The sequence below is a fragment of the Modestobacter sp. SYSU DS0904 genome (assembly GCF_054051115.1).
The window spans coordinates 1-111,583 of record NZ_JBJHAQ010000003.1 but is presented as its reverse complement, the minus strand read 5'-3'; the positions used below and the strand labels follow the sequence as shown (position 1 = coordinate 111,583).

Sequence of the window (111,583 nt, the reverse complement as noted above, 5' to 3'; positions counted from 1 at the left end):
AGCACCCGTCGGGGCGTGAGCGCGACGTGCGGCCGGACCGGTGGATCGACGTGGGCGCCCAGCAGGGCGGCGGCGGTGCGATGGCTGAACGCTGCGTCGGCCGGCAGCACCGAAGCCAGCAGCCGCAACCGCTCGAACTCGTCGATCGCGTCGTCGAGGCGGACGACCACCCCGTGGAGCAGACGGACGTACTGCGGGCCGCGCAGCTGCGCCCGGGTCAGCCCCACGGCTCGGGCAGCGGCCACGGTGGTCGGCTCGGGGGAGGGCATGCAGCCACCGTCGACCGGGCCGACCGGTCGCGACGATGGTCGTGCGGCATCTGTGGAAGCCGCGGTCCCCTGTGGACCGGCGGCCCACCTCGGCGTCGATCATCGGCGAGTGGTCGGCCGACACGCCGACGGGGCACGCCGATCGCCGATGATCAACCGGGAGGAGCCCGGCTCGGGTCAGGCGGCGTCGAGGCGGGCGAGCTGCTCGGGGGTCAGCCGCAGGTCGGCGGCCGCCGCGGAGTCGGTGATCGACGCCGCCCGGGAGGCGCCCGGGATGGGGACGACGACGTCGGCCTGGGCCAGGTGCCAGGCGAGGGTGACCTGGTACACGGAGACCCCGAGCTCGTCGGCCACCGTGGCGAAGGCGCCGGCGGTCGAGCCCAGCGACTTCGCCGAGGACACCCCGCCGAACGGGCTCCACGGGAGGAACGCCAGCCCGAGCTCCGCGCAGTGGGCGAGCTCGCCGGCCGAGGAGCGCCAGCCGGGGGAGAACTGGTTCTGCACGCTCACGAACGCCGGGCCGATGACCTGGCGGGCGGTGTCGATCTGCGCGACGTCGGCGTTGGACACCCCGACCAGGTGCACCAGCCCGTCGTCGACGAGCGAGCGCAGCGCGCCCATCGAGTCCTCCCACGGCGTCGCCGGGTCGGGCCGGTGGAACTGGTACAGCCCGATGGCCTCGACACCGAGCCGGCGCAGCGAGGCCTCGCAGGCGCGGCGCAGGTACTCGGGGCGGCCGTCGAGGTCCCAGTCGCTGCCGCGGCGGGTGTGGCCGCCCTTGGTCGCCACCAGGACGTCGCCGGTGGATCCGCGGTGGGAGCGCAGCGCCCGGGCCACCAGTTCCTCGTTGTGCCCGAACTCCGCCTCGTCGTGGGCGTAGGCGTCGGCGGTGTCGATCAACGTCACGCCGGCGTCGAGCGCCGCGTGCACCACCGCCTCGGCGTCGGCGGGGGAGGGGCGGTCGTCCTTGCTCGACAGGGGCATCGCCCCCAGGCCGACGGCGCTGACGGTGCGGTCGCCGATGCGTCGCTGATGCATGGGAGCTGTCGTGCCCCCCGGGTAGCGTCGCAACCGTGAGTTCCCTGTTCGACCCCGCGCCCGACGAGGACGGCGGCGCACCCGTCGACCCGGGTGCGCCGCTGGCGGTCCGCATGCGGCCCCGCTCGCTGGACGAGGTCGTCGGGCAGGCCCACCTGCTGGCCCCCCGGGCTCCGCTGCGCCGGTTGGTGGAGGCCGACGAGCCGATGTCCCTGGTGCTCTACGGCCCGCCCGGCACCGGCAAGACCACGCTGGCGCACGTGATCAGCCTGGCCACCAAGCGCCAGTTCGTGCAGCTGTCCGCGCTGGACTCCGGGGTGAAGGAGGTCCGCGCGGTCATCAGCTCGGCCAAGCGCGAGCTGACGATGGCCGGCCGGCGCACGGTGCTGTTCATCGACGAGGTGCACCGGTTCTCCAAGACCCAGCAGGACTCCCTGCTCTCGGCGGTGGAGGACCGGATCGTCAGCCTCATCGCGGCCACCACCGAGAACCCGTTCTTCTCCGTGGTCAGCCCGTTGCTCTCGCGCAGCCTGGTGCTGGCGCTGCAGCCGCTGGGCGACGACGACGTCCGCACGCTGCTGCGCCGCGCGCTGACCAGCGACCGGGGCCTGGACGGCGCGGTCACGTTGAGCGCGGAGGCCGAGGAGCACCTGCTCCGCATCGCCGGCGGTGACGGCCGCAAGGCGCTGACCGCGCTGGAGTCGGGCGCCGGGGCGGCGCTCGCCACCGGCGTCACCGAGATCGACCTGCCGACCCTGGAGACCGCGGTGGCCCAGGCCGCGGTGCGCTACGACCGCGCCGGCGACCAGCACTACGACGTCGCCAGCGCGCTGATCAAGTCGATCCGCGGATCGGACGTCGACGCGGCGATGCACTACCTGGCCCGGATGGTGGAGGCGGGGGAGGACCCCCGCTTCATCGCCCGCCGCCTGGTGATCTCCGCCAGCGAGGACATCGGCATGGCCGACCCCACCGCGCTGCTGACCGCGGTCGCCGCGGCCGACGCCGTGGCCTTCATCGGCATGCCCGAGGGCCACTTCCCGCTGGCCCAGGCCGTCGCCCACCTGGCCACCGCGCCGAAGTCGAACGCGCTGACCACGGCGATCGGCGAGTCCGTGGCCGACGTGCGCGCCGGGCTGGCCGGTCCGGTGCCCCCGGGCCTGCGCGACGCGCACTACGCCGGGGCGAAGAAGCTCGGGCACGGGAAGACCTACTCCTACCCGCACGACCACGCCGACGGCGTGGTGCCGCAGCAGTACCCGCCCGACGCCCTGGTGGGCCGCGACTACTACCGGCCGACCGGTCGCGGGGTGGAGGCGCAGATCGGCGCGCGGCTGGCCAAGCTGCGGGCGATCGTCCGGCGCCGGGGCTGAGGGACGCCGGGCACAGCTAGGGTTGCCCGACCGGTGGTCGGACCACCGCGCACGCAGATGACGACGAAGGGGACCCACCACGTGTCCGCAGGAGAGATCGCCGGGCTGATCGCAGCCATCGCGGTGGCGTTGCTGGTGCTCATCGTGGCGGTGCCACTGATGAAGCTCGGGCGCACGCTCGACGAGACCACGCTGACCATCCGGCAGGTCCGGGAGCAGAGCCAGCCGATCCTCAGCCAGGCGTCGACGACGGTCACCCACGTCAACGCCAACCTCGAGCGGGTCGACGACATCACCGGCAACGCCGCCAACGTCTCGAGCAACGTGGCCGCGCTGACCAGCGTCTTCGCCGCCACCCTGGGCAGCCCGCTGATCAAGGTGGCCGCGTTCAGCTACGGCGTCCGCAGCGCCGCGAGGAAGAAGCGTGAGGGCCAGGCGCTCGCCGACGCCCAGCGCACGACCAGGGACGAGCGGCGGGCCCGCCGCGCCGCCCGGAAGGCCATCTGATGCGCCGGCTGTTCTGGCTCGCCATGGGCGTGACCATCGGCGTCCTCGTCGTCCGCAAGCTGTCCCAGACCGCGGAGAAGCTCACCCCGCAGTCGATGGCCGGCAACCTCGCCGACGGGCTGCGCGAGCTGGCCGACGCGATCGGTGACTTCGGCGCCGACGTCCGGGCCGCGATGGTCGAGCGCGAGGAGGAGCTGCGCGCCGGCACCGGCCTGGACGCCCCGCTGCCCGACAGTTCCCAGATCGAGCTGCCCTCCCGCCGCGGCGCGCACGCCGCGGACAGCTGAGCCCCACCCTCCCCGCTGCCTCCCGCAGGCAGCACCCGCTGGCTGGAGAACCGAGACCCACCGCATGCAGACCGCCGAGATCCGCCGCCGCTTCCTGGAGCACTTCGAGCAGCGTGGGCACACCGTCGTCCCCAGCGCCTCGCTGGTGTCACCCGACCCCTCGCTGCTGTTCACCGTGGCCGGGATGGTGCCGTTCATCCCGTACCTGACCGGCCGCGAGCCCGCTCCCTACCCGCGGGCGACCAGCGTGCAGAAGTGCGTCCGCACCCTCGACATCGAGGAGGTGGGCAAGACCACCCGGCACGGCACGTTCTTCCAGATGAACGGCAACTTCTCCTTCGGTGACTACTTCAAGGAGGGGGCGATCCAGTACGCCTGGGAGCTGATCACCGGGGACGTCGCCGCCGGCGGGCTGGGCTTCGACCCGGAGAAGATCTGGGTGACGGTCTACCTGGACGACGACGAGGCCGCCGAGGCCTGGCACCGCATCGCCGGCGTGCCGAAGGAGCGCATCCAGCGGCTGGGCATGGACGACAACTACTGGTCCACGGGTGCGCCCGGCCCGGCCGGTCCCTGCTCGGAGATCTACGTCGACCGCGGCAAGGAGTTCGGCCCGGACGGCGGCCCGGCCGTCGACCGCGCCGGTGACCGGTTCCTGGAGATCTGGAACCTGGTCTTCATGCAGTACGAGCGGGGCCCGGGGGAGGGCAAGGACTTCCCCATCCTGGGCGATCTGCCCAAGCAGAACATCGACACCGGCATGGGCCTGGAGCGGGTGGCCTACCTGCTGCAGGGCGTCGACAACATGTACGAGATCGACGAGGTCGCGCCGGTGCTGCGGCGGGCCGCCGACCTGGCGGGCGTGCGCTACGGGGCCGACCACGAGGCCGACGTCCGGCTGCGTGTGGTCGCCGACCACGTGCGCAGCGGTCTGATGCTGATCGGCGACGGCGTCACCCCCGGCAACGAGGGCCGCGGCTACATCCTGCGCCGGCTGCTGCGCCGCGCGGTCCGGTCGATGAAGCTGCTCGGCGTCGACGAGGCCACGCTGCCGGAGCTGCTGCCGGTCTCCCGGGACGCGATGAGCGCCAGCTACCCCGAGCTCGCCGGGGACTTCGCCCGCATCTCCGGCGTCGCCTACGCCGAGGAGGAGGCGTTCCGGCGCACCCTCACCGCCGGCACCGCGCTGTTCGACACCGCGGTCGCCCAGGCCAAGCAGGCCGGCACCCCCGCGCTGTCCGGCACCCAGGCGTTCTCGCTGCACGACACCTACGGCTTCCCGATCGACGTGACCCTGGAGATGGCCGCCGAGCAGGGCGTCAGCGTCGACGAGGCGGGTTTCCGGGCCCTGATGAAGGAGCAGCGCGACCGCGCCCGCGCCGACGCACGGGCCAAGCGCACCGGCTCGGTCGACGTGCTGGCCTACCGGCGGCTGCTCAGCGAGTTCGGCCCGACCGACTGGCGGGCCTACGACGCCCTGCACACCGACTCGCGGGTGCTCGGGGTCGTCGACGAGGGCGATGACGGCACCTCCGGCGACGCCGAGCCCGTGGTGGGCCCCGGCGGGATCACCCGGGTCGTGCTGGACCGGACGCCGTTCTACGCCGAGTCCGGCGGCCAGGTCGCCGACGCCGGCGAGCTGACCTGGGACGGCGGCCGTGCCGAGGTCATCGACGTGCAGCGCCCGGTCAAGGGCCTGGTCGCCCACCAGGTGCGGGTGCTCGAGGGTGAGCTGCGCGCCGGTACCGAGCTCACCGCGCAGGTCGACCGCGAGTGGCGGCTCTCGGCCTGCCAGGCGCACTCGGGCACGCACGTGCTGCACGCCGCGCTGCGCCAGGTGCTCGGCCCGCAGGCCCTGCAGTCCGGGTCGTACAACCGCCCGGGGTACCTGCGGCTGGACTTCGCCTGGCAGGGCGCGCTGACCACGCGGCAGCGGCTGGACATCGAGGACGTCGCCAACGCCGCCGTCCGCGCCGACCACGGGGTGCGCGCGCTGTACATGACGCTGCCCGAGGCCCGGGAGTTCGGTGCGCTGGCGCTGTTCGGCGAGACCTACGGCGAGCAGGTCCGGGTGGTCGAGATCGGCGGGGAGTGGTCCCGCGAGCTCTGCGGTGGCACCCACGTGCGCGGCAGCGCGCAGATCGGCACGCTGGCGCTGACCGGCGAGAGCTCGGTCGGGTCCGGTGCCCGCCGGGTCGAGGCGGCGGTCGGCCTGGAGGGCTTCCGCTACCTGGCCCGGGAGCGTGACCTGGTCCGCCAGCTCGCCGACCTGCTCAAGACGCCGCAGGACGGGATCGTCGACCGGGTCAGCGGCATGCTGTCCCGGCTCCGCGACGCCGACAAGGAGCTCGCCGACCTGCGCGCCCGCCAGACGCTGGCCGCCGCCGGCGACCTGGCCGCCGCGGCGACCGACGTCGGGGGTGTCGCGGTGGTCACCGGTGCGCCGGCCGGCCTGTCCGGTGGCGACCTGCGCAGCCTCGCCCTCGACGTCCGGGGTCGGCTCGGTGAGCAGCCCGCCGTGGTGGTGCTGGCCTCCGCGGCCGACGGCAAGGTCGCCCTCATCGCCGCGGTGAACCCCGCCGCGCAGCAGCGGGGCCTGTCGGCCAACGACCTGCTCAAGGCCGCGGCCGGGCCGGTCGGCGGGCGCGGTGGTGGCAAGCCGGACGTCGCCCAGGGTGGCGGCACCGACCCGGCGGGCATCCCGGCGGCGCTGGCCGCGGTCGGGCAGGCGATCGGGGCGGCCGGCTCGTGAGCGCGACGTCCGACGGGCCCGGCGCCGGGCCGGTGGAGGAGCCGGTCGAGCAGACCGGCCGTCCGCCGGTGCCCGGCCGGGCACCAGCGGACGACGTCAGCCCGGCGGGCGAGCCGGACGGCACCCCGGCCGGCGGGGACCGGCACCACACGGAGCGGGTGCCCTTCCCCCTGCCGGCACCGAAGCAGGCGCCGCAGACCGGCCGGCTCCAGCTGGGCGGCTACCCGCCCCGGGTGCCGGGTGCCGGCCGTCGCGCCGAGCCGGCGCCGGCTGATGAGAACGCCGGCGGGCAGGCCGAGGACGACGGCCCGCGGAGGCCGCGGTGACCGGGCCGGACCGGTCCGGCCCGTCGTGGACACCGGGGCGGCGGCTGGGCATCGACGTCGGGACCGTCCGGGTCGGCGTGGCCCTCTCCGACGCCACCGGCACCCTCGCCAGCCCGCTGGAGACGGTGCGTCGTGCCAAGGACCAACGGGATCTTGACCACCTGGCCGGGCTAGTTGTGACACACGAGGTGGTCGAGGTGGTTGTGGGCTTGCCCAAACACCTGTCCGGTGCGTCGGGCGCGTCGGCAAGAGATGCCAGCACCTACGCTCGAGATCTGGCCAGCCGCATCGGGGACGTCCCCGTGCACCTCGTCGACGAAAGGCTCTCCACCGTGACCGCCGCCACTCACCTGCGCGCCGGGGGCATCGACAGCCGCCGGCAGCGGTCGGTCATCGACCAGGCCGCCGCGGTCGTGATCCTGCAGAGCCACCTCGACGGGCGACCACGTACTGGTCCCGACTCCGGGGGGCGCACCTCGTGACCGACCCGACCCCGCCGCCTCCCCGCGGCCGACACTCCGAGTTCGACGCCGCCGAGGGCGCCGGGCGCCCCGCGGCCGAGCTGCTCGCCGCATGGGGCGGGTCCTCGACCCAGCTGACCGAGGACCAGGGCGAGCTGCCCGGTGCCGGTCGGCCCGCCCGTCGCCGCCACGTGGCCGAGTCCGACACCGGCGCGCTGCCCGGCTCCCGCGTGCTGCGCGGCGGCGCCGCGGCGGCCGCGACGCCGGTCGGCTGGGCCCGTCCCGGCCTCTCCGTGCCCGGTGCGCGGACCGCCGCGGACGCCGCCCCGCGCACCACCGAACTCGCCGTCCCTCCGCGTGTCCCGGGCGCAGCCCCCACCGGCCGGGGCGTCCCGGCCGGGCCGGCCGTCCCGACCGGACGCACGCCCGTCGACGACCTCCGGCCGCCGCTGTCGCCGGGCGGCCCGACCGCGCCGTCCGCCGACGACGAGGACGACCGGTTCACCGTGGGCGACACCGACCCGAGCTGGCGGGCCGGCCGCCGGCTGGTGCCGGACGTGCCGCCCCCGGCGGGCGGTCTGGGCGTGCTGGTGGGCAGCCGGACCGCCGGTGCCACCGCGGCGCCGGCCCTGAGCACCGCTGAGCTCGCCACCGAGGTCCACCCGGTGGTCCGGGCCGACGACCGCGGCGCGGACGAGTTCGGCGCCGACGACGGCACCGCCTGGACCCGGGACGACGCCGCCTGGGCGGAGCACGCCTGGGCCGAGGCCCGGCAGCACCCCGGCGAGCCGGACGGCGAGGACGGCCACCCCGCCGGCGAGTTCGCCGGGGCCGACCAGCAGGACGTCGACCGCCACGGCCGCGCCTCCGAGGACCCCGACCCCCACCACCACGAGCCCGACCACCACGAGCCCGACCACCCCGACCCCGACCACCACGACCGGACCGGTGGCCTGGAGGTCCTGGGCGCCGACGACGGCCACGGCACCGGCGGCTCGGGTGGCGGCGGTCGCGGTCGTGGTCGGCGTGGGGGAGCCGGCAACGGGGGCGGGGCGTCCCCGAGCCGCCGCCGGCCGGTCACGATCGTGCTCTCCCTGCTGGTGCTGGGCGGCCTGGTCGCCGGCATCGTGTTCGGCGGGCAGGCGCTGTGGCGCACCCTCAACCCCGCGTCGGAGGACTACGCCGGTCAGGGCACCGGCGCGGTCGAGGTCCGGGTGAGCGAGGGCGACACGCTGCGCACCATCGCCCAGTCGCTGGTGTCCGCGGACGTCATCGCCTCCACGGGGCCCTTCCTGGACGCCGCCGAGGCCAACGACTCGGCCACCGGCATCCAGCCCGGGGTCTACTCGATGCGGCAGCAGATGTCCGGCGCCGCCGCGCTGGACCTGATGCTGCACCCCGAGACCCGGATGGTCACCCGGGTGACCCTGCCGGAGGGGCTGACCGTCGCCCAGACCCTCGACCGGCTGGCGGAGGGCACCGGCATCCCGCTCGCGGAGTGGCAGGCCGCGGCGGCCGACTTCGCGGCGATCGGACTGCCGGCCTACGCCGGCGGCACGCTGGAGGGCTTCCTGTTCCCGGCCACCTACGACGTCACCCCCGACGACACCCCCATCTCGGTGCTGTCGGCGATGGTCGCCCGCGCCGACCAGGTGCTCAACCAGCTCGGCGTCCCGGCCGAGCGGCGGCTGGAGGTCGTCACCAAGGCCAGCATCGTGCAGGCCGAGGCCATGTCGGTCACCGACATGGGCATGGTGGCGCAGGTGGTGGAGAACCGGCTGCGTGACGGCATGCCGCTGCAGATGGACTCCACGGTCAACTACGCCAACGGCAAGAGCGGCATCACCACGACGCCGCAGGACCGGGCCAACCCCTCGCTCTACAACACCTACATGCACCCCGGGCTGCCGCCGGGGGCGATCAGCAACCCGGGGGAGGACGCCATCCAGGCCGTGCTCAACCCGATCCCGGGTGAGTGGCGGTACTTCGTGGTGGTCAACCCCGACACCGGCGAGACCCGCTTCGCCGTGACCGGCCAGGAGCACCAGCAGAACGTCCTGCTGTTCCAGCAGTGGCTGCAGGACAACCCGGGCAACTGAGCGGCGGGCCGGGGACGGGCGGGCGTGCCGCCGTCCTCGGCCGGCCGGTCAGCCACTCCCTCTCCCCGCTGCTGCACCGGGCGGCCTACGCCGCGCTGGGGCTGGACGGCTGGACCTACGACGCCCTGGACGTGGGCGCGGAGGACCTCCCGGTGCTGCTGGCCGGGCTGGGCCCCGAGTGGCGCGGGTTCTCGGTGACCATGCCGTGCAAGCAGGCGGCGGTCGAGGTTGCGGACGAGGTCGACCAGCTGCCCCGGCTGCTCCACGCGGCCAACACCCTGGTCCGCACCGAACGCGGCTGGCGGGCGGAGAACACCGACGTCCAGGGCGTCGGGATGGCGCTGCAGCTGGGCGGTGTGGAGCGGGTCGACCACGCGGCGGTGCTGGGCGCCGGTGGGACGGCGGCGGCCGCGGTCACCGCGCTGGCCTCCCTGGGCGCCCGGCGGATCGACGTCGTCGTCCGCGAACCCGCCCGCGCCGGGGACCTGCTGCGGGTGATCGACGAGCTCGGGGTCACCGCCGACGTCCAGCGGCTGGACCGCACCGGCACCCTCGCCGCGCCCGTCGTGGTGAGCACCGTGCCCGTCGGCGGGCAGCCGGCCGTGGCCGACCTGGCCTGGTGGCGCGGGCAGACCGTGCTCGACGTGCTGTACGCCGGCTGGCCCACGCCGCTGGCCCAGCGGGTGCAGGAGGCGGGGGGCACCACCATCAGCGGCCTGGAGGTGCTGTTCTGGCAGGCCACCGCCCAGGTCGAGTTGATGACCGGACTGCCGGCGCCGATCGCGGCGATGCGCGCCGCGCTGGACGCCTGACCCGGCGCCGGTGACCGCCGCGGTGCCTCTCGCCGGGGCCGCGCTCGGCGCGTTGCTGGGGCCGTGGCTGGCGGCGGTGACGGTGCGGCTGGCCCGGCGCGACCCCACCGCCCGGCCGACCCCCCGCCGGGTGGCGCTCACCTGCCTGCTCGCCGCGGCCGCGCTGGCGGCGGCGCCCGCGCTCGCCGGACTCCGGCCCGCCGCCGTCGCCCTGGGGTGGTTCGGTGGCGCCGCCGTCGTCCTGGCCGGGGTCGACCTGGCCAGCCACCGGCTGCCCGACCGGGTCACCTACCCGGCGGCACTGGTCGGCGCCGTCGCCCTGGCGGTGGACGGCGCGGTCACCGGTACCTGGCCGGCCGTGGGCCGGGCCCTGCTCGCCGCCGGGGTGGCCTGGGCGGTGCTCACCGGCGTCCGGCTGGTCGACCCGCGCTCGTTCGGCGGCGGGGACGTCAAGCTGCTCGCCCTGCTCGGCCTGCTGCTGGGGTGGGCCGGCTGGGGCGTGCTGCTCACCGGGGTGTTCGCCGGGCTGCTGATCGGGGCGCTCGGGTCGCTGCTGCTGATCGCCACCGGCCGGGCGCGCTGGCGCACGGCGGTCGCGTTCGGCCCGCCGCTGCTGCTCGGCGGGTACGTCGCGCTGGCCCTGGCCGGGCCGTTGCCCGGTGCCTGAGCGGGTCCGTCGGGGCGTGCTGGCAGAATCCCCCGCATGTTGCGCTGGCTGACCGCCGGTGAGTCGCACGGCCAGCAGCTCACCGCCATCCTCGAAGGTCTCCCCGCCGGTGTGCGGGTGCAGACCACCGACCTCGACACCCAGCTCGCCCGCCGCCGCCTGGGCCACGGCCGCAGCGCGCGGATGAGCTTCGAGGAGGACGTCGTCACCCTCACCGGTGGCGTCCGGCACGGCATCACCCAGGGCGGCCCGATCGCCGTCCAGATCGGCAACACCGAGTGGCCCAAGTGGTCCACGGTGATGTCCGCCGACCCGGTCGACCCGGAGGTGCTCGAGGGGCAGGCGCGCAACGCCCCGCTCACCCGGCCCCGCCCCGGCCACGCCGACCTCGCCGGTCTGCAGAAGTACGGCTTCGACGACGTGCGCCCGGTGCTGGAGCGCGCGAGCGCCCGGGAGACCGCGGCCCGGGTCGCGCTCGGCACCGTGGCCCGGCAGTTCCTGCACCAGGTGCTCGGGGTCCAGGTGGTCAGCCACGTGGTCGGCATCGGCCCGGTCACCGTGCCCGAGGGCGTGCTCCCCGGCCCGGAGGACAACCCCCGCATCGACGAGGACCCGGTGCGCTGCGCCGACCCGGACACCAGCGGCCTGATGATCGCCGAGGTCGACGACGCGCGGAAGTCCGGCGACACCCTCGGCGGCGTCATCGAGGTGGTCGTGCACGGCCTGCCGCCGGGTCTGGGCAGCCACGTGCACTGGGACCGCCGGCTGGACTCCCGGCTCGCCGGTGCCCTGATGGGCGTGCAGTCGGTCAAGGCCGTGGAGGTCGGCGACGGCCTGGAGACCTCCCGGCGCCGCGGCTCGGTCGCCCACGACGAGATCGAGCTGGTGAGCGGTCAGCTGCAGCGGCGCACCGACCGCGCCGGCGGCATCGAGGGCGGCATGACCAACGGCGAGGTGCTGCGCGTGCGCGCGGCCATGAAGCCGATCAGCACCGTGCCCCGCGCCCTCGACACCGTCGACGTCGCCACCCGGGAGGCGGCGGTCGCGATCAACCAGCGCTCCGACGCCTGCGCCGTCCCGCGCGGCAGCGTGGTGATGGAGGCGATGGTCGCCCTGGTGCTGGCCGACGCCGTGCTGGAGAAGTTCGGCGGCGACTCGGTGCCCGAGACCAGCCGCAACGTGCAGGGCTACCTCGACGCGCTGTCCATCCGGTGAGCCCCTCGACCGGCCCGCGGCTGGTGCTCGTCGGCCCACCGGCGTCGGGCAAGACCACGGTCGGCACCGCGGCCGCCGGCGCGCTCGGGCTGGCCTTCCGGGACACCGACGCCGACGTCGCGGCCGAGACCGGCAGCACCATCGCCGACCTGTTCGTCCAAGAGGGCGAGGCGCACTTCCGCGCGCTGGAGGAGCAGGCGGTCGCCCGGGCGCTCGCCGAGCACCCCGGCGTGCTGGCGCTCGGCGGCGGCGCGGTGACGAGCGCGGCCAGTCGCGCCCTGCTGGTCGCCCACGGCCGGGCCGGCGGGGCGGTCGTCTGGCTCGACGTCGACGTCCCCACCGCGGCCCGCCGGGTCGGGCTCTCCCGGGACCGGCCACTGCTGGCGGTCAACCCGCGCGCCATGCTGCGCACCATGCTCGAGGCCCGCGCTCCGCTCTACGCCGAGGTCGCCACCGCGACCGTGTCCACCAGCGGCCGGGACGTCGACGCCGTCGTCGCCGACGTGCTCGCCGCCACCCGGGAGGTCCGCTCGTGACCGCGCACCGCATCACCGTGGCCGGTGACCGGCCCTACGACGTCGTGATCGGCCCCGGCGTGCAGGCCGAGCTCGGCCTGCTGCTGGCCGGCACCCCCCGGGCGGTCGTGGTGCACAGCCGCGCGCTGGCCGCCGCGGCCGGCGCCGCCGTCGAGACGCTGCAGGAGGCCGGGGTCGCCGCCGAGGCGGTGGCCGTCCCCGACGGCGAGGCGGCGAAGACCGCCGAGGTCGCCGCCGGTGCGTGGGAGGAGTTCGGTCAGCTCGGGCTCACCCGCTCCGACGCCGTCGTCGGCGTGGGCGGGGGCGCGGTCACCGACCTCGCCGGGTTCCTCGGCGCCACCTGGCTGCGCGGGGTCCGGGTGGTCCAGGTGCCGACCAGCCTGCTGGGCATGGTCGACGCCGCCGTCGGCGGCAAGACCGGCATCAACACCCGGGCCGGCAAGAACCTGGTCGGCGCCTTCCACCCGCCCGCGGGCGTGCTCGCCGACACCGACGCGCTCGCCGGCCTGCCCGAGGCGGAGTTCTGCGCCGGGCTGGCCGAGGTGGTCAAGTGCGGCTTCATCGCCGACGGGCGGGTGCTGGAGCTGCTGGCGGCCGACCCCACCGGCCGGGCCGACACCGCCGAGCTGATCGCCCGCGCGGTGCAGGTCAAGGCCGACGCGGTGGGGGAGGACCTCTACGACACCGGCCGCCGCGAGTTCCTCAACTACGGGCACACCCTGGCCCACGCGATCGAGCGGGTGGAGGACTTCGGCTGGCGGCACGGCGAGGCGGTCGCCGTCGGCCTGGTGTTCGCCGCCGAGCTGGCCGGTCAGGCGGGGTTGCTGCCCGCCGCCGACGTCGCCCGGCACCGCGACCTGATCGTCGCCATGGGGCTGCCCACCACCTACCGCGGCGACTGGCAGCAGCTGCAGGCGGTGATGCGGGTGGACAAGAAGGCCCGCGGCGCCTCGCTGCGGTTCGTCGTCCTCGACGGCCTCGGCAACCCGCGCATCCTGACCGACCCCGACCAGGCCTGGCTGGACGCCGCCTGGGCAGCCGTCAGCGAGGAGACAGCATGACCATCCAGGTGCTCAACGGGGCCAACCTCGGCCGGCTCGGCACGCGTGAGCCGGAGGTCTACGGGACGACGACGTACGCCGAGCTGGTGGCGCTGATCGAGGCCGCGGCCGGCGAGCTGGGCCTGCAGGTCGTCGTCCGGCAGACCGACTCCGAGGCCGAGCTGATCCGCTGGGTGCACGAGGCCACCGACGCCGGCGACCCGATCGTGGTCAACCCCGGCGGCTGGTCGCACACCTCCGTGGTGCTGCACGACGCGCTGGCCGCGGTCACCGCCCCGGTCGTCGAGGTGCACATCAGCAACATCCACCGGCGCGAGGAGTTCCGGCACCACTCCTACGTCTCCCGGGTGGCCGACGGCGTGATCGCCGGCCTCGGCGTGCAGGGCTACGAGCTGGCGCTGCGGTACCTCGCCGCCAGGGATGCCGCCCGGGGCGCCTCCTGATGGCCCGGGACACCACCCGCGAGGCCGGGCGGCGGGAGCGGCTGTGCGCCGTCGCCGCCGAGCAGGGCCTGGACGCCGTCCTGGTCACCAACCTGCTCAACGTGCGCTACCTGACCGGGTTCACCGGCTCCAACGGGGCGTTGCTGCTGCGCGCCGACGGGCGGCACGTCTTCGGCACCGACGGCCGCTACACCACCCAGGCGCAGGCCCAGGTGCCAGACGTCGAGCTGCTGGTCGACCGGGGCACCGTGGGGGCGCTCGCCGCCCGCGCGGCCGCCGACGCCGGTCGGATCGGCTACGAGTCGCACGAGGTGACCGTCGACGGGCTGCGCGCGCTGGAGCGGGTGGCGTCCGGGGTCGAGCTGGTCAGCATCCGGCGGGCCGTCGAGGCGCTGCGCGCGGTCAAGGACGACGACGAGGTCCAGGCGCTGCGCCGGGCGTGCGCGGTCGCGGACCGGGCGCTGGCCGAGCTGGCCGCCGAGGGAGCGCTGCGGCCCGGGCGCACCGAGCTGGAGGTGGGCCGGGAGCTCGACGCCCGGATGCTGGCGCTGGGCGCGCAGGCGCCGAGCTTCGAGACGATCGTGGCCACCGGCGCCAACTCCGCCATCCCGCACCACCGGCCCGACGCCACCGTGCTGCGCGACGGGGACTTCCTCAAGCTCGACTTCGGCGCGACCGTCGACGGGTACCACTCCGACATGACCCGCACCGTGGTCCTCGGGCACGCCGCCGACTGGCAGCGCGAGGTGTACGAGCTCGTCGCCGCCGCCCAGGCCGCCGGCCGGGCGGCGCTGGCCGTCGGCGCGGAGGTCGTCGCGGTCGACGCCGCGGCCCGCGACGTCATCGTCGCGGCCGGGCACGGTGAGCACTTCACCCACGGCCTGGGCCACGGGGTGGGGCTGGAGATCCACGAGGCACCGGGGATCTCGGCGCTCGGCGCAGGTACCCTGGCCGCTGGCATGGCCGTCACCGTGGAGCCGGGTGTCTACCTGCCCGGACACGGCGGTGTCCGGATCGAGGACACCCTCATCGTCACGGACGACGAGCCCGACTTGTTGACCCTCACGAGCAAGGAACTGCTGGTTCTCTAGATGGCTACCACCAACGACCTCAAGAACGGCATCGTCCTCAACCTGGACGGCCAGCTCTGGACCGTCACCGACTTCCAGCACGTCAAGCCGGGCAAGGGCGGCGCCTTCGTGCGCACCACCCTGAAGAACGTGCTGTCGGGCAAGGTCGTCGACAAGACCTTCAACGCCGGCACCAAGGTCGAGACGGCGAACGTCGACAAGCGCTCGATGACCTTCCTCTACAAGGAGGGCACCGACTTCGTCTTCATGGACGGCGACACCTTCGAGCAGATCTACGTCCCCGAGGCGACCGTCGGCGGCGGCGCGGACTACCTGCTGGACAACACCGAGGTCACCGTGGCGGTGCACGACGACACCCCGCTGTACGTCGAGCTCCCGGTGACCATGGAGCTCGTGGTGCAGCACACCGACCCGGGCCTGCAGGGCGACCGCTCGACCGGTGGCACCAAGCCGGCGACGCTGGAGACCGGTGCGGAGATCCAGGTGCCGCTGTTCATCACCACCGGCGAGAAGCTGAAGGTCGACACCCGCGACGGCCGGTACCTCGGCCGGGTCAGCTGACCTCGTGGCCGCCCGGTCCAAGGCCCGCAAGCGCGCGGTCGACGTCCTCTACGAGGCCGACCTGCGCAGCAGCGACCCGCTCCAGGTGCTCCGCGACCGGGTCGGCGACGACTCGCCACCGGTGCCCGACCACGCCGTCCGGCTGGTCGAGGGCGTGGTCGAGCAGCAGTCCCGGATCGACGAGCTGATCGAGCGGCACGCCCAGGGCTGGTCGCTGGACCGGCTGCCCGACGTCGACCGCGCGATCCTGCGGATGGCCACCTACGAGCTGCTGTGGGTCGACGACGTCCCCGACGCGGTGGTGATCGACGAGGCGGTGACGCTGGCCAAGGCGCTGTCCACCGACGACTCGCCGGCCTACGTCAACGGCGTCCTCGGCGGCATCGTGAAGGCCGAGATCCCCACCTGACGTCCAGCAACACCGAAGGGCCCCCTCCATCTCGGAGCGGCCCCTTCGGTGTCGTGCAGGAACACCGGACCACGGCTGACCCCCACCGGTCGGTGACCCCGGTGCGCGCGTCAGCGCGCTGAGATCTGCGGCGGCGGGCCCGGAGGGTCCCCGGCGCAGATCTCGAAACGGCTCACCGTAGCCGGGAACGGCTCCAGGCCGCGGTGCGGTCCGTCAGGATCGCGATGTCACCGCGCGATGTCAGCGCGGGATGCGCCGCCGGTCGCCGCCCCAGGAGGGCTCGTCGTCGTCCTCGGTGGCGTAGCCGACGCCGTCCGGGCCGGGGGAGAGCACACCCCACTCGATGAGCCGGGTGGTCAGCTCGTCGGGGCTCATGTCGTAGATGATCGCCAGCGACTTGAGGTCCTCGGCGCGGATGGACAGCACCTTGCCGTTGTAGTCGTGGCGCTGCGCCTGGATGGTCGAGGCGTAGCGGGCCAGCGGCCCGGCCTCGTCGGCGGGCAGCGAGCCGAGCGACTCCAGGTTCAGCACGATCTTGGTGCTCTTGGTGACCGCGCTGCTCGGCCGCGGGTCGGGCAGCAGCTCGGACACCGGGACGCCGTAGAACACGGCGAGCTCGGAGAGCCGCTGGACGGTCACCGCCCGGTCGCCGCGCTCGTAGGAGCCCACGACGACGGCCTTCCACCGGCCGTGCGACTTGTCCTCCACGCCCTGCAGCGACAGGCCCTGCTGGTTGCGGATCGCTCGCAGGCGGGCGCCGAGTGCCCGGGAGTAGTCGGTGCTCATCGTTTCTGCTCACTGACTGTCGTCGGATGGGAGCCGTACTGGTGACGCAGAGTACCGAGACTCCGTCCGGAGCGACAGTCGGCCGACGCTCGTAGGGGTCAGATCGGCTGATCCGAGCACCGTCGGAGGTCACCTCGGCCGGTGCAGTACCGTCGTCGCCGGTCCCACTTCCTTTAACGACCCGTCCAGTGAGGCGGGGAAGGAGGCCTGATGGCCATGCCGTCCGACCTGCCCGCACCACCCCTGCTCGGCGCCGACGACCTCGGCCGCGTGATCGACCGGATCGCCCACCAGCTGATCGAGAAGGCGGGCAACTCCCTCGCCGACCTCGTGCTCGTCGGCATCCCCACCCGCGGCGCCCCGCTGGCCCGCCGGCTCGCCGCCCGGGTCGAGGCCTTCTCCGGCACCGCCGTCGACGTCGGCACCGTCGACATCACCCTCTACCGGGACGACCTGCGGCGGCGCGGCGTGCGCGCCCTGGAGGACACCCGGCTCCCCGGGACCGGCATCGACGACCGCCTGGTGGTCCTCGTCGACGACGTGCTCTTCTCCGGCCGCTCGGTGCGGGCCGCCCTGGACGCGCTCCGCGACCTCGGCCGGCCCCGCGCCGTCCAGCTGGCCGTGCTGGTCGACCGCGGGCACCGGGAGCTGCCGATCCGCGCCGACTACGTGGGCAAGAACGTGCCCACCTCCCGCAGCCAGTCGGTGCGGGTGCACCTGGCCGAGATCGACGGGATCGACGAGGTCGTCGTCACCGGGGGCGAGCAGTGAAGCGCCACCTGCTGGAGGCCGGCGACCTCGACCGGGACGACGCCACCCTGGTGCTGGACACCGCCGCGCAGATCGAGGCGGCGCTGGCGGGCCGGGAGGTCAAGAAGCTCCCCACCCTGCGCGGGCGCACCGTGGTGAACCTGTTCTACGAGGACTCCACCCGCACCCGGATCTCCTTCGAGCTGGCCGCCAAGCGGCTCTCCGCGGACGTCATCAACTTCTCCGCCAAGGGCAGCAGCGTCTCCAAGGGCGAGAGCCTCAAGGACACCGCGCTGACCCTGGAGGCGATGGGCGCCGACGGCATCGTGGTCCGGCACTGGGCCTCCGGGGCGCCGCACCGGCTCGCGCACTGGGTCCGCGGCAGCGTGGTGAACGCCGGCGACGGCACCCACGAGCACCCCACCCAGGCCCTGCTGGACGCCTACACGATCCGCCAGCGGCTGGGCCGGCTCGACGGCGTTCGGGTGGTGCTGGTCGGCGACGTGCTGCACAGCCGGGTGGCCCGCTCCAACGTCTGGCTGCTGTCCACCCTCGGCGCCGACGTCACCCTGGTCGCCCCGCCGACGCTGCTGCCGGTGGGCGTGGGCAGCTGGCCGGTGCGGGTCAGCTACGACCTGGACGCCGTGCTGCCCAAGGCCGACGTCGTGATGATGTTGCGGGTGCAGGCGGAGCGGATGAACGCCTCGTTCTTCCCCAGTGCCCGCGAGTACAGCCGCCGGTACGGCCTGGACGCCCGCCGGATGGCCACGCTGCCCGACGACGCGATCGTCATGCACCCCGGCCCGATGAACCGGGGCATGGAGATCGCCGCCGAGGTCGCCGACTCGGCCCGCTCCACGATCGTCGACCAGGTCGGCAACGGCGTCAGCGTCCGCATGGCCGTCCTGTACCTGCTGCTGGGAGGAGCTCCCGAATGATGCTCATCAAGGGCGCCCGCCCGTACGGCGAGGACGCCGTCGACCTGCTGCTCGCCGACGGCGTGATCGCCGAGATCGGCAGCGACCTGGCCGCCGACGGCGCCCAGGTGGTCGACGCGGCCGGGCTGGTCGCGCTGCCCGGGCTGGTCGACCTGCACACCCACCTGCGCGAGCCGGGCCGGGAGGACGCCGAGACCGTCGAGACCGGCAGCCGGGCCGCGGCCCTGGGCGGGTTCACCGCGGTGCACGCGATGGCGAACACCGACCCGGTCGCCGACACCGCCGGCGTGGTCGAGCAGGTGTGGCGGCTGGGCCAGCAGGCCGGGCTGGTCGACGTCGTCCCGGTCGGGGCGGTGACCGTCGGGCTGCGCGGCGAGCGGCTGGCCGAGCTCGGCGCGATGGCCGACTCCGCCGCCCGGGTGCGGGTGTTCTCCGACGACGGCTCCTGCGTGAGCGACCCGGCGCTGATGCGCCGGGCGCTGGAGTACGTGAAGGCCTTCGACGGCGTCGTCGCCCAGCACGCCGAGGAGCCCCGGCTCACCGTCGGCGCGCAGATGAACGAGGGCGACCGCTCCGCCCGGCTGGGCCTGGCCGGCTGGCCGGCCGCCGCCGAGGAGGCGGTGATCGCCCGGGACGTGCTGCTGGCCGGTCACGTCGGCGCGCGGCTGCACGTCTGCCACGTGTCGACGGCGGGCTCGGTGGAGATCCTGCGCTGGGCGAAGTCGCGCGGGGTGCAGGTGACCGCGGAGGTCACCCCGCACCACCTGCTGCTCACCGACGAGTGCGCGGAGGGCTACGACCCGGTGTTCAAGGTCAACCCGCCGCTGCGCACGGCCGAGGACGTCGAGGCGCTGCGGGCGGGGCTCGCCGACGGGACGATCGACGCCGTCGGCACCGACCACGCCCCGCACGCGGTCGAGGACAAGGAGAGCGAGTGGGCCGCCGCCCGCCCCGGGATGCTCGGGCTCGAGCAGGCGCTCTCCGTCATCGTGCAGACCATGGTCGAGCCGGGCCGGCTCGACTGGCGCGGCGTCGCCGACCGGATGTCGGTGCGCCCGGCGGCGATCGGCCGCCTCGCCGATCGTGGCGCGGCCTCGCACGGGCGGCCGCTGGCCGTCGGCGAGCCGGCGAACCTGCTGCTGCTGGACCCCACGCACCGGGCCGTCGTCGACCCGGCCGCGCTGGCCAGCCGCAGCCGCAACAGCCCCTATGCCGGCCGGGAGCTCCCCGGCCGGGTGGTCGCCACGTTCCTGCGGGGGACGGCGACCGTGATGGACGGAAAGGCACAGAAGTGACCCAGGCGATCCTCGTGCTCGAGGACGGCAGGACGTTCTCCGGTGAGTCGTACGGCGCGACCGGTACGACGGTCGGCGAGGCGGTGTTCTCCACCGGGATGACCGGCTACCAGGAGACGCTCACCGACCCCAGCTACGCAGGTCAGATCATCACGATGACCGCCCCGCACGTCGGCAACACCGGCGTCAACGGCGAGGACGACGAGAGCCGCCGGATGTGGGTGGCCGGCTTCGTGGTGCGCGACCCCGCGCGCCGCCCGGCCAACTGGCGGGCCACCGGCAGCCTGGACGACGAGCTCGTCGCCCAGGGCGTGGTCGGCATCAGCGGCATCGACACCCGCGCACTCACCCGGCACCTGCGCGACCGGGGCGCCATGCGCGCCGGGATCAGCACCGAGCTCGGCGCCGACGAGCTGCTGGCCCGGGTGACCGAGAGCCCGAGCATGACCGGCGCGGACCTCGCACCGGGCGTCAGCGCGACCGAGCCCTACGTGGTGCCGGCGGTGGGGGAGAAGCGGTTCACCATCGCCGCCCTCGACCTGGGCATCAAGACCGCCACCCCGCGGTACCTGGCCGAGCTCGGCGTGGAGACCCACGTGCTCCCCGCGACCGCGACCGCCGAGCAGCTCCTCGAGCACGGCGTGGACGGCGTCTTCGTCTCCAACGGCCCCGGCGACCCGGCGGCCGCCGACTACGCGGTCGCCGCGGTGCGCGGGGTGCTGGAGGCCCGCCGTCCGCTGTTCGGCATCTGCTTCGGCAACCAGATCCTCGGCCGGGCGCTGGGGCTGGGCACCTACAAGCTGCGCTTCGGCCACCGCGGGCTCAACCAGCCGGTGCTGGACCGGGTCAGCGGCACGGTGCGGGTCACCAGCCACAACCACGGCTTCGCCGTCGACGCCCCGCTGGACCGGCCGGTCGACACGCCGTTCGGTCCGGTGGAGGTCAGCCACGTCGGGCTCAACGACGACGTGGTGGAGGGCCTGCGGCTGATCGACGCCCCGGCCTTCAGCGTCCAGTTCCACCCGGAGGCCGCGGCCGGCCCGCACGACGCCAACCCGCTGTTCGGCCGGTTCGTCGACCTGATGGCCGCCTCGAAGGAAGGCAGTGCAGTGACACCCCCAACCGTCGTCGAGTCGAGCACGGGGGAGAACGCCTGATGCCCAAGCGGACAGATCTGCAGCATGTGCTGGTGATCGGCTCGGGGCCGATCGTCATCGGCCAGGCCAGCGAGTTCGACTACTCCGGCACCCAGGCCTGCCGGGTGCTCAAGGCCGAGGGGCTGCGGGTCAGCCTGGTCAACAGCAACCCGGCCACGATCATGACCGACCCCGAGGTCGCCGACGCCACCTACGTGGAGCCGCTGACGCCGGAGTTCGTCGAGCGGGTGATCGCCAAGGAGCGCCCCGACGCGCTGCTGGCCACCCTGGGCGGCCAGACCGCGCTGAACCTCGCCATCGGGCTGTACGAGAACGGCGTGCTGGAGAAGTACGGCGTCCAGCTCATCGGTGCCGACGTCGACGCGATCAACCGCGGCGAGGACCGGCAGAAGTTCAAGGACATCGTGCGCTCCATCGGCGCCGACGCCCCGCGATCGACGGTCTGCGGGACCGTCGAGGAGGCGCTGGCCACCGCCGCCGAGGTCGGCTACCCGGTGGTCATCCGGCCCAGCTTCACCATGGGCGGGCTGGGCTCGGGCATCGCCACCGACGAGCCGATGCTGCGCCGGATGGCCGGCCACGGGCTGGCCGACTCACCCGTGCACACCGTGCTGATCGAGGAGTCGGTGCTCGGCTGGAAGGAGTACGAGCTCGAGCTGATGCGCGACCGCAGCGACAACGTGGTGGTCATCTGCTCGATCGAGAACATCGACGCGATGGGCGTGCACACCGGCGACTCGGTGACCGTCGCCCCGGCGATGACGCTCACCGACCGCGAGTACCAGCAGATGCGCGACGTCGGCATCGCCGTGCTGCGCGAGGTCGGCGTCGACACCGGTGGCTGCAACATCCAGTTCGCCGTCCACCCGGAGACCGGCCGGCTGGTCGTGATCGAGATGAACCCCCGGGTGTCCCGCTCCAGCGCCCTGGCGTCGAAGGCCACCGGCTTCCCGATCGCCAAGATCGCCGCCAAGCTGGCGATCGGCTACACCCTCGACGAGATCACCAACGACATCACCGGGGTCACCCCGGCGTCGTTCGAGCCGTCGCTGGACTACGTCGTGGTGAAGATCCCGCGCTTCGCCTTCGAGAAGTTCCCCGGCGCCGACCCGCGGCTGACCACGACGATGAAGAGCGTCGGCGAGGTCATGGCGATGGGCCGCAACTTCACCGAGGCGCTGGGCAAGGCCATGCGGTCGACGGAGACGTCGGCGGCCGGGTTCTGGACCGACGCCGCCCAGCCCGCGGACGCCGCGGCGCTGGTGGAGCAGCTGCGCACCCCGGTCGACGGCCGGCTGTACACCGCCCAGCGGGCCCTGGCCGCCGGCGCCACCGTCGAGCAGGTGGCGCAGGCCAGTGGCTTCGACACCTGGTTCGTCGACCAGATCGCCCTGGTCAACGAGATCGGCGAGGAGATCCGGGAGGCGCCGTCGCTGACCCCGGAGCTGCTGCGCCGGGCCAAGCGGCACGGCCTGTCCGACCGCCAGGTGGCCGCCCTGCGGCCGGAGCTGGCGGGGGAGGACGGGGTCCGCACGCTGCGCTGGCGGCTGGGCATCCGGCCGGTCTACAAGACCGTGGACACCTGCGCCGCCGAGTTCGCCGCCCGGACGCCGTACCACTACTCCTCCTACGACTCCGAGACCGAGGTGGAGCCGCGCGACAAGCCGGCGGTGCTGATCCTCGGGTCGGGGCCGAACCGGATCGGGCAGGGCGTCGAGTTCGACTACTCATGCGTGCACGCCGTGATGGCCCTGCAGGACGCCGGCTACGAGGCGGTGATGGTCAACTGCAACCCGGAGACCGTCTCCACCGACTACGACACCGCCGACCGGCTGTACTTCGAGCCGCTCACCTTCGAGGACGTCCTGGAGGTCGTCGAGGCCGAGCGCGCCGCCGGCCCGGTCGCCGGGGTCATCTGCACCCTCGGTGGGCAGACCCCGCTGGGGCTGGCGCAGCGGCTGAAGGACGCCGGCGTCCCGGTGCTGGGGACGTCCCCGGAGGCGATCGACGCCGCCGAGGACCGCGGCGAGTTCTCCCGCGTGCTGTCCGACACCGGGCTGCTCTCGCCCAAGCACGGCATGGCGACGACGTCGGCCGAGGCGGTGGCGATCGCGGCGTCCATCGGTTACCCGGTGCTGGTGCGGCCCTCCTACGTGCTCGGTGGGCGCGGCATGGAGATCGTCTACGAGGACGCCATGCTGGAGGCCTACATCACCAAGGCCACCGACGTGAGCGTCGACCACCCGGTGCTGGTCGACCGGTTCCTCGAGGACGCCGTGGAGATCGACGTCGACGCCCTCTACGACGGCACCGACCTGTACCTGGGCGGGGTCATGGAGCACATCGAGGAGGCCGGGATCCACTCCGGTGACTCGGCGTGCGCGCTGCCGCCGATCACCCTGGGTGGCGAGGACCTGCAGACCATCCGGCGGGCCACCGAGGCGCTGGCGGCCCGGATCGGGGTGCGCGGGCTGATGAACGTCCAGTACGCGCTCAAGGACGACGTCCTCTACGTGCTGGAGGCCAACCCGCGCGCCAGCCGCACGGTGCCGTTCGTGTCGAAGGTGACCGCGGTGCAGCTGGCCAAGGCCGCGGCCCGGATCGCGGTCGGCCAGACGATCGCCCAGCTGCGCACCGCGGGCGTGCTGCCGGCCACCGGTGACGGCACCGACCTGCCGGTCGACGGCCCGATCGCGGTGAAGGAGGCGGTGCTGCCCTTCCACCGCTTCCGCACCATCGAGGGCCACGGGGTGGACACCGTGCTCGGACCGGAGATGAAGTCGACCGGTGAGGTGATGGGCATCGACGCGGAGTTCGGCACCGCGTTCGCCAAGTCCCAGGCCGCGGCCTACGGCGACCTGCCGACCGGGGGCACGGTGTTCGTGTCGCTGGCCAACCGGGACAAGCGCTCGGCGGTCTTCCCGGTCAAGCGGCTGGCCGACCTCGGCTTCCGGGTGCTGGCCACCGTGGGCACCGCCCAGGTGCTGCGCCGCAACGGGGTCACCTGCGAGGTGGTCGGGAAGTTCTCCCAGGGCCCGGGCAACGTGGTCGAGCGGATCCTGGCCGGCGAGATCGACCTGGTGGTCAACACCCCGTTCGGCACGCCGGGCAACAGCGGACCGCGGCTGGACGGGTACGAGATCCGGGCCGCCGCGGTGAGCGCCGGCATCCCGTGCATCACCACCGTGCAGGGCATGGCGGCCACCGTGCAGGGCGTCGAGTCGCTGCGCCGGGGTGACATCGGGGTGCGCAGCCTGCAGGACCTGCACCGGTCGCTGGCCGCTGCCCAGGCAGCCGCCGGGACGACCGCGTGACCACCGCCGCCGACCACCGGGGTGGCCACGTCGGTGGCCACCTGACCGAACCGGCCCCGGCGGCGCCGCGGCCACCCGTGCAGCGGGTGGTCGTGGTGGCCGGCCGGCGGCCGGTCGGCGCGTACGTGGAGCTGAGCCTGGCCGCTCCCGAGGTGGCCGAGCGGGCCGTCCCGGGCCAGTTCATCGCCTTCGCGGTCGGCGGCCCCACCTCCGCGCACCTGCTCCGGCGCTCCATCGCGATCGCCGGGGTGGGCGGCGGCCAGGTGCAGGTGGTCGTCTCCCCGCACGGACCCGGCTCCAGCTGGCTGGCCGGGCTGCAGCCCGGTGACGTGGTCGACGTCGTCGGCCCGCTGGGCCGTCCGTTCCCGATGCCACCGCCGGGCACCCCGGCGCTGCTGGTCGGCGGCGGCTACGGCGCCGCGGCGCTGGTCGGGCTGGCCGGGCGGCTGCGCGCCACCGGCTCGGAGGTCGCCGCCGTCACCGGCGCGGCGGCGGCCGGGCGGCTGTGCTCGGTCGAGGAGCTCGGCGCACTCGCCGCGCCGTTCGTGGTGATGACCGACGACGGCAGCGCGGGGCGCCGCGGCTGGGTCACCGAGGCGGTCGCCGAGCTGGTGCGCGGCGCCGGGGTCGTCTACGCGTGCGGCCCGATGGGCATGCTGCGCGCGGTCGCCGACGTCGCCACCGCCGCCGGGGTGCCCAGCTACGTCGCCGTCGAGGAGTCGATGGCCTGCGGCATCGGGGTCTGCATGACCTGCGTGCTGCCGGTGGTCGGCGCCGACGGGCGCACCCGGTTCGCCCGCTCCTGCGTCGAGGGCCCGGTCTTCGGCGGTGACCGGGTCCGCTTCGCCGACGTCGGCACCCTGCCGGCGGACGTCGTCGGCGCGGACGCCATGGGCCTCACCCCGCCGGCGGTGCCCACCCCGGCGGGCGCACCCCCCACCCCGGTCGCCCCGCCCGAGGCCGACCACGGCACCCCCGGAGCCCCGTCGTGACCGTCGAGCACGCCCCGCCGGCCGCGTCCGCGGTCGACATGCGCAGCACCCTCGGCCGGGTGCCGGTGCCCAGCCCGGTGCTCACCGCCTCCGGCTGCTCCGGCTTCGGCCGCGAGCTGGAGCCCTTCCTCGACCTCACCGCCATCGGCGCGGTGGTCACCAAGTCCGTGCAGCTGCGGCCCCGCTCGGGGCGGCCGACGCCGCGGATGGCCGAGACGCCCAGCGGGATGCTCAACTCCATCGGTCTGCAGGGGCCGGGCATCGACGGGCTGCTGGCCGAGGACCTGCCGTGGCTCGCCCAGCGCGGTGCGCGGGCCTTCGTCTCCATCGCCGGCACCCGGGTGGAGGACTTCGCCGAGCTGGCCACCCGGTTGCGCGGCGTGCCCGGCGTGCTGGGCATCGAGGTCAACATCTCCTGCCCGAACGTGGAGAGCCGCGGTGAGGTGTTCGCCTGCGACCCGGGAGCGGCCCGCGACGTCGTCGCCGCGGTGCGCGCCGCCGCCGACCCGGCCCAGCCGGTGTACGCCAAGCTGAGCCCCGACGTCACCGACATCGTGACCATCGCCCGCTCGGTCGCCGACGCTGGCGCGGACGGGCTGTCGATGATCAACACCCTGCTCGGGCTGGTCATCAACCCGGACACCATGCGCCCGGTGCTCGGCGGGGTCACCGGGGGGCTCTCCGGCCCGGCGATCCGTCCGGTGGCGCTGCGCTGCGTCTGGCAGGTGCACCAGGCGCTGCCGCAGGTGCCGATCCTGGGCATGGGTGGCATCCGCAGCGGCCTGGACGCGCTGCAGTTCGTGCTCGCCGGGGCCAGCGCGGTCAGTGTCGGGACGGCGGTCTTCAACGACCCCTCGGCCCCGGCGCGCATCCACGCCGAGCTGACCGCGGCGCTCGCCGCCCGCGGCTTCGGCTCGCTGGCCGACGCCGTCGGGTTCGCCCACCGGTGACCGCGACCTTCGGCCAGCGGCTCGCCGACGCCGTCGCCGCCCGTGGCCCGCTGTGCGTCGGCATCGACCCGCACCCACCGCTGCTGGAGCGCTGGGGCCTGCCGGACAGCCCGGCGGGCCTGGCCCGGTTCACCGACGCCGTGGTCGACGCCCTGGCCGGCCACGTCGCCGTGCTCAAGCCGCAGCTGGCCTTCTACGAGCGGCACGGTTCCCGCGGGATCGCCGTGCTGGAGGAGGCGGTGGCCCGGGCCCGGGACGCCGGCGCCCTGGTGCTGCTGGACGCCAAGCGCGGCGACATCGGCTCGACGATGGACGCCTACGCCGACTACCTCCGACCGGACCACCCGCTGGCGGTCGACGCGCTGACCGTGAGCCCCTACCTCGGGCCCGGGTCCCTGCAGCCGGCCGTGGACACCGCCCGGCAGCACGGCGGCGGGCTGTTCGTGCTGTCCCGCACCTCCAACCCGGACGCCGGCACGCTGCAGCACGCGGTGGTCGACCAGCCCTCCGGGCGCCGCCCCAGCGTGGCGCAGGTCGTCGTCGACGCCGTGCGGGGCTGGAACACCCCGGAGTGGGTGGTCGGCGACCCGCTGCCGGACCTCGGTGCGGTGCAGGACCTGGCGAGCCGGTTCGGGCCGGCCACCGGGTCCTTCGGTGTCGTCGTCGGCGCCACGCTGCGGGACCTCGACGTCGACCTGACGGGGCTCGGCGGGCCGGTGCTCGCGCCGGGGCTGGGTGCCCAGGGCGCCACGGTGGCGGACCTGCGGCGGCTGTTCGGCGCCGGCCGGGCCGTCGTCCCGACGGTGTCCCGGGACGTGCTGTCCGCCGGGCCGGGGACGGCGGCGCTCCGGGCCGCGGCCGACCGGTGGACGGCGGAGCTGACGGCGTGAGGCGGGCGGCGCCCTGGCTGGTGCTGCTGCTGGGCGCCGTCCTGGCGATCGCCGGCGTGATCACCTTCTGGCCGGCGAACACCCGGCCGCCCACCTGGACGGCCTACTCGGGCTCCTACGAGCCGCTGGTGCCCGGGACCTCCGAGGCGTACGGGAGCCGGCTGACCCTCTCCTTCGACCGCGTCCCGGCCGTCCTCTGGACCGGGCAGCACGTCGTCGGCGCCGGGCTGCTGGTGGCCGGGCTGCTCGTGCTGGTCGCGCTCGGCGGCTGGGTGCTCGGCCGGCGGTCGGCGTCGGCGTCCGCGTCGGCCTGATCGGCGACACGCGAACTGACCAGCAGTGACGGAATCGACGCGCGGCGTGTCCGCCGGGTCGGTCCACCGGTAGGCACACCGGCCCGGCGGTCCTGACACCGGGGCTGGCGTGACCAGCCGGTCTCGGATGACTAGGTTGGCGGCCGAGGCTCACACCGCGGGCCGTCGCGAACGAGCTGGATCACCGAAGAACTGCGCCGGCACGCGCCGGACCGAAAACGATTGGGTTGCTCCGTGCCCCTTCCCGAGTTGTCCCCCGAACAGCGCGCCGCTGCCCTGGAGAAGGCGGCCGCGGCCCGCAAGGCCCGCGCCGAGCTGCGCGAGCGGCTGAAGAGCAAGGGCACCACGGTCGGCGACGTCCTCAAGCAGGGCGAGACCGACGAGGTCATCGGCAAGATGCGGGTCTCCGCCGTGCTCGAGTCGCTGCCCGGCGTCGGCAAGGCGCGGGCGGCGAAGATCATGGAGCGCCTGGAGATCTCCCCGACCCGCCGGGTGCGCGGGCTGGGCGCCAACCAGCGCCGCGCGCTGGAGGCGGAGTTCGGCGGCGAGCACGTCGAGGCCGACGAGGTCCCCACCGAGGGTGCCCTCTGACCGACTCCGCGGTGGTCCCCGACCACCCCGGTGCGAAGATCAACGAGTGGGACGACAGAACCGCGCGCGACTGACCGTGCTCTCCGGCCCCTCGGGCGTCGGCAAGGGCACGGTCGTCGCCGAGGTCCGGCGCCGGCACCCCGAGGTCTGGGTGTCGGTGTCGGTCACCACCCGCAAGCCCCGGCCCGGCGAGGTCGACGGCGAGCACTACTGGTTCATCGACGACGAGACCTTCGACTGGCTGGCCGCCAACGACGGGCTGCTGGAGTGGGCGTCGTACGCGGGCAACCGCTACGGCACCCCGAAGGCGCCGGTCGACGAGCAGCTCACCGCCGGGTCACCGGCCCTGCTGGAGATCGAGCTGCAGGGCGCCCGGCAGGTGCGCGAGCGCGCCCCGGAGGCCCAGCTGGTCTTCCTGGCCCCGCCGTCCTGGGCCGAACTCGTCAGCCGGCTGGCCGGCCGCGGCACCGAGGCGCCGGAGGTGCAGTCCCGCCGGCTGGCGCTCGCGCAGGCCGAACTGGACGCTGCGGGGGAGTTCGACGTGGTGGTCGTCAACGACGACGTGGCCAGAGCCGCCGACGAGTTGGTAGGCTTGCTGACTGCGCCTCCGCGCGAATGACCGGTCCCGACCGTGCTGCCCGTGGAGACGCTCCCGAGTGAGCGTCCCGGCAGCACCCGGAACCCACTCCCACGAACCGAGAAGGAGCACGCTCACCCGTGTCCGGAGTCGCACCCGCCCCTGAGGGCATCACCAACCCGCCGATCGACGAACTGCTGGAGCGCACCACCAGCAAGTACGGGCTGGTCATCTACGCCGCCAAGCGCGCGCGGCAGATCAACGCCTACTACAGCCAGCTCTCCGAGGGCCTGCTGGAGTACGTCGGCCCGCTGGTCGACACCGCGCCGCAGGAGAAGCCGCTGTCGATCGCGCTGCGCGAGATCAACGAGGGCCTGCTGACCCACACCGCCGGCGAGAACTGAGGAAGGACCACCCTTCCCCCCACGCCTCGCAGGCTCGGCGCGGGCCCCTGAAGGGTGGCCGGCCGACGGCCCCGTTGTGATGAGACCCCCGGTACTCGGTACCGGGGGTCTTCTCGTGTGTGGAGGATGGACGGCATGAGCCGGATCGTGCTGGGGGTGGGGGGCGGTGTCGCCGCCTACAAGTCCGCGTTGCTGCTGCGCGCGCTCACCGAGGCGGGGCACGACGTCCGCGTGGTGCCGACCGCCGCGGCGCTGCGGTTCGTCGGCGCGGCGACCTTCGAGGCGCTGTCGGGCAACCCGGTGAGCACCGACGTCTGGGACGACGTCCCGGAGGTGGCGCACGTCCGGATCGGGCAGACCGCCGACCTGGTGCTGGTCAACCCGGCCACCGCCGACCTGCTCGCCCGCGCGGTGGCCGGCCGCGCCGACGACCTGCTCACCGCCACCCTGCTGACGGCGTCCTGCCCGGTCGTGTTCGTGCCGGCCATGCACACCGAGATGTGGTTGCACCCGGCCACCCAGGACAACGTGGCCACCCTGCGCCGCCGCGGTGCGGTCGTGCTGCCGCCCGCCGTGGGCCGGCTCACCGGGCCGGACTCCGGGCCCGGCCGGCTCCCCGAACCGGCCGACGTCGCGGCCCTGGCCGCCGTCGTCCTGGCGCACGGCGCCGGCGCGCTCCGCCCGAACCTCACCGGCCGCCGGGTGGTGATCAGCGCCGGCGGCACCCGTGAGCCGCTGGACCCGGTGCGCTACCTGGGCAACCGCTCGTCCGGGCGGCAGGGCTGGGCGCTGGCCCGGGTCGCCGCCGCACGGGGTGCCGAGGTGGTGCTGGTCGCGGCCAACGTCGCCGAGCCCGCCCCGTTCGGCGTCCGCACGGTCGCCGTGGAGTCCGCCGAGGAGCTGCGCGTGGCCATGGCGGCCGAGGCAGCCGGCGCCGACGTCGTGGTCATGGCCGCGGCCGTGGCCGACTTCCGGCCGGTCGCGGTGGCCGGCACCAAGCTCAAGAAGGGCGGCCCCGCCGAGCCGGACACCGTCGCGCTGACCCGTACCGCCGACGTGCTCGCCGAGCTGGTGGCCGCGCGGGCCCCCGGCCAGGTCGTCGTCGGCTTCGCCGCGGAGACCGGGGACGCCGAGGGCGACGTGCTCACCCACGCCCGGGCGAAGCTGGCCCGCAAGGGCGTCGACCTGCTGGTGGTCAACGACGTCTCCGCCGGCCGGGTCTTCGGCCGGGACGAGAACGAGGTGACCGTGCTGGCCGACGACGGGACGGCCACGCCCCTGCCGGCCGCCCGCAAGGACGCCGTGGCCGCCGGGATCTGGGACGCCGTCGTACGCCGGCTCACCGGGGCCTGATCCCGCCCGACCCGGGGGTCCCGGGCGCCGCCCGACGGGGACCTGGCGTCGCCGGTAGGCTCGGCCGTCGAGTTCATCACCGGACGCGGGTACCGCGCTCGGCCGCCGATCGCAGGGAGAACCGAGTGGCACGCCGTCTCTTCACGTCCGAGTCGGTCACCGAGGGGCACCCCGACAAGATCGCCGACCAGATCAGCGACTCGATCCTGGACGCGATGCTCGCCCAGGATCCCCGCAGCCGGGTCGCGGTGGAGACGATGATCACCACCGGCCAGGTGCACATCGCCGGCGAGGTGACCACGTCGGGCTACGTCGACATCGCCGACATCGTCCGGCGGACCATCCTCGCGATCGGCTACGACTCCTCCCGCAAGGGCTTCGACGGGGCCTCCTGCGGGGTCAGCGTCTCCATCGGCGCGCAGTCCCCGGACATCGCCCAGGGGGTGGACACCGGCTACGAGGCGCGCACCGCGGGCTTCGGCGACGCCGAGCACCGCGCGGCCATCGCCGACGACCTCATCGAGCGGCAGGGCGCCGGCGACCAGGGCCTGATGTTCGGCTACGCCACCGACGAGACCCCCGAGCTCATGCCGCTGCCGATCGCGCTGGCGCACCGGCTGTCCCGCCGGCTCTCCGCGGTGCGCAAGGACGGCTCGGTGCCCTACCTGCGGCCCGACGGCAAGACCCAGGTCACCGTGGTCTACGAGGACGACCGGCCGGTCGCCGTCGACACCGTGGTGGTCTCCAGCCAGCACGCCGAGGACATCTCCATCGAGACGCTGCTCGCCCCCGACGTGCAGGAGCTCGTGGTCGAGCCGGAGCTGGCCGCGTTGGGCCTGCCCACCACCGGCTACCGGCTGCTGGTCAACCCCACCGGCAAGTTCGTGATCGGCGGCCCGATGGGCGACGCCGGGCTCACCGGCCGCAAGATCATCGTCGACACCTACGGCGGCATGGCCCGCCACGGGGGCGGCGCCTTCTCCGGCAAGGACCCGTCGAAGGTCGACCGCTCGGGGGCCTACGCGATGCGCTGGGTGGCCAAGAACGTCGTCGCCGCCGGCCTGGCCCGCCGCTGCGAGGTGCAGGTCGCCTACGCGATCGGCGCCGCCCACCCGGTCGGGTTGTTCGTGGAGACCTTCGGCACCAACACCGTGCCGGAGGAGGCCCTGGAGAAGGCGATCACCGCGGTGTTCGACCTGCGCCCCGGCGCCATCGTCCGCGACCTGGACCTGCTGCGCCCCATCTACGCCCCGACCGCCGCCTACGGGCACTTCGGCCGCACCGACGTGGAGCTGCCGTGGGAGCGCCTGGACCGGGTCGACGCGCTCCGCGCCGCCGTGGGGGCCTGACGCGCTGAGCACGCCCCTCGACGACCCGGGCACCCGCGCAGAGCCGCGGGTGGCCCGGGTCGTCGTCGACGTGCCGCTGGCGCACCTGGACCGGCCCTTCGACTACGCCGTCCCCGACGAGCTGGCAGAGCAGGTGGTGGCCGGCTGCCGGGTCCGGGTGCGCTTCGCCGGCAAGCTCGTCGACGGCGTGGTGCTGGAGGTCGTCGGCTCCACCGACCACACCGGCAAGCTCGCCCCGCTGGCCAAGGTCGTCTCCGCCGAGCCGGTGCTCACCCCGCAGGTCGCCGAGCTCGCCCGCTCGGTGGCCGACCGCTACGCCGGCACGCTGACCGACGTGCTGCGGCTGGCGCTGCCGCCGCGGCGGGCCGCGCCGGAGAAGCGCCCGGTCGCCGACCCGCCGCCCCCGCCGCCGGCTCCGGACCCGGCCGGGTTCGCCCGGTACCCGACCGGTCCGCAGCTGCTCTCCGCCGTCGCCGAGGGGGCGCCGGCCCGGGCCGTGTGGACCGCGCTGCCCGGCGAGGACTGGCCCACCCGGCTGGTCGAGCTGGCGCAGGCGGCGCTGTCCGGGGGCCGGGGCGCGCTGGTCGTCGTCCCCGACGGCAAGGACCTCGACCGGCTGGCCGCGGCCGCGGAGGAGCTGCTGCCGGCCGGCTCGGTGGCGGTGCTGCGCGCCGACGCCTCACCCGACGTGCGCTACGGCCGGTTCCTCACCGCGGCCCGGGGCAGCGCGCAGGTCGTCCTCGGCACCCGCGGCGCCGTGCTCGCCCCGGTCCGCGACCTCGGGCTCGTCGTCGTCTGGGACGACGGCGACGACCTGCACGCCGAGCCGCGCGCGCCCTACCCGCACGCCCGCGACGTGCTGGTGCACCGCGCCCACCTGGCCGGCTGCGCCGCGGTGGTGGCCGGCACCGCCCGCACCGCCGAGGGGCAGCTGCTGGTGGAGTCCGGCTGGGCGCACGAGCTGGTCGCCGACCGGGCCACCCTGCGCGCCGCCGCCCCCCGCGTGGAGGCCGTGGGCAGCGACTTCGAGCTGGCCCGGGACGCCGCCGCCCGCACCGCCCGGCTGCCCACCCTCGCCTTCGACGTCGCCCGGAAGGCGCTGCAGGCGGGCACCCCGGTGCTGGTCCAGGTGCCCCGCTCGGGCTACGTGCCCTCCCTGGTCTGCGACCGCTGCCGGGCGCCGGCCCGCTGCGGGCACTGCGGCGGGCCGCTCGGCGTCGCCCCGCGCCCCGGCCCGAGCGGCACCCGGATCGCCGCCTGCCGGTGGTGCGCCCGCCCGGCGGCGACCTTCGACTGCCCGCACTGCCACGGCACCAAGCTGCGCGCCGCGGTCATCGGGGAGGCCCGCACCGCCGAGGAGCTGGGGCGGGCCTTCCCCGGCGCCGCCGTGCGGGTCTCCGGCCGCGGCTCGGGTGTGCTGGCCACCGTCCCGGGCGGGGCCGGGCTGGTGGTCGCCACCCCGGGCGCCGAGCCGGTGGCCGAGGGCGGCTACGGCGCGGCGTTGCTGCTGGACGCGTGGGCGCTGCTCGGCCGGGCCGACCTGCGGGCGGGGGAGGAGACGCTGCGCCGCTGGATGAACGCCGCGGCGCTGGTGCGGTCCGGGCAGCCGGTGGTGGTGGCCGCCGACCCCAGCCACCCCGTGGTGCAGGCGCTGGTCCGCTGGGACCCCGCCGGCCTGGCCGCCCGGGAGCTCGCCGACCGCCGGGAGCTGGGCTTCCCGCCGGTCACCCGGATGGCGTCGCTCTCGGGGTCCCCGGCGGCGCTGGCGGAGTTCCTCGAGGCGCTGCGGCTGCCCGAGCACGCCGACGTGCTGGGCCCGGTGCCCGAGCCCCCCCGCCCGGGTCACGAGGGTGAGCGAGAGCGCTTCCTGGTGCGGGTGCCGCGCACCGAGGGCACCGGGCTGGCCCGGGCGCTGCGCGAGGTGCAGGGCGTGCGCAGCGCCAGGAAGGCGCCCGAGCACGTGCGCGTGCAGCTGGACCCGCTCGAGCTGGCCTGACGGCCGGGGTCAGTCCGCCGACTGGGCCAGCAGCTCGGCGAGCTCGGCGTCCATCCGGGCGGCGGCGACGTCCTCGGCGGCCCGCTCGGTGGCCCGCCGCCAGCGCACCGGCAGCGTGGTCGCCGCGGTGCCCACCCCGGCCAGGATGCCCAGCAGCAGGTGCGGACGGCGGGAGCCGCGGCGGCGCAGCGCCCGGGCGAGCGGGCGGTGGACGGCGCTGATGCCCAGGCCCCAGCCGACGCTGGCCAGCCCCTGGTGGCGTAGCACCGCCTGGTCGGCCGGGTCCGGGGGCTCGATCGGCATGCCCCGGAAGGTCCGCCGCAGCGCAGGCAGCTCGTGGGCGACCGTCTCCGCGGCCACCACCGCCATGCCGGCGAGGTACACCCGGCGGCGGGCGGCCGACCGGGCGGGGTGGTCGAGGGCTGCCTCGGCGCCGCCGACGGCCACCCCGTCGACGACGCTGCTGAGGACGGCGTGCACGCGATGGGCGGAGAGGGAGGCCATGCCTGCACCGTAGAGCCCGCCGCGTGACCCGTCATCGCGCCCAAGTGGCCACTTCGGCGAAACAGCGGCCGTCACCCGGCAACCAGGTGACCCGGCAACCAGGTCACCCTGCAGGCGGCACCGCCCCCGCCGCCTACCATCGTCCGGTGAGCGTCACCCCGATCCGGATCATGGGCGACCCGGTGCTGCGCGCCCCGGCCGCCCCCGTCGTCGACTTCGACGCCGAGCTCCAGCAGCTCGTCGCCGACCTGACGGACACGATGCACGCCGCCGGCGGGGCCGGCATCGCCGCGCCGCAGATCGGCGTGGGCCTGCGGGTCTTCACCTGGTACGTCGACGGCGAGGTGGGCCACCTGGTCAACCCCGACGTGACGCCGGTCGGTGAGGAGACCGAGTCCGACGCCGAGGGCTGCCTGTCCATCCCCGGGTTCCGCTTCGACTGCCGCCGGCACCTCTACGTCGCCGCCACCGGCTGGAACATGTACGGCGACCCGATCCGGGTCGAGGGCTCGCACAAGCTGGCCCGGGCCATCCAGCACGAGACCGACCACCTCGACGGCGTGCTGTTCGTCGACCGGCTCGACGCCGAGGCCCGGGAGGCGGCGCTGTCGGTGCTCGCCGACGCGGCCTGGCAGGGCGAGCGGGCCTACCTGCCCACCGGGGAGCCGGTTCCCGCCCCCGTCGTCAAGGTGAGCCCCCACTGAGGCTCCTGTTCGCCGGTACCCCGGCGCCGGCGGTCGTCGCGCTCGACGCCCTGCTGGACTCGCAGCACGAGGTGGTCGCCGTCCTGACCCGACCCGACGCACCGTCGGGCCGGGGACGCCGGACCAGCCGGTCGCCGGTCGCCGAGCGAGCCGACGCCGCCGGCCTGCCGGTGCTGCAGCCCCGCTCGCCGCGCGAGCCGGAGTTCCTCGACCAGCTCCGCGACCTGGCCGTCGACTGCGCCCCGGTGGTCGCCTACGGTGCGCTGGTGCCGCCGGCCGCGCTCGAGATCCCCCGGCACGGCTGGGTCAACCTGCACTTCTCCCTGCTGCCGGCCTGGCGCGGTGCCGCGCCGGTGCAGCACGCGGTCATGGCCGGCGACGAGGTCACCGGCGCGGCGACCTTCCAGCTGGAGGCCGGCCTGGACACCGGCCCGGTGTTCGGCGTCGTCACCGAGCCGATCGGCCCCGCCGACACCGCCGGGGACCTGCTGGACCGGCTCGCGGTCAGCGGCGCCGGCCTGCTGGTCGCGACGCTGGACGGCATCGCCGACGGGTCGCTGCGCCCGGAACCGCAGCCGGCCGAGGGCGTCAGCCTCGCCCCGCGGATCGACACCGCCGACGCCCGGGTCGACTGGACCCTGCCGGCGCACGTCGTCGACCGCCGGGTGCGCGGCGTCACCCCGGCGCCGGGCGCGTGGACCACCTGGCGCGGCAACCGGCTCCGCCTGGCCCCGGTCGAGCCGCTGCCCTCCTCGCTGGGCCTGGAGCCCGGCGAGGTCTCGGTCGGCCCGACCGGTGTGCTGGTGGGCACCGGCCGGGGTGCCGTGCGGCTGCGCGAGGTGCAGCCCGCGGGCAAGAAGATGACCGCGGCCACCGACTGGGCGCGCGGCGCCCGCCCGGCGCCCGGCGAGCGGCTCGGCGAGCAGGTGGGCGCATGACCGGCCCGGAGCGGCGGGTCGGTTCCAAGCGGCGCAACGACCCCGGCACCGGCAACCAGCGCCCGCAGTCCCGGCGGCACCGGCCCACGCTGGACGGCGCCCGGCTGACCGCCTACGACGTGCTCGAGGGCGTCTCCAGCCGGGACGCCTACGCCAACCTGCTGCTGCCCCAGCTGCTGCGCGAGCGGCAGCTCGAGCCCCGCGACGCCGCCTTCGCCACCCAGCTCGCCTACGGCACCCTGCGCGCCACCGGCACCCTGGACGCGGTCCTGGCCACGCTGGTGTCCCGCCCGCTGGGCGAGCTCGACCCGAAGGTGCTGGACCTGCTCCGGCTGGGCGCCCACCAGCTGATCGACCTGCGGGTGCCGGCGCACGCCGCCGTCGACACCACCGTCGCGCTCACCCGCGCCATCGTCGGCACCGGCGCCTCCGGGCTGGTCAACGCCGTGCTGCGGAAGGTCGCCGCCGGTGGTGACCGCGCCGCCTGGGTGCAGGCGCTGCAGCCCGCCGACGACGACGCCCGGCTGTCGCTGACCACCGACCACCCGCGCTGGATCGTCGAGGCCTGGCGCGAGGCGCTCGCCGACGACGCCGAGGTCGAGCCGGCGCTGCTGGCCGACGACACCGCGCCCGAGGTGCACCTGGTGGCCCGGCGGATCGACCGCGACGAGCTGGCCACCGAGGCCGGCGGCGAACCCGGGCCGTGGTCGCCCCACGCCGTCCGGCTGCCCTCCGGCGACCCGGGGCGGATCGCCGCGGTGCGCTCCGGCGCCGCCGCGGTGCAGGACGAGGGCAGCCAGCTGGCCGCGCTCGCGCTGGTCCGCGCCCCGCTGGAGGGCCCCGACGCCCGCTGGCTGGACATGTGCGCCGGCCCGGGCGGCAAGGCGGGGCTGCTGGCCGCCGTCCGGCCCGCCGGGGTGCACCTGACCGCCGCGGACCGGGCGCCGCACCGCGCCGAGCTGGTGCGGGGCGCGCTGACCGGGGCCGACGACGTCGACGTCCAGGTCGCCGACGGCACCGCCCCGCCGTGGCCGGCCGGCTCGTTCGACCGGGTGCTGCTGGACGCGCCGTGCACCGGCCTGGGGGCGCTGCGCCGGCGGCCGGAGGTGCGCTGGCGGCGGACCGCCGAGGACGTCGCGCCGCTGGCCGAGCTGCAGCGGCAGCTGCTGGACGGTGCCCTCGCCTCGGTGCGGCCCGGGGGAGTGGTGGCCTACGTGACCTGCTCGCCGCACCGGGCGGAGACCGTCGACGTCGTCGACGCCGCCGCGGCCCGGGACGACGTCGAGGTGCTGCCGGTGGCGCCGCTGTTCAGCGAGGTGCCCGGCATCGAGCGGGGCCGGTACGCGCAGCTGTGGCCGCACCGGCACGGCACCGACGCGATGTTCCTGGCGCTGCTCCGCCGCACCCGCTGAGCGTCAGGCCGGCGGGTCGGCGAGCCAGCGCCGCGCCTCCCGGACCTCCCGCTCCTGCGCGACCAGGGAGCCGGCCACCTGCGCCGCGGACAGGCCGGCCAGCACGGGCAGGGCGACCGGCAGCCGGTCGGACGCCACGCTGACCCCCATGACCGCCACGCGCCGACCAGGGCGGCGCCCAGGCCCAGCCGGCGCCAACCGAGCCGCCCCTGCCGTTCCCGGGCCCGGCGGGTCACCTCGCCGGCCTGGGCCCAGCCGAGCGGCCGGCCGCGCCGCAGCCAGAGGTCCGCCCGCGCCCGCTCGTGACGGGCACTGCGGTCGCCCCAGCGGCGGTTCCCGAGTCGGATCAGCACGCCCAGGGCCACCACGGCGCAGGCAAGCACCGGACTCAGCTCGAGCTGGACCAGGACGGTGGCGTAGCCGACCCCGAAGGCCAGTGCCCCGGCGTCCTCCACGGCCAGCCGCCGGCGGGCGAAGCCACGGACCTCGGCCTCGTCCCGGTCGATGGCCGCGACGTCCCGGGGTCCCGGCGGACCGCTCACACCGGCGGGTCGGCGAGCCAGCGCCGCGCCTCGGCCAGGTTCCGCTCGTGCAGCCACAGCTGGACGCCGGCGGCCACCAGCAGGGCGCCGGTGAGCGGGGTGAGCCGCGGGCTGGGCGGGTCGGCCACCAGCGTCAGGACGGTGAGGGCGGCGGCGACCACGGCCAGGACGCCCCAGCCGGCGCGGCGCACGCCGGCCCGGCGCAGCCGTTGCTGGGCCCGCGCGCGGACCAGGTCGGCCCGGGCCCAGCCGGCCAGCCGGTGGTGCCGCAGCGCGAAGTCGACCCGCGCGCCGTTGATCCTGGCTCCCCGGTCGCCCCAGCGCCAGGCGGCGGCGCGGATCAGCACCGCCAGCGCGAGGAAGCCCCAGGAGACCGCCCCGGGGGTCTCGCCGCGGCCCAGCACCAGGAACGCGTACCCGGCGGCGAAGCCCAGCACGACGGCCTCGGTGCCGAGCCGCCGCCGGCGGTCCCAGCTGCGCAGCTCGGCCTCGCCCGCCCGGATGGCGGCGTCGTCCTCTGCGGTGCGGTACCTGGCCACCGGCGCACGGTAGCGGGTGGCCGGGGAGCGACCCCGCGGGAACGCCGGGCGGCGTTCCCGCGGGAACGGCTCAGAAGGGGAACTGGCGCTTGGTGTGCTGCACGCTCACCCAGTGGTCGGTGGTGAACTCCTCGATCGCCCATTCCCCGCCGAAGCGGCCCAGGCCGGACTCCTTCTCCCCGCCGAAGGCGGTGTTGTTCTCGTCGTTGAGCGGGGAGTCGTTCACGTGGGTCATCCCGGCCTCGACCTGCAGGGCGAAGTTCACCCCGCGCAGCACGTCCTCGGTGAAGACCGCGCTGGACAGGCCGTACTCGGTGTCGTTGGCGATCGCCAGCGCGTCCGCCTCGTCCCGGGCCCGGATGATCGTGGCGACCGGGCCGAACACCTCCTGGCGGGCGGTGGCGACGTCGTTGTCACCGAGCAGGACGTGCGGGGGCAGCACCGAGCCGATCGGGCCGGTCGGGTCGCCGCCCAGCACCTGCTGCGCGCCGTCGGCGATCGACTGGGCCACCTTCTCCTGGATGCCCTCGAGCTGCTTGCCGTTGATGATCGGGCCGATCACGGTGTCGTCGTCCCGGGGGTCGCCGGCCTTGATGCCGCGCACCTTGGCGACGTACCGCTCGACGAACTCGTCGTGCACGGAGTCGTCCACCACGATCCGGTTGGTGATCATGCAGACCTGGCCCTGGTGGAAGAACTTGCCCCACACGGCGGCGTTCACCGCGTACTCCAGGTCGGCGTCGTCGAGCACGACCAGCGGGCCGTTGCCGCCGAGCTCCAGGGAGAGCTTCTTCAGCCCGGCCTTCTGCGCGATGCCCTTGCCCACCGGGGTCGACCCGGTGAAGGAGACCACCCGCGGCACCGGGTGCTCCACGATCGCGTCGCCGATGTCCCGGCCGCGGCCGATCAGCACCGACAGCAGCCCCTCGGGCAGCCCGGCCTCCTCGTAGACCTTGGCCAGCAGGAGCCCGCCGGTGACGGGGGTGTCACCCGCCGGCTTGAGGACGACGGCGTTGCCGGTGGCCAGCGCGGGGGCGACCGAGCGGTTGGACAGGTGCATCGGCACGTTCCACGGGCTGATCACCGCGACCACGCCCACCGGACGGCGGTAGACCCGGCTCTCCTTGCCCTCGATGTCGGCCGGCAGGATCCGGCCCTCGACCCGGTACGGGTAGGACGAGGCCTCGTGGAAGTCGCGCAGGGTGATCGCGAACTCGAACTCCGCGGCCGGGGCGGCCGCGCCGCTCTCCCGGATGTGCCAGTCGATGATCTCGTCCTTGCGGGCCTCCATGACCCGCGCCGCGCGGCGCATCACGTCGGCGCGCTCGCTGGGCAGCCGGGCGGCCCAGTCGCGCTGCGCCTCCTTGGCCTTCGTGTAGGCCTCGTCGAGGTCCTCGGCGTCGGCCAGCGGGATCTCGGTGAGCGTCTCGCCGGTGTAGGGGTCGGTGTCCGCCGCCGTCGTGCCGGCCCGGCCGGCGCGCCAGGTGCCGGCGATCGGCATGCGGTCGAAGCCGTCGTAGCGGGTGGGTGCAGAGGTGGCCGTCGTCATGGGACGGGGGCGTACCCGGTCGTGCGCAACGAAATCGCGGCGGCGGTGACTCAGTAGTACGGGGTGCTGCCGCCGTCCGCTGCGCCGGCGGCCCGCAGGTTCCGTCGGTGCACGAGCTCCAGGTGGTCGGTCACGGTCGTGCAGATCCAGGCGAGTGACCCGGTCGGCGCCAGCTCCGGCTCGAGTACCGGCTCGGGCCACCGACCGCGGGCGCCGCAGGCGGTGGCCAGCACCTCGACCGCCGCCGCGACGACGTCCCCCGACGGCGGCTGCTCGGGTGCTGGCTCCCCGGGTGCCGGCTTCCCGGGTGCCGGCCTCCCGGGTGCCGGCGGGGTGCCGTAGCGGGTGCCCAGCAGGCCCCGGTGGACGCTATAGACGCCGGTCGCCACGCACGCCTCGGCGACCTCGGACATCACCGCGTCACCGTGGTCCAGCCACCAGGTCAGCGGCTGGCCGGCATCGGCGTCCATGGCGGTGAGCAGGCGGTCCAGCGGCGGGAAGCCGGTGGGGGAGGGATCCAGGGAGATGCTGTCGGCCGCCTCGACCAGGCGGCCGCAGTAGGCGGCGTCGACCAGCAGTGCCCCGCGCGCGGCGGCGTCCCAGATGTCGAACCGGCGCAGGCGCCCCCGCGCGTCGACGCACACCGCCGCGAGCCGGGCCGCGACCCCATCGGTCAGGTCCACGGCAGCAGCCTGCCGGAGGCCGGGCCGGCTGCGGTGGCCGGGGGTGTGGTCTCCGCGCTCACCGGGTCAGCTCGCGGCCAGGGCGCCGACCACGCCGTTCGCCACCGACAGTGCGATCGCCGCGTACCCGCAGACCAGGCCGGTCAGCGCGAACCCGTCGCCACCGCCGCCGCGCTGCGCGGCCCGCGACCGGCCCTGGTGGCCGAGCACCACGGCGACGACGCCGAGCAGCAGGCTGGAGAGCAGGTACAGGAAGGGCACCCAGAACGTGGCGACGGCGATGATCCCGCAGACCAGCGCGGCGGTGGCCAGGCCGTTCCGCTGCTGGCTGCCCGGGGTCGCGCGGTGCCGGCCGATCTCGGACATGCGGGCTCCAGTTCGTCGGCGGTCCTCCGGCGGGACCCCCGTGATCGTGACGGTCGGCCACCGGAACGGCCGGGTCGAGGAGGTGTTGTCGCCCGATCGGGTGACCGGATCCGCTGCCCTACGATCACCGGGTGTCCCGGGAACCGATGATCGCGCCCAGCCTGCTGTCCGCGGACTTCGCCCGGCTGGCCGACGAGGTCCAGCGGGTCGCCGACGCCGACTGGCTGCACGTCGACGTGATGGACGCGCACTTCGTGCCCAACCTGACCCTCGGGCTGCCGGTCGTGCAGGCCATCCAGGCGGTCAGCCCGGTCCCGTTGGACTGCCACCTGATGATCGAGGCCCCCGAGCGCTGGGCGCCCGGCTACGCCGAGGCCGGTGCCCGCAACGTGACGGTGCACGCCGAGGCCTGCACCGACCCCCGCGCCGTCGCCCGCGACCTGAAGGCCGCCGGCGCGCTGGCCGGGCTGGCGATCAAGCCGGGCACACCGCTGGAGGCCTACCTCGACGTGCTGCCGGACTTCGACACCCTGCTGGTCATGACGGTCGAGCCCGGCTTCGGCGGGCAGTCGTTCATGCCCGAGGTGCTGCCCAAGGTCCGGGAGGCCCGGCGGCTGGTCGAGGCCGGCCACCTGCAGCTGTTCGTCGAGGTCGACGGCGGGATCAACGCCGACACGATCGAGGCCGCTGCCGAGGCCGGCGCCGACGTCTTCGTGGCCGGCTCCGCCGTCTACGGCGCCGACGACCCGGCCCGCGCCATCGCCGCCCTGCGCGCCCGGGCGGCCGGCGCCCGGTGAACGCCGCCGAGGCCGTGGCGATGGCCCGCGCCCGGGAGCTGGGGATGCGGGCGCTGGGCACCACCAGCCCCAACCCGCCGGTCGGTGCCGTCGTCCTCGACGTCGCCGGGCAGCTGGCGGGGGAGGGGGCGACCTCCCCGCCCGGGGGCCCGCACGCCGAGGTGCACGCGCTGGCCCAGGCCGGTGAGCGCGCCCGGGGCGGCACCGCCGTCGTCACCCTCGAGCCGTGCGCGCACACCGGCCGCACCGGCCCCTGCGCCGACGCGCTGATCGCCGCCGGCGTCGCCCGGGTCGTCGTCGCCGTCCCCGAGCCCACCCGGCTGGCCGGGGGCGGGGCCGAGCGGCTGCGCGCCGCCGGCATCGACGTCGAGCTGGGCGCCGAGCAGGCCGCGGCGGCCGAGGGTGCGCTGGCCGGCTGGCTCACCGGCGTGCGCGCGCACCGGCCGTACGTGATCTGGAAGGTGGCGACGACGCTGGACGGGCGGGTCGCCGCCGCCGACGGCACCAGCCGCTGGATCACCGGCCCGGACGCCCGCGCCGAGGTGCACCGGCTGCGCGCCGGCTGCGACGCGGTCGTGGTCGGCTCGGGCACCGCGCTCGCCGACGACCCGCAGCTCACCGTCCGCGACACCGGCGGCACGGACGCCCCCCGCCAGCCGCTGCGCGTCGTCCTGGACCGCCGCGGCCGGCTGCCGGCCACCGCCCGGGTGCACGACGGCGCGGCCCCGACGCTGGTCAGCGCCGCGGCCACCCCCGCTGCGCTGCTCACCGAGCTGTTCGACCGCGACGTCCGCCGGGTGCTGCTCGAGGGCGGGCCGACCCTCGCCGCCGCCTTCCTCACCGCCGGCCTGGTCGACGAGGCGGTGGTCCACCTGGCCCCGCAGCTGCTCGGCGCCGGGGCGGGCATGGTCGGCGACCTGGGAATCCCCACGATGAGCGCAGCGCTGCACCTGCAGGTCGTCGACGTCACCCTCCTGGGCGGGGACGTGCAGATCCGGCTGCGGCCCACCCGGCACACTGGGAGGCCGACGACGGACGGCCCGGACGCAGGAGGGAGCTGAGGTGTTCACCGGCATCGTGGAGGAGCTCGGCACCCTGGTCGCGCGCGAGGAGGGCCCGGACAGCGCCGTGCTGCACATCCGGGCGGCGCGCGCGCTGGACGACGTCGCGCTGGGTGACTCGATCTCGGTCAACGGCGTCTGCCTGACCGTCACCGGCGTCGCCCGCGACGAGGCCGACGGCACCGGCGTGTGGACCACCGACGTGATGGCCGAGACGCTGCGCCGCAGCAGCCTGGGCGCCACCGGCGTCGGCGACGCGGTGAACCTGGAGCGCGCGGTCACCGCGGCCACCCGGCTGGGCGGCCACATCGTGCAGGGCCACGTCGACGGCGTGGGCACCGTGGTGTCCCGCACCCCCGGCGACCACTGGGAGGTCGTGCGGGTCTCCGTCCCGGCCGACCTGGCCCGCTACGTGGTGGAGAAGGGCTCGATCACCGTCGACGGCGTCTCGCTCACCGTCAGCGCGCTCGCCGACTCACCCGAGCCGTGGTTCGAGGTCAGCCTCATCCCGACGACGCTGCGCGAGACCACCCTGGGCGCCCGCACTCCCGGTGACCCGGTCAACCTGGAGGTGGACGTCATCGCCAAGTACGTGGAACGACTGTTGGGGGCCCGCGCATGAGCTGGCAGCTGGACTCCGTCGAGGACGCCATCACGGCGGTCAAGAGCGGCCGGCCGGTCGTCGTCGTCGACGACGAGGACCGGGAGAACGAAGGCGACCTGATCTTCGCCGCGGAGCTCGCCACCCCCGAGCTGGTGGCGTTCATGGTCCGGTACACGTCGGGCTACATCTGCGTCGCGGTCACCGAGGGCGACGCCGACCGGCTGGACCTGCCGCCGATGTTCCGGGTGAACCAGGACCGCCGGGGCACCGCCTACACCGTCACCGTCGACGCCCGCGAGGGCGTCACCACCGGCATCTCCGCCGCCGACCGCGCGCACACCATCCGGCTGCTGGCCGACGCGGAGACCAACGCCGCCGACCTCGCCCGCCCCGGGCACATCGTGCCGCTGCGCGCCAAGGACGGCGGCGTGCTGCGCCGGCCGGGGCACACCGAGGCCGCGGTCGACCTGGCCGTGCTCGCCGGGCTGCGCCCCGCGGGTGCGCTCTGCGAGGTGGTCAGCGAGAAGGACCCGACCGGCATGGCCCTCGGCGAGGAGCTGCGGGTCTTCGCCGACGAGCACGACCTGGTGATGATCTCCATCGCCGACCTCATCGCCTACCGCAAGCGCTTCGACAAGCTCGTCGAGCGGGTCGCCGAGGCCCGGGTGCCGCTGGCGCCGGGGGAGTTCACCGCGGTGGGCTACCGCAGCTCCTACGACGAGCGCGAGCACGTCGCCTTCGTCTACGGCGAGATCGGCGACGGCGGGGACGTGCTGGTCCGGGTGCACTCCGAGTGCCTCACCGGCGACGTGTTCGGCTCGCTGCGCTGCGACTGCGGGCCCCAGTTGCAGGCGGCGCTGGCCGCCATCGCGCAGGAGGGCCGCGGCGTGGTGCTCTACATCCGCGGCCACGAGGGCCGGGGCATCGGCCTGCTGCACAAGCTGCAGGCCTACCAGCTGCAGGACGCCGGAGTGGACACCGTCGACGCCAACCTCGACCTCGGCCTGCCCGCCGACGCCCGCGACTACGGCACCGGCGCGCAGATCCTCGTCGACCTGGGCATCCGGACCATGCGCCTGCTGACCAACAACCCGGCCAAGCGCGCCGGGCTGGAGGGCTACGGGCTGAAGATCACCGGCCGAGTGGGGCTGCCCAGCCACGTCACCGCCGACAACCTCGGCTACCTGCGCACCAAGCGTGACCGGATGGGGCACCTGCTGGACATCATCGAGCCGGAGCCGGAGGGCGACGTGCCGGCCGAGCCGGTCCGGCGCGCCGACGAGCAGCCGATGTGACCGGTCGCGCGCCGGCCGACCGGCACACTGCACCGTCGTCACAGCGCAGCACGAACCCGTGCACCAGCACGTTCGAGGAGAGGTCATGAGCGGGTCCGGAACCCCCCAGCAGCAGCCCATCGACGCCAGTGGCCTGACCGTGGGCATCGTCGCCGCCACCTGGCACCGCGACATCGCCGACTCCCTGCTGCAGCGCGCGGTCGCCTGCGCGGTGGCCTCGGGCGTCCCCTCGCCCACGGTGGTCCGGGTCCCCGGCGCCCTCGAGCTGCCGGTGGTGGCCCAGGCGCTGGCCGCCACCCACGACGCCGTGGTCGCCCTCGGCGTCGTCGTCCGGGGTGGCACGCCGCACTTCGACTACGTCTGCGACTCCTTCACCGCCGGGCTGACCCGGGTGGCGCTGGACGCCGGCAAGCCCGTCGGCAACGGCGTGCTGACCACCGAGGGCGAGCAGCAGGCCCGCGACCGGGCCGGCATGGACGACTCCGGTGAGGACAAGGGCTGGGAGGCCACCGCCGCTGCGCTGCAGACGGCGCTGGTGCTCCAGGGCCTGCGCACCCCGAAGCAGAGCACCGGCTTCACCGTCGACCCGGCGGGGGCGACCGGCGCGTGAAGTCCTTCGACGAGCTGTTCGCCGAGCTCAGCGCCAAGGTCGCCGCCGGCGACGAGGCCTCCGGCACCGTCACCGCCGTCCGCGACGGCGTGCACGCCGCCGGCAAGAAGGTGGTCGAGGAGGCCGCCGAGTCCTGGATGGCGGCCGAGCACGAGGGCGCCGACCGGACGGCGGAGGAGATCAGCCAGCTGCTGTACCGGGTGCAGGTGCTGATGCTGGCGCGTGGGCTGTCGCTGCAGGACGTCTACGCTCACCTCTGAAAGAGGACCCCCTTCTCCTCACCCCTCGCAGGCTCGGGGCGAGCCTCTGAAGGGGGCCTTACCGTTCCATCGACTCACGTAGGAGTTCCTCCAGTGCTGCGCGTCGCCGTGCCCAACAAGGGCGTCCTCAGCGAACCTGCGGCCGAGATGCTGGTCGAGAGCGGCTACCGGCAGCGGCGCAGCACCAAGGACCTCGCGGTCTACGACCCGGAGAACGACGCGGAGTTCTTCTACCTCCGTCCCCGGGACATCGCCGTCTACGTCGCCGCCGGCACCCTCGACGTCGGGATCACCGGCCGGGACATGCTCCTGGAGACCGCCCCGGCCGAGGGCGAGGGGCTGGCCGCGGTCGAGGTGATGCCGCTGGGTTTCGGCCGCTCCTCCTTCCGCTTCGCCAGCCCGGCGGACTCCGACATCGAGCAGGTCGCGCAGCTGGAGGGGCGGCGGATCGCCACCGCCTACCCCGGTCTGCTGCAGCGGTTCCTGGACGAGAACGGGCTCAAGGCGGGCGTGGTCAAGCTCGACGGGGCGGTGGAGACCGCCTGCCGGCTGGGTGTCGCCGACGCCGTCTGCGACGTGGTCGAGACCGGCACGACGCTGCGCGCCGCCGGGCTGCGGATCATCGGTGAGCCGGTGCTGGCCAGCGAGGCGGTGCTGGTCCGCCGGGCCGGCGCGGAGGAGATCCCCGCGGTGTCCCAGCTGCGGCGCCGGCTGCGCGGTGTCCTCGTCGCCCGGCAGTACGTGATGCTCGACTACGACTGCCCCAACGACCTGCTCGCGCGGGCCACCGAGATGACCCCCGGCCTCGAGGGGCCGACGGTCAGCCCGCTGCAGACCGAGGGGTGGTCGGCGGTGCGCGCCATGGTGCGCCGCGAGGAGACCAACCGGGTGATGGACGAGCTCTGGGAGCTCGGCGCCCGGGCGATCCTGGTCACCAGCATCGCCGCCTCCCGCGTCTAGCCCGGTGGTGCCGGGCGGCGCCGCCCCTGCTGGTGCGGCCGCTGCTGCTTCTCCCGCCTGCGCGCCACCGTTGAGCGGAGACCTCCGACAGCCGCCGAAGTGGCCACTTCGGCGAATCGGTGGCGCACGACGGGGGCGCCGAAGTGGCCACTTCGGCGCGGGGCGGGACAGCTGACCACCGCAGTCGGACCGGGTCGTCCCGGTCCGACCGGCGGTCAGCGGCGGGTGGTGCGGTCGACGAGGTCGATCGCGGTGCAGAGCCCGAGGGACATCGCCCGGCCACTGGTCGAACCGGTGGCCAGCAGCGCCGCGATCGCCGGGGCGAGGGCACCGTCGCCGACGAGTCCCCGCAGCACCGCCGCGTACTCCCCGCTGACCTGACCGGCCGCGGCGTGCCGCAGCAGGGCCCGGGACAGCTCGGTGGTCCGGCCCGCGGCCAGCGAGGTGACCCCGGCGCCGAACCGCTCGGCCGCCGGGTGCCCGAGCAGCACCAGCCCGGCGGTCAGCCCGGCCAGCACGTCGTCGCCGGCCGGGGTGAGCCCGGGGCCGAGGCCGATCAGCCGGGTGGCCGTGCGCAGCGCGGCGTCCAGGTCGGCCCGGCGGACCGCACCGCGGAGCGCCGCGAGCGGACCGCTGGGGCCGGTCGGCAGGCCGGGGAGGGAGAACGCGCTGTGCGGCACACCCTCCCCGTAGAGCGCGGTGCGCAGCTGGCGGACGCCCTCGGGCAGCAGCGCCGGGCGTGCGCTGGGCAGCTTGGGGCGGGGGTCCCACCAGGCGGCCGCACTGATGGTGAGGTCGCCCACCACCAGCCGGCCACCGCCGACCCGCGCCGGCGCGCCGGCCGGCACCGAGACGAGCGGCCGGCCGTTGGCCGGGCGGAAGAGCACGCACCCCAGCGGCAGCCGGGCGGCGTCGGAGGTCAGCACGCCGACGACGTCGGCCCCCTGCGGGGTGGGCACGGTCAGGTAGACGGCGGCGGGCACCGACAGCAGCACCCGGGCGGACCGGACCGGGCCGCGCAGCAGGTCGGCCACCCCGGTGCTCGCCTGGGCCGGCACCGCGGTGCCGCCGGAGCGGGGGAGGGGCAGCGCCGTCGGCCGGGAGCCGGACGGCAGGTGGATCGTGGGCACCCCGGCGCGGGCGGCCCGCCCGGACCGGTTGGACGGTGCGGTGGCGGTCGCGCTGTGCGCGGTCCGGGTGCGCGGTCTGCCGGTGTCCGGGGTGCCCGTGTCCGCTGTCCTGGTGCCCGGCGTCCCGGCGTCGCCCTGCCCGCCGGTGCTCTCGTCGATGGTGCGCATGTGGCCCTCCACCCGTGCGGTCGCCGGGAGGTGGCGGCATCGCCGGCCCCGTCCCGGTGTGCTCATCGAGGGCCGGAGGAGCAGCTGGCCCCGCAGGGATGCGGGGACGGCCTACCATCCGACCCGGGACACAGGACCGGGCCACGAACCCAGGTGGCGCGCCGTCCGGCTCTGTATGGCGATTCTCGCCAAGCTCGGCTTCTGCCGTCCAGGGACGTCTGACAGGATTCTCGTCGGATCGGTGAAGACGGGGCGCATTGGGGGTACGCAGAGTGACTGAACGTGAGGCGTCCGTGACTTACGCTGCACAGAGCGAGCGGGCGGCTACTTTCAGTGCTGCCCCGGCCTCGATCGAGCCGGTGCTCTCGCAGCTGCCGCCGTCGGACCGCACCGCCCTGCAGGACAGCATGGGCCTGACCGTCGACCAGCTGCTGCAGCTGCCGGGGCTGGCCGGGTCGACGGTCGTCGGTGGCGCCACCGGCACCCGGCGGATCGTGCGGCACGTGGAGGTCCGCGACCCCGCCGACCTGGAGACCGCGGCCGGTCCGGACGTGCTCGTCGTCCTCTCCGCGCGGCTGCCCCCGGTCGACGCCGCGCAGTGCCGTGCCCTGATCGAGGGGCTGCACCGCGGGGGCAGCGGTGCCCTCGCCTTCCGTTCCGAGGGCGGCCCCGGTGGCCCCCAGGGGGAGCTGCCGGCCGAGCTGCTGGCCGAGGCCGACCGGCGCGGCTTCCCGGTGCTGGCGCTGCCCGAGCCCACCCGGCGCGACGAGGTCGTCGCCGAGGTGCTCGGCGCGATCATCGACAAGCAGACCCAGGCGCTGAGCCTGGCCAACCGGATGCACAACCAGTTCATCGACGTGGCGCTGTCCGGCGGTGGGCTGGCGGAGGTGACCGTCCAGGTCTCCACCTTCCTCGCCGGCGCGGCCGTCCTCGGCCTCGGCCCCGACCGCGAGGTGGCCACCAGCGCCGGCCCGCCGGAGGAGGTCGCCGAGATCCGCGACTGGCTCTGGCTGCTCGACGCCGCCGCCGACGACGCCTTCGCCGACCTCACGCCGTCCCGGCGGCTGTCGGGCAACCGGGCCGACCAGGGGGCGGTCACCCCGGCCGACGTGTTCGCCGACGCCGACATGTCCCCGGCCGACGGCATCCTGCTCGTGCCCGGCCACCACGAGCTCCCCGGCGGGGTCGGGGAGTACGCCGTCGCCCCGATCATGGCCGGCGAGCAGCGGCACGGCTGGCTCGTGGCGGTCAACCGGCACGGGCCGATGCTGCTGGGTGCGGGCGCGGTCCTCGAGCAGGCGGCGGTCATCGCCGCGCTGTCGGAGATCCGGTCCCAGGCCGTGCACTCGGTGGAGCTGCGCTTCCAGGGTGACCTGGTGCGCCGGCTGGTCGGTGGTTCGTTCGGGCACACCGAGCGGGCGCTGGCCTACACCCGGTCCTTCGGCTGGCGGCTCGACGGCCCGGTCATCGTGCTGGTGACCGCCACCGAGACCGTCGCCGACGCCGGGGCCGACCCCACCCGGGCGCTGGACGTGCTCGACCGGCTCGCCGACGGCTGGCGGGCCGCGATCGACAGCGAGGTCGCCGGGGCCGCCGTCGCCGGGCTGGCCACCGAGATCGTCACCGTGCTGCCGCTGGACGGCCGCACGCCGGAGGAGCTCTCCGCGCTCGTCACCGCCGTCACCGCCCGGGTCAACGCCCGGCTGCGCCGGGTCGGCCGGCTGCTGGGCACCGGGATCGGCCGGCCGGCGGAGTCGCTGTCGGCGCTGGGGGACGCCTACCAGCAGTCGCAGCGGGCGCTCGTCGTCGGCCAGGAGATCCACGGCGGGCACGCCGTCACCCACTTCGACCAGCTCGGGGTGTTCCGGCTGCTGTCGCTGATCCCGGACAGCAACGAGCTGCGCTCCTACGTCGACGAGGTGCTCGGCCCGCTGGCCGACTCCGCCGACGTCGACTCCAGCGACCTGCGCGAGACCCTGCGGGTGCTGCTGGAGACCAACCTCAACGTCGCCGAGTCCGCCCGGCGGCTGCACTTCCACTACAACACGATGCGGTACCGGATCGGCAAGCTGGAGCGGCTGCTGGGGCCGTTCACCACCGACCCGACGCTGCGGCTGAACCTGCTGCTGGCGCTGCACGCCGCGCGCATCCGCGGCCTCGACCAGCCGCACCGCCCGCCGATGGAGGGCCTCGCGGCCGCGGTGCTCGACGACGGGCGCGACCTCCTCGCCTGAGGGCGGCACCGCTGCCGGCGTTGCGGCCCCGGGTCGCCCGCGTTACGTCCCGTCGCGGCGTGTCCCATCTGCCACGCCGCAACGGGAACGTGACCACGGGGGGCTGGTGCAAGGCCCGGGTGTCTGCCACTGTGCGATCCCTCAGCGCTGAGCTACTTCGCTCGGCGGGTGGATCGAGGAGGACCGATGGCGTTGGGCTGGAAGCTGCACGGGGACGGCAAGGCCCCGGCACTGGGTGAGGCGGTGGCGCCCGACGAGCGGCTGTCCTGGCCGCTCACCGTCGGGATCGGCGCACAGCACGTGGTGGCGATGTTCGGGGCCACCTTCGTCTTCCCGCTGATCATGGGGCTGGACGCCAACCTCGCGATCATGATGAGCGGGATCGCGACGATCATCTTCCTGCTCATCGTGCAGGGGAAGGTGCCCTCCTACCTGGGCACCAGCGCCGCGTTCGTCGGCGGCGTGGCCGCGGTGCGGGCCCAGGGTGGCGACAGCTCCGACGTCGTCGGCGCGATCCTGGTCTCCGGCATCGTGCTCGCGCTGGTCGGCCTGCTCATCCAGCGGGCCGGCGTGGTCGCGGTCAACAAGGTGCTGCCGCCGGCGGTGACCGGCGCGGTCGTGCTGCTGATCGGCTTCAACCTCGCACCGGTCGCCGCGGGCCTGTACTGGCCGCAGGACCAGTGGGTGGCGCTGGCCACCATGGCGTTCGTCATCGTGGTCTCGCTGGCGCTGCGCGGGTTCTGGGCCCGGATCTCGATCCTGCTCGGCCTGGTGTTCGGCTACCTGCTCTCGCTGCTGCTGGACACCTTCTCCCAGGCGGTCACCTACGACGAGGCGGGCGTCGGGACGGCGCACGACCGGGTCGACCTCAGCGGGATCGGCGACGCATCCTGGTTCGGCCTCCCCGAGCTCACCGCGCCGTCGTTCTCGGTGAACTTCGCGCTGCTGGTGCTCCCCGCGGTGATCGCGCTGGTCGCGGAGAACGCCGGCCACGTCAAGGCGGTCGGCGAGATGACCAAGCGCGACCTGGACCCGGTACTCGGCCGGGCGGTCTTCGCCGACGGCGCCGCCACCGTGGTCGCCACCTCGGTCGGTGGCTCGCCGACCACCACGTACGCGGAGAACATCGGCGTCATGGCCGCCACCCGGGTCTACTCGACCGCGGCCTACTACGTCGCCGCCCTGGTGGCGATCCTGCTCGGCCTGGTGCCGAAGTTCGGTGCCCTGGTCAACGCCACCCCGGCCGCGGTGCTCGGCGGGATCACCGTCGTGCTCTACGGGATGATCGGCCTGCTCGGCGCCAAGATCTGGAAGGAGAACCGGGTCGACTTCGCCAACCCGATCAACCTGGTGCCGCTGGCCGCCGGGATCATCATCGGCATCGGCGACGTCCAGCTGCGCTTCAGCGAGTCGTACTCCATCGGTGGCATCGCGCTGGGCACGATCGTCGCGGTGCTCGGCTGGCATGTCGCCCGGGCGCTCGCCCCGGCGGAGATGAAGGCCGCGCTGTACCAGGAGGGCGGCTTCTCCGACGGCACCGGTCCGGCGCTGGGCGCCTCCGGCAGTCACGCGAACGACCCGGGCGGCGCCGACCCGTCCGACGTCGACCGGATCAACCGCACCCGCTGACCCGGTGCGCACCGGCCCGACCCCGGCGACGGGGCCGGGCCGGTGGCACGTCCGCCAGCTGAGCAGAGGAGCGCCATGACCGCGGGCATCGACACCCCCGACCGGCGCGGCCGCACCGGCCTGGACCGGGTGGGCCGCGACCTGACCGGCAACGACGCGATCCGCGTGCGCGAGGTCCAGCTGCTGTCCAGCGACTGGTACGTGCTGCGCAAGACCACCTTCGACCAGCGGCACCGGAACGGGCACTGGACCACCGAGACCCGGGAGACCTACGACCGCGGCAACGGGGCCACCGTGCTGCTCCACGACGTCGAGCGCCGCACCGTGCTGCTCACCCGGCAGTTCCGCTTCCCCGCCTACGTCAACGGCCACCCGGACGGGCTGCTGCTGGAGACCGCGGCCGGGCTGCTGGACGACGACGACCCGGTCACCGCCGTCCGGCGCGAGGCCGAGGAGGAGACCGGCCACCGGGTCGGTGAGCTCACCCACGTGTTCGACGTCTTCATGAGCCCCGGCTCGGTCACCGAGCGGCTGCACTTCTTCGCCGGCCCCTACGGCTCCGGCACCCGCACCGACGCCGGTGGCGGGCTGGCCGAGGAGGGCGAGGACATCGAGGTCGTCGAGCTCGGGTTCGACGAGGCGCTGGCGCAGATCGGCACCGGCATCGTCGACGCCAAGACCATCCTGCTGCTGCAGTGGGCGGCGCTGTCCGGGCCGTTCGCGCGCTGAGCGGTGCGGGGCGCAACGACCACGCGTGCCGGAGGCCGCAGCGGGGCACAGGGCTCGGCGAGGCCGCGCCCGGCGGCCACGAGGAGGCACGCATGACCGAGTCCGCCCGCCCGCTGGAGGGGAAGGTCGCCCTGGTCACCGGGGCGTCGTCGGGGATCGGCGAGGCGACGGCGGTCGCGCTGGCCGACGCCGGGGCCGCCGTGGCGATCGGCGCCCGGCGCCGCGATCGGCTCGATGACCTGGCGGAGCGGATCCGGGCCGGCGGTGGCGGGGTGCTCACCCTCGACCTGGACGTCACCGACGAGCAGCAGTGCCGGACGGCGGTCGAGCGCACCCGGGCGGAGCTGGGCGGGCTCGACGTCCTGGTGAACAACGCCGGGGTGATGCTGCTTGGCACGATCGTCGGCGCGGACCCCGAGGACTGGCGGCGCATGCTGCACACCAACGTCCTCGGGCTGATGTACATGACGCACGCCGCCATCGAGGGCATGGTCGAGCAGGGGTCCGGTGACGTGGTGAACGTGTCCAGCGTCGCCGGCCGCACGGCCCGGCTGGGGGCCGGGGTCTACAACGCCAGCAAGTGGGCGGTGAACGCCTTCAGCGAGTCGCTGCGCCAGGAGGTGACCCAGCGCGGGGTGCGGATCGGCCTGGTCGAGCCCGGCGCCGTCGCCACCGAGCTGTCCAGCCACATCACCCAGGAGGCCGCGCGACGGCAGTCGCAGGAGATGGCGCAGGGCATGCGCACGCTGGACCCGGAGGACATCGCCCGCGCGGTGCTCTACCTGGTCACCCAGCCCGCCCACGTGGCGGTCAACGAGGTGCTCGTGCGCCCCACCGACCAGCAGCGCTGACCCTCACCCGCGTTCCAGCACCCGCTTGAGCGTGGCGAGGTCGGCGGTGACCGCCGCGGCGTCGGCCTCGAACGCGGCGTCGTCCATCGCCGGCCGGCGGCGCAAGGTGAAGACCACCTCGCAGCCGTCGGCGTCGGGCAGCACCCGCAGCGGGTTGGTCACCGTCGTGCCGTCGGGCAGGACCACGTCGTGGTCGAGCACGCCGTACGGGTTCTCCGGCGCGAACCGGACGACGACGCGGCCCATGGGTGACTCGGCCACCCACTCGCCGGCGTCGCACCGGATGCCCGCCGCCAGCCCGGCCGCCCACTGCGGCAGGTGCGCCGGTTCGCGGGCCCACCGGTAGACCTCCGCGGCCGGCCGGTCGATGTGCACGCCGAGGTGCCGGGACTCGCTCATGCCCGGATCCTGCCGCAGTCCGCCGACTGGTAGCCCATGATCATCTGCGGCACGCTGCCCGCCGTGGACTCCACCCCGCCGCGCACCGGACCCGCGGACACCGACGACGAACTCCGCTGGGCGGAGGCGATGTCGGTGCTGCAGCGGACGCCGAGCACCGCGGCGCGGCAACGGCTTCGGCGCTCCCGGCTGCTCACCTGGTCGTGGGTGCTGGCCTCCACGGTGCTGCTGCTGGCCGGGGCAGTGCTCCTGGCGCTGCTGTTCCCCGAGGCGCTGCTGCCCGACCCCGGCCCGTCCGGTGGCTGGGAGGCGGCCGGCCTCGTCGTCCAGGGCGCCGGCCTGGCGGTGATGATCGGTTACGGGTTCATCGCGTGGCGGGCCGGGCTGTTCCGAGCTGCGTGGTGGCAGCCGCAGCCGACCGCCGTGCTGAGCCGGGCGCAGCGGCGCGCGCTGCGGGCGCAGGTGCGGGGACGGGCGGACGTGGAGCCGGCCCGGCTGCCGCTGGCCCGGGAGGTGGCGCGGCAGTTCGTGCTGCAGCGGCACCAGCTGCTGCTCCTCGTCGGGGTCGTCGTGCAGCAGCTGGGGCGCGCGATCGGCGCCCCGACCCCGTCCACCGTGGCCTTCACCGCAGTCGCGACGGTGGTGCTCCTGGTCGTGGCGGGGTTGATGCACCGGGAGGCGCGTCGCGCGGAGCGGTTCCTGGCCGACCACCCGGAGCCCGGGACCGGCGTCCGACCGCACTGATCCGGCCATCGTCCGGGGCGGGACGGCCAACGCGGGTGCCACGGCCGGAAACCGCCGGTGATCGTCGGTGCGGCGCCCTAGCGTCGGGTCCGTGTCCGCTCCTCAACGCCCGCTGGTACTGCTCGCCGTCGCCGTCACCGTGCTCGCCTGGGCCTCGGCCTTCATCGGGATCCGCGCGGTCGGGGAGGACCTCTCACCCGGTGCGCTGGCGCTGGGCCGGCTGCTGGTCGGCGCCGCCGTCCTCGGCCTGCTGCTGGTGCGCCGCGGCTGGGTGGCGCCGACGCCGGGGGAGTGGCGGCTGCTGCTGGTCTGCGGCATCGGCTGGTTCGGCATCTACAACGTGGCGCTCAACGCGGCCGAGCAGCACCTGGACGCCGGGACGACGGCGATGCTGGTCAACATCGGCCCGCTGCTGATCGCGCTGCTCGCGGGGGTGCTGCTGGGCGAGGGGTTCCCGCGCTGGCTGATGATCGGGCTCGCCGTCGCCTTCGTCGGGGTGCTGCTCATCGGCCTGGCCACCCGGGAATCCGGTGCCGACCTGGCCGGCGTGCTGCTCTGCCTGGTCGCCGCGGTCACCTACGCCGGGGGCGTGGTGGCCCAGAAGCCGCTGCTGCGCCGCCTGCCGGGGCTGCAGGTCACCTGGACCGCCTGCGCCATCGGCGCGGTCTGCTGCCTGCCCTGGGCGGGGGCCCTCGTCACCGACCTGGGCGCCGCCCCGGCGTCCTCGGTCGCGGGGATGGTCTACCTCGGTGCGGTGCCGACGGCGCTCGCGTTCAGCACCTGGGCCTACGCGCTCTCCCGGATGGACGCCGGCCGGCTGAGCGTGACCACGTACCTGGTGCCGCCCCTGGTGGTGCTGATGGGCTGGCTGCTGCTCGACGAGGTGCCGCCCGTGCTCGCGGTGATCGGTGGCGCGGTCTGCCTGGCCGGGGTCGGGGTCTCCCGCCGGCGCGGCCGGGTGCGCCGTCCGGTGCCGGTGCCGCAGGAGACGGCCACCAGCGGCTGACGCCGGGAACGTCGCCGACACCTGCGCCTGCTACCACTGCGTGGATGAGCACCGGTCCCGTGTCCCTGGTCGTCACCGACGCGCGGCTGCGCAGCGGCGCCGTCGTCGACGTGCACTGCGCCGACGGGGTGGTCACCGCGCTGCCACCCGCCGGTGAGCTCGCCCGCCCGGACGGTGCCGAGGTGGTGGACGCCGGTGGTGGGCTGGTCACCGAGCCGTTCGTCGACGCGCACCTGCACCTGGACAAGGTGCGCACCCTGCCCTGGATCGGTGATGCCGCGCTGGAGGCCTACACGGCCGACGGGATGGCGGAGTCGGCCCGGGGCATCGACCTGGCGCGCGCGGTGAAGGAGCAGTACTCGGTCGAGCGGCTGCTGCCCGCGGTCCGGCAGGCGCTGGCCGACGGCGAGCGGCACGGCGTGCTGCACGTGCAGGCGTTCGCCGACGTCGACACCGCGGCCGGCCTGATCGGGGTGCAGGCGGTGCTCGCCGCCCGGGAGGAGTTCCGCGGCCGGGTGGACGTCTCGGTCGTCGCGTTCCCGCAGGACGGCGTGCTCCGTGACCCCGGGGCCGCGGACCTGGTCGAGGAGGCGCTGGCCGCCGGGGCCGACGTCGTCGGTGGCATCCCGTGGGTCGAGGCGACGCCGGCCGATCAGGCCGCGCACGTCGAGTGGGCGTGCCGGCTGGCGGCCCGGCAGGGCCGGCGGGTGGCGATGCTGACCGACGACGCACCCGATCCGCGCCTCGACACCACCCGGATGCTGGCCGAGGCGATGGACCGGCACGGTCTCCGCGGGCGGGGCGTGGCCTGTCACGCCCGCGCCCTGGGGCACTACGACGCCGACCGGCAGACGGCGGTGCTCGAGCTGGCCCGGGAGGTCGGGCTCGGGCTGGTCAGCGATCCGCACACCGGGTCGGTCGCGCTGCCGGTCGAGCGCGCGGTCGCGATGGGGGTGGCGGTGGCGCTGGGCCAGGACGACATCGAGGACGCCTACTACCCCTTCGGCCGGCACAGCCTGCTGGAGGTCGCGTTCCTCGCCGCGCACCTGCTCGACATGCGCACCGGCTCCCAGCAGGAGGTCCTCGTCGACCTGGTGACGACGTCGGCCGCGCGCGTGCTCGGGCTGTCGGACCACGGGTCGTCGGGCTACGGCCTGCGGATGGGCGGCCCGGCCGACCTGCTGGTGCACGACGCCACCCGCACGGTCGACCTGCTGGCCCGGCATGCGGCACCGCGGGTGGTGGTGCGCGGCGGCAGCGTGCTGGGTTGAGTCAGATCACCGGTGCGCGGTCGCCGACGCCGGGCAGCGCGGCCACCACCGCGTCCATCGCGCCGGGCACGAGCGAGTAGTACGCCCACACCCCGCGCTTGTCCCGGGCCAGGAAGCCGGCGTCGACCAGCACCTTGAGGTGGTGGGAGACCGTCGGCTGGGACAGGCCCAGCGGCTCGGTCAGGTCGCAGACGCACACCTCGCGGCCCGCGCCGGCGGCGACCAGGGACAGCACCCGCAGCCGGGCCGGGTCGGCCAGTGCCTTCAGCGTGCGGGCCAGCTCGCCGGCCCGGTCGGCGTCCAGCGCCCCGTCCAGGCCGGTCGGCGCGCAGCCGGGGCCGTCGTCCAGCACGGCGAGGGTCAGCGAGCCCGGCGTTCCGCGGGTGTTCACCCGGCCAGTGTCGCGCCCGCATTGACGTCTGTCGATCCCTTGGGGCAGAGTCCCCCCACGGATAGACCGTCGTCGATCCGTCGCGCTGCGGCGGGGAGGAGCACCCGCCCGATGAGCGATCTCGCCGCGGAGACCCCGCGTCCGCACACCGATCTCGAGACCCCGGTGCTGGCCCGGTTGTCCACGCTGGACCGGTTCCTCCCGGTGTGGATCATCCTGGCCATGGTCGCCGGGCTGCTGCTCGGCCGGCTGGTCCCCGGGCTGGACGACGCGCTCGACGCCGTCCGGATCGGCGAGGTGAGCCTGCCGATCGCCATCGGGCTGCTGCTGATGATGTACCCGGTGCTGGCCAAGGTCCGGTACACGGAGCTGGACCGGGTGACCGGCGACCGGAAGCTCCTCGGCGCCTCGCTGGCGCTCAACTGGCTGGTCGGCCCGGCGCTGATGTTCGCGCTGGCCTGGCTGCTGCTGCCCGACCTGCCCGAGTACCGCACCGGGCTGATCATCGTGGGCCTGGCCCGCTGCATCGCGATGGTGCTCATCTGGAACGACCTGTCCTGCGGTGACCGCGAGGCGGGCGCCGTGCTGGTGGCGATCAACTCGGTCTTCCAGATCGTCGCCTTCGCCGCGCTGGGCTGGTTCTACCTGCAGGTGCTGCCCGGTTGGCTGGGGTTGTCCACGACGTCGGCCGACTTCAGCTTCTGGGCGATCGCGCTCTCGGTGCTGGTCTTCCTCGGCATCCCGCTGGTCGCCGGCTTCCTCACCCGCACGATCGGCGAGCGCACCAAGGGCCGCGACTGGTACGAGGGCCGGTTCCTGCCGAAGATCGGCCCGGTCGCCCTCTACGGCCTGCTGTTCACCATCGTCATGCTCTTCGCGCTCCAGGGCGACGCGATCACCTCCAACCCGTGGGACGTCGCCCGGATCGCGCTGCCGCTGCTGGCCTACTTCGCGCTGATGTTCGGCGGGTCGTTCCTGCTCGGCATGCGGCTGCGGCTGGGCTACGCCAAGACCGCGACCCTGGCCTTCACCGCCGCCGGCAACAACTTCGAGCTCGCCATCGCGGTGGCGATCGGCACCTTCGGGGTCACCTCCGGTCAGGCGCTGGCCGGCGTCGTCGGCCCGCTGATCGAGGTGCCGGTGCTCGTCGGGCTGGTCTACGTCTCGCTCTGGGCCGCCCGGCGCTGGTTCCCCGGAGACCCGACCGTGCCGGCTCGCCTCGACGAGGGAGCATCCCGATGACCCGGACCGACCGTCCCGCCGCCGTGGACGTCGAGACCCGCGCGCGGGGGCTGCTCGCCGAGCTGGGCGCATGAGCCGTCGCCTGGTCGTCGTCGGCGGCAGCGACGCCGGCATCTCCGCGGGGCTCCGCGCCCGCGAGCTCGACCCGACGGCGGACGTCACCCTCGTGGTCGCGGACGCGTACCCCAACTACTCGATCTGCGGGATCCCGTACCACGTCTCCGGCGAGGTGCAGCCCTGGCAGTCGCTGGCGCACCGCACCGCCGCCGACCTGGCGGCCGCCGGGCTGACCCTGCGGCTCGACACCCGGGCCACCGGCATCGACGTGACCGGGCAGCGCATCGAGGTGCGGAACCCGGACGGCAGCACCGAGCCGCTGGGCTACGACGAGCTCGTGGTGGGCACCGGCGCCCGGCCGGCGGTCCCCGAGATCACCGGGCTCGGCGGCCCGGACGGGCTGGGGCCGGCCGACGGCGTGCACCTGCTGCACACCATCGGTGACATGCACGCCCTGATGGCCGGCCTCGCCGACCGCCCGGTGCGCGACGCGCTGATCGTGGGCGCCGGGTACATCGGCCTGGAGATGGCCGAGGCGTTCGTCGCCCGGGGCATCGCCACCACCGTGGCCCAGCGCCCCGCCGAGGTGCTGGCCACCGTCGACGCCGAGCTCGGCGCGCTGGTGCGGGCGGAGATGGCGGCGCACGGCGTGGAGGTGCTCACCGGCACCGCGGTCACCGGCCTGGTCCGCACCGACGACGCCCGGATCGCCGTCACCGCCACCGGCCGGCCGGAGCGCGCCTTCGACCTGGTGCTGGTCGTCGCCGGCGTCCGGCCCGACGTGCAGCTGCTGGTCGACGCCGGGGCGCGCACCGGCGCCGGGGGAGCCGTGGTCGTCGACGACACCATGGCCACCGGCCTGCCGCACGTGCGGGCGGCCGGCGACTGCGTGGTCACCCACCACCGGCTGATGGGCACCACCTGGCTGCCACTGGGCACCACGGCGCACAAGCAGGGCCGCGTCGCCGGCGCCAACGCCGTCGGCGGGCGCGCGCGGTTCGCCGGCAGCCTCGGCACCCAGGTGGTCAAGGTCTTCGACCTGGTGGCCGCCCGCACCGGCCTGCTCGAGCACGAGGCGACCGCCGCCGGCTTCCGGCCGGTCACCACCCAGAGCACGACCGACGACCACAAGGCGTACTACCCCGGCGCGCAGCCCCTCACGATCCGGGTCACCGCCGACGCCGGCACCGGCCGACTGCTCGGCGCGCAGCTGGTCGGCCGGCTCGGCAGCGAGGTCGCCCGGCGTGCCGACGTCTACGCCACCGCGCTCTTCTCCGGCATGACCGTGGACGCCCTGGCCGACCTGGACCTGGCCTACACCCCGCCGCTGGGCTCACCCTGGGACGCCGTGCAACTGGCCGCCCAGGCATGGAGCCGGGAACACCGTCCCCCGGTCACCGTCGCCCCAACTGCGGCGCTGGCCTGATGCATCCCGGCTTGACCAACCCCACGACCGAGGAGAACCCCGTGAGCGACCGTCCCAGCGTGCTGTTCGTCTGCGTGCACAACGCCGGCCGTTCCCAGATGGCCGCCGGCTGGCTGCGGCACCTGGCCGGCGACGCCGTCGAGGTGCGATCGGCCGGCTCGGTGCCCGGCGACCAGGTCAACCCCGCCGCCGTCGCGGCGATGGCCGAGGTCGGCATCGACATCTCCGACCAGCGCCCCAAGGTGCTCACCACCGACGCCGTCGAGGCCTCCGACGTGGTGATCACCATGGGCTGCGGGGACGCCTGTCCGATCTTCCCCGGCAAGCGCTACCTGGACTGGGCCCTGACCGACCCGGCCGGCAAGGGCGTCGAGGCGGTGCGCCCCATCCGCGACGAGATCGAGACGCGCATCCGCGGCCTGCTCGGCGAGCTGCAGGTGCCGACCGGCCGGTGAGGGTCGGGCGGCGTCACCCCGCCCGGGGGGCGTACATGATGATCGCCACCCCGAGCAGGCAGACGGCCGCCCCGAGGACGTCGTAGCGGTCGGGCCGGAAGCCGTCGGCGACCATGCCCCAGGCCAGGCTGCCGGCGACGAACACCCCGCCGTACGCGGCCAGGATCCGGCCGAAGTTCGCATCGGGCTGCAGGGTCGCGACGAACCCGTAGGCCCCCAGCGCGAGGACCCCCGCGCCGATCCACACCCAGCCGCGGTGCTCCCGGACCCCCTGCCAGATCAGCCAGGCCCCGCCGATCTCGGCGACGGCGGCCAGGGCGAACAGCACGAGGGAGCGGGCGACCGTCACCGCCGTTCGCGCTCGGCGATGTCGGCGAGGCGGTCGAGGGATGCGCCGAGCTGGTCGGGCGTGGTCCCCCGCGCGCGGCGCACCCGGTTCTCGTCGGTCAGCTGGGTCCAGTCGTAGGTGTGGGTGACCTGCGTGCGCGTGGGGTCGATCGCCCGCACCTCCCACCGCCACAGGTGCCCCGGCGGCTCCTGCCCGGGTTCCGCCGGTCGCCAGGCGATGCGCCGGCCCTCGTCGAACTCGACGACGTGGTTCTCCCGGACGGCGCCGGTGGTGAGCGTCGTGCTGAACACCTCGCCGACGGCCCGGACCCGCTGCCCCGGCGCCGCCGCGGCGAGGTTGTCGTTGCCGTCCCACCGGGGTTGCTGAGCCGGGTCGGCGATGAGTTCGAAGACCTGCTCGGCCCCGGCCGCGATCTCGCGGCCGGCGCTGGCGATGCGCGGGACGTCGTCGTCACTGGACACACGGCCATCCAAGCACCGGGGAACGTCCGTCGGGTCAGGGCACCGGCTGGACCGCCGGGGCGCAGCAGCCCGCCGGCTCCGGCTGCTCCGCCGACCGCCCGTGCGCGCTGCCGGTGGCGAACCCGACGCCCGCGGTCTCGGCGGCCTCCCGGGCGCCGAGGTCGGTGCTGCACACGCCGGTGGCGGGCAGGTGCAGCTGCACCGAGTCGGCGGCTGCGGTGTCCCCGGCCAGCGCCGCGGCGATCGAGCGCACCTGCTCGTGGCCGGTGGCCAGCAGGAACGTCGGCGCGCGGCCGTAGGACTTCATCCCGACCAGGTACAGCCCCTCGTCGGGATGGGCGAGGTCGCGGTGCCCGTGCGGGGGCACCGTGCCGCAGGAGTGGGAGTCGGGGTCGATCAGCGGGGCCAGCCGGACCGGCGCCTCGAGCGCCGGGTCCAGGTCGAGCCGGACCTCGCGCAGCATGCCCAGGTCGGGCCGGAACCCGGTGGCGGCGGCCAGCGCGTCGACGCGCAGGTCCAGCGGGGCGCCGTCCCGGCCGGTGCCGGTCACCCGGAGCCGCCAGTCCCCGGTGGGGGTCAGACCGGTCAGCGTGACCTCGCGGTGCAGGGTGACGTGCCCGGCCTGGACGGCGGCCTTCAGCGTGGACCCGAGCAGGCCGCGGGCGGGCAGGCCGTCGGCGTCCCCGCCGCCGTAGAGCCGGGCGGGGGAGCGGCCACGGATCGCCCAGCTGATGGCCGTGCCCGGCTCGCTGCGCTGGAGCTCGACGAGGGCGAGCAGGGTGTTGGCCGCCGAGTGACCCATGCCGACCACCAGGCTGTGCCTGCCGGCGAAGCGGGCCCGGTCCCGGCCGAGGACGTCGGGCAGCGGCCCGACCAGCCACTCACCGGCCCGCTCCTCGCCGATCGCGGGGAGCCCCGCGGCGCCCAGCGGGTTCGGCTGCCCCCAGGTGCCGGAGGCGTCGATGACCGCCCGCGCGGTGAGGTCCTGCACCCGGCCGTCGGCGACGGTCCGCACCAGGTAGGCCCGGCCCTCGCGGCCGATGCCGCGGGTCTTGTCCAGCCCGACCCGGCTCACCGCGACCACCCGGGTGCCGGTGCGGACCCGGCCGGCCAGCTGCGGGGTCGCGGCGAGTGGTGCCAGGTACCGCTCGACCAGCTCCGCGCCGGTGGGCAGGGCGGTGCGGGCCGGGGACTCCCAGCCGGTCGGCTCGAGCAGCCGGACGGCGGCGTCGTCGACGTCGTACTCCCACGGCGAGAACAGCCGCACGTGCCCCCAGGCCCGCACCGCGGCACCGACCTGCGCGCCGGCCTCCAGCACCAGCGGCTCCAGGCCTCGTTCCAGCAGGTGTGCCGCGGCGGCCAGCCCGACCGGGCCGGCTCCGATGACCACCACGGGCAGGTCGTGCGTGCGGGTCGCCGCCACGGCGCCGTCCTCTCGTCGCGTCGTCCATCACCAACGAGACGGGACATTAACAGTGAACGCTGTTGACAACAAGCTGTGTGTGGCACACTTCCGGGCATGCCGCAGGACCTGGACGTGCGCCTTCTCGACGTCGACGAGCTGGCCTCCCCCGCCGACCGCGCCCGCCTGCTCGCGCCGCAGCTGAAGGCGCTCGGCGACCCGAACCGGCTGCACCTGCTGCTGCTGCTGGCCGAGGGCCCCCGCACGGTCCGGGAGCTCACCGACGCCGCCGGGATGAGCCAGACGCTGGTCAGCCACCACCTGGCGCCGCTGCGCGAGCAGGGGCTGGTGACGATCACGCCGAGGGGGCGCAGCAACGTCTACGCGCTGTGCTGCGAGGCGCTCGCCGGTCCGGTGAAGGCCCTGGCCACGCTGGCCGCACTGACCCCCGAGGGCGCCGACGCCTGCTGCCGCTGACGCGGGTCAGCGGCGGGGCGCCCAGGGGTCCTCGGGGTCGAAGTCGTCGGGCTCGTCGTCGCCGGCCTGCCCGGCGGCGGTCGCCCCCGCCGTCGGCGCGGGCGCCTGGCCGGTGGACGGCTGCGCGCCCCGCTGTGCCGCGGCCTCCAGGGCGGCGTCGCGCTCGGCCGCCTGCTGGGCGCGCGCCAGCCGCGCGTCCTCCCGCAGCTGACGGCGGGACGGCGAGCCGTCGGCGTTGGTCAGCTGCCACCAGCCGTCCTTCTGCCGCCACAGCGCGATCCCGGCCACGGCGAGCCCGATCGGCACCACGTAGGCCGCGACCCGCTCCATCCCGCCCTCACCGAGGCCCAGGAAGACCGCGGCGCCGAAGAAGATGGTGCCGATGACGCCGAGCAGGCCGAGCACGGCCAGCGCGGTGCCCAGGCCCTCGGACCGGGGCCGCACCCCGTAGGCCAGCGCGATCAGCCCGATGCCGCCACCGAGGAAGTGCGCGGCCGCCGCGACCTCGTGCGCCGCCGTCACCGAGTCGGCGGGGAACAGCCCGACGAGCAGCACCCCCAGCCCGGCGATGCCCAGCAGTGCCCGGGCCAGCCGGCCGCCGAGCCCGGCCAGCCCCGGGCCCAGCAGGACGGCGCCGGCGATGATCAGCAGCCCCTGGGCGACGAACGAGCCGTTCATCAGCAGCCGGGCGGGGGAGTCGCCGGCGCCCAGGTCGCTGATCACGTCCCGGGAGTAGGAGTACCCGCCGTAGCGGGCCGCGGCGATCGCCTCGACGACGAAGAACTGCAGGGTGAGCACCCAGGCCACCCCGCCCCAGCGGTACCGACTGTCCGTCACGAGGAGCCATCGTCCCAGCCCGTCCTGTGCGGCGTGCAGGACGGCCCGCCGCGCCCGCCCGGTCCGTCAGTCCGGCCCGTCCCGAGGGGCGACCCGGGCCAGGACGGCGGCGTACTGGTCGGCCGACAGCCACGACGGGTTGCTCCCGGCCGGCATCCGCACCACCTCGGCCGCGGCGAACGCCGGATCGGCGACCAGCTCGGCCCGGTCCACCGGCTCGGTCAGCCGCCGCCACCGGACCCGCACCACGGGCCCGCGCTCGGGGTCCTCGACCGGGTGGCCCGCCACCGTGCCGAGGGCGTGCACCCCCGGGTGGTCCCGGCCGCTGATCCAGAGCACGCACGGCTGCCCGGGGCGCAGCAGGCTCAGCCGGTAGGACCGGCGCACGCACCGGTCGACGGTCACCGGCGCACCCGGCGTCCAGTCCGGCGCGACGGCGTCGGCCGGCCGGCTGCTCTTCAGCAGCCACGCGGCGACCTCCGGGGCGCTGAGGCGGGGCATGGGGGGAGCCAACCAGCCGGGGCTGCGGAGCGCTGCCCGGACCGGGTCGGTGGTGGGCGACCGGATGTCGCGCTGCCGTTCCCGCCGGTTCCGCCTAGCGTTCCGGTCGTGCCGCTCCCCGTGGTCCCCTGGTCCGCCGTCGAGCACCGTGCCCGCGGTCTGGCCGGAGGACCGGTCCACCGCTCCGGCGGGCCGGACGACCTGCCGCTGCACCGGCTGGTCACCGACTCCCGGGCGGTCACCCCGGCCGCGCTGTTCGCCTGCGTCCGCGGCGCCCGCAGCGACGGTCACCGGTTCGCGGCTGCGGTCCGGGACGCCGGCGCCGCGGCCCTGCTCGTCGAGCACCCGCTGCCGGTGGACCTGCCCCAGCTGGTGGTGCCCGCGGTGCGTCCGCTGCTCGGTCCGCTGGGAGCGCTGCTGGCCGGCGACCCGGCCGACGAGCTCCGGCTGATCGGGGTCACCGGCAGCAACGGCAAGACCACGACGAGCACCCTGGTGCGGGGGGTGCTCGCCGAGGCCGGGGAGTGCGCCGGCGTCGTCACCACCCTGGGTGCGCGCGTCGGGGACCGGCAGCGCGGCACGCGGCTGACCACCCCGGAGGCACCGGAGCTGCACGCGCTGCTGCGCTGGATGCGCGACGAGGGCGCCACCAGCGCCGTGGTCGAGGCCTCCTCGATCGCGCTGGACGTGGGCCGGGTCGACGGCGTGCAGGTCCAGGTCGCCGTCTTCACCGGCTTCGAGGAGGACCACCTCGACCACCACGGCACCCTCGAGCAGTACTGGGCCAGCAAGGCGCTGCTGTTCCGCCCGGACCGCGCCGACAGCGCGGTGGTGGTGGTCGACGGCCCGTGGGGACGCCGGCTCGCCGACCAGGCCGAGGTGCCGGTGACCCGCGTCGCGACCACCGCCGAGGTGGCCGCCGACGTCCGGGTCCTCCGGTGGCGGACCGGGACCGAGGGCACGACGTTGCTGGTCGCCGACGACGCGGGCCTGCATCGGGTGCGCTCCCCGCTGGTCGGGCAGGTGCACGTGGGCAACATCGCCGAGGCCTGGGCGACCGGCCGCTCCCTGGGGCTGGACCCCGCGGCGATCGCCGCCGGGATCGCCGGGACCGCGCCGCCCGCCGGGCGCAACACGCTGCTGCGCGGCGCCGAGGGGCCGCTGGTCGTCGTCGACTACGCGCACACGCCCGGGGCGCTGGCCGCCGCGCTGCAGACCGCCCGGGGGCTGTGCCGGCCCGGCGGCCGGGTGCACCTCGTGCTCGGTGCCCGCGGCCGCCGGGACCGGTACAAGCGGCAGGGGCTCGGCGTCTCGGCGCGGGCCGCCGACGAGGTCTGGCTGACCAACGAGGGCAGCCACGGCGAGAGCCCGCAGGCGATCGTCGCGGAGCTGCGGGTGGGGCTCCTCGGCGGGACCGCCGTCGTGCGGACCGTGCTGGACCGCCGGGAGGCGATCACCGCCGCCGTGCAGGCCGCCGGGCGGGCCGACGTCGTGCTGGTGGTCGGCCGGGGGCACGAGACGACGATGACCGACGACGGCGACCCGGTGCCCTTCGACGACGCCGCGGTGGCCCGGGAGGCCCTGGCCGAACTGGCGGCCGAGCTGGTGGCCGAGCAGGCCGGCTGACCCGGCGCGGGGTGCCGGCGCTCACACCGGCAGGCTCGGCACCGTGACGGCGACGGGGGAGCAGTGGGCCGGCCACCGGGTCGGTGAGCCGGGCTTCCGCCGCGCTGCGGTCGCGGTCTTCCTGGCCGGGCTGGCGGTCTTCGCCACCCTCTACGCGCCGCAGGCGCTGCTGCCGGAGCTGACCCGCGCGCTGGGCGTCTCGCCGGTCTCCTCGACGTTGGCCATCTCGGTGAGCACCGCCGCCCTCGCGGTCGGCCTGCTGGTGCTCGGCCCGGTGTCCGACCGGCGCGGCCGCACGCCGGTGCTGCACGCCAGCCTGGCCGCCACCGCGGTGCTCGCGGTGCTCACCGCGCTCGCGCCGGGGTGGTGGGCGCTGCTCGTGCTGCGCGGCCTGCAGGGGTTCGCGCTGGCCGGGCTGCCCGCGGTCGCCGTCGCCTACCTGCGGGAGGAGCTGCACACCTCGGTCAGCGGCCGGGCCATCGGGCTGTACGTCAGCGGCACCGCGATCGGCGGGCTCTCCGGCCGGCTGCTCACCGGGGTGCTCACCGAGCTCGGCGGCTGGCGGGCGGCGCTGGCGGGGGTCGCGGTGCTGGCGGTGGGGTGCGCGGTCGCCGTCCGCTTGCTGCTCCCGCCGTCCCGGCGCTTCGTGCCGCTGCGCCGGGAGGGGCGGCTGGTCCGGCAGCTGACCGCAGCGTTCACCGACCCGGCGCTGCTGGCGCTCTACCTGGTGGCGGCGCTGCTGATGGGCGGCTTCGTCGCCGTCTACAACGCCGGCACGTTCCGGCTGGAGTCGGCGCCGTACTCGCTGTCCCCGGCGGTCGCCGGGCTGGTGTTCCTGGCCTACCTGCTCGGTTCGGCCAGCTCCCCGGCGGCCGGCTGGCTCGCCGACCGGCACGGCCGGCGGGTGGTGCTGCCGGGGGCCGTGGCGCTGATGGGCGTGGGCATCGCGCTCACCGTGCCGACGCCGCTGTGGTGCGTGGTGCTCGGGGTGTGCGTGCTGACCACCGGCTTCTTCGCCGCGCACGGCGTGGCCAACGGGTGGGTCGCGGCGCGCGCCCAGCGCGGCGGCCGGCCGGTCGGGCAGGCCGCGTCGCTCTACTCGTTCTGGTACTACGTCGGCTCGTCGGTGGGCGGCACCCTCGCCGGGCGGGCCTGGCAGGACGGCGGGTGGCCGCCGGTGGCGCTGCTGGCCGGCGGCTGCGCCCTGGTCGCGCTGCTGGTCACCCTGGTCCTGACCCGGGTGTTGGGCCGCACCCGGTCGCTGGGCGGGAGCTGACCCGGGGCCCCAGGGTCTCGGGCCCCGGGGTCAGCGGCTCACTCGGTGGCGTTGTGCTCGTACGCGCCGGCGGGGTCGGCGTCGTCGGAGCCGACCGCCTGGCGCTCGAGCTCGGTGCGGTGCTCCATCACCTCGTCGGACAGGTGCGGGTCCTTGGCGTGCTCGGTGCGGTCCCGCGGGGCCGGCTCGGTCGGGGTCATCACGTCGTCGAGCGTCGGCTCGTCGCTGGGGCTGGTCATCCTCGTCCTCCGCTCTCCTGCGTCCGGCTGGTCCGGACCGCTCGGGGAGTGGGGTAACCCAGGGAACCCCGGCCGCAAACCGCCGCGGTCAGCTCTGGGCCAGCTGCCCGGCCGGGAGCCACGCCTCGACCAGCGCCGGGCCGTGCGCGCCGGGAACCGTGTAGGCCACCCGGCCCTGCCAGCCGTCGTCCCGCTGGCGCCACTCGACCAGCAGGCCCGGCCAGCGTCCGGGGTGGCCCGGGGGGTCGTGCACCCAGCAGTGCCGGCCGGCGCCGCCCCCGCCGGGACGGGGTGGCTCACCGCCGCCGGGTCGGGACGGGTCCGCCTCCGGCGCCCGGGCCGGTACGCCGGACGAGGCGGCGCGGTCGGCCAGCGAGGCACCCTGCCGCCCCCGGTGCATGCCTCCAGCCACCGGGGGATCGTCTCATGCGGTCGAACGTGTGTTCGACCTGGCGGCCCGTGCCGGAGGTGTCGGCGGTCCCGGTGCGTCGGCGGAGGCCCGCCGCCACTCCCGGGGGCTCATCCCGAAGCGGGCCCGGAAGCGGCGGCTGAAGAACGAGGCGTCGCCGAAGCCCCAGGACCGGGCGACCGTGGCGATCGGCCGGTCCCCGGGGCCGGCGAGCTCGCGGCGGGCCGCCTCCAACCGCTGGTCGATGACGTCCTGCTCCAGGCTGATTCCGGCCGCCGAGCACAGCCGGTAGAGCTGGCGGACGCTGATCGCGTGCTCGCCCGCGATCCGGGCCGCACTGAGGTCGGGGTCGGCCAGGTGCCGGGCGACCCAGGCGCGGACCCGGGCGAGCAGCGTCTCGTCCAGCACCGCGCGGGTCGCCGCCGAGGGGGCTGCGGTGGAGACGATCAGCGCCCGGATCAGCTCCGCGGTCGCGGCGGCGACGGCGGGCCAGCCCGGGTCCGCGGTCAGCTGCTCCGACTCCCGGGTCACCCGCTCGACGTGCGACCTGACCAGGTCGTACAGCGGGCTGTCCGCCACGTGCGGGGCCGCGCGGCGGACGACGTCCACCGGGAGCCCGAGCTGCGCGACCGGGATCTGCAGGGCCCGGCCCGCGCCCCCGGCCGCGCCCCGGGCGAAGGCGTACGGGGAGGTGAGGTCGGTGACCGCCAGGGCGCCGGGCGGGAGCTCCCGGTGCCGGCCGCCCTGCCCGTGCCGGCCGGTGCCGTGCTCCTGCAGGTACAGCGACAGGGCCGGCGGCGCGTCCGCCACCGCGGCCGTCCCGCGCCGGGTGACCGAGAGCGGACCGACGACGTCGGACCGCGGCACCGGCAGGCTGCTCAGCTGCCGGGCGTCCAGGCGCACCTGCACCGGCGCCGCCGGATCGCGGAGCGCCACTCGGGACGACATCCCGGTCTGCAGGCGCGCCACGACGGCGGCGGGGACGGCGTCGGGGCCGGTCAGCTGCCGGCTGTCCATGAGCGTGACCATCGCGTCTCTCCGTGCGGGTGGTCGGCGACGCTGCCGGGTGCGCGGCCATCCTGCGCCGCGGACGGGGTGCGGGGGAAGTACCCCGGTCGCGGGTGACGGGCACAGCGGGTGGCGGGCAGGGACCAGCACCGGGCACCGACAGCACAGTCGCGGGGCGTCGCGGTCCCTAGCGTCCTCACCGCACACGCCCGCACCACCCACGGAGGAGACGTCCATGCCCGTCCTGGAGCACGCCGGGATCGAGATCTTCTACAAGGACTGGGGCACCGGTCAGCCGATCGTGTTCAGCCACGGCTGGCCGCTGTCGTCCGACGACTGGGACGCCCAGCTGATGTTCTTCCTGCAGCAGGGCTACCGCGTGATCGCCCACGACCGGCGGGGGCACGGCCGTTCGACCCAGACCGGCGACGGGCACGACATGGACCACTACGCCGACGACCTGGCCGCGCTGACCGCGCACCTGGACCTGCACGACGCCGTGCACGTCGGCCACTCCACCGGCGGTGGCGAGGTCGTCCGCCACCTGGCCCGCCACGGGCAGGACCGGGTGGCGAAGGCGGCGCTGATCGCCGCCGTGCCGCCGATCATGGTGCAGACCGAGGCCAACCCCGGCGGGCTGCCCAAGAGCGTCTTCGACGGCATCCAGGAGCAGGTCGCCACCAACCGGGCGCAGTTCTACCGCGACCTGCCCGCCGGGCCGTTCTACGGGTTCAACCGGCCCGGCGTGGAACCGATCGAGGGCCTGATCCAGAACTGGTGGCGGCAGGGGATGACGGGCGGCATCAAGGCCCACCACGACGGCGTCGTGGCCTTCTCCCAGACCGACTTCACCGACGACCTGAAGAAGATCACCGTCCCGGTGCTGGTCATGCACGGCGACGACGACCAGGTCGTGCCGTACGAGGACTCCGGTCCGCTGTCGGCCGAGCTGCTCCCCAACGGCACGCTGAAGACCTACGCGGGCTTCCCGCACGGCATGCCGACCACGCAGGCCGAGACGATCAACGCCGACCTGCTGGAGTTCATCCGCAGCTGAGCCACCCGGTCACCGGGGGGGCGGGCCGGGCACACTGCCCGGCCCGGCCCCCGGTCAGCTCTTCTTCCTCCCGCTGGCCTTCCCGGGGACCTTCCCGCCGGGGGCCTTCGTCGCTGCCGCCTTGCGGGCCCGCTTCGGCTTCGCCGGCGCCGGGCGCAGCCCCTCGGCCAGGACGCCGGCCACTGCCTGCACGCCCGGGTGGCCGGCGAGCTCCTCGGTGGGCACCGGCAGCGGGATGCACCAGTTGGGCCGGTCGGTGGTGCCGGGCATGTTCGGCCGGCGTTCCACGGCCAGCGCGTCGTCCAACGTCGCCGACAGCAGCGTGGACGGCGCCGTCGCCAGCCGCCGGTGGGCGGCCTCGACCGCCTCCTCGGGGTTCGCGTCGGCCGGGATCGTGGCCAGCCGCGCCAGCAGCGAGGCCCGGCCGCGCTCCAGCTCCTCGTCGGTGCCGACCCCGTGCTCGCGCTGCTCGGCCAGGTCCGACCCGGTCCACAACCCGGCCACCGTCGGCAGGTCGTGGGTGCTGATCGCGGCCATCGCCTCGGCCGGCCACTGCGCCGGCTCCTCCTCCTCGAACCACAGCAGGCGGTAGGACAGGATGCCGTGCTCGGCCATCGCCTCCCGGACACCGTCCTCGACGGTGCCCAGGTCCTCGCCGACCACGATCGCCTGCGCGCGGTGGCTCTCCAGCGCGACGATGTCGAGCAGGTCCTCGTGCGGGTAGCGGACGTAGGCGCCCTCGGCCGCCGACCCCTCCTGCGGCACCCACCACAGCCGGAACAGCCCCATCACGTGGTCGACGCGCAGCCCGCCGGCGCCGGCCATGGTCGCCCGGATCGACTGGATGAACGGCTCGTACTCGGCGGCCTGCAGCCGCCAGGGCACCAGCGGCGGGGAGCCCCAGTCCTGGCCCTGGCTGTTGAACGCGTCCGGCGGGGCGCCCACGCTCACGCCCTGGGCGAGCACGTCCTGCCACGCCCACGCGTCGGCGCCGCCACCGGCCACGCCGATGGGCAGGTCCTGGATCACGGTGATGCCCTCGGTCGCCGCGCGCAGCTGGACGTCGAGCAGCCACTGCAGCCAGGCGTGGAAGGCGATCTGCCGGTCGTGCCCGGCGGCGAAGTCGGCGACCCCGGTGCCGCGGGGGTCGACCAGCTCGGCGGGCCAGGTCTGCCAGTTCGGCCCGTGCTCGTCGGCGATCGCGCACCAGGTCGCCCAGTCCATCAGCGGCTGGCCCTGGTGCCACCACCAGTCGCGGAACGGGCCCTCGTCGACCCCGGCGTCGAAGACCCGCTGCAGCACCCGGCGCTTGACCGCCCAGATCGCGTCGCGGTCGATCAGCTCGCCGTCGTTCAGCGCCCGGCCGGCGTCGGGCTCGGCGTCGACCGCGTCGATCCCGGGCACCTCGGCGATGCGCAGGTACACCGGGTTGCGGAAGCGGCGGGTGGCCGGCAGGTAGGGGCTGTCCTCCTGGCCCTCGGTCGGGGCGACCGCGTGCAGCGGGTTGACCAGCACGAACCCCGCGCCCTGGGCCTGCGCGAACTCCCGCACGGTGCGCAGGTCGCCCAGGTCGCCGATGCCCCAGCTGTCCCGCCCGCGGGTGGCGTACAGCTGCACCGCCCAGCCCCAGCCGCGCCAGCCCTCGGGCAGCCAGCAGCGCCCCGGGGAGACGATCAACCGCCGGTCCCGGCCGTCGGTGGTGTGCAGCCGGTGGTAGCCGAGCGGGAAGTCCTCGGGCAGCGAGCCGTCGATGCGCCGGACCTCGCCGTCCTCGCAGACGACCTCCGCGCCCTCGACCTCCAGCGGGTCGCCGGGGCGGGCCACGATCGGGGCCCGGTCGGGCAGGTCGGTCGGCGGGTGGCCGATCACCTGCCGCATCAGTTCGATCGTCTCCGGGGAGACGGTGTGCTCCTCGTCGAGGGCGTCGAGCCAGCTGGCGTCGATGCCCCAGGCGTCGGTGGTCGGCTTCGCGGGCGTGCTGGTCACGCCCTGATCCTCTCCGCTGCCCGGCCCGCCCGCCGGGTGGGACCCGGACCGGGGCCACGACAGGGGGACCGTCAGCCGACGGGACGGGGTCCGGCGCGGCTGGGCGCGACGGGCACACTGGGCCGGGGGAGGTGGTCATGGCGGCACGGTTGTGGACGGTCCTGCTGGTGATGGCAGGCGTCTTCGCGATGCACGGGCTGCAGTGTGCGTCGGCGCACGACCTCGGCCACGGCACCGGCGTGCACGCCGGTGCCGTCCCGGCCACCGGTGCCACCGGCGACGGCCACCCCGTCTCGACCGGAGGCCATGCGCAGGCCGGCCACGACCCGGTGGGCGCCTCGATGCCCGCTGCCGGCCTGACGGCACCCGACGTGGCGGGGTACGAGAGCACCCCCCGGTCGCCCACCGGGCAGCTGTGGACGTTGTGCCTGGCGGTGCTGGCGGTGGGCACCGCTGCCCTGCGTGTCCTGCTCGCCCACCGGCTCGGGTCGGTGGCCGTGCCGGTCCCCGCGCGGTTTCTCGGCCGCGTCAGGTCGTGGGCGGCGCCGCTGCGGCCACCGGACCTGTCCGCCCTCTGCCTGCTGCGGATCTAGGCCGAACCGGCACCACCGCCCCTGCCCCGGCACCTGCTGGCCCGGCGGCGGTCCCGGCACGCCTGGAACCGACTCCACGAGGAGCACGACATGTCCCGCACCACCGCACGCCCGTCCCACCGCCCCGGCGGCCTGCTCGCCGGTGCCCTGCTCGCCGGCGCCCTGGCTCTCGCCGGCTGCGGCGGCGACACCGCCGGTTCCGGCACGTCGGCCGGCTCCCCGGCCGGCCCGCCGGCCGCCTCCGCGGCCGACGACCACAACGACACCGACGTCTCCTTCGCCGCCGGCATGCGCCTGCACCACCAGGGCGCCATCGAGATGGCACAGCTGGCGCCGGGCCGGGCGTCCGACCCGCGCGTGCTGGACCTGGCCAGCCGCATCGGGGCAGCGCAGGCCACGGAGATCGACACGTTCACCCGATGGCTGTCCGGTTGGGGTGCCGAGGGGGACATGGGTGGGATGGACCACCACGGTGCGATGGACCACCACGGTGCGATGGGCGACCAGGGCGCGATGGACCATGGCGCCATGGGCGAGATGTCGGCGGAGGACATGACGGCGCTCGCCGACGCCTCGGGGCCTGCCTTCGACCGGCTCTTCCTCACCCAGATGATCGCGCACCACGGCGGGGCGATCGAGATGGCCGAGCACGAGGCGTCCGGCGGCCAGGACCCGGAGGCCATCGCGCTGGCCGAGCGCATCCGCGACACCCAGGCCGCGGAGATCGCGGAGATGCAGGCCCTGCTGACCGAGCTCGGCTGATCCACCCCGGCGGGGCGGTGACCCACCGCCCCGCCGGCACCCGTCCCGCCGACGCCCCGCACCCCTGCACCGCTGGAGATCGATCATGCGCACGCCGCCCACCCACCGAGCTGGCACGACCACCCGACGTACCGCTGCACTGCTGACCGTCGCAGGGGTGTTCGCCGCCCCCGCGCTCGCCGCCTGCACCACCGAGGAGACGGCGTCGGACGCCGCGGCGACCCCGGCTGCGGAGGCGGGGGCGCTGCCGTCCGCGCACGTCCACGGGGTCGCCTTCGCGCCCGGGGACGACACCTTCCTGCTCGCCACCCACGACGGACTCCTGGAGGTCGGCGCGGACGGACGGCACACGCCCATCGGTCCCGGCATCGACCTGATGGGGTTCGCGGTGACCGGGAACCGCTACCTCGCCTCGGGGCACCCGGGGCCCGGCGTGGACCTCCCCGAGCCGGTGGGGCTCATCGAGTCCACCGACGGCGGCCGGAGCTGGGAGGTGCTGTCCCGGTCGGGGCAGTCGGACTTCCACGCCCTCACCGCCGGTGACGCCGGCATCCTCGGCTGGGACGGGACGCTGGTGCGCAGCGAGGACGGCCGGGCCTGGGAGCAGCTGACCATCCCCGACGAGCCGGCGGCGCTGGCTGCCGCCCCGACCGGCAGCACCGTGCTGGCCACCACCGGTCGAGGGCTCCTGCGGTCCGCCGACGGTGGCGCCACGTGGACGGACGTGCCCGACGCGCCGCTGCTGCAGGTGGTCGACTGGGCGGAGGACGGCGCGACCGTCGCCGGCGTCGACCCGGCCGGCACGGTGTGGCTCAGCCCCGACGCCGGGGGCACCTGGGAGCGGGGGGAACGCCTCGGGTCGCCGCCCGGCGCGGTCACCGTGACCACGGCCGGTGGTGGCCCGCCCCGCGTCGCGGTGGTCACCGGCGACGGGCTGTGGGACTCCACCGACGGTGGACGCAGCTTCACGGCGGTCCAGGTGCGCTGACGCGACTCGCCGTCCGGCCACGCGGCTCGGGTGGCGGGAGTGGGGCAGTTGGTTAGGTAAGGCTGCCCTCATGTTGAAAGAGCGCATGTCACGCTCCCGGTCGCTCCCGCGACGCACGCTGCTGCCGGGCCCAGCCCGCGCCACGGCCCGAACCACGGCCCGAACCACGGCCCGGACCACGGCACTCGCCCTGGCCCTCGCCGTCCCCGTCACCCTGCTGGCCGGCTGCGGCTCCGACGCCGAGGACGATGCCGCCGCGGCACCCTCGTCGAGCGGGAGCAGCGCCTTCCCGGTCACCATCGAGCACGCCTACGGCACCACCGAGATCCCGGAGGAGCCCACCCGGGTCGTCTCCCTCGGCTACACCGAGCAGGACGCGATCCTGGCCTTCGACGTCGTCCCGGTCGCCGTCCGCTACGCCTTCGGCCCCGAGGACGACGTGTTCTTCCCCTGGGCCGACGAGGCCGCCGGCGACGCCGAGGTGGAGATCCTGCCCCGCGCCGAGGTCGACCCCGAGGCGGTCGCCGCACTCGACCCGGACCTGATCATGGCCGTCACCGCCGGCCTCACCGAGGACGAGTACCAGACGTTCAGCGCGATCGCCCCCACGGTCGTCCAGCCGGCGGAGTACACCGCCTTCGGCACGCCCTGGCAGGAGCAGACCCGGGTCACCGGGCAGGCGCTGGGGCAGCCGGAGCGGGCCGAGGAGCTGATCGCCGACGTCGAGGCGCAGCTCGAGGAGGTCCGCGCCGAGCACCCCGAGTTCGAGGGGAAGACCGTCACCCTCTCCGGACCCGCCTACGAGGGCGAGTACCCCTTCCACACCTCGGCGGACACCCGCACCCAGTTCTTCCTCGACCTGGGCATGACCGTCGACCCCGCCCTGGACGCCGCCGCGGACAGCGAGTTCTACGGCACGGTGAGCCGCGAGGAGGCCCGGATGCTGGAGGCGGACCTGATCGTCTTCCAGTCCGGCTCGGACGCCGAGCGGGCCGGCCTCGAGGGCGACCCGGTGCTCTCCGGCCTGGAGACGGTCACCGACGGCCGGGTGGTCTTCGCCGAGGGCGCGGACTATGACGCCCTGCAGTTCGCCAGCGCGCTGAGCCTGCCCTACCTGCTGGAGAACTTCGTGCCGACGCTGTCCGAGACGCTCGGCTGACCCCTCACACCGGCCCGCCGCGCGGCTTCGCGCGGCGGGTCGGCGCCGCCGACGCCGGGTCCTCCGGCCACGGGTGGCGCGGGTAGCGGCCGCGCAGCTCACTGCGCACGCCGGGCCAGCCGGTGACCCAGAACCCGGCCAGGTCACCGGTGGTGGCGATGACCCGGGCGGCGGGGGAGAGCAGCTGCAGGCGCAGTGGCCGCCCGGCCACCACCGGGGCGTCGGCCCAGCCGAACACCTCCTGCACCCGCACCGACAGGGTCGGCACCGCCGGGTCGGCGTAGTCCACCCGCAGCCGTGACCCGGTGGGCACCGCGATCCGCTCGGGCACCAGCTCGTCCAGCCGGCCGGCCAGCTGCCACGGCAGCAGCGCCTGCAGCGCCGCGGCGACGTCGACCCGCCGCAGCGCCGCCCGGTCCCGGGCCGCCGCCACCGCCGGGCTGTCGGCGAGCGCGGCCAGCAGCGCCGCGTCGTCCACCGCCGGCCACGGCTCGCCGAGCCCGGCGTGCGCCGCGGCCAGCCGCTCGCGCAGCGCGACGGCGGCCGGGGTCCAGCGCAGCAGCCCCAGCCCCTCGCGGCGCAGCCCCTCGGCCACGGCCGCGGTGACCGCCGCCGGGTCCGGGTCGGGCAGCGGGCGCTCGGTCAGCACGACCGCGCCCAGCCGATCGACCCGCACCGCGCGCACGTCGCCGTCCCGCCACGACACCTCCGGGCCGGTGCGGCGCAGGGACGCGCCGGCGTCCAGCGCGGTGGCCTCGTCGACGGCGACCGCCAGTCGCACCCGCGCATCGGCCCGGCCGGGTGCCCGGTCGGCGGCGGCCACCGCCAGCCAGCGCGCGCCGCCGAGCGCGGTCCCCGGCAGCAGCTCCGCGCCGGTCCCGGCCGTCATCAGGTAGGTCCGCTCGGCGCCCGGCCGCCGCCGGGCCAGCCACTCCGGGTGCGCCAGCCCGACGACGAGCCCCGCCGCCTGGTCGTCGGGCACGGACCTGGCCGGGGGTGCGTCCGGCACCGCGCGTGCCAGTCGGCCCGCCTCCTCCCGCCACCGGGCGGCCGGGCCACCGCGGGCGTCGCGCAGCGCGCGCCACTCCGCGGCCAGGTCGTCCGAGCGGGGGGCGACGTCGGCCGACAGCAGCGCCACCACCTCCGCGGCCCGCCGCCGGCCGACCAGCGGCGCACCGTCGAGCAGGGCCCGGGCCAGCCGCGGGTGGGCGCCGACGGCGGTGAGCGCACGGCCGCGAGCGGTGACCCGCCCGGCGCCGTCCACCGCGCCCAGCTCGCGCAGCGCGGCCCGGGCCACCGTGAAGGCGGCCTCGGGCGGCGCGTCGGGCAGCGCCAGGCCGGTGGCGTCGGGCGAGCCCCAGCAGGCCAGCTCGAGGGCGAAGCCGGTCAGGTCGCCGACCGCGATCTCCGGCTCGGCGGCGGCCGGCAGCCGGTCGTGCTCGGCGGCCGACCACAGCCGGTAGACCCGCCCGGGCGCCTCCCGCCCGGCCCGGCCGGCGCGCTGGACCGCCGAGGCGCGGGACACCCGCACGGTCACCAGCGCGCCGAGCCCCCGGGCGACGTCGAAGCGGGGCACCCGGGCCAGCCCCGCGTCGACGACCACCCGCACCCCGGGCACGGTCAGGCTGGTCTCGGCGACGTCGGTGGCCAGCACCACCCGCCGCCGCGCCCCCGCGGTCAGGGCGGCGTCCTGGTCAGCGGCCGGGAGCCGGCCGTGCAACGGGTGGACGTCGGCGTCGATCCCGGCGAGGCGGCCGGAGACCCCGCCGATCTCGGCGGCGCCGGGCAGGAAGACCAGCACGTCGCCGGCGCCCTCGGCGAGCGCGCGGCGCACCGTGGCGGCGACCGCGTCGAGCAGCCGGGGGTCGACCCGGGTGCCGTGCGGCGGCGCCACCGGGGGCTCCGGCGGGCACCAGACGGTCTCGACGTCGTGCAGCGCCCCGGTGGCCTCGACCACCGGGGCGGGTGGGCCGTCGCCGCCGAGCAGGGTGGCCAGCCGGCCGGCCTGCGCGGTGGCCGACATCGCCAGCAGCGCCAGGTCGGGGCGCAGCGTGGCCCGCACGTCCACGTCGAAGGCCAGTGCGAGGTCGGTGTCCAGCTGCCGTTCGTGGCACTCGTCGAGCACCACCGCGGCGACCCCGGGCAGCTCCGGGTCGGCCTGCAGCCGGCGCACCAGCAGGCCGGTGGTGACCACCTCGACCCGGGTGGCGTCGCTGCGCCGGCTGTCCCCCCGCACGCTGTAGCCCACCGACCGCCCCACCGGCTCACCGACCAGCTCCGCCATCCGCCGGGCGGCCGCCCGGGCCGCGACCCGGCGCGGCTCGGCGACCAGCACCCGGCCGGCCAGGCGGCCGGCGAGCGCGAGCGGCACCAGCGAGGTCTTGCCGGTGCCGGGCGGGGCGACGAGCACCGCGCTGCCGGCGGCGGCGAGCGCGTCGGTGAGCGCGGCCAGCACGGCGCGGACCGGCAGGTCGGCGCCCGGCGTCCCCGGCGGTGGCAGCACGCCGACAGTCTCCCCGGCCGGACCGGGGACCTCCGACCCTTGTCCTCGGACGTGATCCAGGACACAGTGACCACTCGGGACGGCGTCTGCTGCGTGGAGGTCCGGGTGGCCGGTCAGGGCAGGGAGAACGGCAGGGATCGGCCGGGTGCTCCGGCGCCCCGCCCACCGGACCGGGTGCGCAACGTCGCACTGGTCGGGCGGGCGGGGGCGGGCAAGACCACGCTGGCGGAGGCGCTGGCGGCCGCCACCGGCGCGGTCCCACGGGCCGGGCGGGTCGAGGACGGCACCACCTGCCTGGACACCGACGAGGTGGAGGTGCGGCTGCAGCACTCGGTGACGCTGCACGCGGCCACCGTCGAGCACGACGGCCACCGGATCACCCTCTTCGACACCCCGGGGTCGCCGGACTTCCTCGGCGAGCTGCGGGCCGCGCTGCGCGCCGCGGACGCCGCGCTCTTCGTCGTCTCCGCGGTCGCCGGGGTCGACGCCGGCACCGTGCAGCTGTGGGACGAGTGCGCGGCGGCCGGGGTGCCGCGCGCGGTCGTCGTCACCCAGCTCGACCGGCCCCGGGCCGACGTCGCGGAGGTGGTGCGCGCCTGCGCCGCCCAGCTGGGCGCCGGCGTGCACCCGGTCCAGCTGGTCGACGGCGGCGCCCTGGTCTCGCTGCTGGAACCGCAGCCCGGCTCCCCGGACGCCGACCGGCTGCGTGCCGAGCTCATCGAGGCGGTGATCGCCGAGAGCGAGGACGAGACGCTCATGGAGCGCTACCTCGACGGCGCCCCGATCGGCCTGCCCGAGCTGGTCGCCGACCTGGAGACCGCGGTCGCCCGGGGCGCCTTCCACCCGGTGCTGTGCGTCTCCCCGCTCACCGGGCTCGGCATCGACGCGCTGCTGGACCTGCTGGTCACCGGCTTCCCGTCCCCGCTGGAGCGGCCCTGCCCGCCGGTGCTCCGCCCGGACGGCACCCCGGCCGGCCGGGTGGGCTGCGACCCCGACGGCCCGCTGGTCGCCGAGGTGGTGAAGACGACGACCGACCCGTACCTGGGCCGGGTCAGCCTGGTCCGGGTCTTCTCCGGCCGACTGCGCCCGGACATGCCGGTGCACGTCTCCGGGCACGGTCAGGGGCACGGGTGGGGCGACCGGCACCCCGACCACGACGCCGACGAGCGGGTGGGGGCGATCTCCGGCGCGCTCGGCAGCGTGCTGCGCCCGGTCGCCGAGTGCCTGGCCGGCGACGTGTGCGCGGTCGCGCGGCTGGCGACGGCGGAGACCGGCGACACCCTGTCCTCCCCGGAGCGGCCGCTGGTCGTGCAGCCGTGGGAGCTGCCCGACCCCCAGCTGCCGGTGGCGGTGGCGGCCGCCTCCCGCACCGACGAGGACCGCCTCGCCGCGGCGCTGGCCCGGCTGACCGTCGAGGACCCGACCGTGCGGGTCGAGCGGCGCACCGACACCGGGCAGCTGCTGCTGTGGTGCCTGGGCGACGCGCACGCCGAGGTGCTGCTGGAGCACCTGCGCACCCGGTACGGGGTCACGGTGGCGACCCCGCCGGTGCGGGTCGCCCTCGTGGAGACGCTCGCGGGGGAGGCGACGGTCACCGCCCGGCACGTGAAGCAGTCCGGCGGGCACGGCCAGTACGCCGTCGTGGTCGTCGAGGGCCGGCCCGGCGCACCCGGCTCGGGCGTCACCTTCGACCAGCGGGTGGTCGGCGGGGCCGTCCCCGCGCAGTTCCACGGCAGCGTGGAGAAGGGCATCCGGACCCAGGCCGCGCGCGGGGTGAGCGCGGACCGGCCGCTGGTCGACATCGCGGTCACCCTGGTCGACGGGAAGGCCCACTCGGTCGACTCCTCCGACGCGGCCTTCGCCGCCGCCGGGGCGCTGGCGCTGCGCGAGCTCGCCGCGGCCGCGGGCACCCGGGTGCTGGAGCCGTGGTGCCGGGTGGAGGTGGTCGTGCCGGTCGACGCCGTCGGCCCGGTGCTCGGCGACCTGGCCGGCCGGCGGGCCCGGGTGACCGGCAGCGACGTCGGCCCCGGCCGGGAGGAGACGACGGTGCGGGCCGAGGTGCCCGAGCGGGAGCTGCTCGACTACGCCCGGGCGCTGCGCTCGCTGTCGCACGGCACCGGCCGGTTCCGCCGCGAGCCGCTCGGCCACGAGCCGGCCCCGGCCGCGGTCGCCGCCGAGCTGCAGCCGGCCTGAGCCGGACCGGGCGCGAGGGGACGGGGCACCGGTGACCGTGCGGGGCGGGCGGCAGGTGAGCGACCACGGGCCGAGCGGTCCGGGGGCGGCGGGCGCGCGCACCGGCTCGTCGGCCCGGGGGCGGCCGGTCGACGAGGACCAGCCCAACGTCACCGACACCTCCGTCCCGCCCCGGCGGCAGTGGGCCGGCCGGATCGGCGGGCCGGTCGCGGCGCTCGTCGTCTACTTCCTGCTGGCGCAGGACGACGCGCTCAGCACGGCCGGGCGCACGACGGCGGCGGTCGGGGTGCTGCTCGCGGTCTGGTGGATGACCGAGGCGCTGCCGCTCCCGGCGACGGCGCTGGTGCCCATCGTGGCGTTCCCGCTGCTGGGGGTGCTCCCGGTGGGCGAGGCCACCGCGCCCTACGCCGACCCGAACATCTTCCTGTTCATGGGCGGCTTCATGATCGCGCTGGCGATGCAGAAGTGGGAGCTGCACCGGCGCATCGCGCTGCTCACCGTGCGGGCGGTCGGCACCCGGCCGCCCCGGCTGATCGCCGGCTTCATGATCGCGACCGCGTTCCTCAGCATGTGGGTGAGCAACACCGCGACCACGGTGCTGATGCTGCCGATCGGGCTGAGCGTGCTCATGCTGGTGCTCGACCGGGTGGCCGCCGGCAACGCCGATGCCCCGGCCGACCCCCAGACCGCCGACGGGACCGACTCGCAGGCCGTCGGAGCGGCCGCCGAGACCAAGGGGGGCCCGGCCGTCACCGAGCTCATCCGGGACGCGGACACCCGCAACTTCGCCGTCGCGCTGATGCTGGGCATCGCCTACGCCGCCAGCATCGGCTCGCTGGCCACGCTCATCGGCACCCCGCCCAACCTGATCCTGGCGGCGTTCGTCCGGCAGAACTACGACATCGTGCTCGGGTTCGGAGAGTGGATGCTGCTGGGCCTGCCGCTGGCGGTGGTCTTCCTCGGGCTGGCCTGGCTGGTGCTGACCAAGGTGGCCTTCCGGTCCGGGCTGCGGGAGATCCCCGGGGGCAGGCAGGTCATCCAGTCCGAGCTGGATCAGCTCGGGAAGATGTCCCGCGGCGAGTGGACCGTGCTGGCGGTGTTCGTCACCACCGCCCTGCTCTGGGTGTTCCGGCAGCCGCTCACCGGCTGGGAGGCGCTCACCGACGTGCTGCCGTTCGTCGCCGAGCTCAGCGACCCGGCCATCGCGATCGCGGCCGCGGTCGCCCTGTTCCTCATCCCGATCAAGGCCCGGGAGGGCGTCTCGGTGCTCGACTGGCACACCGCCCAGCAGCTGCCCTGGGGGGTGCTGCTGCTCTTCGGCGGCGGGCTGAGCCTGGCCGCGGCGGTTCAGGAGAGCGGGCTGGACGAGTACATCGGCGGCCAGGTCGGCGCCGTCGGTGCGCTCCCGGCCATCCTGCTGGTGCTCCTCACCGCGGGGGTCGTGCTGCTGCTCACCGAGGTCACCAGCAACACCGCCACCGCCGCTGCCTTCCTGCCCGTGCTCGGCGGGGTGGCGCTCGGGCTGGACCTGCTGCCGCTGGTGCTGCTGGTGCCCGCCGCCCTGGCGGCCACCTGCGCGTTCATGCTGCCGGTGGCTACCCCGCCCAACGCGATCGTCTTCGGCTCGGGCTACGTCACCATCGGCCAGATGCTCCGCGCCGGTGTCGTGCTCAACGTGATCGGCATCGTGCTGATCACCGCGGCGGTCTACCTGCTCGGCGGGATCGCGCTCGGGATCACCTTCTGAGCCGACGCCGGGCGCCCACCCGGCACCGGTTGTTTCCCGTCGGCCGGTCGGTGGGCAGGGGGGCGCGGGGGCCGCGGCCGGCGCGGGTCCCGCACCGGCCGAGGAGGGCGTCGTGGAGGACCTGCACCTGGGGTACGCGCTGGTCGGCGGCCTGGCGGTGGTGCTGGCCGCGGTGTCGGGCAAGATGCGCGACCTGCCCGTCAGCGAACCACTGCTGGCGCTGGTGCTGGGCGTGGTCGTCGGCCCGCAGGTGCTCGGGCTGGTCGAGGTGGCCGAGCCGATGCGCACCCCCCTGGTGCACGAGATGGCCCGCGTGCTGCTGGCCGTCTCGCTGATCGGGGTGGGCCTGCGCTTCCCGGTGCGCCGGCTGCGTCCGGTGTTCACCCCGACGGCGGTGCTGGTGACGGTGGGGATGGCCGGGATGGCCACGCTCTCGGCCGGCCTGGCCTGGCTGGTGCTCGGCATCCCGGTGGCCCTGGCCGCGCTCATCGGGGCCTGCATCACCCCCACCGACCCGGTGCTCGCCTCCAGCGTGGTCACCGGGAAACCGGCCGAGGAGCACCTCCCGGCCCGCACCCGGCAGCTGCTCTCGGAGGAGTCGGGCACCAACGACGGACTGGCCCTGCCGCTGGTGCTGCTGGGGATCGCGCTGGTGCTCGGGGACTCCCTCGGGCACGCCGCCCTCGACGGCGTCTACCAGGTCGTCGTCGGCGTCGCCGTCGGGATCGTGGCCGGCCTGGTCGCCGGCCGCGCGATCAGCTTCGCGCAGAGCCGCGCCGAGATCGACGAGGGCCCGTCGCTGGTGTTCACCCTGGTGCTGGCGGTCGCGGTGCTCGGCATCGCCCGGATCGCCAACGCCGACGGGGTCCTCGCGGTGTTCGTCGCCGGGCTGGCCTACAACTTCGCCGTCAGCCAGGACGACGTCGGCCCGCAGAACACCATCGACGAGGGGATCAACCGGTACCTGGTGCTTCCGCTGTTCCTGCTGCTGGGCATCCTGCTGCCCTGGTCGGGGTGGGCCGACCTCGGCTGGGCGGCGGTGCTCTTCCCGGTGGGGGTGCTGCTGCTGCGTCGGCTCCCCGTGCTGCTGGCGCTCGCCCGCCCGCTGGGGCTGCGGCTGCGCGACGCCGTCTTCCTGGGCTGGTTCGGCCCGATCGGGGTCAGCGCGCTGTTCTACCTCTCCTTCAGCGAGGAGGAGGGTGTGACCGATCCGCGGCTGTGGGCGGCCGGCACCCTGGTGGTCGCGGTCAGCACCGTCGCGCACGGGGTCAGCTCCGCGCCCGGCCGCCGGCTCTACCGCCGGGCCGCGGGCAGCTGATCGTCGTCACCCGGCCGGGCGCCGGAGTCCTTGCCGGTTGCACTCACCCTGCGGTTGATCACCAGTGCCGGTAGGCATGCGCCATGACGGTGATCGGCTTCCACAACTCCCACGAGCAGGTGCACCCCGCCGACCTGCTGCGGGCGGTGCAGCACGCCGAGCGGGTCGGTTTCACCGCGGCCATGTGCTCCGACCACCTCGAACCCTGGAACCCCCGGCAGGGCCAGTCGGGCTTCGCCTGGTCGTGGCTGGGTGCGGCGCTGGCCACCACCGGGCTGCCCTTCGGTGCGGTCAACGCCCCCGGCCAGCGGTACCACCCGGTGATCATCGCCCAGGCGATCGCCACCCTCGGGTCGATGTTCCCCGGCCGGTTCTGGGTCGCCCTCGGCTCCGGCGAGGCGATGAACGAGCACGTCACCGGGCACGTGTGGCCGCGCAAGGAGCTGCGCGACGCCCGGCTGCGGGAGTGCGTCGACATCATCCGGGCGCTGCTGGCCGGGGAGGAGGTCAGCCACGACGGGCTGGTCACCGTCGACCGGGCCCGGATCTGGACGCTGCCCGAGCAGCAGCCGGCGCTCATCGCCCCCGCCGTCACGGCGCGGACCGCCGCCCGGCACGCCGAGTGGGCCGACGGGCTGGTCACCATCAACCAGCCGCACGACACCCTGCGCGAGGTCGTCGCCGCCTACCGGGACGCCGGCGGCCAGGGCATGCTCACCATCCAGGTGCACGTCTCCTGGGACCCCGACCCGGACCGGGCGGTGGCGGTCGCGCACGACCAGTGGCGCAGCAACGTCTTCCCGCCGCCGCTGTGCTGGGACCTGGACAGCACCACGGCCTTCGACCAGGCCAGCGCGCACGTCAGCCCGGAGGCGGTGGGCGAGGCGGTGCGCATCTCCAGCGACCTGGGCCAGCACGCCGCCTGGCTCGCCGAGTACGTCGACCTCGGGTTCGACCAGGTGTACCTGCACCACGTGGGTCAGGAGCAACTGCCGTTCCTGGACGCGTTCGGGGAGCACGTGCTGCCCCGGCTCGACGTCACCGCACCGGCCCCCGCGGTCGCGATCGACCCACCCGGCCCGGTCGAGCCACGCCGTCCGGGGCAGGCCCCCGAGCCCGCCGTCCTGGACTGAGGAGAGACCCGTGCGGATCACCGACACAGCTGATCTCTGGTGGAAGAACGCCGTCGTCTACTGCCTGGACGTCGAGACGTTCATGGACTGGAACGGCGACGGCGTCGGCGACCTGGAGGGCCTGGCCCAGCGGCTGGACCACCTGGCCGACCTCGGCGTCACCTGCCTGTGGTTGATGCCCTTCTACCCGACCGCCGGCCGGGACGACGGCTACGACATCACCGACTACTACGGGGTCGATCCCCGGCTGGGGACCCTCGGTGACCTGGTCGAGATGATCCGGACGGCGAGGGACCGTGGCATGCGGGTCATCGCCGACCTGGTGGTCAACCACACCTCCGACCAGCACCCCTGGTTCCGGTCGGCGAAGGCGAGCGAGGACTCGCCGTACCGGGACTTCTACGTGTGGCGGGGGGACGAGCCACCGGACACCAGCGGACAGGTCGTCTTCCCCGACGCCGAGAGCGGGATCTGGACGCACAGCCCGGAGACGGACGCGTGGTACCTGCACCGCTTCTACGCCGAGCAGCCCGACCTCGACGTCACCAACCCCCGGGTCCGGGACGAGATCGCCAAGATCATGGGCTTCTGGCTGGAGCTGGGCCTCTCCGGCTTCCGGGTGGACGCCGTCCCGTTCCTGCTGGAGACGGCCGGCGTGGACGAGGACTCCGCCGCGCACTTCCCCGACCCGCACGAGTACCTGCGCGCGCTGCGCGCCTTCCTCGGCCGGCGGACCGGGTCCGGGGTGCTGCTGGGTGAGGTGAACCTGCCGTTCGAGGAGCAGGCGCGCTTCTTCGGGGAGCAGAACGGCGACGAGCTGACCATGCAGTTCGACTTCAACACGATGCAGCAGATGTACCTGTCGCTGGCCCGCTGCGATGCCGGGCCGCTGGCCGCCTCGCTGGCCGCCCGCCCGGCGATCTCCCCGGACAGCCAGTGGGGCACGTTCGTGCGCAACCACGACGAGCTCACCCTGGACAAGCTCGGCGACGACGAGCGCGCCGAGGTGTTCGCCGCCTTCGGGCCGGAGGAGGAGATGCAGGTCTACGACCGCGGGCTCATCCGCCGCCTGCCGCCGATGCTGGCCGGCGACCCGCGGCGGGTGCGGATGGTCTACAGCCTGCTGTTCTCCCTCCCCGGCACCCCGGTGCTCTTCTACGGCGAGGAGATCGGGATGGGGGAGGACCTCGCGGCCGGCAGCCGGCTGTCGGTGCGCACCCCGATGCAGTGGACCAGCGGGCCCAACGGCGGCTTCTCCGACGCCCCGGCCGAGCGGCTGACCCGGCCGGTGGTCGACGGCGGTTTCGCCCCGGAGTTCGTCAACGTCGCCGACCAGCGCCGCGACCCGGACTCGCTGCTGTCGTTCATGAAGCTGCTCATCCGCCGCTATCGGGAGTCGCCGGAGCTGGGCTGGGGCGGGTTCCAGCTGCTGGAGCAGCCGCACGCCGCCGTCCTGGCGCACCTGTGCACCTGGGACGACGGCGCGCTGGTCGCGGTGCACAACCTCGGTCCGGATCCGCTGTCGGTGCCGCTCACCGTGCCCGGCTGCGGGGCCGACCACCGGCTGGAGGACCTGCTCACCGCGGGCGGCACCCGGCTGGCCGACGACGGCTCGGCCGAGCTGGCGCTGGAGGGCTACGGGTACCGCTGGCTGCGGGTGGTCGCCGAGGACAGCCGCCGGCTGCTCTGACCGTCGGCGCCCCTCCTGCTCGCTGACCGTCCGGACTCGACCGACCACGGGCGGTGAGTCCTCGCCGGTGTCCCAGCGGCCCCGTGCGCCACACCCGGTCACCTGAGCGGGCGCGTCCCACCTCGCGCCTAGCGTCGCCGCCCGAGGTGATCGAACAGATGAGTGACGAGCGAGAGGTCCAGACCCCGGGGTGGGCTGACCCGGGGGCCCACGGCCCGGGCGGGGCGACCGCCCTCGCGGCGGCCACCGGGGACGGCGAGCCGACGACGGCACCAGCCGCCGAGCCGGCACCCGCGGCGGCCCAACCGGCGGCGTCCGGACCGGACCCGGACGTCGAGGCGCCGGCTGCTGCCGGTCCGGCCGACCCGCCGGCGGGCCAGCCGGGACCGCCCGAGGGGGCACCGGGGCCGGCGCCGGCCGCGGCGGGCGCGCCGCCCAGCGACACCCCCCACCCGACGACGCCGGTGAACGTCCGCCCGCGACCACGCCTGCGCCGGCCCGATCCGATGATCCGGATGGGTCCCTGGGCGCCGGTCGCCGGGGCCGGGATCGGGCTGCTGCTCGGCCTGCTCGTGGTGCTGTTCCTGGCGCCCGCGGTCGGCACGTTCGCCGAGCGACTGGCGCTGGTCTTCGTGGTGCTGGGGCTGTCGCTGCTGGGGGCGGGCGGCACCCTGCTGGCCGACGAGGTGCGGTTGCTGCGCCGCGGCGCCCAGGCGGCCGAGGCCCGGTCCGCGGGCGCCGGGGTGATCGCCGGGCTGCTCAACGGGCTGACCCCGGCCCGGCTGCTGATCCTGGCCAGCGCCTTCGCGCTGCTGCTGAGCGCCTACGTCACCAGCGGCACCTGACCTCGCCCGACACCTGGGCCCGTGGGGGGGCCCGCCCCCCCCCCCCGGCCCCCCCCCCCCCCACCGCCGTCGTCTGTCGTCCAAGTCCCGGCGCGATCGCGTGCGCCTAGGGTCTGCACCATGCAGGGCTCGGAGGATCACGTGATCGACGTCGGCGCGTTGCTGGAGAAGGTCGAGACGGCCGCACCGATCGACGCCGTGGAAGCCGTGGCAACTGCACTGGGCGAGATGGTGGACGCGCGGGCGGTGACCCTGCTCATCGCCGACTTCAGCGGCCGGGCCGTGGTCCGCCTCACGTCCGCCCACCAGGTTGCCGGAGCACGCAGCCGTGGGGTCGAGCAGGCCGAGACGCTCCCGCTGGCCGGTACCGACTACGAGCAGGTGCTGCGCACCCAGCAGCCGGACGTGCAGGTCCTCGACGACGGAGCCCGGATGATCGTCCCGGTCACCGACCGGGGCGACGCCATCGGGGTGCTCGAGCTCATGCTGCCCCACCACCCCTCGGCGAAGGAGGTCACCGACGTCGCCACCGCCGCGCACGCGTTGGCGTACGTCGTCATCGCCGCCCGGCGGCACACCGACGTCTTCGAGTGGGGCCAGCGCTCCACGCCCTTCGCGCTGGCTGCGGAGATCCAACGCCGCCTGCTGCCCGCGTCCTACACGTGCGAGGCCGGCCAGTTCACCCTCGCCGGCTGGCTGGAACCGGCCAGCTCTGTCGGCGGTGACACCTTCGACTACACCCTCGACCGGGACCTGCTCCAGCTGTCGATCACCGACGCCGTCGGCCACCAGGTGCCGGCGTCGCTGTTGGCCACCCTGCTCGTGGGCAGCCTGCGCAACGGGCGCAGGAAGGGCCTGGACCTCGCCGAGCAGGCCCGGTACGCCAACGACTCCCTGGCGGAGAACTCCGCTCCAGGGCAGTTCGTCACAGGTCAGCTCATGCGGGTCGACCTGCACACCGGCACCGCGCAGATCGTCAACGCCGGACACGTCCTGCCGCTCCGGCTGCGGGCCGGCCGAGTGGAGGAGATCGACCTCCGTGTCGAGGCACCGTTCGGCGTCCTCCCCGGCAAGTCCTTCGACGTGCAGCCGTTCCCGCTGGAACCGGGTGACCGCATCGTCTTCCTCACCGACGGGATGCAGGAGCGCAACGCGGTCAACCTCGACGTCGCCACGGCGCTGGCCGACTCTGCGGACCTGCACCCGCGAGAGGTCGTCCACGCCCTCGGCGCCGCCGTGCTGCGCGAGACGGGAGGCGACCTCCGCGACGACGCCACGATGATCTGCCTCGACTGGTACGGCGGGCCGCCGCGTGGGCGCACCACCGAGCAGGGCGCCGACCCCGACCGCGCCTCGGCGCCCGTCTGAGCGTCCGTCGGGCGCTTCGCGCTCGTCCCGGTAACCTCGGTGCGCGATGCGCATCGACCGGGCCGGCTGGCCCTTCCTCGCCGTTCCGTCGGCCACCGCGGCGGCGCTGTCCGCCACGGGCCGCGTCACCGGGTCCCGACCGGTCCGGCTGGCGGCGTGGCCGCTGCTCGGCCTCACCGCCTACATGGCGGCGTTCTTCCGCGACCCGGACCGTCGGTGCGACACCGTGCCACCACCGGACGACGAGGTCGTCTCCCCCGCCGACGGCGTGGTGATGGTGGCCGGGGAGCCCCAGCCCGGCGTCGCCCCCGAGGGCGACTGGCAGCAGGTGAGCGTCTTCCTCTCCGTCGTCGACGTGCACGTCAACCGGTCGCCCTACCGCGGCCGGATCACCTCCGTCAGCTACCGGCCCGGCAGCTTCCTCGCCGCCTACCGCAAGGAGAGCGCGCACCGGAACGAGCGCAGCGAGCTGTGGCTCGCCGACGGCGACCGCACCGTGGTGTTCCGCCAGATCGTCGGCGTGCTGGCCCGGCGGATCGTCACCCGGGTGCGGGAAGGGCAGCAGGTGGCCACCGGAGATCGGATCGGGCTGATGAAGTTCGGGTCGCGGATGGACGTCTTCGTGCCGCGCGAGTGCACGATCACCGTCACCACGGGCCAGCGGGTCCGGGGCGGCGAGACCGTCATCGCACGCTGGTCCCGGCCGGCCTGAGATGCCTCCGGTGTCCGGCAGGCGGACGACGACGGTCGAGTTCGTCCGCGGTTCGATGCGCGGGGGACGGCGGCGGGCCCGGGCCTGGCTGCCCAGCCTGTTCACCCTCGCCAACATGGCGTGCGGCTTCGGCGCCATCCTGGTCTCCTTCCGCGGGGAGTACCGGCTGGCCTGCCTGCTGATCGGGCTGTCGGTCGTCTTCGACATCGCCGACGGCGCGGTCGCGCGGCTGGTCGGTGCGGTGTCGCCGTTCGGGCTGCAGTTCGACTCGCTGGCCGACCTGGTCTCCTTCGGTCTCGCGCCGTCGCTGGTGGTCTTCGCGCTGTTCTCCGACGGCCGCGACCAGTGGGACCCGCTGGGCTGGCTGGCCTGCTTCTTCTGGGTGGCCTGCGCCGCGATCCGGTTGGCCCGGTTCAACACCACGATCGACCCCACGGCGGACAAGCGGTACTTCACCGGGCTGCCCAGCCCGGGCGCGGCCGCGGTGGTGCTGGCCAGCGTGTTCGCCTTCGCCGACACGATGCAGGGGCGGGACCGGCTGTGGGTGCTGCTGGTGCTGGTCGTCCCCGGGCTGCTGATGATCAGCAACGTCCGCTACCGGTCGTTCCGCTCCCTGGTCAGCCCGAAGAGCGGCAAGCCCTACGGTCTGGTGATCGCCACCGTGCTGCTCGTCGCGGGGTTGGCCGTCGTCCCGGTGGTCACCGCCTGCGTGCTCGCCTACGGCTACCTGCTGTCCCCGCTGGTGATGCCGCTGGTGTCGCCGCTGGAGCGGTTCGTGCCGGACCGGGTCAAGGAGGTGCTGTCCTGAACGGGCAGGTGACGGTGCGCCCGGTGGAACCCGGCGACGTCCCGGCCGTGCTGGGGCTGATCCGGGAGCTCGCCGCCTACGAGCGGGCCGAGCACGAGGCGCAGATGACCCCCGACCAGCTGCACGGGGCCCTGTTCGGGGAGTCGCCCGCGCTGTTCGGGCACGTGGCGCTCGCCCCCGACGGCAGCGCCGCCGGGTTCGCGCTCTGGTTCCGCACCTTCTCCACCTGGCGCGGCACCCACGGCATCCACCTGGAGGACCTCTACGTCCGGCCGGAGCACCGCGGCACCGGCCTGGGGCGCGAGCTGCTGCGCACGCTGGCCGAGCTCTGCGTGGCGCGCGGGTACGCCCGGCTGGAGTGGTCGGTGCTGGACTGGAACACGCCGTCGATCGAGTTCTACAGAGCGGCGGGGGCCGTGCCGATGGACGAGTGGACGGTCTACCGACTCACCGACGAGGCGCTCGGCACCTTCGCCGCCGCCCGGCGGTGACCATCCCGACCGACGAGGAGGACGGCGTGACGACCGAGCGCAGCGAGTCCCTGTGCTGGCTGACCGACATGGACGGCGTGCTGGTGCACGAGGGCAACGCCCTGCCCGGCGCCGCGGAGTTCCTCCAGCGGCTGCGGGACCGGGAGCGCCGCTTCCTGGTGCTGACCAACAACTCGATCTTCACCCCGCGCGACCTCTCGGCGCGACTGGCCCGCAGCGGGCTCAACGTGCCCGAGGAGTTCATCTGGACGTCGGCGCTGGCCACGGCGGACTTCCTCTCCTCCCAGCTGCCCGGCGGCTCGGCCTACGTGATCGGCGAGGCGGGGCTCACCACCGCGCTGTACGAGGCCGGCTACGTGCTGACCGACACCGACCCGGACTACGTGGTGCTGGGCGAGACCCGCACCTACTCCTTCGAGGCGATCACCCGCGCCATCCGGCTGATCGGTGACGGCGCACGGTTCATCGCGACCAACCCGGACGTGACCGGCCCCTCGCCGGAGGGACCGCTGCCGGCCACCGGTTCGGTCGCGGCGATGATCACCAAGGCGACCGGTGCGGAGCCCTACTTCATCGGGAAGCCGAACCCAATGATGTTCCGCAGTGCTATGAACCGGATCGAGGCCCACTCGGAGTCGACGACCATGGTCGGCGACCGGATGGACACCGACGTCGTGGCCGGCATCGAGGCCGGGCTGGACACCGTGCTGGTGCTCACCGGGTCGACCAAGGAAGCCGACGTGACCCGCTTCCCGTTCCGCCCCGGCCGGGTGCTCCCCTCGATCGCCGAGGTCATCGACCTCGTCTGAGGAAGGACCCCCGTGCCCCCCACCGCTCGCAAGCTCGCGGCGGGCCCCTGCACGGGGGCCTAGCGGTCGAGGAAGGCCAGCCGCGCCTCGGGGGTGGCCAGCAGGTACAGCTCCAGCGCCACCAGCGCGAGCAGCGGCACCCCCAGCAGCGGCTGGTCCGCCTGGAAGGCGGCCGTGTACCCGATGACCGCCAGCAACAGCTGCAGCACGATCACCGGCCCCCGCGACCACCCGGAGACCCGCCACAGCCCGACCGCCGCGGCCGCCAGCAGCCCGGCGCCCAGTCCGACGTAGACCACCCCGGCCAGCGCGCGGCCCACGCTGCTCGGCTCACCGGTGACGGTCAGCACGAGCATCGTCAGGGCGACGACGGCCAGCCCCGCCGCCTCGACCGCGACCACCAGTGCCGCCCGGCGGACCGCCGCAGGCGCCGCGGGGCGGGTGCGCACCGGCCTCGGGGCCGCCGGCTGGGCGGCGCCACCGAGCAGCCCCTCCGCTCGGGGCCGCCGACGACCGGGGGCGTTCGACTCCTCGCCAGACACGCCCAGAGGCTACGCCGGGGGCGACCGGGCGAGTTGCCGGAAGGCGCCGGAACGCGGCTGGCTATGTTGACCCCATGCGTGCGCTGCTGGTGGCGAACCCGGCGGCCACGACCACCACCCCCAGGGTGCGTGACGTCATGGTCCGGGCGCTGTCCAGCCAGCTGCAGGTCGACGTCGTGGAGACGGCCCACCGGGGGCACGGGCGCGAGCTGGCGGCGCAGGCAGCGGCCGACGGCATCGACGTGGTGGTCACCCTGGGCGGCGACGGGACCGTGAACGAGGCGGTCAACGGCCTGCTCGGCGCGGGTCCGGGCGACCGGGTCCCCACCCTCGCCGTCGTCCCCGGCGGCTCGACCAACGTCTTCTCCCGGGCGCTGGGACGCTCCCGCGACCCGGTCGAGGCCACCGGAGAGATCCTCGACTCGCTTCGCGCCGGCCGCACCCGGATGGTCTCCCTCGGCACCGCCTCGGCCCGGGTGCCGGGCGCGGGGGCCGAGGAGTGGACCGAGCCGCGCTGGTTCGCCTTCGCCGCAGGCATGGGCTTCGACGCCGACGTGATCTCCCGGGTCGAGGCGCAGCGGGCGCGCGGCCACCGGTCCAGCGGCGCGCTGTACATCCGGGCCGGCCTCGACGCCTTCGTGCTCGGCCGGGACCGGCGTCGCCCGACGATGACCCTCACCGTCCCCGGGGAGGAGCCCGTCGACGGGCTCTTCCTGGCCCTGCTGTCCAACGTGAGCCCGTGGACCTACCTGGGCTCCCGGCCGGTCAACCCGAGCCCGGAGGCGTCCTTCGACACCGGGCTGGACGTCTTCGCGATGGGCCGGGTCGGGGTGGTGCGGATGCTGCACCACGTCCGCCAGGTGATGGCCGCGCGGCCCGATGCCCGGGGGCGCGGCATCCACCGGTGGCACGACCTGACCGAGCTCACCCTGACCGCCACGCGCCCGCAGGGGTGGCAGCTCGACGGTGACCACCTCGGCACCACGACGGGGTTGCGGGTGCGCTCGGTGCCCGCCGCGCTGCGCGTCGTCGTCTGAACGAGCGCGCGCTTCCTCCCCACCACTCGCTGCGCTCGCGGCGGGCCCGCGGGACGCGGAGCGCGGCGCAGGAGTGGCGAGGCCCGCACACCCGTGGTGAGCTTCCTCACGAGCACCGGTGAACAGGCGGGAGTCTGCTTGACAGCCCGGCGTCTCGTGAAAGCATCACAAGCAAGCAACCTGCCGGTAACAAGGCAGGCGGCCGCCGTTCACGGCGCCGGGCCTCCGGCGCGTTGATCTGCCGGGGGCGGTCACTTCGGCCGGCGGCCGACTGCCCACCGACAGAATCCAGACGAGATCGAGGAGTACACAGCCATGGACTGGCGCCACCGCGCGCTCTGCCGGGACGAAGACCCGGAGCTCTTCTTCCCGATCGGGACGACGGGCCCTGCGGTCGTCCAGATCGAGCAGGCCAAGGCTGTGTGTCGTCGCTGCCCGGTCGTGGAGTCGTGCCTGGAGTGGGCACTGACCTCCGGCCAGGACTCCGGCGTCTGGGGCGGCCTGTCCGAGGACGAGCGCCGTGCCCTCAAGCGACGCACCGCCCGCACCCGGGTACGCACCGCCTGACCTGACCCAGGCCCCCACCCCTGACGCCCACACGCCGGCGTCGGGACCCCGCACCGGGGGCCGCAACAGCAACCCGACAGGGGCCGCTTCGCACGTCGAGGCGGCCCCTGTCGCATGCGCTCAGCGGCGCGCACGGCCGGCGCCCGGCAGGGTGAGCACGACCTCGGTGCCCGGGCCGCCACCGGACGGCGGCCCCATCTCCAGCGTGCCGTGCAGCTCGCTCGTCACCAGGGTGCGCACGATCTGCAGCCCCAGGCCGGTGCTCGCCGCCGGGTCGAAGTCCGGGGGCAGGCCGCAGCCGTCGTCGTGCACCCGCACCTCCAGGTCGGCCCCCTCCCGGCGCGCGTGCAGCACGATCGTGCCGGGCGAGCCGTCCTCGAAGGCGTGCTCGGCGGCGTTGTGCAGCAGCTCGGTCACCGCCATCACCAGCGGCGTCGCGGCGGCCGCCGGCAGCTCACCGAGCCGGCCGTCCCGCGTGATCCGCGCCGCCGGCCCGACCGAGGTCACGTCGCCCAGCATCGGCAGCACCTGGTCGAGCACGTCGTCGACGTCGACGACGTCCTCCCGGCTGCCGGCCAGCGTCTCGTGCACCACCGCGATCGAGGCGACCCGGCGCACCGACTCCTCCAACGCCGCCCGCGCCGCCGGTTCGGTCATCCGGCGGGCCTGCAGCCGCAGCAGCGCCGCGACGGTCTGCAGGTTGTTCTTCACCCGGTGGTGGATCTCCCGGATGGTGGCGTCCTTGGTCATCAGCGCGCGGTCCCGCCGGCGGACGTCGGTGACGTCCCGGACCAGCACCAGCGCGCCCTCCTCGGCCCCGGGCGCCTGCAGCGGCAGCGCGCGCACCAGCATCGTGGCGGCGTCGTTCTCCACGTCCATCGGGTCGGGGAACCGGCCGGCCACCGCCGCGTCGATGCTCGCCGCCACCGCCTCGCCGGCCACCCGGTCGGCCGAGACGCCACGGGTCACCTCGGCCAGGTCCGCGCCGACGACGTCGCCGACGACGCCCATCCGCCGGTAGGCCGACAGGGCGTTGGGGCTGGCGTAGACGGCGCGGCCGGCGGCGTCGAGCCGGACCAGCCCGTCGCCGACCCGGGGGCTCATCTCCGCGTCGTCGAGCATCCGCGGCGGGAAGGTGCCGGCGGCCACCATCAGCGACAGGTCGGCGGCGATGTCCAGGTAGGTCAGCTCGAGCGTGGAGGGCGCCCGGGTGACCGCGAGGTTGGTGTCCTTGGCCAGGACGGCGACCACCACGCCGTCGTGCCGGACGGGGATGACCTCACGCCGGCGCGGAGCGGATCCCGACCAGTCGGGCTCGCCCTCGGTGACCGGGCGCCCCTCGGTGTGCGCCTGCACCAGCTGGGCGGCGTCCTCGCCGCTGAGCTCGGTGCCGATCAGGTCGTCGGGCTGGCTGGTCGGCGCGGTCAGCGGCCGGACCTGCGCGACGCACCACCACGCGGCGTCCTGCAGCGGTACCCACAGCGTGAGGTCGGCGAAGGCCAGGTCGGCCAGCAGCTGCCAGTCGGCGACCAGCCGGCGGGCGTGGTCGACCTGGGACGGGCTCGACGCCGAGCTCCGGGTCAGGCGTTCGGACAGGCTGCTCATCGTGACCTGGAGCCTAGGCCGGGGCCCCGACCGCCGGTCCACCTACCCTGCGGTGGTGACCCGCCGCGCCGCCGTCGAGATCGGCCCCGCCCGCTCCGACGAGCACGACCGGATCGGCCGGCTGACCGCCGACGTGTACACCGCGGAGGGGTTCGCCTCCCCCGAGTACGCCCGGCAGCTCGCCGACGTCGCCGGCCGGGCCGGGCGGTCGGATCTGCTCGTCGCCCGCGACGACGCCGGCCTCGTGGTGGGCAGCGTGGCCCTCGTCCTCACCGGCGACTTCGGCCAGGTCACCGAGGCCGACGACGAGGCGGCGTTCCGGATGCTGGTGGTCGACCCCGCCGTACGCGGCCAGGGGCTGGGTGAGGCGCTGGTGCAGGCTTGCCTGGACCGCGCCCGGGCGGCGGGCAAGCGACGGATGCTGCTCGCCACCGGTCCGCAGATGACCACGGCGCACCGGCTCTACGACCGGCTGGGCTTCTCCCGGCTGCCCGAGCGCGACTGGAGCCCGGTGCCGGGCATCGAGCTGCGGGTGTACGCCCGCGAGCTCTGCTGACGGACCCCGCGCCCGCCACCGCTCGCACACTCGCGGGGGGAACCTGCAGCGGGGCCTAGGCGACGACGGTGGCGATGAGGTCGCCCTCCTGGAGCACCTCGCCCTCCACCACGTGCATCTCCTCGACCACACCGGCCCGCTCGGTGAGCACCGGGATCTCCATCTTCATCGACTCCAGGATCACCAGCGTGTCCCCGGCTGCGACCTGCGTCCCGGGGGCCACCAGGACCTTCCAGACACTGGAGACCATCTCGGCGTGGATCTCCTCGACCGCCACCGGGGCGCCTCCTCTGTCGTCGTCCCCACCGACCGGCGGGGACGACCATGAAAGCACGCCCGGCGGTCAGCTGCGGTCGGGCACCAGCGGGCCGGCGATCCGGTCCAGCACCTGGCAGACGGCGGGGCCGTCGTGCGGGACCCCGGTGTCGGGCAGCCCGGTGAGCACGTCCGCGGCCGCACGCGCCGCGGCGGCGACGTCCGGCGCCGCCACGCTGACCGTGGCCAGCAGCGCGTCGTACCAGGCGTCCAGGCGGTCCCCGGGGTCGTAGCCGTTGACGGCGACCACCTCCCGGTCGGCGCCCTGGACGCTGCCCGGTGGCAGGTCGGGGAGGCGCCCGGTCACCCGGCCGGCCACCCCGGGGGCGAGGGTCGCGCGCAGCTGGACGGCCACGGCCGCGCGGGCCTCGGCCGTCCCGCCGTCGTCGGGGGCGCCGTCGACGGCGCTGCGCAGCGAGAGCTCGACCGCGTCCACGCCGTGCGACCGCTCCAGCACGGCCATGTCCAGGGAGAACCCGGCGGCCACCTCGGCCAGCTCACCGTCGGGGTCGATGCCGACGGTCACCAGTCCGCGCCAGCCCAGCTCGGGCAGGCGGCGGGCCGCGGCCGGGAGCGGCCCGATCCCCGCCGCCGGGGTCCAGCTCACCCGCAGGGTGCCTCGGGCCCGGTCGCGCACCACCGGGGTGACGTGGCACAAGGCGTCCGGGGTGACCCAGGCGAGGAAGCCGCGCTCGCTGGCCGGCTCGACCCCGTCACCGCCCAGCCGCTCCAGCACCTCGGCGTGCGGGCCGACCCAGGTCAGCCCGGCCTCGGCCACCGCCGCGGCGAGCCGGGCGTTGCCGGCCAGCGCGGGCGGGACCGGGAGCACCGCGCGCACCCGGGTCCGGCGGGCTGCCTCGACGATGCGTCGCACGTCGAGATAGGACTCGGCCGCGGGGGCCGGGCCCAGCAGCACCCACTCGTCGGCCATCCGGACGTGCCGGGCGTCCTGCTCGGCCTCGGAGCACACCGCGACCGCCTTGACCCCCAGCCGCGCGCAGGCTGCGATCACCGCGCAGGCCACCGGTCCGCGGCCGGCGACCAACACGCTCTCCACCGCCGTCTGGGCCACCCCGTCCCCCGTTCCCGACCCTGCGGCCGGCATCGTCGCCACCCCTGGCCCCTGGAGGGTGCCAGGTGGCCGGCCGGGGCCCTACACCACCGCACGGCGGCGGCACGGAACGTGAGATCCTCGTCCGGTCAGCTTGGCCGGTCCGGGTGCTCTCCGCACACCGCGCCGGCCGGCGATCACCGGCCGGGGCAGCCCCCGGCGACCCGACCCGAGTGAGGAGGCAGCGATGTCCAAGCGTGGACGCAAGCGGCGCGCCCGCAAGAAGAGCGGCGCCAACCACGGCAAGCGCCCCAACGCCTGAGGAAGGACCCCCTTGCCCCCCACCACTCGCAAGCTCGCGGTGGGTCCCTGCAAGGGGGCCGGGGCGCTCCGCCGCCGTCAGGCGGTGGGGCGCTCCCCCGGGAGCTGCTCGGTGTAGGTCTCCACGCTGGTCCGCTCGATCCGGACCTGGGTGCCGTCCTCCTCGAAGGAGACGGAGGTCAGCTGGACCTTGATCCGGTCCCGCAGACCGGGCGGCGGGGCGTCACCGCCGCAGCGGCGCCGCACGAGCGCCTTGAACTCCTGCTCGATGCCGAACTGCCGCAGGCAGGGCGAGCAGTCCTCCAGGTGCTCGGCGATGACCGCCCGCCGGGCGTCGTTCGTCTCGTGGTCGAGGAACTCGAAGACGTGCGTCAGGACGTCGTCGCAGGAGTTGATGTCCACGTCATCGTGGGCGTCGTCGGGCAGGTGCGTTCCGTCGTGAGCATCGGTGCTCATGAGCGGGTCGCCTCCTCCGCGGCCCCCGCACGGACGAAGCCGCGCTCCCGGGCGTAGTCGGCCAGCAGCTTCTGCAGCCCGCGGCGACCGCGGTGCAGGCGGGACATCACCGTGCCGATGGGCGTGCCCATGATCTCGGCGATCTCCTTATAGGCGAAGCCCTCGACGTCGGCCAGGTACACCGCCAACCGGAAGTCCTCCGGCAGCTGCTGGAGGGCCTCCTTGATGTCGGAGTCGGGCAGGTGGTCCAGCGCCTCGATCTCCGCCGAGCGCAGCCCGCTGGAGGTGTGCTCCTCCGCGGCGTACAGCTGCCAGTCCTGCACCTGGTCGGTGGGGTACTGCTGCGGCTGCCGCTGCTTCTTGCGGTAGGTGTTGATGTAGGTGTTGGTCAGGATCCGGTACAGCCAGGCCTTGAGGTTCGTGCCCTCGGCGAACTGGTGGAACGCGGAGTAGGCCTTGACGAACGTCTCCTGGACCAGGTCCTCGGCGTCGGCCGGGTTGCGGGTCATCCGCAGGGCCGCCGGGTACAGCTGGTCGAGGTAGGGCAGGGCGTCGCGCTCGAACCGGGCGTCGCGCTGCGCGCGCGACTCCGCGAGCTCGCTCCGACTGCCGTCGGCGCGGGCCTCCGGCGTCTCTTCGCGCTGGCCCGGCTGCGCGGCAACCGCATCCGCCTCGACGACGGGGTTCTCGACCGTGGGCTCCTCGGGCACCGACCGTCCTCTCTGCGGTACCCGGGAACGGGGCACCACGTCAGACGATCCTAGCCGGGACCGGTCCGGGCGGCCGGGGGGACGACGGGACGGGGCGGCGTTGCGCGCGATCCGCGCCGCCGCGCCCGGGGCTGTGCTGCTCACGGCCGGTCCAACCGCGCGCCCCCGGGCGGGATTCCCTCGTCCGGGGGTGAACCGAACGCGGTCGTGCCGCGCACCCGGGCGCTCTAGGCTCACCGGCCGTGGCGGCGACCCCGGCGGTGCGGGCCCTGGAGCGGGCGAAGGCATCCTTCGACCTGCACGAGTACGACCCGGCCGACGGCGCCGGCGGGCACGGCTACGGCGAGGTGGCGGTGGCCGCGCTCGGCGCCGACCCGGCCCGGGTGTTCAAGACCCTGGTCACCCGGGTCGACGGCGCGCTGACCGTCGCCGTCGTCCCGGTGAGCGGGCAGCTGGACCTCAAGGCGCTGGCCGCGGCCGCGGGCGGGCGGAAGGCCGCGATGGCCGACCCCGCCGACGCCGAGCGCGCCACCGGGTACGTGCGCGGGGGGATCAGCCCGCTCGGCCAGCGCAAGGCGCTCCCCACGGTGGTCGACGCCTCCGCGGTGGAGTTCGACACCGTGCTGGTGAGCGCCGGCCGGCGGGGCCTGCAGGTGGAGCTGGCCCCCGGTGAGCTGGTGCGGCTCACCCGCGCGCGCACCGCGCCGATCGCCCGCTGACCGGTCAGCGGGCGGTGGTCGGGTAGGGGGTGAGCAGCTGGTCGACCGGCGCGAAGTCGTCGGTCAGCACGCCGGCGTCACCGACGAACTCGTCCAGCTCCTCCCCCGTCGCCACCTGCCAGGCCAGCTGCCGGTCGTCCAGCGCGGCGGCGATGCCCTCGACCGGCAGCGGCTGCTGCGAGGCGACCGCGACCACGTTGCCGCCGTCCCCCCCGGCCAGCACCGGGGCCCGGGCCAGCAGCGCGACGTGGTCGAACACCTCCCGCAGGGTGGCCAGCTCCGCGCGGACGAACCCCAGCGGCGGGTGGTCGATGAGGTTGACCGCGTAGACGCCGTCCTCGGCCAGGGCGTCGTCGACCAGGCGCAGCGCCTCGACGGTGGTCAGCTGCCAGGGCACCGAGAGCCCACCGAAGGCATCGCCCACCACGAGGTCGCGCTCCCCGGCCGGCTCCTCCCCCAAGCCGACCCGGCCGTCCCCGACCCGCACCTGCAGGTCCCCCGTCTGCTCCAGCCCGAGCTCCTCCTCGTCGATGGCGACCACCCCCGGGTCGACCTCCAGGACCCGGCTGACCGTGCCCGGCCGGACCTCGGCCAGGTAGCGGGGCAACGTCAGGCCCCCTCCGCCCACGTGCAGCGCCGACAGCGGCTCCCCCGCCGGCGCCATCGCGTCGGTCACCGACGCGATCGCCTGCACGTACTCGAACTCCAGGTAGGTGGGATCGGTGAGGTCCACGTAGGAGTGCCGCAGCGTGTCCAGCTGCAGCACCCGCCCGGTGGGCCGCTCGGGGTCGGTGGTGACCCGGGCGCAGTGGTAGGCGGTCTCCCGCTCGCACGGGGTGGGCGCGACCGCGGCGAGCAGGGGCGCCGCGAGGGCCAGCACGAGCAGCCCGACCGGCAGCCGCCCGGAGCCGGCCGGCCCGCTGCGGCGCAGCAGCACCGCCAGGGCGAGCCCGGCGGCCACCACGACCAGGCCGGTGCCGACCAGGATGACGCTGCTGGGCAGCACGGCGACCAGCAGGAAGCCGGTGGCGAAGGTGGCCACGATCCCGCCGAGGGTGCCGATGCCGGACAGCTGCCCGACCACCGAGCCGGTCTGCGACAGGCTGCCCAGCTGCAGCGCCACGACCATCGGCGGGACGGCGGACAGCAGCGCCGCCGGCACCACGACGGCGACCGCGGCCAGCAGCAGCACGTTGCCCGCCGCCGCGCCGGTGAGCAGGTCACCGGCGAAGCGGACCAGCGGCAGCACCGCCACGATCAGCCCGCCGCCGGCCACCATCAGCGGCGCGATCAGCCGGCGCGGGTCGGTCCGGTCCGCGGCGGCACCACCGGCCCAGGCCCCCACGGCGATCGCGGCCAGCGCGAAGCCGATCACCGCGGTGCTGGTCTGCAGCGTGATGCCCACGTAGGGCGCGATCAGCCGCAGCCCGACGACCTCGAGCACGAGCACCGCGCCGGAGGAGAGGAACGTGACCGCGGCGGCGACCCAGCCGGTCAGGGCGCGTGAGGACCCCGGGTCCTCCGCGGACTCCGGGCTCCGGTCGGCGGCGGGCGGGGCGGACGGGTCGGCGCTCAGCGGGGCTCCTCGGCGGCGTCGGTCAGGGGGAAGGCGGTCAGGGGGAAAGCAGTCAGGGGAAGGCGGTCGGTCAGAAGAGGGCAGGCTGGTCGGCCGGCTCGCTGACCGACTCGACCCGGGCGGTCAGCTGCGGGCCGTTGTGCGCCACGTTGCCCACGGCCGGGCCCACCGGCCGGATCTCCAGCCCCTCGACGAGCTCCGGCGGGGTGGGGGCGGCCACCTCGGTGACGTCCTGCACCGCCGGGTCCAGCCAGCGCGCCCACCGCTCGCGCGGCAGCACCAGCGGCATCCGGGGGTGCACCTCGGCCAGCGCACCGACCGCCGGTGCGGTCACCACCGTGCAGGTGTAGAGCCGGTCGTCACCGCGGCCCCACACCTCCCACAGGCCTGCGAAGGCCAGCCCCGCGCCGTCCTCGGGGGTGACGAAGTACGGCTGCTTGCCGGGCCGGTCGGTGCGCGGGGCCCACTCGTACCAACCGTCGGCGGGCACCAGGCAGCGGCGGCTCGCCGCGGCGGCGCGGAACGCCGGCTTCTCGGTCAGCGACTCCACCCGCGCGTTGAGCATCCGGTTGCCGATCGCGACGTCCTTGGCCCAGGAGGGCACCAGCCCCCAGCGGACCACCCGCAGCTCCCGGTGACCGCCGCCGGTGAGCGCCCCCTCGGCGTCCCGCTCCTTCTTGTGCCGGACGACGTACACGTCCTTGGTCGGCGCGACGTTGTGGTCCGCCGGCAGCGCGGGCTGCCCCTCGGCGGCGACCGCCTCGAACTCGACCACCAGGTCCTCGGGACGGCGGCTGGCCGCGTACCGACCACACATGAGGGCTCCTCCCCGTCACCGGGTGCACCGACGACCAGCAACGAGCCTAGGTGCCGGTGTCGAGGTGCGTCTTCCGTCCGGCGCCCCCACCCGTGTGAGCCCGGCCCGACGGAGGTAGGACGGAGGGGCACAGAGCCGACCCAGCGCGATGGAGGCACGACGACGTGACGACCCAGGCTCCGCCCACCGAGCACCCCAAGACCGCCAGCGACGCCGGCGACCGCCCGTACGCGACGATCGACCCGGCCACCGGACGCACCGAGCAGGAGTTCCCGTTCCTGGAGACCGCGGAGGTCGACGGTGTCGTCGAGCGGGCGCATGCCGCCTTCGCCGAGTGGCGCCGCCGCCCGGTCGCCGAGCGCGCCGCCATCGTCGGTCGCGCCGCCGAGCTGATGCGCGAACGGAGCGCCGAGCTCGGCGCGCTGATCACCAAGGAGATGGGCAAGCGCATCCAGGAGGCGACCGGCGAGGCGATGTTCGTCTCGATGATCTTCGACTGGTACGCGGAGAAGGGCCCGGGCTTCCTGGAGCCCAAGCCGATCGACGTGATGGAGGGCGAGGCGGTCGTCGTCAACGAGCCGGTCGGCGTCCTGCTGGCGATCGAGCCGTGGAACTTCCCGCTGTACCAGGTCGCCCGGGTGGTGGCCCCGAACCTGATCCTGGGGAACGTGGTGCTGCTCAAGCACGCGGAGAACAACCCGCAGACCGCGCTCGCCCTCGAGCAGCTCCTCCACGACGCCGGTGTCCCCGAGGGCGTCTACACCAACCTGTTCCTGCGGATCTCCGACGTCGAGCAGGTGATCGCCCACCCGCACGTGCAGGGCGTGACGCTGACCGGCAGCTCCCGCGCCGGCAGCAGCGTCGCCGCACTGGCCGGCAAGCACCTGAAGAAGTCGGTGCTCGAGCTCGGCGGCAGCGACCCGTTCATCGTGCTCGACGCGCCGGACGTGTCGAAGACGGTGCAGGCGGCCACGATGTCGCGCACGCTCAACACCGGGCAGGCGTGCATCGCCGCCAAGCGGTTCATCGTGATGGACGACGTCTACGAGGAGTTCGTCGCCGGCCTGACCGACGCCTTCTCCGCCCTGCAGCCCGGCGACCCGGCCGACCCGGCGACCACGCTGGGGCCGCTGTCCTCCGAGCGGGCCGCGCAGGACTACACCGCCCAGGTGCAGGACGCCATCGACAAGGGCGCCACGGTGCTGGTCGGTGGTGGCCGGCCGGAGCGGGAGGGCGCCTTCGTCAACGCGGCCCTGCTGGCCGACGTCACGCCGGAGATGCGCGCCTACCGCGAGGAGCTGTTCGGCCCCGCCGCGGTGGTGTACCGGGTGTCCAGCGAGGACGAGGCGGTCCGGCTGGCCAACGACACCGAGTTCGGGCTCAGCGCCTCGGTCTTCTCGGGTGACGTCGAGCGGGCCCGCGCGGTCGCCGACCGGGTCGAGTCGGGGATGGTCTGGATCAACTCGCCGTCGGGCACCTCCCCGGAACTGCCCTTCGGCGGGGTGAAGCGCTCCGGTTACGGCCGGGAGCTCTCCGAGCTGGGCATGTTCGAGTTCGCCAACCAGCGGCTGGTGCGCACCGTCGGCGTGCCGAAGCCCGAGACGGTGGACGCCGCCGCCGGCTGATCCCTCGGTCCGGGGCGGTGCTGCTGGTGCGGCACCGCCCCGGACTGCCATCCTCTGGCGCCATGAGGTTCACCTCGACGGTCGAGCTCGGCGGGAAGGCCGCCACCGGCATCCCGGTGCCCGAGCAGGTGCTGGAGTCCCTCGGGGCCGGCCGCCGGCCGCCGCTCACGGTCACCGTGGGCGGGCACACCTGGCGGACGACGGTCGGTTCGACGGGTGGCCGGCCGATGCTGCCGCTGAGCGCGGAGAACCGGGCCGCGGCCGGAGTGGGCGCCGGCGACGAGGTGTCGGTGGAGGTCGCCCTGGACACCGCGCCGCGGACCGTCGAGGTCCCCGCCGCGCTGGCCGAGGCGCTGGCGGCGGAACCCGTGGCGCAGCAGCGCTTCGATGCCCTCTCCCCCAGCGGCCGCCGCCGCCACGCGCTCGCGGTCGAGGGGGCGAGGACCGACGCCACCCGCACCCGCCGGGTCGCGTCCGTGCTCGCCGAGCTGCTGGGCAGCTGATCCGACCGGTGGCCGGACCACCGGTTCCGGTGGACAGGGCAGGATGGACGGCATGGCCGAGGTCTGGACGACGCCGCACCGCACCGCCCCCGTCGACGCGGTGGTCGCGCTGCCCGGGTCGAAGTCGCTCACCGCCCGCGCGCTGGTGCTGGCCGCGCTGGCCGACGGGCCCAGCCGGCTGGTCCGCCCGCTGCGGGCCCGGGACACCGACCTGATGGCCGCCGGGCTGCGCGCGCTGGGCACCCGGGTCGAGCCGGACGGGGACGACTGGCTGGTCACCCCCGGCGAGCTGCGCGGCCCGGTCGAGGTCGACGCCGGGCTGGCCGGCACCGTGCTGCGCTTCCTGCCACCGGTCGCCGCGCTGGCCACCGGGCCGGTGCGCCTGGACGGCGACCCGCGGTTGCGGGAGCGCCCCAACTCCGGGCTGATCGCCGGGCTGCGCGACCTCGGCGTGCAGATCGACGACGACGGCCGGGGCCGGGCCCCGTTCACCGTGCACGGCACCGGCGCGGTCCGCGGCGGCGCGGTGACCGTCGACGCCAGCGAGTCCAGCCAGGTCGTCTCCGGGCTGCTGCTGGCCGCCGCCCGGTACACCCAGGGCGTCGACCTCGCCGTCGCCGGCTCCCTGCCCTCGATGCCGCACGTGGAGATGACCGTGCGCACGCTGGCCGAGCACGGCGTCGACGTCACGCGCACCGAACGCGGCTGGCGGGTCTCCCCCGGTCCGATCACCGCGCTGGACCGGGTGGTGGAGCCGGACCTGTCCAACGCCGCCCCGTTCCTCGCCGCGGCGCTGGTCACCGGCGGGCGGGTGACCGTGCGCGACTGGCCCGCCGACACCACACAGCCCGGCGCGCAGCTGGACCGGCTGCTGACCGCGATGGGCGCCGACGTCGCGACCACGCCGGCCGGGCTCCAGGTCACCGGGGGCAGCCGGATCGCGCCGCTGGAGGCCGACCTCGGCGGCGTCGGCGAGCTGACCCCGGTGCTGGCGGCGCTCTGCGCGCTGGCCGACGGGCCGTCCCGGCTGACCGGCATCGCGCACCTGCGGGGGCACGAGACCGACCGGCTGCAGGCCCTGGACGAGGTGCTGACCGCGGTCGGCGCCCGGGTCGAGCAGCTGCCCGACGGCCTGGTGATCACCCCGGGCCCCGGGCGGGCGGCGCAGCTGGACTCCTACGCCGACCACCGCATGGTGCACGCGGCCGCGGTGCTGGGGCTGGCCGTCGAGGGGGTCCGGGTCACCGACCCGGGCGCGGTCAGCAAGACGCTGCCCGACTACCTGGACCGGTGGGCCGCACTGCTGGACCAGCCTGCGGAGGTGGGCCGTTGAGCCGCCGGATGGACAAGCGGTCCGACGAGGACGACGTCCGCGTCCGGCCGACCCGGCACGGCTCCCGCCCGCGCACCCGCACCCGGCCGGCACACGAGGACGCGGTCCCGGGGATGGTGATCGCCGTCGACCGCGGCCGGATGCAGGTCCGGATCGAGGGCCCGGACGGCGCACCGGTCGAGGTCACCGCGATGCGCGCCCGGGAGCTGGGCAAGCACGGCGTGGTCGTCGGCGACCGGGTGCGGATCGTCGGGGACACCTCCGGCCGGACGGACACCCTGGCCCGGATCGTGGTCATCGAGGACCGGACGACGTCGCTGCGCCGCACCGCCGACGACACCGACCCCACCGAGCGGATCGTGGTGGCCAACGCCGAGCTGCTGGTCGTCGTCACCTCGGTGACCGACCCCGACCCGGCGCTGGGCTTCCTGGACCGCTGCCTGGTGGCCGCCTACGCCGGCGGGCTCGCGCCGCTGCTCTGCCTGACCAAGACCGACCTGGCCAGCCCGCAGCCGCTGCTGGACCGGTACGCCGGCCTGGAGGTCGAGGCGGTGCCGATGTCGCGTGAGGCGTCGCTGGAGGAGCTGCTCGAGCGGCTGACCGGGCGGATGAGCGTGCTGGTCGGCCAGTCCGGGGTCGGCAAGTCGACCCTGGTCAACCGGCTGGTGCCGGACGCCTTCCGGGCCACCGGCGACGTCAGCAAGATCGGCAAGGGCCGGCACACGTCGTCCTCGGCGGTGCTGCTGGACCTCCCCGGCGGTGGCACCGTGATCGACACCCCGGGCATCCGGTCGCTGGGGCTGGCGCACGTCACCGCGCAGGACGTGCTCGCGGCCTTCGACGACCTCGCCGAGGCCGCCGTCGACTGCCCACCCGGCTGCGGGCACAGCGCCGCCGACCCGGAGTGCGCACTGGACGCCTGGGCCGCCGACGGCCCACCCGCCCGCGCCGAGCGGCTGGGCAGCTTCCGCCGGTTGATCGCCGCCGTCGGCCAGCTCGGCCCCGGGCACTGAAGAAGGAACCCCACCGCCCCCCACCGCTCGCACGCTCGCGGCGGTCGCCTGCAGCGGGGCGCTAGATCAGGCGGGTGGGGAGCGCGCGCTCGGCCCAGCCGCCGGCGCCGTCGGAGCGGACGTGCCACGCCTGCGCCCCCGGGCGCACGGTGACCGCCTCGGCCAGGGCGGCGCCGATGTAGTGCAGGCCGACGCCGTCCTCGGTCGCGTAGCCACCGGGCAGCTCGCCCCCGGCCACCGACCGGCGGTAGGCCTCCCGGCGGGGATGCTCCGCGGCGTCGTCGTGCACGTTGTTGCTGAACGGGAGCAGGCCCAGCGCCCCCGTCAGCGGGGCCAGCCGGTCACCGAACCCGTCGGTGGGACCGCCCACGTGCCAGCACTGGCTGCCGGCCCCGGTGCCGGCCAGCACCACGCCGGCCTCCCAGCACGCCCGCAGCACCGCGGGCAGGTCGTGGGCGCGCCAGACCGCCAACAGGTTGACCAGGCTGCCGCCCTCGACCAACACGACGTCCTGGGTGAGCAGGTGCTGGCGCACGTCCGGCACGCTCGGCCGGGGGAACAGCCGCAGCGTGCTGAGGGTGACGTCGCCCCGGCTGCCGAAGACCCGGTCGTAGACCGAGACCGCCGTCGGGTCGTCGCCGACCGCCGTCGGGACGTAGCAGACCCGCACCGGCCCCTCGGCGGTCCGCCGTCCCCGCCCCAGGCGGAGCACGTGCTCGATGAGCGGCTGGTTGCCGCGCTCACCCGGCCGGGGCGCGAGCACCCCGGAGAAGGCGAAGACCTGCCGTTGCACCCTGCTCCCCCGTTCAGTCGTCGACGCCGTGCACGTAACCACCGCTGCGCCAGTAGACCCCGGCCGCGTCGCGGGACAGCAGCCCCTCGTCGACCAGGTAACGGCGGAGCGCTGCCACGTCGGGGTGCCAGGCTGCCAGGAGGGCGTTCACCTCACGCTCCGGGTAGCGCACGCCGGCCTCGAAGACGTGCACCAGGTGCGCCAGCACCACCCGCCGCTTGCTCTGCTGCGCGGGGACGGCGACCAGCCGGCCGTCGCGGACGAACGCCCGGAGCACCGCGTCCTCCGCGGGGTCCGCCGACAGCGGCTCGGGAGCCGGCTCCCGTTCGGCGGCGGCCCGCGCGGCGCTGCCGAAGAGCTCCTCGTGCAGCGTGAGCCGGTGACCGTCGCGGCCCACCAGGCCGCCGCGGGCCAGCCGGCGGGCGGCCAGCGCCACCTCCTGCAGGGAGAGGCCGGTGGCCTCGGCCACCTGCTCGATCGTGCCGGCGCCGAGCGCCAGGCCGGCCACCACGCGCAGCCGGACCGGATCGGCCAGCAGCCCGACGATCGTCCGCGCCTCCATCCCCCGACCGTAACCGGGACGCCGCGCAGGCATCGGCAGGCAGCGTCCGGGGTAGGCCGACGGCATGGTGAGCCCGATCGACATCCAGAAGGCCCTCGGCGGCATGGACTACCCGGCGACGAAGGAGGACGTGGTCAAGCACGCGGAGTCCAACGGCGGCACCGGCGAGGTGCTCGATGCGCTGAAGGGCATCGACGACGGCGAGTACGACACCCCGGCCGCCGTCAGCAAGGCCGTCTTCAACGACTGATGGAGGACCCCCTCGCCCCCCCGCCACTCGCGAGCTCGCGGCGGGACCCGGCAAGGGGGCCACGGTCGATCCGCCACTGGTCCCGGCCTGTCCGGGCCGGGACCAGTAGGTTCGGATCCCATGACACCCGGGATGCGCGGCTTCACCGAGGACATGCGCCTGGCGCACGTCCTCGCCGACCAGGCCGACGCGCTCAGCCTCGACCGGTTCCGGGCGCAGGACCTGAAGGTGGAGACCAAGCCGGACCTGACCCCGGTCACCGACGCGGACCGGGCGGTCGAGGAGCAGCTGCGCATCACCCTGTCCCGGGCGCGGACCCGGGACGCGGTCATCGGCGAGGAGTTCGGCAGCACCGGCCGGGGTGACCGGCGCTGGGTGATCGACCCCATCGACGGCACCAAGAACTTCGTCCGCGGCGTCCCCGTGTGGGCGACGCTGATCGCGCTGCTCGAGGGCGACGTGCCGGTCGTCGGGCTGGTCTCGGCGCCGGCGCTCAACCGGCGGTGGTGGGCGGCCGCCGGGGTCGGCACCTGGACCGGGCGACGGCTGGAGAACGCGACCCGCTGCACCGTCTCGCAGGTCGCCAGCCTGGCCGACGCCAGCCTGTCCTACTCCAGCCTCTCCGGCTGGGAGGAGCAGGGTCGCCTGGACCCGTTCCTGGACCTGACCCGCTCGGTGTGGCGCACCCGCGCCTACGGGGACTTCTGGAGCTACATGATGGTCGCCGAGGGCGCCGTCGACGTGGCCTGCGAGCCCGAGGTGTCGCTGTGGGACCTGGCCGCGCTCGATGTCATCGTGCGGGAGGCCGGGGGCAGCTTCAGCGACCTCGACGGCGCCCCAGGGCCGGCGGGTGGCAGCGCGGTCGCCAGCAACGGCGTGCTGCACGCCGACGTGCTGACGGCGCTCGCCCCCCGCTGAGGGGCCGAGCGCCGTCAGGGGACGCGGACCGGTCAGTGGGCCGGGCCGGTGCCCCCGGAGCCGCCGGAGCCGCCGGAGCCGCCGGAGCCGCCCTGGATCCGGCGGCGCACGTCGTCGATCCGGGCCTTGTTCTTGGGGTCGCTCGCCAACTGCTGGGCCTTCTCCGTCGCCTGGCGGATCACCTGCTTGCCCTTCGGGCTGTTCGCGAACTGCATGACCTTGTTCATGATCGACGCCATCGCGCGTCGTCCCCTCTCGTCGCCGAGGAGCCGGGGACCGGCTCCTCACTCCGGCTCAACGGTGCCCCGGACCGACCGGTTCCACTCCTGCGCGGCCGGGGTCAGCCGACCGCGGCGGTCCACCGTTCCCGCGCGGCCCGCAGCTGCGGCACCGCCCGTGGTCCCACCACCGGCCCGCGCACCCGCCGCGGGGTCAGCTCCAGCCCGACGCCGCGCCCGGCGAGCACCGCGGCGCCCTCGGCCGACGCGCTGCGCACCTGCACGTGCTGCACGGGCCGGGCCAGCACGTCGGCGAGCAACTGCTGGAGCCCGGCATCCCGGGCGCCGCCGCCGGTGAGCACGACCGGTTGGCGGTCGTCCGGCGGTGCGTCGAGCAGGTCCAAGGCGGCTCCGACGGCGAACAGCACCCCTTCGAGCGCGGCGCGGGCCAGGTCGGCCCGGGTCGTGTCGGCCGACAGCCCGGTCCAGCCACCTCGCGCCGCCGGGCCGGCCACCCCGCCCCGCTCACCGGTCAGGAACGGGGTGAAGACCACGCCGCCGGCCCCCGGCGCCGCCGCGTCCAGGCTGCTCACCAGCCCCGCCCAGTCCAGGCCCAGCACCTCCCGCACCCACGACAAGGCCGTGCCGGCGTTCTGCAGCGCCGCCATCGCGTACCAGCCGCCGTCCGCGTCGGCGAAGCAGTGCACCACCGGGTCGACCACGGGCCGGGGCGTCACCCCCGGACGCAGCACCTGCGCCCCGGACCCGAGGTTCACCTGGACACCGCCGTGGCTGCCCGCGGCCAGCAACGCCAACGGGGTGTCGGCGCCGCCGACGACGACCGGCACCTCACCGACAGGCAGGGACGCCGTCCCGAGCACCTGGGAGCCGGGACGGACGACGGGCAGCACCTGGTCCGGCAGGCCGGCGGCCGCCACCGCGGCGGCCGACCATCGCTCCCCCGGGACGTCCCACAGCAGGGTGGCCGAGGCGTCGGTCCGGTCGGTGACCGCGGGGTCGGTGCCGGGCAGCAGTGCGGCGCGCAGCGCGTCCTTGGGCAACAGGGCGGCCGCGGCCCGGTCCAGCAGCCCGGGCCGGGTGCCGGTGAGCCAGGCCAGCAGCGGGCCGGTCATGCCGGGCGCGAGCGGGTTGGCCAGCGCCGCCCGGTCGGCATCGGGGAGCGCGCGCCACCGGGACAGCTCCGCGGTCGCGCGCTGGTCGGGCCACAGCAGGGCCGGCGCGAGGGGGCGGCCGGCGTCGTCGACCAGCACCGCGCCGTGCATCTGGCCGGCGAACCCCAGCGCGGCCACCGGGCGGCCCGCCAGCCGGCCGCCCAGGGCGATGAGCGCGTCGTCCAGGGCCCGGCGCCACACGGCGACCTCGGTCTGCGCCCAGCCCGGCTCCGGCCGGTCGACGGCGTAGCCGACCTCGCTCTCGGCCACGACGTCGCCCGCCGCGTCGAGGGCGGCGACCTTCAGGCCGCTGGTGCCCAGGTCGGCGCCGACGACGACCGGGTCGCTGCTCACCGCCGCATCCTGACCACCCTGGTGACAGCCGCGCCAGCCGGACCGGGGTCAGCCCCCGCGGAGCTCGCCGGTGGCCACCAGTTCGTCGGCGACGTCGCGCAGCTTCACGTTGCGCCGCTGCGAGGCGTGGGTGAGCAGGGTGAACGCCTGGTCGGCGGTGATCTTGTGCCGCTCCATGAGGATGCCCTTGGCCTGCTCGATGACCGCGCGGGAGACCATCGCCCGGCGCATGTTCGCCGCGTCCTCCACCGCCCGGCTGGTCGCGTCGGCGTTGCCCACCGCGATCGCCACGAAGGCCGCGACCTCCTCACCCAGCGTCACGTCGGTCATCGAGAACGCCCCGGACCGGGTGGCGTAGTTGTTGAGGGCGCCGATCGCGGTGCCCTGGTAGGGCAGCGGGACCGACAAGGAGCTGCGGATCCCGAGCTCGGCGACGTGCGCCGCGTAGTCCGGCCAGCGCTCCTCGGACCGCATGTCGTCGACGACGAACACCTCGCCGGCCCGGCCGGCGTCCAGGCAGGGGCCGTGACCGCGCCGGTACTGCAGCTCGTCGGCGGCCATCGCGAGCTGACCGTCGAACGCCGCGGTGAAGGCGCGCTCGTCCCGGATCAGCGTGATGGAGGCGGCGTCGGTACCGGGGATGGCCCGGCGGGCGATGCGCACCACCTGGTCGAGCACGTCGGGCAGCTCACGGCCGGCGAGCTCGATCCCGGCCAGGGCCTGGTGCAGGTCCCGCGACGCCTCGCTCATGGTGGGTGGGCCCCTTCCGTCGGCGGCCGCCGCTGGTTGGACGTCCGCTGCCGAGTGGCGGGCCCGGCCGCACGAGGGTATAGCGCACCTGCGCCGGACCGGGCACCGCGCGGGAGAGGGCCGCCTCCCCGGCCTCCTGGCCGGCACGCGGTGACGGTCCGGCGCCCGCGGTGGGCCGCCGACGGGGACCGTGCCGGGCGGTCAGCCGTCCGGCCACCTGCGTCGACGCCCGGACGGCGGGCGCGACGGCGAGCAGCACCAGCCCGCCGGCGCACCAGCCGGCGAGGACGTCCGAGGACCAGTGGGTGCCCAGATGGATCGTGGTGAGCCCGACGCCGGCCGCCAGGGGTGCGGCCAGGGCGGCACCGAGCCGACGGTGCCTGCGCGCCGTCATCACCAGGACGCCCGCCGTCACGACCGCGTTGGCCGCGTGCCCCGACGGGAAGATCGACCCGCCCAGCGCGAAGGCGTGACCAGCGCCGTCCTGCCCCGCGGCACCGCCCAGCTGCAGCGGGCCGAGCCGGCCGACGAGGTACTTCATGCCCCCGACGCCGAGGTTGGTGAGCAGGGTCGCCACGGCCAGTGCCACGAGCGGACCGGTGTCCCGCTCCCGCCAGGCGCGCAGCGCCAGCCAGGGGACGACCAGGCCCAGGCAGACCGCCCGCTGGCCCAGCAGCACCCACCAGTCGGCGACCGGGCGCAGGGCGGGCCAGCGTCCCCCCGGCCCCCAGCGGTAGACCGCCTCGTCGACGTCGACCACCCAGCTGCCGGTCAGCACACCCGCCAGCAGCCCCAGCAGGATCGCCGCCAGCACCGCGGCCACCAGGGCCCGGTACCCCGGGCGGGGGGGGGGGGGGGGGGGGGGGGGGGGGGGGGGGGGGGGGGGGGGGGGGGGGGGGGGGGGGGGGGGGGGGGGGGGGGGGGGGGGGGGCGGGGGGGGGGGGGGGGGGGGGG

General features: G+C 75.4%; 117 protein-coding genes (1 of these 117 cut by a window edge). 81 read left to right on the top strand and 36 right to left on the bottom strand.

The features are described 5' to 3' along the window. Window positions 1–269, bottom strand: the beginning of a protein-coding gene (locus ACI79U_RS03030; protein ID WP_457064915.1) for a DUF559 domain-containing protein. The gene continues 604 nt to the left of window position 1, outside the view; 269 of the gene's 873 nt are visible here — the first part of the coding sequence; its start codon is at window positions 267–269; its stop codon lies beyond the left edge, outside the window. Window positions 270–446: 177 nt separating this feature from the next. Then, a complete protein-coding gene (locus ACI79U_RS03025; protein ID WP_457064917.1) occupies window positions 447–1,307 on the bottom strand; it encodes an aldo/keto reductase in 861 nt (286 codons plus the stop codon). Between the two features lie 35 nt (window positions 1,308–1,342). Here ACI79U_RS03025 and ACI79U_RS03020 point away from each other — a divergent pair, with 35 nt between their 5' ends. The 16 genes from ACI79U_RS03020 (at window position 1,343) to nusB (ending at window position 15,907) form a co-directional block, all read left to right on the top strand. Then, on the top strand, window positions 1,343–2,680 hold the full coding sequence (locus ACI79U_RS03020; protein WP_457064919.1) for a replication-associated recombination protein A: 1,338 nt from the start codon (window positions 1,343–1,345) through the stop codon (window positions 2,678–2,680). Between the two features lie 81 nt (window positions 2,681–2,761). After that, the gene (locus ACI79U_RS03015; protein ID WP_457064921.1) at window positions 2,762–3,187 is read left to right on the top strand and encodes a DUF948 domain-containing protein; all 426 of its coding nucleotides are present in this window, start codon (window positions 2,762–2,764) and stop codon (window positions 3,185–3,187) included. Next, window positions 3,187–3,474, top strand: coding sequence for a hypothetical protein (locus ACI79U_RS03010; protein WP_457064923.1), 288 nt, complete (start codon window positions 3,187–3,189; stop codon window positions 3,472–3,474). Before ACI79U_RS03015 ends, ACI79U_RS03010 begins: the two co-directional genes overlap by 1 nt. Window positions 3,475–3,538: 64 nt before the next feature. Then, the gene (gene alaS, locus ACI79U_RS03005) at window positions 3,539–6,226 is read left to right on the top strand and encodes an alanine--tRNA ligase (protein ID WP_457064925.1); all 2,688 of its coding nucleotides are present in this window, start codon (window positions 3,539–3,541) and stop codon (window positions 6,224–6,226) included. Next, complete coding sequence (locus ACI79U_RS03000; protein WP_457064927.1) at window positions 6,223–6,552, top strand: hypothetical protein; 330 nt, start codon at window positions 6,223–6,225, stop codon at window positions 6,550–6,552. The genes alaS and ACI79U_RS03000 overlap by 4 nt, the downstream gene beginning before the upstream one ends. Further along, the gene (gene ruvX, locus ACI79U_RS02995; RefSeq protein WP_457064929.1) at window positions 6,549–7,034 is read left to right on the top strand and encodes a Holliday junction resolvase RuvX; all 486 of its coding nucleotides are present in this window, start codon (window positions 6,549–6,551) and stop codon (window positions 7,032–7,034) included. Before ACI79U_RS03000 ends, ruvX begins: the two co-directional genes overlap by 4 nt. Then, entirely contained in the window at window positions 7,031–9,112 is a 2,082-nt protein-coding gene (mltG, locus tag ACI79U_RS02990) for an endolytic transglycosylase MltG (protein ID WP_457064931.1), read from the top strand. The genes ruvX and mltG overlap by 4 nt, the downstream gene beginning before the upstream one ends. Continuing rightward, the gene (locus ACI79U_RS02985) at window positions 9,085–9,924 is read left to right on the top strand and encodes a shikimate dehydrogenase (RefSeq protein WP_457064933.1); all 840 of its coding nucleotides are present in this window, start codon (window positions 9,085–9,087) and stop codon (window positions 9,922–9,924) included. The genes mltG and ACI79U_RS02985 overlap by 28 nt, the downstream gene beginning before the upstream one ends. 10 nt (window positions 9,925–9,934) lie before the next feature. Next, a complete protein-coding gene (locus ACI79U_RS02980) occupies window positions 9,935–10,591 on the top strand; it encodes a prepilin peptidase (protein ID WP_457064935.1) in 657 nt (218 codons plus the stop codon). Window positions 10,592–10,627: 36 nt separating this feature from the next. Next, window positions 10,628–11,806: a chorismate synthase gene (gene aroC, locus ACI79U_RS02975; RefSeq protein WP_457064937.1), complete on the top strand. Its 1,179-nt coding sequence runs from the start codon at window positions 10,628–10,630 to the stop codon at window positions 11,804–11,806. After that, window positions 11,803–12,342 (top strand): shikimate kinase, encoded by a 540-nt coding sequence (locus ACI79U_RS02970; protein ID WP_457064939.1) that lies wholly within the window; start codon window positions 11,803–11,805, stop codon window positions 12,340–12,342. The genes aroC and ACI79U_RS02970 overlap by 4 nt, the downstream gene beginning before the upstream one ends. Then, window positions 12,339–13,403, top strand: a complete 1,065-nt coding sequence (gene aroB / locus ACI79U_RS02965) for a 3-dehydroquinate synthase (protein ID WP_457064941.1) — start codon at window positions 12,339–12,341, stop codon at window positions 13,401–13,403. Before ACI79U_RS02970 ends, aroB begins: the two co-directional genes overlap by 4 nt. Beyond that, on the top strand, window positions 13,400–13,846 hold the full coding sequence (gene aroQ / locus ACI79U_RS02960; protein ID WP_457064943.1) for a type II 3-dehydroquinate dehydratase: 447 nt from the start codon (window positions 13,400–13,402) through the stop codon (window positions 13,844–13,846). The genes aroB and aroQ overlap by 4 nt, the downstream gene beginning before the upstream one ends. Further along, entirely contained in the window at window positions 13,846–14,937 is a 1,092-nt protein-coding gene (locus ACI79U_RS02955; protein ID WP_457064945.1) for a M24 family metallopeptidase, read from the top strand. Before aroQ ends, ACI79U_RS02955 begins: the two co-directional genes overlap by 1 nt. Beyond that, on the top strand, window positions 14,938–15,498 hold the full coding sequence (efp, locus tag ACI79U_RS02950; RefSeq protein WP_153360732.1) for an elongation factor P: 561 nt from the start codon (window positions 14,938–14,940) through the stop codon (window positions 15,496–15,498). Window positions 15,499–15,502: 4 nt separating this feature from the next. After that, window positions 15,503–15,907: a transcription antitermination protein NusB gene (nusB, locus tag ACI79U_RS02945; protein ID WP_457064948.1), complete on the top strand. Its 405-nt coding sequence runs from the start codon at window positions 15,503–15,505 to the stop codon at window positions 15,905–15,907. Window positions 15,908–16,147: 240 nt separating this feature from the next. Here nusB and bldD read toward each other — a convergent pair whose 3' ends face one another. Next, the gene (gene bldD, locus ACI79U_RS02940) at window positions 16,148–16,693 is read right to left on the bottom strand and encodes a transcriptional regulator (RefSeq protein ID WP_457064950.1); all 546 of its coding nucleotides are present in this window, start codon (window positions 16,691–16,693) and stop codon (window positions 16,148–16,150) included. A 210-nt stretch (window positions 16,694–16,903) separates the two neighbouring features. Here bldD and pyrR point away from each other — a divergent pair, with 210 nt between their 5' ends. From pyrR to ACI79U_RS02865, 15 genes are all read left to right on the top strand, one after another. Continuing rightward, the gene (gene pyrR / locus ACI79U_RS02935; protein WP_457064952.1) at window positions 16,904–17,464 is read left to right on the top strand and encodes a bifunctional pyr operon transcriptional regulator/uracil phosphoribosyltransferase PyrR; all 561 of its coding nucleotides are present in this window, start codon (window positions 16,904–16,906) and stop codon (window positions 17,462–17,464) included. Beyond that, complete coding sequence (locus tag ACI79U_RS02930) at window positions 17,461–18,381, top strand: aspartate carbamoyltransferase catalytic subunit (RefSeq protein WP_457064954.1); 921 nt, start codon at window positions 17,461–17,463, stop codon at window positions 18,379–18,381. Before pyrR ends, ACI79U_RS02930 begins: the two co-directional genes overlap by 4 nt. Then, the gene (locus ACI79U_RS02925; RefSeq protein ID WP_457064956.1) at window positions 18,378–19,676 is read left to right on the top strand and encodes a dihydroorotase; all 1,299 of its coding nucleotides are present in this window, start codon (window positions 18,378–18,380) and stop codon (window positions 19,674–19,676) included. Before ACI79U_RS02930 ends, ACI79U_RS02925 begins: the two co-directional genes overlap by 4 nt. After that, window positions 19,673–20,833 (top strand): glutamine-hydrolyzing carbamoyl-phosphate synthase small subunit, encoded by a 1,161-nt coding sequence (gene carA, locus ACI79U_RS02920; RefSeq protein ID WP_457064958.1) that lies wholly within the window; start codon window positions 19,673–19,675, stop codon window positions 20,831–20,833. Before ACI79U_RS02925 ends, carA begins: the two co-directional genes overlap by 4 nt. Beyond that, the gene (gene carB / locus ACI79U_RS02915; protein ID WP_457064960.1) at window positions 20,833–24,147 is read left to right on the top strand and encodes a carbamoyl-phosphate synthase large subunit; all 3,315 of its coding nucleotides are present in this window, start codon (window positions 20,833–20,835) and stop codon (window positions 24,145–24,147) included. The genes carA and carB overlap by 1 nt, the downstream gene beginning before the upstream one ends. Next, a complete protein-coding gene (locus ACI79U_RS02910) occupies window positions 24,144–25,139 on the top strand; it encodes an iron-sulfur cluster-binding protein (protein ID WP_457064962.1) in 996 nt (331 codons plus the stop codon). The genes carB and ACI79U_RS02910 overlap by 4 nt, the downstream gene beginning before the upstream one ends. Further along, the gene (locus ACI79U_RS02905) at window positions 25,136–26,089 is read left to right on the top strand and encodes a dihydroorotate dehydrogenase (protein ID WP_457064964.1); all 954 of its coding nucleotides are present in this window, start codon (window positions 25,136–25,138) and stop codon (window positions 26,087–26,089) included. Before ACI79U_RS02910 ends, ACI79U_RS02905 begins: the two co-directional genes overlap by 4 nt. After that, entirely contained in the window at window positions 26,086–26,979 is an 894-nt protein-coding gene (gene pyrF, locus ACI79U_RS02900) for an orotidine-5'-phosphate decarboxylase (protein WP_457064966.1), read from the top strand. The genes ACI79U_RS02905 and pyrF overlap by 4 nt, the downstream gene beginning before the upstream one ends. Further along, window positions 26,976–27,293: a hypothetical protein gene (locus tag ACI79U_RS02895; RefSeq protein WP_457064968.1), complete on the top strand. Its 318-nt coding sequence runs from the start codon at window positions 26,976–26,978 to the stop codon at window positions 27,291–27,293. Before pyrF ends, ACI79U_RS02895 begins: the two co-directional genes overlap by 4 nt. Before the next feature lie 234 nt (window positions 27,294–27,527). Continuing rightward, entirely contained in the window at window positions 27,528–27,884 is a 357-nt protein-coding gene (mihF, locus tag ACI79U_RS02890; RefSeq protein WP_457064970.1) for an integration host factor, actinobacterial type, read from the top strand. A gap of 46 nt (window positions 27,885–27,930) precedes the next feature. Beyond that, window positions 27,931–28,503, top strand: coding sequence for a guanylate kinase (gmk, locus tag ACI79U_RS02885; RefSeq protein WP_457064972.1), 573 nt, complete (start codon window positions 27,931–27,933; stop codon window positions 28,501–28,503). A gap of 98 nt (window positions 28,504–28,601) precedes the next feature. Continuing rightward, the gene (gene rpoZ, locus ACI79U_RS02880; protein WP_153360746.1) at window positions 28,602–28,865 is read left to right on the top strand and encodes a DNA-directed RNA polymerase subunit omega; all 264 of its coding nucleotides are present in this window, start codon (window positions 28,602–28,604) and stop codon (window positions 28,863–28,865) included. Window positions 28,866–29,000: 135 nt separating this feature from the next. Further along, window positions 29,001–30,218, top strand: a complete 1,218-nt coding sequence (gene coaBC / locus ACI79U_RS02875; protein ID WP_457064974.1) for a bifunctional phosphopantothenoylcysteine decarboxylase/phosphopantothenate--cysteine ligase CoaBC — start codon at window positions 29,001–29,003, stop codon at window positions 30,216–30,218. Between the two features lie 125 nt (window positions 30,219–30,343). After that, window positions 30,344–31,567, top strand: coding sequence for a methionine adenosyltransferase (gene metK, locus ACI79U_RS02870; protein ID WP_457064976.1), 1,224 nt, complete (start codon window positions 30,344–30,346; stop codon window positions 31,565–31,567). A gap of 49 nt (window positions 31,568–31,616) precedes the next feature. Continuing rightward, the gene (locus ACI79U_RS02865) at window positions 31,617–33,563 is read left to right on the top strand and encodes a primosomal protein N' (protein ID WP_457064978.1); all 1,947 of its coding nucleotides are present in this window, start codon (window positions 31,617–31,619) and stop codon (window positions 33,561–33,563) included. A 9-nt stretch (window positions 33,564–33,572) separates the two neighbouring features. On the opposite strand, the gene ACI79U_RS02860 is transcribed toward ACI79U_RS02865, so the two are convergent. Then, a complete protein-coding gene (locus ACI79U_RS02860; protein ID WP_457064980.1) occupies window positions 33,573–34,067 on the bottom strand; it encodes a hypothetical protein in 495 nt (164 codons plus the stop codon). Window positions 34,068–34,213: 146 nt separating this feature from the next. Here ACI79U_RS02860 and def point away from each other — a divergent pair, with 146 nt between their 5' ends. The 3 genes from def to ACI79U_RS02845 are packed head-to-tail and all read left to right on the top strand — an operon-like array spanning window position 34,214 to window position 37,121. Continuing rightward, window positions 34,214–34,771, top strand: coding sequence for a peptide deformylase (gene def, locus ACI79U_RS02855; RefSeq protein ID WP_457064983.1), 558 nt, complete (start codon window positions 34,214–34,216; stop codon window positions 34,769–34,771). After that, window positions 34,768–35,709 (top strand): methionyl-tRNA formyltransferase, encoded by a 942-nt coding sequence (gene fmt / locus ACI79U_RS02850; RefSeq protein WP_457072594.1) that lies wholly within the window; start codon window positions 34,768–34,770, stop codon window positions 35,707–35,709. The genes def and fmt overlap by 4 nt, the downstream gene beginning before the upstream one ends. After that, window positions 35,706–37,121: an RsmB/NOP family class I SAM-dependent RNA methyltransferase gene (locus ACI79U_RS02845; RefSeq protein WP_457064985.1), complete on the top strand. Its 1,416-nt coding sequence runs from the start codon at window positions 35,706–35,708 to the stop codon at window positions 37,119–37,121. Before fmt ends, ACI79U_RS02845 begins: the two co-directional genes overlap by 4 nt. A 3-nt stretch (window positions 37,122–37,124) precedes the next feature. Here the strand turns inward: ACI79U_RS02845 and ACI79U_RS02840 are convergent, their stop codons facing one another. The 5 genes from ACI79U_RS02840 to ACI79U_RS02820 all read right to left on the bottom strand — a co-directional run bounded on the left by ACI79U_RS02840 (window position 37,125) and on the right by ACI79U_RS02820 (window position 40,800). Continuing rightward, window positions 37,125–37,280, bottom strand: coding sequence for a hypothetical protein (locus ACI79U_RS02840; protein ID WP_457064987.1), 156 nt, complete (start codon window positions 37,278–37,280; stop codon window positions 37,125–37,127). Between the two features lie 379 nt (window positions 37,281–37,659). Next, window positions 37,660–38,202, bottom strand: coding sequence for a hypothetical protein (locus tag ACI79U_RS02835; RefSeq protein WP_457064989.1), 543 nt, complete (start codon window positions 38,200–38,202; stop codon window positions 37,660–37,662). Between the two features lie 70 nt (window positions 38,203–38,272). After that, window positions 38,273–39,751 carry an aldehyde dehydrogenase family protein gene (locus ACI79U_RS02830; RefSeq protein WP_457064991.1) on the bottom strand — a complete coding sequence of 493 codons (1,479 nt, stop codon included), beginning with the start codon at window positions 39,749–39,751 and terminating at the stop codon, window positions 38,273–38,275. A 50-nt stretch (window positions 39,752–39,801) separates the two neighbouring features. Next, window positions 39,802–40,434, bottom strand: coding sequence for a GPP34 family phosphoprotein (locus tag ACI79U_RS02825; RefSeq protein ID WP_457064993.1), 633 nt, complete (start codon window positions 40,432–40,434; stop codon window positions 39,802–39,804). Window positions 40,435–40,500: 66 nt separating this feature from the next. Further along, window positions 40,501–40,800, bottom strand: a complete 300-nt coding sequence (locus ACI79U_RS02820; protein ID WP_457064995.1) for a DUF4190 domain-containing protein — start codon at window positions 40,798–40,800, stop codon at window positions 40,501–40,503. A gap of 131 nt (window positions 40,801–40,931) precedes the next feature. On the opposite strand from ACI79U_RS02820, the gene rpe reads away from it, so the two are divergent. The 7 genes from rpe to hisG all read left to right on the top strand — a co-directional run bounded on the left by rpe (window position 40,932) and on the right by hisG (window position 46,387). After that, window positions 40,932–41,597 (top strand): ribulose-phosphate 3-epimerase, encoded by a 666-nt coding sequence (rpe, locus tag ACI79U_RS02815; protein ID WP_457064997.1) that lies wholly within the window; start codon window positions 40,932–40,934, stop codon window positions 41,595–41,597. Further along, complete coding sequence (gene ribD, locus ACI79U_RS02810) at window positions 41,594–42,658, top strand: bifunctional diaminohydroxyphosphoribosylaminopyrimidine deaminase/5-amino-6-(5-phosphoribosylamino)uracil reductase RibD (protein WP_457064999.1); 1,065 nt, start codon at window positions 41,594–41,596, stop codon at window positions 42,656–42,658. The genes rpe and ribD overlap by 4 nt, the downstream gene beginning before the upstream one ends. A 1-nt stretch (window position 42,659) precedes the next feature. Further along, entirely contained in the window at window positions 42,660–43,280 is a 621-nt protein-coding gene (locus ACI79U_RS02805; protein ID WP_457065001.1) for a riboflavin synthase, read from the top strand. Continuing rightward, the gene (locus ACI79U_RS02800; RefSeq protein WP_457065003.1) at window positions 43,277–44,557 is read left to right on the top strand and encodes a bifunctional 3,4-dihydroxy-2-butanone-4-phosphate synthase/GTP cyclohydrolase II; all 1,281 of its coding nucleotides are present in this window, start codon (window positions 43,277–43,279) and stop codon (window positions 44,555–44,557) included. The genes ACI79U_RS02805 and ACI79U_RS02800 overlap by 4 nt, the downstream gene beginning before the upstream one ends. An 85-nt stretch (window positions 44,558–44,642) precedes the next feature. Beyond that, entirely contained in the window at window positions 44,643–45,167 is a 525-nt protein-coding gene (gene ribH, locus ACI79U_RS02795) for a 6,7-dimethyl-8-ribityllumazine synthase (RefSeq protein WP_457065005.1), read from the top strand. Continuing rightward, entirely contained in the window at window positions 45,164–45,427 is a 264-nt protein-coding gene (locus ACI79U_RS02790; RefSeq protein WP_457065007.1) for a phosphoribosyl-ATP diphosphatase, read from the top strand. The genes ribH and ACI79U_RS02790 overlap by 4 nt, the downstream gene beginning before the upstream one ends. Before the next feature lie 93 nt (window positions 45,428–45,520). Then, on the top strand, window positions 45,521–46,387 hold the full coding sequence (hisG, locus tag ACI79U_RS02785) for an ATP phosphoribosyltransferase (RefSeq protein WP_457065009.1): 867 nt from the start codon (window positions 45,521–45,523) through the stop codon (window positions 46,385–46,387). A gap of 215 nt (window positions 46,388–46,602) precedes the next feature. On the opposite strand, the gene ACI79U_RS02780 is transcribed toward hisG, so the two are convergent. Continuing rightward, window positions 46,603–47,685, bottom strand: a complete 1,083-nt coding sequence (locus ACI79U_RS02780; RefSeq protein ID WP_457065011.1) for a DUF2877 domain-containing protein — start codon at window positions 47,683–47,685, stop codon at window positions 46,603–46,605. Between the two features lie 293 nt (window positions 47,686–47,978). Here ACI79U_RS02780 and ACI79U_RS02775 point away from each other — a divergent pair, with 293 nt between their 5' ends. The 4 genes from ACI79U_RS02775 to ACI79U_RS02760 all read left to right on the top strand — a co-directional run bounded on the left by ACI79U_RS02775 (window position 47,979) and on the right by ACI79U_RS02760 (window position 53,128). Next, a complete protein-coding gene (locus tag ACI79U_RS02775) occupies window positions 47,979–49,919 on the top strand; it encodes a PucR family transcriptional regulator (protein ID WP_457065013.1) in 1,941 nt (646 codons plus the stop codon). Window positions 49,920–50,105: 186 nt separating this feature from the next. Continuing rightward, window positions 50,106–51,548, top strand: a complete 1,443-nt coding sequence (locus ACI79U_RS02770) for a uracil-xanthine permease family protein (RefSeq protein WP_457065016.1) — start codon at window positions 50,106–50,108, stop codon at window positions 51,546–51,548. Between the two features lie 75 nt (window positions 51,549–51,623). Next, window positions 51,624–52,277, top strand: a complete 654-nt coding sequence (locus tag ACI79U_RS02765; protein WP_457065018.1) for an NUDIX domain-containing protein — start codon at window positions 51,624–51,626, stop codon at window positions 52,275–52,277. Window positions 52,278–52,369: 92 nt separating this feature from the next. Continuing rightward, window positions 52,370–53,128 (top strand): SDR family NAD(P)-dependent oxidoreductase, encoded by a 759-nt coding sequence (locus ACI79U_RS02760; protein ID WP_457065020.1) that lies wholly within the window; start codon window positions 52,370–52,372, stop codon window positions 53,126–53,128. 3 nt (window positions 53,129–53,131) lie between these two features. Here the strand turns inward: ACI79U_RS02760 and ACI79U_RS02755 are convergent, their stop codons facing one another. Further along, on the bottom strand, window positions 53,132–53,527 hold the full coding sequence (locus tag ACI79U_RS02755) for an SRPBCC family protein (protein WP_457065022.1): 396 nt from the start codon (window positions 53,525–53,527) through the stop codon (window positions 53,132–53,134). A gap of 63 nt (window positions 53,528–53,590) precedes the next feature. On the opposite strand from ACI79U_RS02755, the gene ACI79U_RS02750 reads away from it, so the two are divergent. The 3 genes from ACI79U_RS02750 to ACI79U_RS02740 all read left to right on the top strand — a co-directional run bounded on the left by ACI79U_RS02750 (window position 53,591) and on the right by ACI79U_RS02740 (window position 56,548). Further along, the gene (locus tag ACI79U_RS02750) at window positions 53,591–54,271 is read left to right on the top strand and encodes a hypothetical protein (protein ID WP_457065024.1); all 681 of its coding nucleotides are present in this window, start codon (window positions 53,591–53,593) and stop codon (window positions 54,269–54,271) included. Window positions 54,272–54,362: 91 nt separating this feature from the next. Next, window positions 54,363–55,277: a DMT family transporter gene (locus tag ACI79U_RS02745; RefSeq protein ID WP_457065026.1), complete on the top strand. Its 915-nt coding sequence runs from the start codon at window positions 54,363–54,365 to the stop codon at window positions 55,275–55,277. A 44-nt stretch (window positions 55,278–55,321) separates the two neighbouring features. Further along, window positions 55,322–56,548 carry an amidohydrolase family protein gene (locus ACI79U_RS02740; protein WP_457065028.1) on the top strand — a complete coding sequence of 409 codons (1,227 nt, stop codon included), beginning with the start codon at window positions 55,322–55,324 and terminating at the stop codon, window positions 56,546–56,548. Between the two features lies 1 nt (window position 56,549). Here the strand turns inward: ACI79U_RS02740 and ACI79U_RS02735 are convergent, their stop codons facing one another. Next, window positions 56,550–56,939 (bottom strand): ArsR/SmtB family transcription factor, encoded by a 390-nt coding sequence (locus tag ACI79U_RS02735; RefSeq protein WP_457065030.1) that lies wholly within the window; start codon window positions 56,937–56,939, stop codon window positions 56,550–56,552. A 111-nt stretch (window positions 56,940–57,050) separates the two neighbouring features. Here ACI79U_RS02735 and arsB point away from each other — a divergent pair, with 111 nt between their 5' ends. The 3 genes from arsB to ACI79U_RS02720 all read left to right on the top strand — a co-directional run bounded on the left by arsB (window position 57,051) and on the right by ACI79U_RS02720 (window position 60,119). Beyond that, window positions 57,051–58,181 carry an ACR3 family arsenite efflux transporter gene (gene arsB / locus ACI79U_RS02730; RefSeq protein WP_457065032.1) on the top strand — a complete coding sequence of 377 codons (1,131 nt, stop codon included), beginning with the start codon at window positions 57,051–57,053 and terminating at the stop codon, window positions 58,179–58,181. A gap of 70 nt (window positions 58,182–58,251) precedes the next feature. Then, on the top strand, window positions 58,252–59,664 hold the full coding sequence (locus ACI79U_RS02725) for an FAD-dependent oxidoreductase (protein ID WP_457065034.1): 1,413 nt from the start codon (window positions 58,252–58,254) through the stop codon (window positions 59,662–59,664). Between the two features lie 41 nt (window positions 59,665–59,705). Beyond that, window positions 59,706–60,119, top strand: coding sequence for an arsenate reductase ArsC (locus ACI79U_RS02720; protein ID WP_457065036.1), 414 nt, complete (start codon window positions 59,706–59,708; stop codon window positions 60,117–60,119). A gap of 13 nt (window positions 60,120–60,132) precedes the next feature. On the opposite strand, the gene ACI79U_RS02715 is transcribed toward ACI79U_RS02720, so the two are convergent. The 3 genes from ACI79U_RS02715 to ACI79U_RS02705 are packed head-to-tail and all read right to left on the bottom strand — an operon-like array spanning window position 60,133 to window position 62,352. Next, on the bottom strand, window positions 60,133–60,468 hold the full coding sequence (locus ACI79U_RS02715; RefSeq protein ID WP_457065038.1) for a YnfA family protein: 336 nt from the start codon (window positions 60,466–60,468) through the stop codon (window positions 60,133–60,135). Next, a complete protein-coding gene (locus ACI79U_RS02710; RefSeq protein ID WP_457065040.1) occupies window positions 60,465–60,929 on the bottom strand; it encodes an SRPBCC family protein in 465 nt (154 codons plus the stop codon). The genes ACI79U_RS02715 and ACI79U_RS02710 overlap by 4 nt, the downstream gene beginning before the upstream one ends. A gap of 34 nt (window positions 60,930–60,963) precedes the next feature. Continuing rightward, window positions 60,964–62,352, bottom strand: a complete 1,389-nt coding sequence (locus ACI79U_RS02705; protein ID WP_457065043.1) for an FAD-dependent oxidoreductase — start codon at window positions 62,350–62,352, stop codon at window positions 60,964–60,966. A gap of 96 nt (window positions 62,353–62,448) precedes the next feature. Here ACI79U_RS02705 and ACI79U_RS02700 point away from each other — a divergent pair, with 96 nt between their 5' ends. Beyond that, a complete protein-coding gene (locus ACI79U_RS02700; RefSeq protein WP_457065045.1) occupies window positions 62,449–62,808 on the top strand; it encodes an ArsR/SmtB family transcription factor in 360 nt (119 codons plus the stop codon). 6 nt (window positions 62,809–62,814) lie between these two features. On the opposite strand, the gene ACI79U_RS02695 is transcribed toward ACI79U_RS02700, so the two are convergent. Together ACI79U_RS02695 and ACI79U_RS02690 are read right to left on the bottom strand one after the other, a co-directional pair. Then, window positions 62,815–63,645 (bottom strand): DUF998 domain-containing protein, encoded by an 831-nt coding sequence (locus ACI79U_RS02695; protein WP_457065047.1) that lies wholly within the window; start codon window positions 63,643–63,645, stop codon window positions 62,815–62,817. 66 nt (window positions 63,646–63,711) lie between these two features. Next, window positions 63,712–64,146 (bottom strand): hypothetical protein, encoded by a 435-nt coding sequence (locus ACI79U_RS02690; protein WP_457065049.1) that lies wholly within the window; start codon window positions 64,144–64,146, stop codon window positions 63,712–63,714. A gap of 108 nt (window positions 64,147–64,254) precedes the next feature. Between ACI79U_RS02690 and ACI79U_RS02685 the strand changes: the two genes are divergently transcribed. Both ACI79U_RS02685 and ACI79U_RS02680 read left to right on the top strand, forming a co-directional pair. Further along, window positions 64,255–65,772 carry a Mur ligase family protein gene (locus tag ACI79U_RS02685; protein ID WP_457065051.1) on the top strand — a complete coding sequence of 506 codons (1,518 nt, stop codon included), beginning with the start codon at window positions 64,255–64,257 and terminating at the stop codon, window positions 65,770–65,772. Window positions 65,773–65,815: 43 nt separating this feature from the next. Then, window positions 65,816–67,048 (top strand): MFS transporter, encoded by a 1,233-nt coding sequence (locus tag ACI79U_RS02680; RefSeq protein WP_457065053.1) that lies wholly within the window; start codon window positions 65,816–65,818, stop codon window positions 67,046–67,048. 38 nt (window positions 67,049–67,086) lie between these two features. Here ACI79U_RS02680 and ACI79U_RS02675 read toward each other — a convergent pair whose 3' ends face one another. The 3 genes from ACI79U_RS02675 to ACI79U_RS02665 form a co-directional block, all read right to left on the bottom strand. Beyond that, window positions 67,087–67,287, bottom strand: coding sequence for a hypothetical protein (locus tag ACI79U_RS02675; RefSeq protein ID WP_457065055.1), 201 nt, complete (start codon window positions 67,285–67,287; stop codon window positions 67,087–67,089). A gap of 88 nt (window positions 67,288–67,375) precedes the next feature. Then, window positions 67,376–67,699: a hypothetical protein gene (locus ACI79U_RS02670; RefSeq protein WP_457065057.1), complete on the bottom strand. Its 324-nt coding sequence runs from the start codon at window positions 67,697–67,699 to the stop codon at window positions 67,376–67,378. A 12-nt stretch (window positions 67,700–67,711) separates the two neighbouring features. Then, on the bottom strand, window positions 67,712–68,725 hold the full coding sequence (locus ACI79U_RS02665) for a helix-turn-helix domain-containing protein (RefSeq protein WP_457065059.1): 1,014 nt from the start codon (window positions 68,723–68,725) through the stop codon (window positions 67,712–67,714). Between the two features lie 214 nt (window positions 68,726–68,939). Between ACI79U_RS02665 and ACI79U_RS02660 the strand changes: the two genes are divergently transcribed. After that, a complete protein-coding gene (locus ACI79U_RS02660) occupies window positions 68,940–69,761 on the top strand; it encodes an alpha/beta fold hydrolase (protein ID WP_457065062.1) in 822 nt (273 codons plus the stop codon). A gap of 54 nt (window positions 69,762–69,815) precedes the next feature. Here the strand turns inward: ACI79U_RS02660 and malQ are convergent, their stop codons facing one another. After that, complete coding sequence (malQ, locus tag ACI79U_RS02655; RefSeq protein WP_457065064.1) at window positions 69,816–71,747, bottom strand: 4-alpha-glucanotransferase; 1,932 nt, start codon at window positions 71,745–71,747, stop codon at window positions 69,816–69,818. Window positions 71,748–71,884: 137 nt separating this feature from the next. Between malQ and ACI79U_RS02650 the strand changes: the two genes are divergently transcribed. The 4 genes from ACI79U_RS02650 (at window position 71,885) to ACI79U_RS02635 (ending at window position 75,249) form a co-directional block, all read left to right on the top strand. Next, a complete protein-coding gene (locus ACI79U_RS02650; RefSeq protein ID WP_457065066.1) occupies window positions 71,885–72,340 on the top strand; it encodes a hypothetical protein in 456 nt (151 codons plus the stop codon). Between the two features lie 90 nt (window positions 72,341–72,430). Beyond that, window positions 72,431–73,102, top strand: coding sequence for a DUF305 domain-containing protein (locus tag ACI79U_RS02645; RefSeq protein WP_457065068.1), 672 nt, complete (start codon window positions 72,431–72,433; stop codon window positions 73,100–73,102). A gap of 157 nt (window positions 73,103–73,259) precedes the next feature. Further along, window positions 73,260–74,090 (top strand): F510_1955 family glycosylhydrolase, encoded by an 831-nt coding sequence (locus tag ACI79U_RS02640; protein ID WP_457065070.1) that lies wholly within the window; start codon window positions 73,260–73,262, stop codon window positions 74,088–74,090. Window positions 74,091–74,175: 85 nt separating this feature from the next. Further along, window positions 74,176–75,249: an iron-siderophore ABC transporter substrate-binding protein gene (locus tag ACI79U_RS02635; RefSeq protein ID WP_457065072.1), complete on the top strand. Its 1,074-nt coding sequence runs from the start codon at window positions 74,176–74,178 to the stop codon at window positions 75,247–75,249. A 4-nt stretch (window positions 75,250–75,253) separates the two neighbouring features. On the opposite strand, the gene hrpB is transcribed toward ACI79U_RS02635, so the two are convergent. Continuing rightward, window positions 75,254–77,752: an ATP-dependent helicase HrpB gene (gene hrpB, locus ACI79U_RS02630; protein ID WP_457065074.1), complete on the bottom strand. Its 2,499-nt coding sequence runs from the start codon at window positions 77,750–77,752 to the stop codon at window positions 75,254–75,256. Between the two features lie 66 nt (window positions 77,753–77,818). On the opposite strand from hrpB, the gene ACI79U_RS02625 reads away from it, so the two are divergent. The 11 genes from ACI79U_RS02625 (at window position 77,819) to ACI79U_RS02575 (ending at window position 90,866) form a co-directional block, all read left to right on the top strand. Continuing rightward, window positions 77,819–79,945, top strand: a complete 2,127-nt coding sequence (locus ACI79U_RS02625) for an elongation factor G-like protein EF-G2 (protein WP_457072591.1) — start codon at window positions 77,819–77,821, stop codon at window positions 79,943–79,945. A gap of 31 nt (window positions 79,946–79,976) precedes the next feature. Further along, window positions 79,977–81,692, top strand: coding sequence for an SLC13 family permease (locus ACI79U_RS02620; RefSeq protein WP_457065076.1), 1,716 nt, complete (start codon window positions 79,977–79,979; stop codon window positions 81,690–81,692). 112 nt (window positions 81,693–81,804) lie between these two features. After that, window positions 81,805–83,010: a cation:proton antiporter domain-containing protein gene (locus ACI79U_RS02615; RefSeq protein ID WP_457065078.1), complete on the top strand. Its 1,206-nt coding sequence runs from the start codon at window positions 81,805–81,807 to the stop codon at window positions 83,008–83,010. An 83-nt stretch (window positions 83,011–83,093) separates the two neighbouring features. After that, on the top strand, window positions 83,094–84,143 hold the full coding sequence (locus ACI79U_RS02610) for a TIGR03885 family FMN-dependent LLM class oxidoreductase (RefSeq protein ID WP_457065080.1): 1,050 nt from the start codon (window positions 83,094–83,096) through the stop codon (window positions 84,141–84,143). 10 nt (window positions 84,144–84,153) lie between these two features. After that, window positions 84,154–85,833: an alpha-amylase family protein gene (locus ACI79U_RS02605; RefSeq protein WP_457065082.1), complete on the top strand. Its 1,680-nt coding sequence runs from the start codon at window positions 84,154–84,156 to the stop codon at window positions 85,831–85,833. A gap of 158 nt (window positions 85,834–85,991) precedes the next feature. Then, window positions 85,992–86,678: a hypothetical protein gene (locus ACI79U_RS02600; RefSeq protein WP_457065084.1), complete on the top strand. Its 687-nt coding sequence runs from the start codon at window positions 85,992–85,994 to the stop codon at window positions 86,676–86,678. Window positions 86,679–86,798: 120 nt separating this feature from the next. Further along, entirely contained in the window at window positions 86,799–88,046 is a 1,248-nt protein-coding gene (locus tag ACI79U_RS02595) for a PP2C family protein-serine/threonine phosphatase (RefSeq protein ID WP_457067120.1), read from the top strand. Between the two features lie 46 nt (window positions 88,047–88,092). Next, window positions 88,093–88,758, top strand: a complete 666-nt coding sequence (locus ACI79U_RS02590; RefSeq protein WP_457067123.1) for a phosphatidylserine decarboxylase — start codon at window positions 88,093–88,095, stop codon at window positions 88,756–88,758. Between the two features lies 1 nt (window position 88,759). Continuing rightward, window positions 88,760–89,566: a CDP-diacylglycerol--serine O-phosphatidyltransferase gene (gene pssA / locus ACI79U_RS02585; RefSeq protein WP_457067126.1), complete on the top strand. Its 807-nt coding sequence runs from the start codon at window positions 88,760–88,762 to the stop codon at window positions 89,564–89,566. Window positions 89,567–89,589: 23 nt separating this feature from the next. Beyond that, window positions 89,590–90,057 carry an N-acetyltransferase family protein gene (locus tag ACI79U_RS02580; protein ID WP_457067128.1) on the top strand — a complete coding sequence of 156 codons (468 nt, stop codon included), beginning with the start codon at window positions 89,590–89,592 and terminating at the stop codon, window positions 90,055–90,057. Continuing rightward, window positions 90,054–90,866, top strand: a complete 813-nt coding sequence (locus ACI79U_RS02575; protein WP_457067130.1) for an HAD-IIA family hydrolase — start codon at window positions 90,054–90,056, stop codon at window positions 90,864–90,866. The genes ACI79U_RS02580 and ACI79U_RS02575 overlap by 4 nt, the downstream gene beginning before the upstream one ends. Before the next feature lie 59 nt (window positions 90,867–90,925). Here ACI79U_RS02575 and ACI79U_RS02570 read toward each other — a convergent pair whose 3' ends face one another. Beyond that, complete coding sequence (locus ACI79U_RS02570) at window positions 90,926–91,408, bottom strand: hypothetical protein (RefSeq protein WP_457067132.1); 483 nt, start codon at window positions 91,406–91,408, stop codon at window positions 90,926–90,928. Between the two features lie 74 nt (window positions 91,409–91,482). Here ACI79U_RS02570 and ACI79U_RS02565 point away from each other — a divergent pair, with 74 nt between their 5' ends. Next, a complete protein-coding gene (locus ACI79U_RS02565; RefSeq protein WP_457067134.1) occupies window positions 91,483–92,445 on the top strand; it encodes a diacylglycerol/lipid kinase family protein in 963 nt (320 codons plus the stop codon). Window positions 92,446–92,760: 315 nt separating this feature from the next. Beyond that, window positions 92,761–93,012 carry a WhiB family transcriptional regulator gene (locus ACI79U_RS02560; RefSeq protein ID WP_163612279.1) on the top strand — a complete coding sequence of 84 codons (252 nt, stop codon included), beginning with the start codon at window positions 92,761–92,763 and terminating at the stop codon, window positions 93,010–93,012. Between the two features lie 120 nt (window positions 93,013–93,132). Here ACI79U_RS02560 and ACI79U_RS02555 read toward each other — a convergent pair whose 3' ends face one another. Then, window positions 93,133–94,617 (bottom strand): sensor histidine kinase, encoded by a 1,485-nt coding sequence (locus ACI79U_RS02555; RefSeq protein WP_457067137.1) that lies wholly within the window; start codon window positions 94,615–94,617, stop codon window positions 93,133–93,135. A gap of 55 nt (window positions 94,618–94,672) precedes the next feature. Between ACI79U_RS02555 and ACI79U_RS02550 the strand changes: the two genes are divergently transcribed. Next, the gene (locus ACI79U_RS02550) at window positions 94,673–95,173 is read left to right on the top strand and encodes a GNAT family N-acetyltransferase (protein WP_457067139.1); all 501 of its coding nucleotides are present in this window, start codon (window positions 94,673–94,675) and stop codon (window positions 95,171–95,173) included. Between the two features lie 55 nt (window positions 95,174–95,228). On the opposite strand, the gene ACI79U_RS02545 is transcribed toward ACI79U_RS02550, so the two are convergent. Both ACI79U_RS02545 and ACI79U_RS02540 read right to left on the bottom strand, forming a co-directional pair. After that, window positions 95,229–95,450 (bottom strand): biotin/lipoyl-binding carrier protein, encoded by a 222-nt coding sequence (locus ACI79U_RS02545; protein WP_457067142.1) that lies wholly within the window; start codon window positions 95,448–95,450, stop codon window positions 95,229–95,231. A gap of 66 nt (window positions 95,451–95,516) precedes the next feature. Beyond that, window positions 95,517–96,593 carry a biotin carboxylase N-terminal domain-containing protein gene (locus tag ACI79U_RS02540; protein WP_457072780.1) on the bottom strand — a complete coding sequence of 359 codons (1,077 nt, stop codon included), beginning with the start codon at window positions 96,591–96,593 and terminating at the stop codon, window positions 95,517–95,519. Window positions 96,594–96,786: 193 nt separating this feature from the next. Here ACI79U_RS02540 and ACI79U_RS02535 point away from each other — a divergent pair, with 193 nt between their 5' ends. Then, on the top strand, window positions 96,787–96,861 hold the full coding sequence (locus tag ACI79U_RS02535) for a 50S ribosomal protein bL37 (protein WP_014742531.1): 75 nt from the start codon (window positions 96,787–96,789) through the stop codon (window positions 96,859–96,861). A gap of 77 nt (window positions 96,862–96,938) precedes the next feature. On the opposite strand, the gene rsrA is transcribed toward ACI79U_RS02535, so the two are convergent. Together rsrA and ACI79U_RS02525 are read right to left on the bottom strand one after the other, a co-directional pair. Then, window positions 96,939–97,316, bottom strand: coding sequence for a mycothiol system anti-sigma-R factor (rsrA, locus tag ACI79U_RS02530; RefSeq protein WP_457067147.1), 378 nt, complete (start codon window positions 97,314–97,316; stop codon window positions 96,939–96,941). After that, window positions 97,313–98,026 (bottom strand): sigma-70 family RNA polymerase sigma factor, encoded by a 714-nt coding sequence (locus ACI79U_RS02525; protein WP_457067149.1) that lies wholly within the window; start codon window positions 98,024–98,026, stop codon window positions 97,313–97,315. The genes rsrA and ACI79U_RS02525 overlap by 4 nt, the downstream gene beginning before the upstream one ends. A 242-nt stretch (window positions 98,027–98,268) precedes the next feature. Between ACI79U_RS02525 and ybaK the strand changes: the two genes are divergently transcribed. After that, window positions 98,269–98,745, top strand: coding sequence for a Cys-tRNA(Pro) deacylase (gene ybaK, locus ACI79U_RS02520; protein ID WP_457067152.1), 477 nt, complete (start codon window positions 98,269–98,271; stop codon window positions 98,743–98,745). Window positions 98,746–98,749: 4 nt separating this feature from the next. Here the strand turns inward: ybaK and ACI79U_RS02515 are convergent, their stop codons facing one another. Next, window positions 98,750–100,195 carry a fused MFS/spermidine synthase gene (locus ACI79U_RS02515; RefSeq protein ID WP_457067155.1) on the bottom strand — a complete coding sequence of 482 codons (1,446 nt, stop codon included), beginning with the start codon at window positions 100,193–100,195 and terminating at the stop codon, window positions 98,750–98,752. A 196-nt stretch (window positions 100,196–100,391) separates the two neighbouring features. Next, a complete protein-coding gene (locus ACI79U_RS02510) occupies window positions 100,392–101,138 on the bottom strand; it encodes an SOS response-associated peptidase (protein WP_457067157.1) in 747 nt (248 codons plus the stop codon). Between the two features lie 164 nt (window positions 101,139–101,302). Between ACI79U_RS02510 and ACI79U_RS02505 the strand changes: the two genes are divergently transcribed. The 4 genes from ACI79U_RS02505 to rsgA all read left to right on the top strand — a co-directional run bounded on the left by ACI79U_RS02505 (window position 101,303) and on the right by rsgA (window position 105,612). Further along, a complete protein-coding gene (locus ACI79U_RS02505; protein ID WP_457067159.1) occupies window positions 101,303–102,763 on the top strand; it encodes an NAD-dependent succinate-semialdehyde dehydrogenase in 1,461 nt (486 codons plus the stop codon). Window positions 102,764–102,825: 62 nt separating this feature from the next. Beyond that, entirely contained in the window at window positions 102,826–103,266 is a 441-nt protein-coding gene (locus ACI79U_RS02500) for a YdeI/OmpD-associated family protein (protein ID WP_457067161.1), read from the top strand. Window positions 103,267–103,318: 52 nt separating this feature from the next. Further along, entirely contained in the window at window positions 103,319–104,599 is a 1,281-nt protein-coding gene (gene aroA, locus ACI79U_RS02495; protein WP_457067163.1) for a 3-phosphoshikimate 1-carboxyvinyltransferase, read from the top strand. Further along, window positions 104,596–105,612, top strand: a complete 1,017-nt coding sequence (gene rsgA, locus ACI79U_RS02490; RefSeq protein ID WP_457067165.1) for a ribosome small subunit-dependent GTPase A — start codon at window positions 104,596–104,598, stop codon at window positions 105,610–105,612. Before aroA ends, rsgA begins: the two co-directional genes overlap by 4 nt. Before the next feature lie 61 nt (window positions 105,613–105,673). Here rsgA and ACI79U_RS02485 read toward each other — a convergent pair whose 3' ends face one another. Further along, on the bottom strand, window positions 105,674–106,405 hold the full coding sequence (locus ACI79U_RS02485) for a Type 1 glutamine amidotransferase-like domain-containing protein (RefSeq protein ID WP_457067168.1): 732 nt from the start codon (window positions 106,403–106,405) through the stop codon (window positions 105,674–105,676). A gap of 13 nt (window positions 106,406–106,418) precedes the next feature. Continuing rightward, window positions 106,419–106,967, bottom strand: coding sequence for a DUF2087 domain-containing protein (locus ACI79U_RS02480; RefSeq protein WP_457067170.1), 549 nt, complete (start codon window positions 106,965–106,967; stop codon window positions 106,419–106,421). 64 nt (window positions 106,968–107,031) lie between these two features. On the opposite strand from ACI79U_RS02480, the gene ACI79U_RS02475 reads away from it, so the two are divergent. Continuing rightward, the gene (locus tag ACI79U_RS02475) at window positions 107,032–107,217 is read left to right on the top strand and encodes a DUF2795 domain-containing protein (RefSeq protein ID WP_457067172.1); all 186 of its coding nucleotides are present in this window, start codon (window positions 107,032–107,034) and stop codon (window positions 107,215–107,217) included. A 120-nt stretch (window positions 107,218–107,337) separates the two neighbouring features. Then, a complete protein-coding gene (gene hisN / locus ACI79U_RS02470; RefSeq protein WP_457067174.1) occupies window positions 107,338–108,135 on the top strand; it encodes a histidinol-phosphatase in 798 nt (265 codons plus the stop codon). A gap of 32 nt (window positions 108,136–108,167) precedes the next feature. On the opposite strand, the gene ACI79U_RS02465 is transcribed toward hisN, so the two are convergent. From ACI79U_RS02465 to ACI79U_RS02450, 4 genes are all read right to left on the bottom strand, one after another. Beyond that, window positions 108,168–108,374, bottom strand: coding sequence for a hypothetical protein (locus ACI79U_RS02465; protein ID WP_457067176.1), 207 nt, complete (start codon window positions 108,372–108,374; stop codon window positions 108,168–108,170). 101 nt (window positions 108,375–108,475) lie between these two features. Beyond that, window positions 108,476–109,879 (bottom strand): FGGY family carbohydrate kinase, encoded by a 1,404-nt coding sequence (locus ACI79U_RS02460; protein WP_457067178.1) that lies wholly within the window; start codon window positions 109,877–109,879, stop codon window positions 108,476–108,478. A 48-nt stretch (window positions 109,880–109,927) separates the two neighbouring features. Then, the gene (locus ACI79U_RS02455) at window positions 109,928–110,629 is read right to left on the bottom strand and encodes an ANTAR domain-containing protein (RefSeq protein WP_457067180.1); all 702 of its coding nucleotides are present in this window, start codon (window positions 110,627–110,629) and stop codon (window positions 109,928–109,930) included. Then, a complete protein-coding gene (locus ACI79U_RS02450) occupies window positions 110,568–111,452 on the bottom strand; it encodes a phosphatase PAP2 family protein (RefSeq protein ID WP_457067182.1) in 885 nt (294 codons plus the stop codon). The genes ACI79U_RS02455 and ACI79U_RS02450 overlap by 62 nt, the downstream gene beginning before the upstream one ends. Window positions 111,453–111,583 lie beyond the last annotated feature (131 nt).

Excerpts from the sequence above, each read along its gene's own strand:
- ACI79U_RS03025 (WP_457064917.1), bottom strand. The coding sequence starts at position 1,307 with ATGCATCAGCGACGCATCGGCGACCGCACCGTCAGCGCCGTCGGCCTG.
- ACI79U_RS03010 (WP_457064923.1), top strand. The coding sequence starts at position 3,187 with ATGCGCCGGCTGTTCTGGCTCGCCATGGGCGTGACCATCGGCGTCCTC.
- alaS (WP_457064925.1), top strand. The coding sequence starts at position 3,539 with ATGCAGACCGCCGAGATCCGCCGCCGCTTCCTGGAGCACTTCGAGCAG.
- aroC (WP_457064937.1), top strand. The coding sequence starts at position 10,628 with ATGTTGCGCTGGCTGACCGCCGGTGAGTCGCACGGCCAGCAGCTCACC.
- aroQ (WP_457064943.1), top strand. The coding sequence starts at position 13,400 with ATGACCATCCAGGTGCTCAACGGGGCCAACCTCGGCCGGCTCGGCACG.
- ACI79U_RS02955 (WP_457064945.1), top strand. The coding sequence starts at position 13,846 with ATGGCCCGGGACACCACCCGCGAGGCCGGGCGGCGGGAGCGGCTGTGC.
- efp (WP_153360732.1), top strand. The coding sequence starts at position 14,938 with ATGGCTACCACCAACGACCTCAAGAACGGCATCGTCCTCAACCTGGAC.
- bldD (WP_457064950.1), bottom strand. The coding sequence starts at position 16,693 with ATGAGCACCGACTACTCCCGGGCACTCGGCGCCCGCCTGCGAGCGATC.
- pyrR (WP_457064952.1), top strand. The coding sequence starts at position 16,904 with ATGGCCATGCCGTCCGACCTGCCCGCACCACCCCTGCTCGGCGCCGAC.
- ACI79U_RS02925 (WP_457064956.1), top strand. The coding sequence starts at position 18,378 with ATGATGCTCATCAAGGGCGCCCGCCCGTACGGCGAGGACGCCGTCGAC.
- carB (WP_457064960.1), top strand. The coding sequence starts at position 20,833 with ATGCCCAAGCGGACAGATCTGCAGCATGTGCTGGTGATCGGCTCGGGG.
- coaBC (WP_457064974.1), top strand. The coding sequence starts at position 29,001 with ATGAGCCGGATCGTGCTGGGGGTGGGGGGCGGTGTCGCCGCCTACAAG.
- ACI79U_RS02860 (WP_457064980.1), bottom strand. The coding sequence starts at position 34,067 with ATGGCCTCCCTCTCCGCCCATCGCGTGCACGCCGTCCTCAGCAGCGTC.
- ACI79U_RS02845 (WP_457064985.1), top strand. The coding sequence starts at position 35,706 with ATGACCGGCCCGGAGCGGCGGGTCGGTTCCAAGCGGCGCAACGACCCC.
- ACI79U_RS02830 (WP_457064991.1), bottom strand. The coding sequence starts at position 39,751 with ATGACGACGGCCACCTCTGCACCCACCCGCTACGACGGCTTCGACCGC.
- ACI79U_RS02820 (WP_457064995.1), bottom strand. The coding sequence starts at position 40,800 with ATGTCCGAGATCGGCCGGCACCGCGCGACCCCGGGCAGCCAGCAGCGG.
- ACI79U_RS02800 (WP_457065003.1), top strand. The coding sequence starts at position 43,277 with ATGAGCTGGCAGCTGGACTCCGTCGAGGACGCCATCACGGCGGTCAAG.
- ribH (WP_457065005.1), top strand. The coding sequence starts at position 44,643 with ATGAGCGGGTCCGGAACCCCCCAGCAGCAGCCCATCGACGCCAGTGGC.
- ACI79U_RS02780 (WP_457065011.1), bottom strand. The coding sequence starts at position 47,685 with ATGCGCACCATCGACGAGAGCACCGGCGGGCAGGGCGACGCCGGGACG.
- ACI79U_RS02770 (WP_457065016.1), top strand. The coding sequence starts at position 50,106 with ATGGCGTTGGGCTGGAAGCTGCACGGGGACGGCAAGGCCCCGGCACTG.
- ACI79U_RS02765 (WP_457065018.1), top strand. The coding sequence starts at position 51,624 with ATGACCGCGGGCATCGACACCCCCGACCGGCGCGGCCGCACCGGCCTG.
- ACI79U_RS02760 (WP_457065020.1), top strand. The coding sequence starts at position 52,370 with ATGACCGAGTCCGCCCGCCCGCTGGAGGGGAAGGTCGCCCTGGTCACC.
- ACI79U_RS02755 (WP_457065022.1), bottom strand. The coding sequence starts at position 53,527 with ATGAGCGAGTCCCGGCACCTCGGCGTGCACATCGACCGGCCGGCCGCG.
- ACI79U_RS02740 (WP_457065028.1), top strand. The coding sequence starts at position 55,322 with ATGAGCACCGGTCCCGTGTCCCTGGTCGTCACCGACGCGCGGCTGCGC.
- arsB (WP_457065032.1), top strand. The coding sequence starts at position 57,051 with ATGAGCGATCTCGCCGCGGAGACCCCGCGTCCGCACACCGATCTCGAG.
- ACI79U_RS02725 (WP_457065034.1), top strand. The coding sequence starts at position 58,252 with ATGAGCCGTCGCCTGGTCGTCGTCGGCGGCAGCGACGCCGGCATCTCC.
- ACI79U_RS02700 (WP_457065045.1), top strand. The coding sequence starts at position 62,449 with ATGCCGCAGGACCTGGACGTGCGCCTTCTCGACGTCGACGAGCTGGCC.
- ACI79U_RS02690 (WP_457065049.1), bottom strand. The coding sequence starts at position 64,146 with ATGCCCCGCCTCAGCGCCCCGGAGGTCGCCGCGTGGCTGCTGAAGAGC.
- ACI79U_RS02675 (WP_457065055.1), bottom strand. The coding sequence starts at position 67,287 with ATGACCAGCCCCAGCGACGAGCCGACGCTCGACGACGTGATGACCCCG.
- ACI79U_RS02665 (WP_457065059.1), bottom strand. The coding sequence starts at position 68,725 with ATGGTCACGCTCATGGACAGCCGGCAGCTGACCGGCCCCGACGCCGTC.
- ACI79U_RS02660 (WP_457065062.1), top strand. The coding sequence starts at position 68,940 with ATGCCCGTCCTGGAGCACGCCGGGATCGAGATCTTCTACAAGGACTGG.
- ACI79U_RS02650 (WP_457065066.1), top strand. The coding sequence starts at position 71,885 with ATGGCGGCACGGTTGTGGACGGTCCTGCTGGTGATGGCAGGCGTCTTC.
- ACI79U_RS02645 (WP_457065068.1), top strand. The coding sequence starts at position 72,431 with ATGTCCCGCACCACCGCACGCCCGTCCCACCGCCCCGGCGGCCTGCTC.
- ACI79U_RS02635 (WP_457065072.1), top strand. The coding sequence starts at position 74,176 with ATGTCACGCTCCCGGTCGCTCCCGCGACGCACGCTGCTGCCGGGCCCA.
- ACI79U_RS02610 (WP_457065080.1), top strand. The coding sequence starts at position 83,094 with ATGACGGTGATCGGCTTCCACAACTCCCACGAGCAGGTGCACCCCGCC.
- ACI79U_RS02600 (WP_457065084.1), top strand. The coding sequence starts at position 85,992 with ATGAGTGACGAGCGAGAGGTCCAGACCCCGGGGTGGGCTGACCCGGGG.
- ACI79U_RS02595 (WP_457067120.1), top strand. The coding sequence starts at position 86,799 with ATGCAGGGCTCGGAGGATCACGTGATCGACGTCGGCGCGTTGCTGGAG.
- ACI79U_RS02590 (WP_457067123.1), top strand. The coding sequence starts at position 88,093 with ATGCGCATCGACCGGGCCGGCTGGCCCTTCCTCGCCGTTCCGTCGGCC.
- pssA (WP_457067126.1), top strand. The coding sequence starts at position 88,760 with ATGCCTCCGGTGTCCGGCAGGCGGACGACGACGGTCGAGTTCGTCCGC.
- ACI79U_RS02565 (WP_457067134.1), top strand. The coding sequence starts at position 91,483 with ATGCGTGCGCTGCTGGTGGCGAACCCGGCGGCCACGACCACCACCCCC.
- ACI79U_RS02560 (WP_163612279.1), top strand. The coding sequence starts at position 92,761 with ATGGACTGGCGCCACCGCGCGCTCTGCCGGGACGAAGACCCGGAGCTC.
- ACI79U_RS02555 (WP_457067137.1), bottom strand. The coding sequence starts at position 94,617 with ATGAGCAGCCTGTCCGAACGCCTGACCCGGAGCTCGGCGTCGAGCCCG.
- ACI79U_RS02540 (WP_457072780.1), bottom strand. The coding sequence starts at position 96,593 with ATGCCGGCCGCAGGGTCGGGAACGGGGGACGGGGTGGCCCAGACGGCG.
- rsrA (WP_457067147.1), bottom strand. The coding sequence starts at position 97,316 with ATGAGCACCGATGCTCACGACGGAACGCACCTGCCCGACGACGCCCAC.
- ACI79U_RS02510 (WP_457067157.1), bottom strand. The coding sequence starts at position 101,138 with ATGTGTGGTCGGTACGCGGCCAGCCGCCGTCCCGAGGACCTGGTGGTC.
- ACI79U_RS02500 (WP_457067161.1), top strand. The coding sequence starts at position 102,826 with ATGAGGTTCACCTCGACGGTCGAGCTCGGCGGGAAGGCCGCCACCGGC.
- aroA (WP_457067163.1), top strand. The coding sequence starts at position 103,319 with ATGGCCGAGGTCTGGACGACGCCGCACCGCACCGCCCCCGTCGACGCG.
- ACI79U_RS02480 (WP_457067170.1), bottom strand. The coding sequence starts at position 106,967 with ATGGAGGCGCGGACGATCGTCGGGCTGCTGGCCGATCCGGTCCGGCTG.
- ACI79U_RS02475 (WP_457067172.1), top strand. The coding sequence starts at position 107,032 with ATGGTGAGCCCGATCGACATCCAGAAGGCCCTCGGCGGCATGGACTAC.
- hisN (WP_457067174.1), top strand. The coding sequence starts at position 107,338 with ATGACACCCGGGATGCGCGGCTTCACCGAGGACATGCGCCTGGCGCAC.
- ACI79U_RS02465 (WP_457067176.1), bottom strand. The coding sequence starts at position 108,374 with ATGGCGTCGATCATGAACAAGGTCATGCAGTTCGCGAACAGCCCGAAG.
- ACI79U_RS02455 (WP_457067180.1), bottom strand. The coding sequence starts at position 110,629 with ATGAGCGAGGCGTCGCGGGACCTGCACCAGGCCCTGGCCGGGATCGAG.